The organism is Pseudanabaena sp. CCNP1317 (genome assembly GCF_034931345.1).
GTDB classification, from domain to species: Bacteria; Cyanobacteriota; Cyanobacteriia; order Pseudanabaenales; family Pseudanabaenaceae; genus Pseudanabaena; species Pseudanabaena galeata.
The window spans coordinates 57,672-146,208 of sequence record NZ_JAYGIF010000056.1 but is presented as its reverse complement, the minus strand read 5'-3'; the positions used below and the strand labels follow the sequence as shown (position 1 = coordinate 146,208).

Here is an 88,537-nt window from a genome sequence, read left to right as displayed (position 1 = left end):
TCTTGTCAACCTTTTAGCTGGGTTGGTTGCTTATACATATCGAGAGACTAAACCTGCTTTAGATCTTCTCTTCAAAGGCTTACCTGCTCTTCCTCCTGCCATCTTTTAGTTCGTCGAACTCACGTTATAATTAACTAAACCTAGAAGCTGTCCCGCCTGCTACGCGGGCGGGGTAGCCTCTAGGTTTTTAGTTAGCCACTTACAGCGCACTTTTGTAAATGACAGAAATTTCCTGCTGAATCATCTGACCTGCAAGTTTACAAAAATATTGAATTGGCGGAATTTGAATACGATCGCTGGTCGTAACAAGGACAATTTCGCGAGTTAGGCAAGGATCATTGAGCGATCGCACTACTAAGTCTGGATCATGATTTAATTCCACTAAAAAGGTTTCTGGAAGCAAGGCAATCAAACTACCCTGCTTCACAATGCCTCGAAAAGCTTCAAGAGAGTTAAGCTCCAAAGCGGCATGTAAACGTAGCCCTTGGCGATTGAACTGATCTTGGACAAGACGCTGTAAACCATATCCATCTTTGAATACAGCTTGGGGAACGTTATTCAAATCTTTCCATGTTAGCGATTCTTGTTTACTGAGGGGATGATTAGCAGGTAGCAAAAGTTGGATTTTTTCTTCATATAGATGCTCCACTACCATTTCCGAACTCGCGGTTAAAAATGGATTATTCATCACGATCGCAATATCTATTAAGCCATCCTTGAGAACCTTTAGAGCGCGATCACTTCCTAATGTCGTTACTCGCAACTGGACATTGGGATAAATCTTAGAAAATCTTTGCAATATTGGTGGTAACTGATAAGCACATGCTGAAGGAATTCCCGCTACACAAAGTTCTGTTTGTTTGCCTGCTTGCAAATCAAGTAACTCTTGTTCGGCTGTTGACCAAATCTGACAAATTTTCTTAGCATGGGGTAATAAGCGATCGCCGCCCAGAGTTAATTTCGCGTTCCCTTGACGATGAAATAGCAATATACCAACAGTGGCTTCCAAAGACTGCACCTGTCGGCTGATAGTTGACTGACTAACTCCACATTTTTGCGCCGCCTGTTGAAAGTTTCCTGTTTCCGCAACTGCCAAAAAAGCCTGTAACTGTTCCAAACGCATGAAAAATTAATGATGGTTTTAGTTGTGTCAGCCACCATTAAGCAACTTCTGGGGTTTTGGAAAAGTAGCGCTAGTAACAAGTAAGTAGCTCACCATAATTAAAACCTAAAACCAGAAGCTGTCCCGCCCGCGTAGCGGGCGGGACAGCTTTCTAGGTTTTTAGGTTACTTATGCCTAGCTACTTAATATCAAAGTATCGCGATCGCTAGTCCTGTTAGGTCATAACCCCAAAAAGCAAGTAACGGCGCGAAGCGCCGTTACTTGCTTTTTGGGGGTTATTTAACCAATGATTCACCAAAGCTGCGAATTGTAGGCAATGTATCCGTAAACCACCCCAAGCCTAGCCCTGCGCCAGCCGTTAACACAAGAATAAAGAAACTCAAGCCGCGATTATGGGCTAAAAAAGCACGTAGCTCATTTCTTGCGACATACATCAGCAATACCCAGATAACACTAAGCCCTAAAGACAATAAAAACTGCGACTTTTGATAAAAGACAAATATCACCGCCGCGATCACCCATCCTACTGAGAATAACCAGTCCACTCCAAAAGCGATCGCCCCAGAAGGAATCCAGATCCTCCAATCAGCCTTATGAATCGAAAGCAGCCACCCATAGGCTATATAACCAACCAACACCAGAGTCAATGATAGAAGTGGTAAATTTCGTAAAACACGCATAATTTTGAGCTTTAAAGTAAAAGTATTAGTCACAGGTTATAGCGAAAAGGACTACATCTACATCAATTTGCCATCTAATACTAAGTAAAGAAATGGCTACGCCATTTCTTTACGGAAAGCCCCTTACAGGGTTTGTTTTTTAATTCACAAAAGGGTTGTCACACTTTTGTGAATTGGTATAAAACCTATTACAGCAATTACCAATCAAACAAACCAAGAAAATCTTTGAAAGTGTTGCAAAGCAACACTTTCAAAGATTTTCTTGGTTTGGGTTTAAGTGCAAAGCGTTGTAATACCATTTAGGAATACTAACTGCTTAGCCCTGAATCATAAAAATCGAACTTCTCCTAATCCTTGGCGCAGGACTTGTGGATTCAGATCATCAGTTAGGTCAAGAATTGTCGATACTTCATAGCTATGAACGGAGCCGTCATCAACAATCAAATCGACTAATTTGGAAAAGTAATCGAATAGTTCCATCTTTGGCAAATCACAAACATTACGCTGTTTTCCATTCTTAGTATGACTAAAGTCTTCATCATCAAGATCGTCTTCTTTCAGATTTGCTGATGTGGAAATAATCGGATTTCCTAGCGCTTCAATAATTGTTTGGGATACTCCATGATCGGGAACTCGAATTCCTGTAGTTTTACGCTTAGGATTTAACACTAATTTTGGTACAAGCTTAGTTGCTGGCAAGATAAACGTAAAAGGACCTGGCACAAGACTCTTCATCGTGCGATAGTTCGCATTAGAGACATTCGCATATTCAGCAATATTAGAGAGTGAAGAACATAAAAATGTCAGGGGCTTGTCGTTCGACATCTGCTTCAGCTTGCGAACCTTCTCTACGGCTGACTTGGACATCAGATCGCAACCGATCGCATAGACTGTATCCGTAGGATAGAGCATGATCGCGCCATCACGTAAAGCCGCTACGATTTGAGCGATCGTGCGGGGTTGCGGATTATCTGGATGCAGTCGGTGAATCGTAGCCATAGTTATATCTCGCGATAGTTTTGTAGAAAAAGCAAATGCTTGCTTTTTCTACAAATATTGTCTGTTGAGTAGAGGTTGTAGCACTTCAGGAATTAAGATGCGTCCATCAGGTTGCTGATAGTTTTCTAGAATTGCGGACATGGTACGTCCGACAGCTAAGCCTGAACCATTGAGGGTGTGCAGAAACTCAGTTCCCTTCTTGCCTTTACTCTTAAAGCGAATATTGGCGCGACGCGCTTGAAAATCATGGAAATTCGAGCAGCTAGAAATTTCGCGATAGGTATTTGCAGTCGGCAACCAAACTTCGAGGTCATAGCATTTTGCCGCACTGAAGCCGATGTCACCTGTGCAGAGTTCAACGACACGATAGGGTAGTTTCAATGCTTGCAAAATCGATTCTGCATCACGCACTAGTTTTTCATGCTCTTCCGCCGAGTTTTCGGGACGCACAAATTTAACTAGTTCCACTTTATTGAACTGATGTAACCGAATCAAGCCTCTAGTATCACGTCCATAACTTCCTGCTTCACGACGGAAACAAGGGGTATAGGCGCAATGATGAACTGGCAAATTCTCATCATCAAAGATTTCATCGCGATATAGATTCGTAACGGGAACTTCAGCAGTAGGAATTAACCACAGATCGTCTTCAGCACATTTAAATGAGTCTTCGGCAAACTTGGGTAATTGTCCTGTACCTGTGAGGCTAGCGGTATTCACCAAAAGCGGAGGTGCAACTTCAATATAACCATTGGCAGTATGGGTATTCAGCATGAACTGAATTAAGGCGCGTTCGAGGGCTGCTCCTGCACCAATCAAATTCACAAAACGAGCTTGAGAGATTTTAACGGCACGTTCAAAATTAAGAATCCCTAATTTTTCGCCAATTTCCCAATGGGGAAGAATGTCGGTGCGCGTAGTTTTATATTCATCACCCCAACGGCGCACTTCAATGTTTTCAGTTTCATTTGCACCAATGGGCGTAGTTTCACTGGGCAAATTTGGCAAACTCATCAAAATGGTGTTGCTTTCTTCGCGCAAGGATTTTTCCTTGGGTTCTAGTTCCGCTAACAGTTGTTTGATTTCTGGCGATCGCGCTTTGAGTGCTTGAATCTCCGACTCAGGCGCACCAGATTTCATTTTTAGCCCAACTTGCTTACCAATTTCGTTGCTTTCGGCTTGCAAATGCGATCTCTGAGTTTCGAGTACACGAACTTCCTGCTCTAGTTCGACCAATCTACTAATGTCGTAACCTTTGCCTCTACTGTTGAGGCGAGCTTGCACCTGTTCGGGCTGCGATCGCACGAGCTTAATGTCTAACACGGACTTTTATTTAACCTAAACGCACTCAGAGCATCATACAGCGCTTTGCGCTCAAACCCAACCCAACTATTCAATTGAAAGCGTTGCTTTGCAACGCTTTCAATTGAATAGTTAGTGATGCGGGCTTTGTCCGCATCACTAACAAATGTTAAAGATTGAACTATTTCTATATCTAGTGTCTGTTATGATGCATATTGGAAATTTAAACACTAGATTTGTTTATGGTTGCTCAAATTAAGACGGCTCAGATTAAGACGAATCACCCAAAAAACAACCAAAATCAGCCTCACACTAACCCAGTAGATCCTAACTCACCTAAACCATCATTGATCGTGACTCCCATTAAAGGACATGTGCAGGTGTTTATCGCACCCCATCGCAATCTCTATGCCGATATCATCGCTCAAGGTTTGCGTATTGCAGGACAAGGCACAAATGTCTTACTCGTACAATTTTTTCAGACAGGCATTAATCAAGGTTTGAGCAATCCCCGCCGGCTTGTTGAAAATCTAGAATGGCTAAGGTGTGAAGCCCAGCGCGATTTATCTAAAGACGATCTGGAATTGACAGATATTGAGAAATCGTCGGTATTGGAGCTATGGGACTATGCCAAAGTCGCGATTAAGTCAGCCCAAGCAGGTTTAGTGATCCTCGATGAAGCAGATTTGTTAGTGGCGCGATCGCTGATTACCGAGGATGAATTGCTAGAAGTGCTAGAAACGAGATCGCCCAAGGTCAATATCATCCTGATCGGCGCGTCAATACCTTCTCGCATTTCTGAATATGCCGATCAAGTTACCCATCGTCGCAGTTAGAGAAAGAAAGCTTGCTATGGAAACTTTTTAATCGATAGAAAGTATTGCTTTGCAATACTTTCTATCGATTTTTGATGGAGGGAGAGAGCAAACCCCAAAAGATGAGGGGAGGCGCGAAGCGCCTCCCCTCATCTTTTGGGGTTTGCTACAATTATGAGCCAAGCTTGAAAGCTTCCAGAAATAGTCCATACACTAAACCTAATTTAAGGGAATTTAAAATTTCCTTGGTTAATAGTCTTGGTGCTGCATTACTATCGCTTGGAGTAACTCGTTTGACCGTATAAACATAGCGGTTAATCATTTCTACAATAAACAGAGTAATTGCCGCAGCAGTAACATCTTGTTCAGATTTGGCTCCAGATATAGTAGAGATTACAGAGGCTAAAAAAAATCCTGACAATAGACTAATCAATATCAACGATGTACGTCGCCAAGGATTTCGTGACCATTGGGATATTTGAACAACACTGACACTTACGATTGTACTAAGACGGGTATTTTGCATAAAAATCAGGCATTGTGTCGGAGTTGTGGATAAGTTCAAGAGGATGGACAAGAATACTCATGACAATTGATAAACAAATCTATAGTAACGTGAGTTCGATATAGCCATTTGCGTCGTGCTTCGCACGACGCAAATGGCGAAAAATGGTAAGAATCGCTTAGCGATTCTTACCATTTTTCGCTTTCGTCGCACTGAATTTATAGTAATATCATGAATCGCAATAAACTTAGAAGTTAGAAGAGTAAACCAACGTGAGTTCGGGATAAACTACAAAATTTTAACCAAAATGGAGTAGCCAAGCCTCGCTTTGCGAGGCTTGGCTACTCCATTTTGGTTAAAATTATTAAAAAACAAGTGCGGTTCTTAGAACCGCACTTGTTTTTAGCTAGCCAGATATTCTTGCATTCTGGTTTTGCGCTTGCGTAGATAATCCATCGCTTGACGCTCTAATTGTCTTACCTGTTCACGGCTAAGATCCATGCGCTTGCTAATGCTAGCTAACGACATTTCCTGTCCATCCTCAAGCCCGTAACGCAAAATCATCACTTGACGTTGCTTTTCGGGTAACTCCTTCAGCAAGCTTTGGATATCTGTCCGTAGAGACTCGCGCTCTACATAGTTATCAGGAGAACGTCCTGTATCTTCTAGTAACTCAGCAAGTTCTGTATCTTGGTTATCACCAATGCGTAAGTCAAGGGAAATTGGCTGACGCGATAGGGATAGACATTCACGAACTTGATCAGTTTTGATGTTTAGCTCATAGGCAATTTCAGCTACCGTGGCAACTCGACCAAGATCTTGGGAAAGTTGGCGTTGGGCTTTTTTGATTTTGTTGAGCTTTTCAGTAATGTGAACTGGTAAGCGAATAGTCCGTGCTTGCTGAGCGATCGCCCTCGTAATTGCTTGACGAATCCACCAATAGGCATAGGTTGAAAACTTAAAGCCTTTAGTAGGATCAAACTTATCTACGGCTCGCTCTAACCCCAGAGTTCCTTCCTGCACTAAGTCCAGAAGTTCTAAGTTCCGTTTTTGATATTTCTTCGCTACAGAGACTACTAAACGGAGATTTGCTTCGATCATTTTACGTTTAGCACGTGTGCCAACACGAATAAGACTACGCAAAATCTCTGGCTCTATTCCTACAGTTTCTGCCCACTCTTGCTCAGTTGGTAAGCGATCGCTATTTTGAGCAATCTTTTCTTGAACTTCAAACAGCGCCATCATCTGCTGCACTTGCTTGCCATAGACAATCTCCTCTTCATTGCTGAGTAAAGGGATTTTCCCAATTTCATGCAAGTATGTGCGAACCATGTCAGCAGACAGACCGACCTGCTTGTTAGCTTGCCTATCCACTGTCTTTGGCGTGGGTTGGGTCAATGGTTCTTCAGACATATCGCTCCTACTTTTTTTAAACTAAGCTTTTTCTAAGAGTGCTTCTCCAAGACTAGAAGTCTGATACTAAAGAAGACCCTATAACTTTAAAATCAAAATTGATGGGCTTGGTAGCTTAAAATCATAATCTTTAAGTTTTATAAAGTTGATCTAATAATGTGTCATTTGCTTCGAGGTTGATTTGTATAATACATGATCAACCTTTTTTTCTCTTGCGTCTGGAGTTACATATTATTACAAATTAACTAAAAAAGTCAAAGGACGGCTACTACTATCTCTCTAGAGATTTGGGATAAATCTGACTAAGTATTTACACTCATTGTTTTGGATTTTTAATGATTTTCATGGGATTGAGAATGCTCACCTACTTTTATTAACGTGTTCAGATTGCCTTAAACCTTAGAAGAAGTTACAAACTAAAAATCTGAATCTAAAAACCAAACAACTACTAGATTTACTAGATTTACAAATGCGTCTATTGATCTGTCTATTGATCTAGATTGGGTAAATTGCAAGTACTACAATTGCTGAGAGCAATTGTTGAGATGTCGGTGTTTGGATAAAGAAAAAACTGAAGCTTTGATCTCTAAACTAGCAATGAGTTAAGTGCTATATGTATAAGTTTTAAGTTATAAGGCTTGCTTAGCTCAACTGATCGTACTGACTGCTTAGGTTACATAGGACGTGGGGGATAAACTACAGGTTCCCGACAGCCCTAAGCGAAGAATTAGACATATAACGCTTACTAAATCTAAAGTTCTATAGTATGAACTTTAGATTAATTATTCCCTGTGATAGCCTTTGATTATCTTTAATTTTGCTTAAGAAAATTAGATAAATTTAGCCATAACTCTCAATTATTTGAACAGTAAACTCTAATCATTAGCTTTATAATTAATTGTTACAAATGCTTCATTTGAGCGATCGCATAATTTGTTAACCTTTATTGTTAAAGAAAATCTGCAAAATGCAATCACTCATCTGGGTGAAGTCAAATATCAAAATCAGCAAATAAAAGCTAATTTTTTTGATGTCATGAAATTGATTAATATAAATATTTTAGTCATAAGGGAACTTGTTATCCCCACTTCTCGACCTGAAGCCTATACTTTAGACTTTGCTAATTGGTAAAGTGATGTTGTCCTGTGCTGAAGCTAGTAAAAATAACTGGGATGATTACAACTGGGATGATTAGAACTATGATTTCAACGAAGACTCAAATTAAAATCAATATTAAGAAAGCGATCGCTCTCAGCGCCATCTGTATTGCATCTGTCGCAAGTCCTACTTTGCTGGGGCATGAGGCTTTTGCACAATATGGCTTAGGGTTACCAAAATCTGCAAGTTCAGGTGGTGCAACTAGAGGTGACTTACCTTTGATTACAATTCTTGGACTTGAAGATGGGGCAAAAACTTTAGCATCTCGTCCAACCTTGTATTGGTACATTGCCCCTCAAAATACAGCCACGACTTCATCAACGACAGTTCCACCCATTGATAGTGGTAAAAGTTCCTTTAAAGTGACTTTCTTTTTGCGAGATGGCTATGAAAGATCGGCAAAACCAGTCTTTGTGGCTGAAGGTAAAGCTGAAGAGTCAGGACTATACAAGTTCACATTGCCAGAAAATGCTCCTGAGTTAATGAAAGGAAAAGCACAACGTTGGCAGATTCGTTGGCAAAGCAATGGTGGTGCGGCTCAAGTTGATGTCTATGCTTCTATCCGTCGAGATGATGAGCCTTTGGTTTTAAAAGCGATCGCCTCAGCCAAAAATGACTTGGAAAAAGCAAGAATCTATGCAAAAAATGCATATTGGTATGACGCACTTGATGCTTATACTAGTTGGCTATCCAAAAACCCCCAAGATAATACAGCCCTGACTGAGCGCAGTAATTTGGTAAAAGCAGGTTTAAACAACAACTCAGTTTTTATGAAAAGAGATGCACAGGGTAAGCTAATTCTTCCTGCTGAACTTGACCCCACAAAATTATCCAACTTTCTAACCAAACTAGATGAAAGCAAAAGTGCTGCATCTATTTTGTTGCAGCCTAAAATTGGCACTAGACCTTCCCTATAGCTATTGCTGAGTTCGTAAACACAAAAGCAGAGGTAAGCAAATTGCTTCTTCTGCTTTTTTATATTTGACCATCATTACACTGAAAGATTTCTGTGATTTAAGAAACAACCAATTTTTTTGGCTTAGCATTGCTGTCTTTATTTTGCGACGCATCCCTAACGTAAACCAAAATGATATGATGTGCCAAAAGTCTCACTGCTTAAGTAATGCTTAAGCGCTATTCAATGTTGTTGAGATCATTAAGGCAAAGATATGGCAGATAATTCAGGTAATTTTTGGGGAGGTTTTCTCTTCGGTGCTGCTGTCGGAGGCGTAGTTGGCGCATTGGTAGCGATTAAGCTCAGTGAGTCAGAAGATGATCTTGTCGATCAGCAAGCTGATCGCGATCGCCTCATTGATCAGCCTCAGACTTCTAATGAATTTGCTCGCCGTAACCTCGAAAAGAAAATTGCTCAACTGAATGCGGCGATCGACTCAGTTAGCCAAGAGCTAGCTACGGCTGAAGGAAAAAATGGTCGCAAACAAACATCAATTGAATCATTACGAGAAATGACAGTTGATGATAAGGGATCTACGAGATCCTAATATAGCGATCCTAAATGATTTGTAAGATTTAGAGGGTTGTGAGAGTGCGCCCCGCAGGGGCGCACTCTCACAACTCATTTAGGATTGCTATAGTAATTATAAAAAGCCTTATTTCTGCTGTATTCAGTAGAATGTTGGTAGCTATTTATTCTAATTGTTCTTTAACCCAACCAACCTCCTATGGCAGTTATTCTTGGTACAGTCAGCTCATTTATCTCGATCTATTTGGGCTTGCTATTTATCCGCGTCTTATTGACTTGGTTCCCCAATATTGATTGGTCCAACCAACCCTTTGCAGCCCTCGGTCAGATCACCGATCCCTATCTCAATCTATTTCGTTCGATTATCCCCCCTCTAGGTGGCATGGATTTTTCACCTATGCTGGCTTTCCTTGCGCTTAGTTTCTTGCAACGTGCCCTCGCTCCATTAGCAGCAAGCGCGAGTATGGGCTTTTAAGGTAAGCTTATTTCTAATTACAAATTACGAATTACGCTGCGTTCACGTTAGGAAATATACATGACGGGTTTGTTAGATTTGAGCGGGAAAACTGCTCTTGTGACTGGAATTGCCAACAATCGTTCGATCGCTTGGGGTATTGCCCAAAAGTTACATCAAGCTGGCGCTAAGCTTGGTATTACTTACTTGCCAGATGATCGCGATCGCAACAAAGGCAAGGTTGCTGAGTTGACCGATTCCTTAACACCAGATTTCTTGTTGCCTTGCAATGTTCAGGATGATGCCCAAGTAGATTCATTGTTTGCCTCGGTTGCCGAGAAATGGGACAAGATCGATATTTTGGTGCATTGCTTAGCATTTGCTAATAAAGAAGATTTATCTGGTAGCTTTACGGATATTTCCCGCTCAGGCTTTCAACTGGCTCTAGATGTGAGTGCCTACTCTCTAATCCATTTATGCCGAGCCGCAAGACCACTACTCAAAGACGGTGGCAGTGTAATTACTCTCACCTATATTGGTGGTGCGAAAGTTGTCCCAAACTACAATGTGATGGGGATCGCAAAGGCAGCATTGGAAATGAATGTGCGCTATCTTGCTTCCGATATGGGACCAGACAATATTCGGGTTAATGCAATTTCGGCTGGACCAATTCGTACCCTTGCTTCGGCAGCGATCGGTGACTTCCATAAAATGCTGCACCACTACGAAGAAACAGCGCCTTTGCGTCGCTTAGTTACTCCCGACGATGTTGGCAATGTGGCAACTTTCTTAGGAAGCGATCTGTCAAGTGCCGTAACTGGGCAGATTATTTATGTAGATGCTGGTTATGAAGTAATGGGTGCTTAGTTTGATTGACTAGCACTTCAGAAATTCCAAATCAGTAGCCTTTTGATGTGTAGCGCAGGCTCTTGGTCTGAATAGCTAATGGCAGGTAAGATAACTGCGCTACAGTTCTTACAAGATAAGTCTTAAAAAAAATTCCCATGCAAACGGATATCTTCAAAGAGCTATTTCCATTATTCGATGCTGCTAGCGCCGAAACTTTGGATTGGCTCCTCGCTGAAGCAGTAGAACGTGACTATCCCTCGGGACGAGCGGTACTAATGGAGGATGCTTGGGGCAATGCTGTATATTTCATTCTTTCGGGTTGGCTAAAAGTTAGATTCTTGCGAAGTCAGGATGCAACCACCCTTGCCATATTGGGAAATGGCGACTTTTTTGGGGAAATGGCAATTCTGGATGAGTCACCTCGATCTACGGATGTTGTGGCTTTTACATCAGTGCGTGTTCTGAGTGTTCCTGCCCAAAAATTTATTCAGTTTTTATTTAAAGATCCCCAGTTGCATCATCGGATGTTGCAGTTGATGGTGAGACGATTACGCAAAACCAATCAACGCATTCAGCTACGTCAACAAGTTCCTGCGGTGCGGATTGCCACAATTTTAACGAGTCTTGCCGAAAGCTATGGCAGCAAGACCGATGTAGGTATTGATATTTTTAATATTCCTGTGCAGGATATTGCCGATCTCTCAGAGGTAAGCCCTGAAGATACCACCAAAGTATTAGATAAACTTAAAGAAAAGGGTTGGATTGTGATCGATCCCAAGCGTCAAGTCATGAGTATCGCTAACGAAAAACAAATGTTGCAGCTAGCAACATTTCGCTAAAAAATAAAAAAGGCTTGCAAAGCAAGCCTTTTTTATTTTTTAGATGGCGATCGCAATTTTTCCTGTCATGGAGCCAGTCTCCAATAATTGATGAGCTTTGGCAGTATCCGCAAGCTGAAACACATCGCTGACATGAATTTTTAGTTTACCTGAGTCAAATAATGCGGCACATTCACTCAGAATTTTAGCCTGTTGAATTTGGAGATTAGCTTTTCCCAGCAACATTGGGGACAGCATCAGTTCAAAGCTAAATCGTAAATTACGGGTGCGAGAGACTTTCCAACTGATATCGGTGGGTGGTTCAAGAATAGTGACGATATCGCCATAGATCTTGACAGCAGGAAAAGTTTGCTCGATCAATTTGCCCCCAACTGTATCAAAGGCAAGATCCACACCTTCACCATTTGTCCATGCGATCGCTGATTCCACAAAATCAGTTTGTTTATAGGCTATCGGTAAATCCGCACCCAAATCGCGGACAAATCTTGCCTTAGCTTCGGAGCCAACAGTAGTACAAACATTTGCACCTCTGAGCTTGGCTAGTTGAATGGCTACATGACCAACACCGCCTGCACCTGCATGGATTAAGACATTGTGATTGGTTGATATGTGATTGGTTAATAATGGTTGCAAATTTCCGCGATCATACAGAGCTTCCCAAGCTGTGATTAGTACCAATGGAGCGGCGGCAGCTTCTTCAAAACTGAGGGATTTGGGTTTATGGGCGGCAAATTTTGCGTCTATCGTGGTTAGTTCAGCATAGTTGCCCTGATGAAAACCTAGACCACCGTTACAAAAATAAACTTGGTCACCCACTTTAAATTTAGTAACCTCTGCACCGATCGCTTCCACGATTCCTGACCCATCGCAACCTAAAATTGAGGGCAAGCGATCGGGCTGAAATGTGCCACGACTACGCAGTTTGGTATCAATAGGATTGACTCCTGCGGCTTTTAGTCGCACCAAAATTTCGGTTGGAGTTTGAATAGTTGGTTCTGATACATCTGCCAGTTGCAGCACATTAGGATCACCTGCTGCGGTCATCAAAATTGCTTTCATAAATTTCTCCTTAATAATTAAACGTCAGTTCGACGAAAGCGAAAAATGGTAAGAATCGATTAGCGATTCTTACCATTTTTCGCCATTTGCGTCGTGCGAAGCACGACGCAAATGGCTATATCGAACTCACGTTAATTAAGATTAGCTAAGTAGCTAGGTATAATTAAAAAATAGCAGGGCAATTTTTTGATTTTCAAATCCTTACTGGATTTACTGTTAACCCATACAAGTAAGTGCTGCCACCCTCGCGTGAATCAAAACAAGAGAGGTGTAGCCTTAGCTTCGCATCTCTTGTTTTGATTTATTGTGAAGGAGTAGTTGGTTTAGGGGCTGTAGTTGGCTTCGAGGCAGGACTAGGCGGTTGGCGAATAGTGTTGTTGTCACCAGATCGAGGAGCGCTTTGGACAGAGCGCGTTTGCCAATCTCCAAAAAAACGATTCATTACCGTAAATCCTAAAACGGCTGCACCGCTCATAATCGCTAATAACACAATAATTGTTGTCCAAGTTTCAACAATCTCACCAAGCCCATAGTGAGTGCGATAGGGATCGATTTTGCACTGATTATCGCGATCGCGTGCAGTAATGGGGCGACGAAACCGTAATCGATGATCGTCAAGCTTTTCTAATAAAATCCATCCCGCTTGTGACTCTTCAGCACAAACCTTGTTTAAAACTTTACGACTGCGGAAACCACCGCTACTAGTACGCAAGATTTTAAATTCCCAGCCCTTGGGCTGATCGCTAGATGTATTGGACTCATAGCGAGTAAGATTTTCTTCTTCCACTTCTTCCCGCCGCCTATTAACTTGTTTTGCTCGAAATATTCTGTCGATAATCACGGACTGAATCCCAACATCGAGAATGATAGTACTGATGATGATTGCATTGATGGTCAGCATATGTGCGTGACTAATACTAATAGCAGCATAGCAGCTTGATAATCAGCAAAAGTATACATGCTGATGAGACTATTGAAATCAAGATTTTGCCTGAAATTCGGCTAGGGATATCAGAATTTTGGCTTAGTGCTTAGCGATCGCGATATTATGGTGATTAATAAAAATAAGCTATAAGCTTTTGATAAAAATATGAACTCTATTGTTTTAATGGCCGAAGTTCTAACCGATCCAGAGCTACGCCGTACTCCTGATAATCAAAGTTCGATCGCTTCATTTCTCGTCCAGTTTGCAGGTGGACGCTCCGAAGAAGCCCCTTATCGTATCAAGGTCGTGGGTTGGAATAACTTGGCGGATGAAATGGTGGAAAAATATCACAAAGGTGACCAAGTTGTAGTTGAAGGTCGTCTGCGTCTAGATACGGTTGATCGCGGAACTTATAAAGAAAAACGGACTGAATTGATCGCTCAGCGTGTTCATAGTTTTGGTGCTGGTGGCGCTACTGGTATTTCTTCTACAGAAGCCTCTGCTACAACTACGCGCAATGCTAGAGTCAATCCATCTAGCGCATCTGTGCCAACAGCAACACCAACCTATGTTCCTGTGGCAACACCCGCAACTGATGCTCCCGATTATGACGATATTCCATTCTAACTAAAAACTGAGGGGGCAAACATCCCCCTCTCTCGCAGAGGAAACTATGAGTATGACATTTGAGCAACTGCAAGAACTTATTTCACAGACAGCAAGCGGATTGGCAGAGACAAACAAATCTCTGGCAGAGACAAACCTTTGACTCTTGTAAGTAGGTCAGCAAGAGAAACCTGTAAATGCCCAGATCCCCGACTTTTTCTAGGCAAGCAAAGACAATTTGCAAATTTACAAAAAAAGTCGGGGATCTTAATCTTTGCTTTTTAAGTTTTCTTTTGCCTAGCTACTTAGAGGCGATCGCTAAATCAAACGCGAGAGCGATCCAATCAACAGCAAATAAACTAGATGAAAAATTTGATCAGATTGCTAATGCAGTTATCAGAAGGCAGGATAGGCTAGAAAGGCTAGAGCGTAGAGACAGAAAAGTAGACAAAGAAATTCGGGGATTGCGGATTGAGACAAGGCGGATTTTAGAATGTTGGTTAGGTGAGCCATTCCCAGATGATCCAGATTTAGATGAGGATGAGGCTCCCTCATTGGGGGAAATCCACATACCCGAGCAGGGCAGCACTTCACCCCCTGAGCCTTAATCAAAGCAATGGTCGCCTGCGTCAATCCCCAACCCCGCCTGTGGGACAGGTGGATTTTCCCTCGCCGCCTACGACTACATCGCCGCCCATCATTCCCTAGACCGCGAGCAGAAAGCCTTTCTCAAAAACCGCACCTTCTCAGGTAACGAGATCGTCGCCCGACCCCGACATTCTCGCCAATGAAATCATCGAAAACATTGAAGCAGTGCTAGCCAGTTTTCGCGAAATTATGGACACAATCAATGCGATCGCTCTAGATGCTGCGTAATACAACGCTTTGCGCTCAAGACCCAACTAAGAAATTTTCGGAAAATGTTGCAAAGCAACATTTTCCGAAAATTTCTTAGGGTTCGATTGACCGATAATTGCTGTAACTAATCTATAAGCCTTTTCTTTTATGCTACCTAGCGAACTCCTGATGCATCGATTGAATGGCGAAACCGTCGTTCCTAAACGATTGAAATTAGATGATAAGCATCAAGCGATCGCCATAGAATTAATTGCAATTTTTGAGAATGCTAAGGGTGGGACACAGAGTGAGCTTGATCGCCTATTGCAAGAACTTGAGGGCGACACACCCGATTATCGAGTAAAGCGGGGATTGGCACATATACTCAAGTCCAGTTTCAGTACTTTTGAAATTGTTAGTCCCCTTGAACCACAGGAATTACGCCGCCGCATTTTTGAATTATCAGCGCAAATAGTCCCTAGTCAGCAAGCTACCCAACAAACTCTCACTCAACTTGCCGACAAACTGACCGAAGAACTAAAACGCGAAGTCCTACCTTCTCAAATTACAACAGGACTATACGCTGATCTGATGGAAAATCGGATTTTGACACAATTTGAAAGCCCTACGCCTGAAGCTCTCATCCATCGTTATAATCTCTCGCAAGTGCAGGGGATTTTCTATCGGGCAAGCCATATGACGCTCAAAGTCCACCGCAACGATCCAGGAGAATATAAGCTGCTATTCCGTTATCTCAAGCTATTTCAATTGATGTCCTATATTGAAGGTGATGTTGATTACGGTTTTACGATTACCGTCGATGGCGCTACGAGTTTGTTTGGTACGAGTACCCGTTACGGATTAGCGATCGCCAAGCTTCTGCCTGCTTTACTGCATGTTACTAAATGGAGCCTCAACGCTACCCTCGTTGAAAAAGATGCTTATTCAAAACAAAAGCGCACTGGTTTATTTACTCTCGATTCTGACTGTGGCTTAGTTAGTCATTATCCTGCTGGCAAAATGTATGACAGTGCGATCGAGTCATCGTTTGCCGAGCGATGGGCAGAATTAAAAACAGAATGGAAGTTAGAAAGAGAAGTAGATTTAATTCCTATCCCCGGAAGTGTGATGATTCCTGATTTTCGACTGGTACATCCTGACGGGCGGAGTTATTTATTAGAGATCGTTGGTTATTGGCGACCTGAGTATTTACGCAAGAAGTTTTCGCAAGTGCGGCAAGCTAATTGTGAGAATTTGATTTTGGCGATTTCTGAACGACTGAATCTGGAGAAGGCGGGCGTAAAAGTAAGTGATACGCCTGCGCTAACGGTTTGGTTTAAGGATAAACTTTTGCCCAAAGTCGTTTTACAAGCGATCGAATAAAGAAGCAATTTTTTGTGGCGCTGCAAAGCCGCGCTACAAAAAATTGCTTCCTTAAGGATTGCAATAGGAGCAGTACATGGGGTCAGCAGTTTGCACCTGATCTGGAAAGAGTACTTCTTGCTGAAACTGACAGCGATCGCAGCGATAGACATGAGCGCGGGTAGATTTTGTAGGCAATCCGCAAAGCTCACAGGGCAATCCCTTAATTCGGTCTACGATATCGAAATTCACAAAATTGCATTTGGGACAAAGTTGCTGTAATTTGCGAACGAGATCTTCTGTCGCTTTGGTAATATTTTTCATGCGCGTGGGATTATACAGCGATCGCATATCTGTTTCAATGTGGATTTGTGGCGATTGTTTTAGCAATTCATAAACTGATTCTTTGAGCAACTCTTCGGAATTAATTCCTTTATGAATTGCCTCCTTTGCTGAAGTTTTAGCATCTGACATCAGCACAATCGCATGATCGGGAAAGCCAACTTTAAGCGCAAACTCATAGGCTTGTTCGTAGCTAGAAATCTCTTGATGGAGAAAGTTTGTATCAGTGGAGAGAAATTCGCCATAAACTGAAAAATTATGTTTTTGATCCAGTAAACACACAACTTCGCGATTGAAAGGAACACCTAACATGGGATGCGGAAAAAAGCTGCCTTCACTGGCGATCACTAAGTCAGCATCAATTAGTTCTAAAGCTTTCTCCGCCTTAATTTTCGCAGTTTCAATTTGATTAGCAGGACGCTCAATGTCGCGAGTAAATGTACCAAACAAGTCGCTATCAAAATCTTGAGGTACGGTCACTCTCACGCCCAAAGATGTTTGTAAAATTGGCGCGATCGCTAATTCCTTACGATGCATGGTCGCAATTACCACTAGGCGATCGCGAAAGTTTATTCTGTTATCTGGTTCCCCTCTCCCTATGGGAGAGGGGCTAGGGGTGAGGGCATCATCTCTCACACTGGGAGAGGGGCTAGGGGTGAGGGTATCACTCATCATGGGCAAAACGGTTATACAGAAAATCTAAAGCCGTATTTCTGAGATCATAGTATAAGGGATCTTCCATGATTTGGGCGCGATCGCGAGGGCGAGGAAAAGGAATCCGCATGATTTCACCAATACTAACTGACGTTAAATTATTTACTGGGTTTTGAGATTCAAGAAATGGCAAAGCCATATAACATCAGTTAATATCTGATGTTACGTGGAACTCAGATGATGAATTGCTTGCTGCTAGCGAAGCAGGGCAACCACGGGGGGGATTGCCCCTATCAATTGTAATAACTCCTCTTCTGAAAGGCATTGCACACCTAAAGATTGCGCTTTTTCTAGCTTGGAGCCTGCTTCTGCGCCAACGACCAGATAATGCGTTTTTTTACTAACAGAATCAGTGACCTTGCCACCTGCGGCTTGAATTAGAGCTTTGGCTTCATCACGTTTCAGAGTTGGCAATGTACCTGTGACCACAAAGGTTTTACCCGCAATATTTGGATTTATCGCGATCGCCTGATCGTCTTTCTTCTCACCGACAAACTGTAAACCTGCTGCTTGCAGACGCTGGATCAAATTCTGGTTAGCCTGTTGGCGAAACCAGTCATAAATGGATTGAGCGATTTCTTCGCCAATGCCAAAAATAGAAGCGATCGCTTCGGGCGTAGACCTTGCTAATAATTCGACATTAGGAAAATTATCCGCAATATTTTGAGCATTGACACTTCCCACATGTCTGATGCCTAGTCCGTATAGTACTCGCGCCCAAGGTCTGTTTTTAGATTGGGCGATCGCCGCAACAATTTTGTCAGCCGACTTTTGACCCATGCGCTCAAGGGTTTGTAAGCGATCACTAGTCAGTTCGTACAGATCAGCAACGGAAGTTATATGATTTTCGGTTACTAGTTGCCTGACTAATTTCTCGCCAATGCCATTGATATCTAGGGCATCACGGCTAACCCAATGTTCGATCGCACCCCGCACGATCGCAGGACATTGGAGATTAATGCAACGGGTCGCCGCTTCATTTTCAGGTTTAAAAACAGGTTGACTGCATTCAGGACAATGGGTAGGCATCACAAAGCGAGTTGCCCCATTAGGACGCAATTCAGGCAATACGCGCACCACTTCAGGAATAATTTCTCCCGCTTTCCGCACGATCGCGGTATCGCCAACATGCAAATCTAGTTCGGCAAGGCGATCGCTATTGTGCAGAGTTGCCCGTGAAACAGTTGTCCCAGCTAGTAATACGGGACGCAATTCAGCAACGGGTGTGAGAGTGCCTGTGCGCCCCACTTGGACCGTTACCGATTCGATAATGGTGGGCATTTCCTCGGCGGGATATTTCCACGCGATCGCCCAACGCGGAGTTTTTTGTGTAAAGCCGAGTTGTTCCTGTTGAGAGAACGCATTCAGCTTCATCACCATGCCATCGGTCATATAGGGAAGCTTGTGCCGCTCCGTTGCCCAAAAATCATAATAGTCTTGTAATTCCTGAATCGATTTGCAGAGCCGTTTATTCGGATTTACGCGAAAGCCTATTTGTTGCAAAAATTCTAAAGCTTGCCATTGAGAAGAAATATCAGGCAGATTTTGCGGACTCCCCTCACCCCCAGCCCCTCTCCCAGAGGGCGAGGGGAGATGGATGGTATAGGCAAAGAAATCAAGGCGACGTTTGGCAACAATGCGCGAATCGAGTTGGCGGAGTGTACCTGCGGCAGCATTGCGAGGATTAGCAAATAGTGATTCTCCCTGTTGCGATCGCTCTTGGTTAATCTCATCAAAAACAGCGATCGGCAAAAATGCTTCTCCACGAATTTCTAAGCGATCGGGGGGATTTTCTAAATTTAATCGTAAGGGAATGGAACGAATAGTTTTAATATTTGGAGTTATATCTTCTCCTGATGAGCCATCGCCTCTAGTTGCCCCACGTACTAAGATCCCATGTTCATAGGTTAAGGCGATCGCCGATCCATCGATTTTCAGTTCACAGACACTCTCTAGAAACCCGTTAGGAAGTACTTCCTCTAAATTACTAGCTAATCCCTTCTGACATCGTTCTTGCCAAGCGTTTACATCATTGGAAGTAAATGCATTTTCCAAACTATAAAGTGGAATGTGATGCTGAACTGATAGAAACTGAGTAGTTGGTTTTTCGCCTACTCTCTGAGTAGGACTATCGAGAGTGATTAGCTGTGGATGTTGAGTTTCAAGTTTTTGTAATTCCTGATAAAGCGCATCATAAACTGAATCCTCCATTGAAGGAGCATCAAGAGCATAGTATTCATAACTAGCGCGTTGCAGTAATTTACGTAGTTCTAGTAATCTTGCTTGGATTTCAAGATTGGGAGAGATGTCAGTCACGATATTGCTGTATTACAAAACTTGATCTGTTTAATTATAGCCGCCAACATCTAAATAATGAAATGCGGCGCGAAGCGCCGCATTTCATTATTTAGATGGATTTTTAATCGCGCCCATAAAAATGATTGTGCCAGTTTGCCGATCGCTAATTGCAAAGAAAAATGGGCGATCGACGATCATCTGAAATGGAGGTTCTTCATTAGGCATAGCTGAAGTTACGCGCATCTCCACTGAAGTAACTGCCGCCGCTTCCGTACCTTCTTCATTGACTTTAACAAAAGTTTTATGCTTCACATCGCTGATAAAAGATTTCACAGTTGAGAGATTGCGAAAATCTGCTTGACCGCGATCAAAGGCGATCGCCATGCCCATATTTTGTAAAACATTTTTGAGGCTGGTTTCATATTCCACTTTAAAGCGTGGCAATTGAATTAAGCCTTCTCTGCTTGCAAATTTAGTTGACCATTCTTGCCAATTTTTTGCTGTCAGTTGCTTCTGAAATTCTACTAGACTAGATTTTGGCTTGGGCAAGAACACCTCCATACTGAAGCGTCCAGAACCGTAAGGAAGACTAATCGCCTGAAAGGTTGGCGCATCGTAATAGCGATATTCACCCGAGCGCGACATGGCAGGATGTTGAATCTTTGTGCCATCGCTTAGAGTAAAGGGCTGGGGCTTAGTAAGTGCTTTCTCAAAGGGAGCTTCCCATTTACCTTTAAAGTAGACCGCATTAATCAAGAAGAGTAAACTATCGGGATCGATGCGATCAACGATTTTCTCGATTTTGTCCTTGGTATTTTGCTTTACCCAAGCATTAATCGTATTTACAGAATTAGGATCGTCAAAATTAAGATTAGTAATTTCGGCTTGATAGAATTCCTTGACCTTATTCAAAAAAGCGGCTTCTAAAGCAATATCCTTTCTTGCCCAGAGCGAGTTCGCAATATTTAACTCAACATTGGTATCGCCATTGGCTAGTAATTGTTGAATATTTCGGTTGAAGTCATTGACCTCATCGATTTTGATGCCCTCTAGTTCTAAAGCCTTGGCGATCGCCTGTTGAGTTTCACCACTCGCGCCGTTATAGGTCATCGATAGGGCGATCGCGACACTCGCAGGAGAGATGAATATATTTTTATTCGTGTCTTGGTTCGCAATGCGATCAAATAGGTTAAAGCCGAAACTGCTACTTGCTTTAACTAAGCGCTCATCAAGTTTCACTTTGCGATTAGCACGATCATTGATAGTTGGTTTGGGAGAGGTCGCGACAGTGGGGGCGGGACTGACTGTGCTAATTAGTGAAACTTGAGGATTAGAATTGTTTGGCGCTGCACATCCCATTAGGGCTAAAGCCAAGAGGCTGATAATTGTGGCAAGATAACAAGTCTTCATAATACTGATTTCTAAACCTCAAGATTTCTACTTTTTTAGCTTAGGACATAATTTGCGATCGCCTATCGTCGTTACATTTTCTGTAACTTAACGCCAGTTCGACTAAACGATTCTTACCATTTTTCGCCATTTGCGTCGTGCGAAGCACGACGCAAATGGCAATATCGAACTCACGTTAACTTACAGCGCATTGCGCTCAAACTAACCCAAGAGATTTTTTGAAAGCATTGCAAAGCAACGCTTTCAAAAAATCTTTTGGGTTAGTTTGATTGGTAATTGCTATATAAATAACCTAAAATCAGAAGCTGTCCCGCCCGCGTAGCGGGCGGGACAGCTTCTGGTTTTAGGTTTTAATTGTGGTGAGCTACTTACAAAATTATGATTCTACTAATTGACGGGCGATGTACCAAGTGAGCAACCCCGTCACGATCGCGATCGCACTCAACGCAAAAATTACCTTCTGTAATCCAAAATATGATTCGGCAATACCTGCTACGGATAGCGGCAAACTGAGGGCAATATTCACCGCATTATTTTGTAAACCAAAAACTTTACCACGCACATCTTCAGGAGTTTCTTCTTGGATCACCGTCTGCATCGGAATTACACATAAGCCTGCAAAAATACCAGTACCCGCGATCGCAATCAGTCCCAAACCAAAGCGATCGCTAAAAACCGCCAACATCCCCAAAAATGCTGACATCCCAAGCGAGCCAATTAAAGAAAGCATTTGACGGCTACAGCGATCGCCCAGTTTTGCGACAATTCCTGCGCCGATTGCCATGCCCAAACTTGCTACAGCCAATAAAAATCCAAACTGTTCTGATTTAATTTCAGGCATTACCTCGGCTAAACGCACGGCTAATACTGTCAGTGCGGCAATGATCGAGAAAGTGCAAATTAATTGGATCAGCGCTGATAGGGAAGTCTTCTTGTGATTGAGATATTGCAAACCTTCTTTGATGTCATTCCAAAGGTGAAAACTATCACGGTGTAAGTCCTCTTTGGTTTCACCTGTTTTCAATAAAATTAAAATAATCCCTGCGAGTAAATAACTGCCACCCACAAGGATTTCTTGACCAAAATTATGCCAGAGATGATCGGATAGAGCTAAAAGTGGTTCTCCAAGGGCAAATCCTAAAATCAACGCCGCCATAATCGTGGTTGTGTAGAGAGAATTGGCGGCTAATAATTTGGGCTTCTCCACGACGAGGGCGATCGCTGACTGTTCGGCTGGAGTAAAAAACTGCGTAAAGGTGGAGACCAGAAATGTAATGCACAATAAACCCCAAAAACCAGTTGGTGCGCCCCAAGGCAACACACTATTTTTAGTAACCCAGAGTAATAGGGGAATGCTTAGAACTAAGACTCCGCGCAAAATATTGGAACTAACTAAAACTGTTTTTTTATTCCAGCGATCAATATATACCCCAGCGATCGATCCAAATAAAATCGCAGGAATAGTAAATGACACCATGACTGCGGAGACCCAGCCGCTAATCGTTTCGCCCTCTTGTTGAAATTGGGTAGAAACGATCGCAATCACGAGTACTAAAAAAATCTTATCGGCAATTTGCGAAAATACCTGTCCGCTCCACAGCGATAAAAAATTAGGATTGCGAAGTACAGATTTAGAATCAGTTGGTAAATCTCGTGTTTCTAGGGTTTCGCCATTTAAAATTTCGCCATTGCCATTATTAATATGAAGATCTGCGTGATGATGATCGGGTGGTTCTGGCAGATTAGGTGTAGGTGGATCGAATAAATGGGTCATATATTAAAAAAGCAGTTATCAATCAGAGCCGAAGACTGGATTGGTCTATCAAAATGATACTGTGCATAGGCTCGTAACAATCTTTCAACTGCAAGCCAATCTGTTGTATGCGTTTCTAAAATATTATCTGCTAAATCAGTCTGTGCAAGTTCTTGCATAGCCAGAAGTTCAGATGCATCAAGGTAGTGACTAATGCGATTATACATAGCGTCATTAAGGCTTAGCTCAGGGCGATCGCCGTTCGGATTACCGTCATTAGCAAGATCGGTTATTTCGAGATTGATGACTCCGCCGCCAACAATGCTAAATCCTGCTTTCCATTTTGGTTGGTGGCGATTGGCGATTACTGGGCTTTGACTAATGCAGCAACTATGCACTTGTGGCGCAAATCCTGCGATCGCCAATAGGTGATAGATACCATGATTCAAATGAGCCAAAACATTTTGATTTTCAGCTTCCTGAATGCGATTTAGATGTTCGACTAACACTAAAAATAGTTCTTCCTGTGGTTGAGCAGATAACGCTTGCATAAGGGCAAGTTCTGACAAATATTGAGCAGCCGTGAGTTTAGCCAAAGTTTTTCCTAAACCAACAAAGGACTGCAACACTTCGGCATTTTTAATCCGATCCATATTGCGTCCCACAGAGACTTGTAAATCATTGACCACAAATAAACCCGATCGCCCTGCCATTGCTGAGCGATGTTTTCTCGCTCCTGCGGCAACGGCTCTGATCAATCCATGCTCCTTGGTGAGGATCGTCAGCAGGCGATCGTTTTCACCTAAGGGCATACCCTTAAGGTTTATTCCTGTGGCGCGATATTCTTTAGGCAATTTAAAACTCTTGGATAGGTAAATGGACTAAAATAGCGATCAACGATTGTTTTTTAGCAAATAAGCCCCCTCTAACCATTTCTATTGCCACAATGAATCCTGCCAATCGCGATTTGAGTTCGGTTTTAAGTCGGATTACTAATAAGTTACAACAAGATCAAGTTGTTAGTGTCACCCTACAAAAGCTTAGGGAACAGCTTGATGTTGATCGCGTGGTTTTATACTACTTCTACACAAAATGGAAAGGGCAAGTAACCTTTGAGGCAATCAGCGATCATAAATACTCGATCATTGGTTCAACAGGGGCTGATGATTGCTTCAATTTAGAATATGCAGCGCTTTATTTGGCGGGACGTGTCCATGCTATTGATGATATTGAGCAGGCTGCTATCAGTGATTGTCATCGAGATTTTTTGCGAGAGATACAAGTGCGATCGAATTTAGTTGCACCTGTATTAACTAACGAAAAATTATGGGGGTTAGTAGTTGCTCATCATTGTCAGGATTCTAAGATCTGGCAAAACTCAGATATTGACTCAATCTGCCAATATTCTAATTATCTAGCTTCTGCTCCTTCAATTAGTGCTTCATAATCCTCTTAGGGTTCTACGATTTAATAGCTGATGTTACGTGGAAGGAATTCTTGCGATCCTCAATATTGAGGGCTGGCACGGGGGCGCAGCCCCTACAGGATATGAATTATTCAGGTAGGGGCAATGCCCTCGTGCCAGCCCCATGACGCTAGTAGCAAGAGATTCATCATCTGCGTTCTAAGTAACATCAGTAAAGTAAAGAACTAGATTTTTACTTTACTGCGAAGCCCTTATTTCTCTCTATATCAAATCGATAGGCTTGAAATCCTGTAAAGTTTGCTCTCTTCTCCGAATTAGGGAGCGCACTGGCTACATGCTCAAAGGGAGATAGATGAGCAGGCTTAGAAGTTAAGAGGCGATCATGTAGTTTCACATCATCGGTGAGGCTCCGCACACCATCGTGATTGAGATAACTAACCCTCGCACAGCGTCCTACCGCCACTTTGACCAATTCATTAATATCGCTAATTTCGTCAATATCTTCTTGCTTAATTAATGGTAAATGCCACTCACCTGCGCCTAGCTGTTGGGGGTGACTAGCATCATAGGCAGCTTTCATCTTATGAGCTAAGAATTGAATTTCAGGCTGTGCATCAGGATGACAGCGCTGTTCAAAAAAGTTTTGATATTCGGTTCCTGAACAAATTACCGTAATTGTGGAGAATGGTTCCAAAAGTCGGTTGACTACTTGTTTGTGAATGCCAATATGCACTAGTTGCTTAGCGTGATGGATAGCGTCATTTTTGGCTGCTTTCCATACCTCCGCCGCCGCTTGCATCTCATCCTCTGTAACTTCGGTTTGCGCCGACATTCCCTTTTGGTTTTTCCCCCAATGTAATGGATAGACTTCTTGACTCTCGACAAGTTTGATCATTTTCTCAACGGGAATAGCGCGACTGCTGCTGCTATTTTTGCTGAGCATTCGATGGGTCATGAATTCTGAGTGAATCATGCGATGATAAGTTAACACAAAAGTCGTTAGGCGATCGCCTGTTAAGTTAATGCTATCAGCGATGATGGCGGCTTGGGGTTGAAACATGATGTTTAAATTCTTAATTCGTATAGTACCCATCGCCAAAAGTGTCGTTATACTTTTGACGATTAAAAACCCAACCCTGTGAGGGTTTTAGAAACATAAAATGGCTACGCTATCTTATGCTTCTGTATAAGATTGTAGTCTAGTATTCTTTAGTAAACTTGAGCAAATATAATAGATATTCCCTTCCCATACAAGAATTAGTGGTTTTACTGCTGTAATACCAAAACACAAAATGGCGTAGCCATTTTGTGTTTTTAAAACCCTTACTGGGTTTGGTTTTCAACTTACAAAAGTGTGGCAATACTTACGTGAATTGGTATAACTTGAGTTCGAGATAATCTACAAAATTTAAGAAGCCAAAACAGTAAAAGCCTCGCTTCGCGAGGCTTTTACTGTTTTGGCTTCTAGAGAGGGTTCGCGACGCGAACCCTCTCTAGAAGCTAGTTTAAAATTAACCTGAACTGAGATTGACGTAAGCCAAGAACTTAAGCTTTTGGCTTATTTGTTATTTGCTCAAATTTTTGGCGCAATTTTTTTTATTACATTTTGTATCGGGATTAATCATTTCTATCATCTCAACCAACAAATCAATCATGTCACTGCGACAGTAATGATCTAAATACAAATAAAAATTAGTTGGTAGTTTCAAGTCATATTAAATATGAATTAAGACTGCTAAGCAAAGATCGCAAATTCTTTGATTCTAGTTGTTTATATTGTCACAAACATATTCTAAAAATCAGAAAGTAAATCTAAAACTTATACCTTCTGATGGACGAATAAATTTTACTAATAGTGCATAATAAAACTGTTAGTTAACGCAGCATAAATTAATTTTAATTTTATGCTAATCCAAAAAACTACTAATACAAATAAGGACATTAATTATGAGTTTACAAGAAAGAGCTAAAGCCGCAGCCAAAAATATTGAAGGCAAGGTTGAAGAAGCTGTTGGTAATATTACTGGAGATCCTGAGAGACAAGCCTCAGGACAAGCAAAGCAAGTTGAAGCTGAAGTCCGTAATACATCTGAAGATGTCAAAGACAAGGCTGAAGATACTGCAAACATTGTACGAGAAAGGGCAAAGGATGTTGCTGAAGCTGTAAAAGTTAAGGCTAGAGATGCTAAAAATGCTGTTAGTTGAAATTGAGCTAACTAAATACTAATAAAATAAATTAGCTTAAGTAATTTGATAGTTTAATCTAAATAATCTATCAAATAGGTTGATTTTATCCCTAAATACTTAACAGGAAATCTAACATTTAGCAAAGTGTTTTTGGTGACACTATATACTGTTTATACATTTTCATAAAGATTAATCAGAGAATTAAAATGATTTCACGATTTTACCGAGCATTAATGACTATTGGTTTAGTTTCTTTCTTCTCATTTGCCTTGGTTTTTGGGATTGTAGTTGAGAATAGTTCAGCAGCACCGTCATTCAAGCAGCTAGTTAATTCTCACCATGCACCGATCGCCATAATGGAAAGAGTTAAAGCAACTGCCAAAGATCTTGAAGGTAAAACTCAAGAAGCGATCGGCAATGTGACAGGTGATGCCAAAAATCAAATTATCGGTAAGGCAAAGCAAGCCGAAGCTGACTCTCGGAAAGTGACTGAAAATATCAAGGAAGGTATGAAATTGCCAGAACGAGTGAAAGCGAATGTCAAAAATCTGGAAGGAAAAACCCAAGAAGCCCTTGGTAATTTGACAGGCGATCGCCAAGATCAGATTGCTGGCAAGGCTAAGCAAATAGATTCAAAGACTCGCAATTTGATGGAAGACATAAAAGATAAAGTTGAAGGAATGTTGAAATAAGTTTTTTATAAAGAAATCTATAGGATGGAATGTCATGAATTTTATTTGGTTTATTTTGATCGGCTTAGCTGCTGGTTGGATCGCAGGACAATTGGTAAAAGGGACTAGCTTTGGCTTACTTGGCGACATCATTGTTGGTGTCATCGGAGCATTGCTTGGTGGTTTTCTATTTAGCACCTTTGGGGTATCTACTGGAGGAGGTTTGCTTGGTAGTCTGCTCGTTGCCACGATTGGTGCTGTAGTACTTCTATTTGGTCTACGCCTCATCAAGTCTTCATAATATTCTGCAATTTGGTCTAGAACTGATTTTTATGGCTTGTGGCATAAAAATCAGTTCTATTTCGCTATGTCTAACCAATTATTTAGAGTTCTATTAAAATCATGTCTGACGAAAAAGATCAAGAAAGCACCAGAAAAGTGAGCTCTCGTTCCAACATTCCTGAGCATGGGTATAGCGTCTCTGAGCAACGCACAACTAAAGCCAGCAATGATGGAAGTTCCACCGCGATAATTGTTATTGTCTTGCTATTCTTGGCTATAGGTGGTGGCGCGATCGCCTACTTCCTTAATAACCGCCCCGCCCCAACACCAGTCCTAATACCAAGTGCTGTTGATACTGTGAAAGAGAACAAATCCACAATTATCGAGCGAAACAACACAACGATCAGAGAGGTAAGTCCCGCCTCACCTCAACCGACACCTACTGTTGAGATTAATATTCCTGCGGCAACCGTTCAGCCTCAACCTGTAGCTCCAGCACCAGCAGTAACAGTGACTGCGACTCCCACGCCAGTCGCGACTCCAAAGGCTGCAACTCCTACCCCAACAGCTTCTCCCAATAATTAGTTGACAAAATAAATGGTGATGCGCGGCAAAGCCGCGCATCACCATTTATTGCAATAAGAAAGAAACCGTGCATTGCGCAGTTTCTTTCTTATTGTGGATTTGTTTGACTAGGAATCATCACGATCGCCCAATAGGGGACTTCCTCGGCAACGACTGAGGCGATCGCCTTGATTGTTTGATTGGGCATTGTGGCGCGTTCAATATATAAGGCGCGAGAAAACAACCCTAATTCTTCTAAAACTGCTTTTACTTTTGCGAAATGTCTACCTAATTTGATAATAATCGCGGCATCGGCAACGGCTAAGCGATCGCGTAAGATATCTGCTTCTAAAGTGGCTGGCATAATGCTCAGTACATCATTGCGATAGGTGAGGGGAGCACCCAGCATCGCGGCACTGGCAAAAGTAGAAGATATCCCTGGAATGACTTCGGTATGGAATCTATCAGATAAACGATTGAAAATATACATAAACGATCCATAGAGCATGGGATCGCCTTCGCACAGTACCGCCACATCACGTCCTGCTGCTAAATGTTCGGCGATCTTTTCGGCAGCGATATCGTAATAGGGTTGTGAGGAGCGATCAACACTAAAGGGAAGTGGCATCGGCACTTCTATTTGCTCAGGACGAATAAAATCAGCGACGATCGCTCTTGCTAAGACTTTGCCACTCTCCATGGTGGGATAGGCAATCACAGGAACGGAAGTCAAAATACGATGAGCTTTAATGGTTAATAACTCTGGATCACCAGGGCCAATTCCTAAACCATAGAGACTCCCTTTTTTAACGGTTAATTCTTCAACTGTTTTCATAGCTCATTCTCCATCGCTAATGCATTCAAGGCTGCGGCTGCCATTGCGCTCCCCCCACGCCGACCATGAATAGTCAAAAAGGGAACACCACGGCTATTTTCAGCCAAAGCCGCCTTTGATTCGATCGCACCGACAAAACCAACAGGGAATCCTAGTATAACGGCTGGTTTGGGCAAACCTTGATCAAGTAGCTCTAAGAGACGAAATAGGGCTGTGGGTGCATTGCCGATCGCAATGATCGATCCCTCCATATGCGATCGCCATAGTTCGATGGCGGCGGCTGATCTCGTATTGCCAATTTGTTGAGCCAGTTCTAGTACTTCAGGCTCATTCAAGGTGCAAATAACAGGATTATTGGCTGGCAGACGTTTGCGAGTAACTCCATTGGCAACCATTTGCGCGTCACAGAGAATTTTTGCGCCATTTTTTAAGGCTGCTCTGCCAATTTTCACGACATCTTCAGAATAGGCAAGATCACTGACAATATCCGTCATTCCACAGGCATGAATTAAGCGCACTGCGACTACTTCTAAGTCTTGAGGCAAGATTGATAAATTTGCCTCGGCGCGAATGGTGGCAAAGGATTTTTGATAAATGGCATTGCCATCACGGATATAGTCAAGCATGAAATTGGTTAAGGGGATCTTAATGATAAACCGTAGCGCGGCAAAGCTGCGCTACGGTTTATATTGTGCCGCCCGCCATGCGGGCGGCACAACAATTTAATAAGTAATTTGCAAAGTGACCACAGCTTCGACTTTTTGCTCACCGCCTAAAATCGGGATAGAGCTAGCCGCATCCTTGGCAAATGAAGCCCGTGGCTGTGCAACTGGATAGGCGATCGCCGAATCATTAATGTTAATCGTCTTAATGGTTTTGGGTGTGAAACCTAATGCACTCAATACTGTATTCGATTGAGTTTGAGCATCTTTAATCGCATCTTGGAGCGCGAGTTGTTTGGCAGCATTTAATTCAACATCACTAGCAATAAAGCTAATCTGCTCAATTTGATTTGCCCCCGAATTCACCGCCGCATCAAGAACTGCACCAGCCTGATCGAGGTTCACCAAGAAACTGACACTGGCTTGTCCCGCAAAACCATCTTGGCGTTGGCGATTATTTTCATAAATATACTTGGGACTGAGTTGAACACTGGTAGTCTGCAACTTCTCAACATTTAACTGTTGCAAGCGTGAAACGATGCTATTGGCTTGACGGGCAACTTCTTCTTGAACAGCGATCGCGGTTTTTCCTTCCACATTTACACCTAGCTGAATACGAGCCTTAGTGGTTTTAACAGAGCGTTCACCACGTCCTGTAACCGTGAGAACACGCTCGTTTTTGACTTCAGAATATTTTGCGGAAGTTTCTTGCGCGTATGCTGAGGGGGCGATCGCTGCTACCGCAGGCATACAAAAAGCAAGACTGAGAACGAATGTAGTTAAGTGGCGCATATGCTTATCCTTACGAATCTTTGTTTCATGATATTTTTATTCCTTCTGTTTTGAAGATATCACTTGAATTAAACAGGATTCAGTGTGGTTGCATTTTCAGCAACGGTAATATGCTATGTTCCCGATTACAGGATTTTACGATTTACAGCGCTTTGCATTCAACCTCAAACCAAGAAAAAACTTGAAGGCGTTGCAAAGCAACGCCTTCAAGTTTTTTCTTGTGACTAGTTTGATCGGCAATTGTTGTAAATCTGCTTATATAGCTATAAACACCTATATCAGGACAAATCACAACCCAAACATTGTGATGCGGCGCTTCGCGCCGCATCACACTTTACATGGTTTCTCAATCTATACCTTCTCTAATTGCTTGCTCTTAACCACTTCTGCGGCACACATCTTGCCCGAAAGTGTCGCACCTTCCATGCTGTCGATGTAGTCTTGCATCGTATAGCTTCCTGCTAAGAAAAAGTTCTTTACAGGTGTAGCTTGAGTTGGACGGAAGGGATCTTTGCCTGGAGCTTCACGATAAAGCGATTGTGCGAGTTTGACTACACTTGACCAAATGACGTTCAGCTTACTAGAAGAAGGGAAAATCTGATGCACTTGAGTAATCATCTTTTCAACGATCGCTTCATTGCTAAGCTTAATATAATCATCCGCAGGGGTAATCACTAATTGCAAGAGAGAGCCTTCGCCTTCTTTGTAATAATCAGTAGGGCTAGTAATGGCCAAATCGGCAAAGGTGGAGAAGTCTACCTTAATGGCATACAGCAAATTATCAATATCCGTCACCCAACCATCAAAGCGAAGTTGCACCGTAATTACAGGCACGGCATCAAGCTTATAGATATTGTCAAACTGCGCCCATGCCCGCCATTTCTCAGGAATTATCCGCTTTACTCCCGGAACATCAGTGGCGCAGATATACACATCAGCATTCACAATTTCTTCACCATCTTCTTTGCCAATGATCAAGCCTGTAACGCGAGTATCTGCTCCTTCGCCTTCAAAGAGAACTTCGCGTACACCCCGACGCACATGGATTTTGCCGCCTTTAGATTCGATTAGCTTCACAATCGGCTTATGCAGAAACTCATCAGGCGCACCTTCGAGCATTCGCAAAATTGAAGCTTCAGTTCTTGAAGCAAAGAATTGGAAGATGGTGAGCATACAGCGTGCGGAAATATTTTCGCAGTCGATAAAGCCTAGTCCATAGGCGATCGCATCCCACATCAAGTCTAGACTCGCTTGCGAACCGCCCATCCCCAAGAACCAATCTTTAAAGCTGATGTTATCAAGGGCGCGAATTTCTTTCATTGCGCCGACATGATCGACCAAGCCACGAATTAAGGGACTCCGCCCGATCGCGATCGCGTTTTGGATTTTGTCCTTGAGTGGTAATTGTCCTGTGGTTACAAAGGCTTTTAGTCCATGAAAAGGTGCGCCGCCAAAGTTGCGAAAATCAAGGGCAGCCTGTGCGCCACCAGGATTTACAAAAATATGTGTATGTTCCTTGAGGCGGAGATGCTCAAATGCGCCTGTCTTTTTCATTAGAGCAAAGAGATTGTAGTAGCAGCCAAAAAATACATGCAAGCCCATCTCGATATGGTTGCCATCTTTGTCTAGCCAACTACTGACTTTGCCACCTACAAAGGGACGGGATTCAAAAAGCTCTACCTCAAAGCCTTGTTCGCTAAGTTCTACGGCAGTACTCATACCTGCTAAGCCTGCACCAATAATCACTGCTTTCATTTTTACGCTCGACCCTGACTGTCGTTACCTTGTTGTTAAGTTTTGCTTAACATATTGTAATCTTGTTTGGGTCATTGGAGGGATAGCCAACTAATGTTACATGGGAGCATCACTCCGTCAGGCGATCGCGTACAAAGTAGTTGCGGGTTTTGGTGATAATTCTATGGTGAAGCAAGATCTATAGCAATGTAAGTTTTGCTCAGGACATAAAACCCAAAAGATGGGTGGCGGCGCTTCTCGCCGCCACCCATCTTTTGGGTTTTGATTTGTCCTATCTATCTCTTGCATTGCTAATCCGCCCCTTGGATCTACTAACGAGCCACAAGAAAAAAATTGAAAGCGTTGCAAAGCAACGCTTTCAATTTTTTTCTTGGTTTGGGTTTGAGCGCAAAGCGCTATTACTAATTACAAAGAGTGGCTCAGAAAAACTCAAATCACCTCATTTACAGGGAAGCGATCAATCATTTGTGCGGCTTGCTTAGCGGCTTGATAGATTTGTGATGGCAAATTGGGAACATGGGGAATTTGATACAGCAAATCAATGGTGCGCCGCATTAAACGGACAATATCGCCTTCATCAAGGTTCGTATTTTGGCATAGCTCAAACCATTCCATTCCCAAAGCCCATTGTTCCACTAAGCCTGTTAATTCATAATCCAGCCATGCGGGAAAATCATTTAGAACATAGTCAGACTTATCGTAATACTTTCCTAAATACTCTTTTTGCACTTGTATCAATTTGTACCTCAGTCTGTATGGTTTTCCCAAACGATCAAGTACATCTCTGACTATTGGTGATAAACCAAAGTTTATCCAGTTATCAGGACGACTATTTTCGCTGACGATCGCCGCACATACAGTAGCAAGATGATGGGGTAAAAGATTGTCTAATTCGCCTGATTTTAGAACTAGAGATAACCACAATTCATTCTCTCCTCGCAGAGACGCAACAATTTCGCCTTGTTTGGTAGGTTGAGTGCCTTGCAGATAATCATATTCTTGCAAAATGTTGACCAGACTCATAAACTTTTGCCAATACTTTTGTCGTCTCTCCTTAATCATGTCTTCCTGAAATCTAGATTGGCGTTGTAATACTTCAAGCCGCTTCACTTTTTTGAAAACCATACTGCGATCGCTCATTTTCGAGACAGGATGTTGATTCATTTCTGACTCGATCGCCATCACTCGCGCTTGCTGTTTAATTACTTCAGGAGCTAATTCTGGATCTGGTAAGGGCGTAATTTTTTGGGCGATCGCCAAACTAGTTTCATCGCCATCGAGCGACTGTCCTAGTCTCAAGGGCAGCTTTGCAGGATAGTCGATATCACCATCAAGTAATAAATCACTGCCAACTTGGACAATATCTTTGTAACCAACCGTATACCAACGATTATCACGACCGAGACAGACAAACCAAGGGAATTGTCCAGAGCCTTGTACTTTTGCTGCGAGAACGGTGTGGATAATCAAACCTTTATTGGTGCGAATCGTGAGTGGAGAACCCGATAGCAAATAGGGTGCGTAGGACGCTAAATCATTTAAGCGCATCTCTTCTGATTGCTGGGCAAGCATTTTCAGGAGTCGCTTTTCTTCACGGAGGCGATCGCGTAATTTGTCATAAACTTCCAACTGCTTCAAATCGATGTTCGCCAGATCATGCTCTAGTTTAGCGATTTGTTCCATTACCGATTCTAGGTTCTGGATTTGAGGCGCAAGATTGAGATCAGCTAGATATTGCCCAAAACTGCGCTCAACTAGATCTCTAGCTTGATCAAGGGAATGGGTTTGTAGCAAGTTCATTACCATTCCGTAACTTGGCGCGAATTGACTTACCAATGGATCGGCGCTAGAAGTCGCAAGATGAGCCGCTTCTTTTGCGCCTTCAAAGGGAGTCTGCACCGTCACCACATAGCCAACTTCATCCATGCCTCGTCGTCCCGCCCTTCCTGCCATTTGCAGAAACTCTGAGGCATTAAGTAGCCGATGTCCGCGATCGGTACGCTTGGAAATACTAGAGATTACAGTGGTTCTCGCAGGCATATTAATTCCCGCCGCTAGAGTTTCCGTGGCAAATACAACTTTAATTAAACCTTGCTGAAATAGCTCCTCTACAAATCCTTTCCATGCAGGTAAAATGCCTGCGTGGTGAGCGGCTATACCACGGTAGAGGGCATCTATATGAGACGGCTTGCCAATCTCAGGATTAGCCGCGATAAAAGCATCAATTTGTGGCTTCAGTCTCAGTGATTCTTCTGCATTAACAAGGGAAACATTGCCCAAATCTGTCACTGATTTGTCACAACCACGACGGCTGAAGATAAAGTAAATCGCTGGCAGCATATCTCGCTGGCGTAGATGCGAAATTACGGCTCCAATGGGAGGGACAATTTTATGTCTTTCTTCTTTTGAGGGTGGTTTATTGGTAAGTGGCTTGAGTCGAGGATTGATCTTCTGATTGGAACTGTCTAGTAAAGGAAAAAAGCCTTTGTTATTGCAGAAAGAATGTTCAAGGGGAACAGGACGAAAATCAGAATAGATTAACTCAGTATCACCATGCACTTTGTGAATCCAGTCAGTTAGTTGTTGGCTATTTGCCACGGTTGCTGAAAGCGCGACTAACTGTACTTCGGCAGGACAGTAAACAATCGACTCTTCCCATACAGTTCCCCTCTGGCGATCATTCATGTAGTGACATTCATCTAGTACCACCACTTCCACATCCGTAAGCGAAGTGCCAACTTCACCAATCGGTGTGCCATAGAGCATATTCCGAAAAATTTCGGTAGTCATTACTAAAATCGGCGCGTCACGGTTTACAGATGTATCACCTGTGAGCAAGCCAACATTATCATCACCAAACTGATGCCGAAAATCGCGTAACTTTTGATTGGAAAGTGCCTTAAGTGGTGTGGTATAAAAAACGCGGCGATGGTCTGCCAATGCAGCATGAATTGCGTATTCGCCGATTAAGGTTTTGCCTGAACCCGTTGGCGCACAAACAACGACCGACTTACCTGCTTGCAAGGCGGCGATCGCCTGTAATTGAAACGGGTCAAGTTCAAAGGGATATAGTTCTTGTGGGTCTATTGCTTGCACGCAGGTCTGCCTGAGTAAATATACTTGTAATTTAGAGTAGCAATTATGATGAAATGCTGATCTAATCTTCTATAGTAGCCTATTGCTAGAAGTTGCGAGAATAACCATAGAATGATCGCCTCTCAATTTGCCTTCAACAGCGATCGCTCTTTTACTGCCTTCCTATCAAATCACTATAGCAATACAAATTTTGTGTAAATACCTGTATACATATACCCATATATAAGGTTATACAATCATATTTCAATATTTGGAGGAATATCTATGAAAGTTAGCGCTCGCAATTGTATTAAAGGCATCGTGAAAAAAATTAATATTGGTGCTGTCAATGCTGAAATCTCAATGGAGGTTTCTTCAGGTTTTGAAATTACTTCCATTATCACTAAGTCTTCGGCTGAAGCGCTTGGATTGAAGGAAGGTAGCGAAGTTTATGCTGTGATTAAAGCCTCAGATGTGATGGTAGCTACTGATTAGTAACTGATTTATATATCGGGTAGATAAGTTGAAGTTGTAGGATGTTTTAGTGATTGCACAATGCATCATTTGTGTTTATTGAGTGCGTTACGCTGACGCTAACACACCCTACGAGAGATAAAAAATATTTCCACTAGAGTTTCCCATGAACAAGAAAAAGATTATCACTTTTCTCTCTTTGATTGTTGTCACCCTATGCGCGATCGCGGGATGCAATTTCTCATCCCCAAATGTCGAACAAGCAAATACGCCTACTAAGGCAAGCGTACCTCCTGTTAGGCAAGAGAACATCCAATTAACAGTTTCGGCGGCTGCTAGTCTCAAGGACGCATTAGGTGAAATCACTTCTCTTTATAGTGAAGAAAAAGCTAACGTTGCCCTTCGCAATAACTTTGGTAGTTCGGGCGACTTGCAACAACAAATTATGAATGGCGCTCCCGTTGATGTCTTCATCTCCGCCGCCGCTAAGCAAATGGATGAACTGCAAAAAAAAGACTTGATCGTTGCTGATACGCGCCGAGATTTATTGACTAATAAGTTGGTATTAATTGTGCCTGCGGGTAAAAGCGATGCTAAAGAATTAAAAGACTTAGCCAGTGCTAGTATCGAACGTATTGCGATCGGCGATCCGCGTAGCGTTCCCGTAGGGCAGTATTCTGAACAAGTGCTGACGAAGCTAGACCTCATGCAATCTCTCGAACCAAAACTTGTCTTAGCAAATAACGTGCGACAAGTGCTGCAATTTGTGGAGTCAGGCAACGCTCAGGTGGGAATTGTCTATGCAACGGATGCGAAAACTTCTACTAAAGTTAAAGTAGTAGAAATCATTGACGCTAAACTTTATAAGCCGATTGTCTATCCGATCGCCGTTTTACAAAAAAGCACGAATCAATCGAGCGCTAAATCCTATATAGAATATTTATCCAGCGAACCAGCCAAGACTATTTTTGAGAAATATGGATTCACCAACCTTTGATTTCTCTCCATTTTGGATATCTTTAAAGGTGGCAATTACTGCCATCTTTTTTACGTTTATTTTTGGAATTACGGCAGCCTATAGTCTCCTTGAATATCGCGGCAAATGGAAATCTGTACTTGATAGCATTTTTCTTGCGCCTTTAGTTTTACCGCCCACCGTGGTCGGCTTTCTATTATTGCAATTATTTGGACAATATGGCTGGATGGGAAAGTTCTTGCAACTCTTCCGTTTCAATATCATCTTCACTTGGTATGCAGGCGTAGTCGCAGCAGTCGTTGTCACCTTTCCACTCATGTATAAGACCGCTCAAGGAGCCTTCGAGCAGGTAGATGGGAATTTAATTCGAGCCGCGAAAACCCTTGGGGCTTCTGAATTTCGAGCCTTTTGGCAAATAGCCTTACCCCTCGCCTTCCCAGGAATTTTAGCAGGAGCGGTGCTTGCCTTTGCTAGAGGCTTAGGTGAATTTGGCGCGACCCTAATGTTAGCGGGTAATATTCCCAAGCAAACCACCACCATTCCCCTCGCCATTTATGCCGCCGTCCAAGCAGGGGATAATCAAGAAGCTTGGCTCTGGACAGCGATTATTTTATCAATGTCGTTTTCAGCGATCGCCATTGCTAATCTCTGGTCAAATAAGAGAGAAAGGAAAAAGGAAAAAGGAAAAAGGAAAAAGGAAAAAATTCAATCCTCGATTACCAAACCACCATTACCAAACCACCATTACCAATCCCCAATTACTAATCCTCAAAAAGGCTTATTCATCAATATCATCAAACAGTTACCTGAGTTTGATTTGCAAATTACTTTACACTGTGTTGATCAATCAATCGGCATTTTGGGGGCATCAGGTACAGGTAAAAGTATGCTGCTCAAGTGCATTGCAGGGATGGAAACTCCATCAAGTGGGCGGATTGTAGTTAATGGGAAGATTTTATTTGATAGTACTAACAATATTAATTTACCTAGTCGCGATCGCCATATTGGTTTTCTATTCCAAAATTACGCACTATTTCCACATCTGACGGTCGCACAAAATATTGCCTTTGGTTTGCCAAAGGAATTACCATCATTACAAATCAAGCAAAAAGTTTCTGAGCAATTACATAGCATTGAGCTACAGGGATTTGGCGATCGCTATCCCCATCAACTCTCTGGCGGACAGCAGCAAAGAGTTGCTCTAGCAAGAGCGCTAGTCAGTCAACCCGAAATCCTTCTGCTCGACGAACCATTTTCGGCTTTAGATACCCATCTGCGTAGCCAAATGGAACGAGAGCTAATTTCGGCGCTTAGCAATTATCAGGGGCTGACGCTATTTGTCACTCACAACATTGAGGAAGCCTATCGCATCTGTACAAATCTGTTGATTTTAGATCATGGTCAAGTCATGCGATATGGGAAGAAGTCAGATGTTCTCGAAAATCCTTCAAATATAGAAACGGCTAGGCTGACGGGCTGCAAAAACTTTTCACGGATAAACCTGATTTCACCTTATCATGTCGAAGCGATCGATTGGGAATGTAATCTCCAAGTTAACTATGATGCTACAACCCTGACAACGCACATAGGAATTCGCGCCCACCATATTACATTTTTAGAAAATTCAGTCAAAAGTGATTTGCCAAATACGATTCCCTGTTGGTTAGTTCGTACTACAGAAACACCTCATCGTATGACCTTATATATTAAGTTAAATGCTCCTCCCAATCATGATTGGGATTATCATCTACAAGCAGAAGTATTTAAAGAGAGGTGGCTTATTCTCAAGGAATATTCTCAACCGTGGAAAGCTTGTTTTGATCCTACTCAACTTTTTTTAGTCTAATACCAAAGCACAAAATGGCGTAGCCATTTTGTGCTTTTACAACCCTTGTTGGGTTTGGCTTTTAATTCACAAAAGTGTTGCCACACTTTCGTGAATTGGTATGACTGATGTTACGTAGAAGGAATTCTTTCGATGGCGTAAGTCTAGGGCTGGCACAGGGGCGCAGCCCCTACAAGATCTAAAATTTACAGGTAGGGTTGCCCTGTCATGTTCGTAGCAAGAGGTTCATTATCTGAGTTCCACGTAATATCAGAGTCTAAAAGAAAGGTCGCGCTTTGCGTAGACTTTCTTTTAGAAACTTGCATTTACAGAGAAATATAATCCCGAATCTTGTAAGTTATTACCAGCGTTAGAGACATTTACCAAAGGAATTCCATAATCAAAACGTAGTAATAAGTTGCGAATTGGTTGATAGGTAGCACCTAAGCCAATTCCAAATAATGATTGCGTGGTGGAGTTGAGACCTGACGAATTCCAAATTGTGCCACCTTCGACAAAAGGTAATAGCTTAACAAGCGATATCCCTTCTTCGTTACGTACCATCGGAAATTGCAATTCTACAGAAGCTTGTATTCCGCTATCACCTGTAAGTTGACCTTGCCGATAGCCACGAATAGACTGAGATCCACCAATACTAAAACGATTAAGAGAAAGCAACTGATTGCCTGAAAACTGCATATTTAGTCGCAAAAATGCCAAGGTATCTTTATCTTCACCCAGTCGTTGCACTCTCAACACTTGACCGCCCCAATACAAGAATCTACCATCTGGCGAATTATCATTGCGAATCGTTGCACCTAGAACATTCAACCCCATATTAAAAGTTGAACGTAATACCCACGTCCCAACTGGATCGCGGCTTAAATAATCTTGACTGAATCGCAAAACTCTAGACTGCGATCGCCCGTCATCAAACTTAAAATTTTGAAAATTAAATGACCGATTGTCAAAATAGGAGCCGCTATTCTCAAAAGCTAAACTAACGCCAAGCGCAAACTCTTCACGGGGCGATCGCGTTAAAGGTTGACGGTAAGCTAGCTCATAGGTTTGGGAATCTGTGAGAATATTTAAGCTATTAAAAGGTGGCTCAGTGATCGGGTTTTGTCCTGCGGAAAAGTTAAAACCTAGGGTTCCGCCTTGGGGATTAATCGGGTATTGATAATTAAGTTGATAAACATCGGAGCTACCAGCACGAGTATACCCAACCAAAATTGAGTCGCCATTACCTGTAAGGTTAAGCTCTTGCAGATTTACCCCAAACCGATAGATTCCTGTGGAAGTATTGCCATAGTTATCAAAAAATGGACGAATACTAAAAGATTTAGCTTCACTTAATGTGATCTGTAAAATGCTTTGATTTGGTTGGCTGCCAGTAGTCAAATTAGCTCTAATGTCACCGATTAAAGGATCAGATCTGAGTAATTGCAGGGCATCTTCTAAATGAGCAAAGTTGAGAGGTGTTGCTCCTGCAATTTGGATGCGATCGCGAATATAACCATCATTTAATCGGCCTGCTACATTTCCAGCCCGTTTGACATCAACACGTTCTAACGCACCCTCTCGTACTTGAATTTTAACCACACCATCTTTAATATCCTGTGGTGCAAGAACAGCACGAGAAGTAATGTAATTACGATCTTGATAGATTTGACTGATTTTATCCGCAACTTCTTGTAACTGCCTAAGCGTGACTGATCTATTTTCTAATGGTGCTACTAGTGTGGCAATTTCTACTGATGTGAGAATTGAACTTCCCACGATCTCGATCCGTTTAACTGGAATCAAGGCTTCATTTGGTGATATTGGCAAAGGTTCGTCTGGCGAACTTGTGGAAGGTGATGATGGAGAAGGAGTGAGAATAGGACTTGTTGGTTTAGCTGGTAACTTTGGTTCTAGAGATTCTGGGGGACGGGTTAATGGCGAAGATATGGAGGGGGCTTGAGCGTAGCTAGGCAAGCCAATCCAACTAATTAGTAAGCTTGGTATCGAGACAATCAGCGCCTTACTACTACACTTGATTAGATCCTTTAGATTTTGATTCACCTTCACACCTCAAATTGACAACTTGGATAAATCTTGTTAAAAAACTGTTTTTTGTAACAAAGCCACGCTACAAAAACAATTCTGCGAAGCCCTAACTTACAGCCAATTGCCCACCAAAATAAAAGATGACCAAAAGAAAGGATGTTTGATATCAACATTTTCAGTACCCTTGGGCAAAGCGATCGCCGCTAAACCATCAATCCCTAAAATTTGATTGTTCTCAATCTTGACTTTACCTTTTAACAAATCAAGTTGTGCTTGTCTTAAAGCCGTAGCCTTACTGAGTGCATTGGGGAAAGCCTTGTAAAAGCTAATCATCAAAGGTGCTGTTCCCACATCGGAAACGGCCCACAGAGAAGCAAGAATACTTCGCGCACCAGAATCTACCGCCAAGCCACTAATACCAAGATTATTGCCCACAGCAGTTTCACAGGCACTCAAGGTCAACATATCGATTACAGGTTGATCAAACCTAAGGCTGGGAATTTGATGCGATCGCAATTTGCCATCCCAGAATTGTATGTAGGAATCCTTAGCGCGATCTTCTAAAAATTGACCATGGGTTCCTAAATGGAGAATTCCATACTTTGCCTTACCCCGTTGCGCTTGCAAATTGGCAACGGTAAAGTCGCGATCTAAAAATGTAGTTCCAGCTAACACTTGCGTACCAATCGTTTTAATCTCAACTTCTACGGCTGGTAATGCACTTAATCCTTCTCTTGCCTCGGTCAGTCCCATTGCTAGAACACGGGTGTTTTGGCGATCGCGCTCTTCTAACCTAGTTACCCGTAAAGCAGGAATATTTGCTGAGGCATAGCGCTCCACTAAGAACTGTTTCCCATCATGCAGGGCGGCAGGAGGAATCACTCGTAAACCAGAGTCCATTACAAAGACAACCGTTTCAATCTTGAGAGCCTGTAATTGAGCATCAATTGGACGCATTACCCAGTCATAGAGTTTTTGAGCTTGCTCTAAATAGTCTAGTGAACTTGTATCCCGAAGACTGGCGCGATAATCCGTCAAAACTGTAATAATTTCCTCTTCGTTGGCATAGTTCGTGTAGCGATGAAAAGGTTTGCCCAGTTCCTTGGGTGGGATTACCAAAATCTCAAGGCGATCGTTCAGCATGATTGGATAGATCAAGACAGACGCGCTTCCAGAACGCTTGGAGACATCACTTAAAATGTCTTGAGCTTCGCTGATACTTAATGCTGGAGGGGTAAGACTTTCACCTAAGAAAATTCCTAGCTCAGAGACATAGGCATTCTCGATCGCTTGAAATGCTTTTTCTAAGTTTTCTTCTTTTAAGAAGCGATCAACTTCTCTTTTCATAACATCTTTAATTTCGAGCAGCGCTTGCGTCTCTATATCAACGGGATTTACACCAACTAAAATATTGGGTGGCGTGAAGGTCGTTTCACCTGAAGGGGCGATCGATATGTTGCCCTGTGCAAAAATGCTATTACCAAGAGGAATAATTCTGCCAATTTCAAGGGTAGAAGTGCCAGTAGTCAAGAATCCTGCGGTTCCATTTATGCTTGCGTTGCCAATCGTAAAAGGTGTTAGTCCACCATGTCGGATAAAGATGCTCCCCCCCGTTCCGCCTCCAGAACTTGCAGTGCAGATACTCGCCCCCGCACAACCTGCTGTGGGGAACCCAAAAACATTTGCGGGGATAGTGCTGTTGATCCTAATATTGCCGCCTGTCGTTGCAATGGAGACGTTGCCCCCTTGGATTAACCCTGAAGCTAAAATAGTCCCGTTGACCGTAATGTCACCAATGGGGTCAAGCAGAACATTACCTGCAATACCATTAACTGAGGCACTATAGAGATCGCCAGTGGTAATACTGGTAATCGCTTGGACAGTTATATTTCCACCTCTGCCAACACCTAAATTTGCCGACAGCAAAAAACCTGTGGCGCTGATATTGTTGCCTGAGGTAAAGATGATATTACCAGCATTACCAGAGGTATTATTGGTATTGATACCCGTAGTGATATTGGCATCGGTGATAATATTTCCAACTGCATTGAAGGTGACATTACCTGCCTGAGCGCTCGCGGAAGCACCTGAAACGCTTGCATTAATACCTGTGGTTCCCAAAACCGAAATCGTGCCGCCACTATTTAGCAAAATATTACCGCCTCTACCGCCTGCGGTGCTACGAGTAGAAATCGAGCCAAGCGTGCCAATGGCGATATTTCCCCCTGCGTCAAGGGTTACGTTACCGCCATTAATTACCGTTGCGCCAACTCCATCAGCAGCTTGCAAAGCACTAGCTTGAATATTGCCTAAAGCTCTTAAAGTGATGTTACCGCCGTTACCAGTTCCAGGTGCTTCTACGCCTGTAAGCAGTGATGATGAGCTAGCATCAATCGATCCTGTAACATTGATATCAATATTGCCGCCACCTGTGGTCGAACTAGTATCAATTAAGCTGACATTGCTAAAATTAAAACCTGTGGCATTGAAATCCCCCCCATTGGTGACGATCGTAACACCAGCCGCTGCTTGGATTGAACCTGTACCCGTAGCAGTTGAGCCATTGTTGGCAAGCAAGTTAATATTGCCGCCAGTTGTTGTTAAGTCTTGATTGAGGTTAATATTGTTACCTGCTTGAGCCGTTAGCCCTACCCCAGCAGTAAAAATTGTCACTGCGGTATTAAAGTTGATGTTATTTGTTGCTTGTAAAGTAATATTAGTTCCTGCAAAACTCAGAAGACCTACTTCTATTTCGTTTGTTCCAATATCAGGATCGCTAAACTCATCTACCTCAGTCAAGTTAAAAAATGTACCTGTAGTATTAACAATATTAATATCAGTCGGATCAAGTAGTAGAGTTCCTGTTTTTCCATTGGGAGCCAAGGTGTTCACGTTACCACGATAATCAAGGTTCTGTTTCCCTGATACTTCCACAAAGCCTCCATCACCAGACAGAGTTCCACCCTTAGCAAGAATTGAACCTAGAAATCTTGTAGTTTGATCTGCCCAGACGATCGCAGTGCCACCATCTCCATTTAAGAGCGCACTCACATCAATTTTAGAATTGCGATCTACAAAAGTTCTGAATGCATTTGGCGCTATACCAATACCTTGAAGATTGCCTCCAATTAAAACTGTCCCACCACCAAGCACTCCCGATGCATCAATCTGAGCATTGACCAATCCTACTTTTTCACCAAAGATCCCAACATTGCCAGCCTTTGAGTCTGGAGAAGATACATCAACTCTCCCAGATACGATCGCCATTCCATTGGTCACCGCAACATCCGTAGGCGCAGGACTTGAGACTAGAGCCAAAGAGCCATCAGCTTTTACAACTACCTGATTAGCTTCAGGTATCTGACCTGTAAGTAGCTCTGCTAGCTTGGGTAACTCCGTAATCTTGCCATTCCAATTCGCAGGAATAGCATTATTTGTCACTTGCAATCCTAAAACTACGTCGGGCGATCGCAGCTCAACTTGGCTATTCCCAGCCACAGAGGTTAAGGCAATATTTCCACTGGGAGCCGTCAATGTGCCTGTATTGATGATGCTGCCACCAGTGAAGGTAATGGTTTTGCCAGTATCTACGGCTAAGTTGCCTTGATTGATCAGCCCCGCAGGTTGAGAGACAGCAAAACGAATCGTTTTCGGATCGCCACTGGGAAAGCTAAGGGAATTTTTGTCAACGTTAAAGGTTCCATTATCAAAGCCCAAGCCTGTACCCGTAGTCGCATGAAAAGAACCACCAATATCTAAGCGGGCATTTTGTCCAAAGACAATTCCATTGGGATTCATCAGATAGAGATTTGCATTAGGGAAAGCTTGACGGCTTTCAATCGTTCCTAAAATTGCTGAGGGATTATCGCCTGTAACGCGATTGATAATGTTACGAACGTCAGCCCCATTCACCGCAGAGTTACCAGTATTAAAAATTACGCCTGTCTGCTGTACGTTAAATTCACTAAAACTATGATAGAGATTGTCACCGTTGACAGTACCTGCACCTGTTGGGGCGATCGCATTGCCATTTACTTGAGTTGCTGTAGTGCCATCAACGGCAATCTGAGCTTGAGTCGCATTGGCGATACTTAAGGATGCGATCGCAGCCAAAATTAGACAAAATCTATTTTTCATTTAACTCATACCAGATTGAAGCTCATTTTAACTACTGTTAGAAAATTGAAGAGCGAACTATTTGCTACTCTCGAAATTGAAAATTATTGATAAATTCTTTAATCAAAAACTATTGGAGTTAACTCTATCTTTATCTATAGCGCTCCTAAATGAGTTGTAAGACTTTGAGGGTTGTAAGAGTGCGCCCCTTCGGGGCGCTCTCACAACCTATTTAGGATTGACATATAGCTGTCGCCAAGTGTATCAAGACATAAAACCCCAAAGAGAGCTGCGGCGCTTCGCGTCGCAATTCTCTTTGGGGTTTTGATTTTGTTCTAACATGACTGGCGACAGCTATAAATAGATTATTGGAAGCAGTTTGAGAGTTAAGTTACCACAGAGTATATTAGCCGTAAAGAATTTTTTAATCAGCAATTTTTACTATTTGTTAAACAAAAGCTAAAAAATATAGCGCTCCTAAATGAGTTGTAAGATTTTGAGGGTTGTAAGAGTGCGCCCCTTCGGGGCGCACTCTTACAACCTATTTAGGATTGCTATATATGTTTACTACATGTTTTTTAGCAAACAATAGCAAAAACTCTGGGTACTGCTTCTGACTGCTTCTGACTGCTTCTGTTTTATCCTAAAACGCAAAGTGGCTACGCCACTTTGCGTTTTTAAAACCCTTGCAGAGTTTGGGTTTTAATTCACAGAAGTGTTGTTACACTTTTGTGAATTGGTATTTTATAAGAGTAGGTACTATAAAATACAAGGATGATCAAACCTTGGTCGTCACTTATTTTTTAGAATTTAACATTTAAACATGGGTAGTACATTCGGGCAGTTGTTTCGCGTCACAACATTTGGGGAATCTCACGGCGGGGGCGTGGGCGCGATCGTCGATGGATGTCCACCACAACTTGAGCTTAGTGAAGCTGATATTCAAATTGACCTCGATCGCCGTAAACCAGGGCAAAGCAAAATCGTTACGCCTCGCCGTGAAGACGATCTCGCTCAGATTTTATCAGGCGTATTTGAAGGTAAAACCCTTGGCACACCGATCATGATTTTGGTGCAGAACAAAGATGCTCGTAGTCAAGACTATTCGGAAATGGCTGAAAAATTCCGCCCTTCCCATGCTGATGCCACCTATCAAGCAAAATATGGTATTCGCAATTGGCAAGGCGGTGGTAGATCTTCGGCGCGGGAAACAATCGGACGGGTTGCCGCAGGGGCGATCGCCAAAAAAATCCTCAAACAAGCCGCAGGTGTAGAAATTATCGCCTATGTCAGACAGGTTAAGGACATGATTGCGCCTGATATTGATCCAAATACAGTAACGATGGAACAGGTGGAAAGCAATATTTTGCGCTGTCCTGATCCAGTCATGGCGGAAAAAATGATTGACTTCATCGACAAAATCCGTCGTGATGGCAATTCTGTCGGCGGTATTGTCGAATGTGTGGCGCGAAATGTACCTGTAGGTTTGGGTGATCCTGTGTTTGACAAATTGGAAGCGGATCTTGCCAAAGCGGTGATGTCTTTACCAGCCAGTAAGGGATTTGAGATTGGTTCAGGATTTGATGGTGTTCACTTAACTGGGCGTGAGCATAACGATGAGTTCTATATGGATGGCGATCGCCTTCGCACACGTACTAATAATTCTGGCGGTATTCAAGGCGGTATTTCCAACGGCGAAAATATCATTCTGCGGGTTGCTTTCAAGCCGACAGCGACAATTTTGCTAGAACAGAAAACTGTATCAGTTGCAGGTGAAGATACTACACTCACGGGTCGAGGTCGTCATGATCCCTGTGTATTGCCTCGCGCCGTGCCAATGGTGGAGGCGATGGTGGCTCTAGTATTGTGCGATCGCTATCTCACTCAAAAAACTGTTTCTCTTTAAAATTTCTAATTGCATCACGAATTGCGATCGTATATTTCTTGTAAATTGCGATCGCTTGGTGTATCTAGAGCGATCATTATTTTTTGCCAATTAAAATGCTTCTCTTTATGTTTTTTATGTTTTTTAGGTAGAAATTAGGGAACTCCAAGGAAAAAATGAGCCATATAAAACCCAAAAACATTATGGCGGGCGTAGCCCGCAATAATGTTTTTGAGTTCAGCTATTTTGTGTAAGCCCCTTAATTGGTAGAGAAGCTTTGTAGAAAAAGATTTGGGGTAATGATATTTATATTTTGGAAGGGATGTAAAACTAATAAATCTTGATCGCCAGTAATGATGTAATTAGCTTTCCCATTAACAGCAAGTTCTAGAAATTTATCGTCTTTGATATCTCGACAAGCTTGAACAGTTTCTTTGATTTCTACTATTTCTGCATCAGCAAAAAACTTAGAGACAAACTGAATACGCTCTTCCGCAGAGAAATAACGCTCAAATCTTCTGCGACTAAGCACTTCATTTAATTCAAGAATTATCGCAGTAGAAGACAAAATTACTCCTTGGGATTTAGCTAGATCGAAAACTTTTCTGGGTGTAGAATTTGGAAACATCAAAGCGCTGATGGTCACATTGGTATCAAAAACCAAACGATTATTTTGCATCAGCAAGAATTGATTCTAGAATTTCGGGAGTTAGACCACGCTCTTGAGCTTTATAACCTATATCGTCCATAATTTGAGACAAAGATCGATTATCAAGTTCCTGCTTTAGTAAAATACTAAACAATAGTTCTAACTTTTCTCGTCTAGTAGAATTAATCTCCTGATATGCTTTAGCAATATCTGAGTTTACTTTGATTGTGATTGTTCCCATGATTTATTTCCTACTCAAAAAGGCTCAAATCGCAAGCATATTATAGCAGTCTGAACAATAGTGTCTTGTAATGTTAGTTGCGAATTACTCTAGCTTTGTGTAATTAATGCGGCAAGTTTGGCGATCGCAATGGCATACCATTTTTGCATTCTCAGTAACTCTCCTTCAAGTGGTAATGTCGGTGGAAAATCGCAGATGTAGCCAAGTTCGCGCAAAGCCGAAACGATCGCACTAGGAGAAATCCACCATTGCTGTGAGATATCTAACAAATTTAATTTTTCTATATTCTCCAAATCAAGAGATTGAACTTGGACACGAAATTGCTCAATAGAAGGAATGGACGGAATATGAGAACCAAGATAGATATAGTCAGGTTTGGCTGTGGCGATTAACCATTGTAAATGGGTGAAGGATGGCGGTAAAGTCCATAACACAACTGCGTGATAATCCCGATCGCGTATGGGGCGATCGCAATCGACATCACCTTGAAACTTATCAGCAGGGCGATCGCATCCATATAGCAATAATGGACGAGGCAAAGGTCGTGGAGCTTCGCTGAGTTTTTGCCATTGGGGAATCTTGGTAATTACGGGCGCAGATTTATACTGCAATTGCAAATGCTTAGGCGAATTTTGAGAACTTTCCATAGCCGTACCTGTTGCCTCGCGAATACCAACTACTTCTAATTCTACTGAAGTTGTATCTTGCCATTGATTAGCACGTAACTTGTAAGCAATATCCACATAATCAGGCACTGGACAATATTCTCCCCAACGCCATGCGATCGCTTTGATCTTGCCATTGCCTGTATCTAGGTCTAGAGAAAGATGTTTGACTTTATCTCTACCGCGAGTTTGTTGAGAAAGTACGCGCACATTTTGACTATAAAATACAGGATCGGGATTGCCGAGTCCACAAGGTTGCAAGCGATCGCAGGTTTGCAACATCGTCATCGAGATCTCGCTGAGATCCGCTAATACATCGACATTGATCAGCGGGATGATGTGACTAGGGAGAAGATTTTCGCGATCGGCAAATTCTCTCAATCCATTTCGCAGCTTTTCCATATTCTCCGCAGGCAGCGTAAAACCTCCCGCCGCCTTATGTCCGCCGCCTTTATTACGTATATTGGCGATATATTCTAAGGAATGGAAGACATGGAATTCGGGAATACCACGAACCGAAAAACGAACCGTTGCACCATGATGTTTAGATTCTAAATTTTCCTCATGAGCATCTTCATAACTACCAATAAAGACGGGTGCGCCGTAGCGTTCGACTAGGCGGGAGGCAACAATGCCGATGACACCGTGATGCCAACCCTCACCCCCAGCCCCTCTCCCAGTAGGGGAGAGGGGAGCAAGATTTGAAGATTCATCGCCTAAAGGTGAGGAATCTTCAAGTGAAGAGAGGGGTGCAGAACTTTTGGATGATGATTTTTTGCGCTTAGTAGAAGTCTTACTCCCCTCTCCCCCCTTGGGAGAGGGGCTGGGGGTGAGGGCTTCTTTCACCTCACGATCAACAATTACCAAAACTCGCTCTTGGGTAATATCAAAACCCTCTGATTTGAGCTTTGACATATAGGTGATCGCTTCTTGTTCGATCTCTTTGCAAAGATCTTGGCGCTGGCGATTAGTTGCCTCGCATTCTTGTGCTAAAGCGATCGCCTCACCCATTTCTTCGCAGGTTAATAAATCGATAATTACTTGGGGATTGCCAATCCGCCCGATCGCATTAATGCGAGGACCCAGACCAAATCCGATCGCTTCAGGTTTTAGCCCTGTTTGTTTATCTTTGGCAATTCCTGTCTCGTTAATCAGCGCAATAATGCCAATTACTTTAGATTGAGATAGCAATCGCAAGCCTTTTTTGACAAGGCGGCGATTAATACCTGTGAGGGAGGCAAGATCGGCGATCGTACCAAGGGTAAATAATTCTAATAAAGGATTTTCTAATTCGGCGCGTTTGCCGAAGCGATCGCTTAATTCCAATGCCAACACATAGGCAACACCAACACCAGCGATTGCTGCATAGGGAGAATTTGGATCAACCTGATATTTTGGATTGAGGATTGCAGTTGCTGGTGGAATTTTGGTGGGGTCTTCGGGGACTTCGTGATGATCTGTGACAATTACAGAAATATTTAAGGATTCGGCAAGAGCGATCGCCTCATAGGCGGCAATGCCATTGTCCACTGTGATGATTAATTTCACCTCGCGATCGCAACAATCCTGCACAATCCGCGCATTAATTCCATAGCCCTCCGTCATCCGACTCGGAATTTCATATTCCACATTGCCGCCTAATAATCGCAAGGTGCGAATTAATAGAGCCGTGCTAGTCATGCCGTCAACATCATAGTCACCGCAGATCGTAATGCGATCGCCATTTTTAATGGCTAGTTCAATACGATCAATACTCGCGATTAAATCAGGAAATTCTTGTTTGGGATCAGGCAGATCTTCCAGTTCGGGATCGAGAAAAACCTTTGCAGCTTCAGGCGTATCAATACCGCGATTTAGCAAAACCTGAGCAATTATGGGCGAAAGTCCCGTAGAATTAGCGATCGCTGCTGACAAATCTGGCTGTGGAGAGAAAATCTGCCATCGCTGTTGAGGTAAAAGCATGAGAACAATAATATAATTATTAAGAATGTCTTAAAAATCCGTTGCGAGTCCGAAAACCAATGAGGACTATTCCAACATTACCTGAATCAACACTACAACTTTTACTATTTATTGACGATCGCCCTAAGGCAAAGGATTTAGTCAAGGAAGTAGAGGAATTTTTGCAGCGAGAAAGTGCTTGCCGTTCCGAACTGCAAATAATCAATGTTGCTAGTCAACCACAACTTGCCGAACTTTTTAAAGTCGTCATGTCTCCAGCCTTGCTCAAATTATCACCTTTACCACGTCAAACGATTGCGGGGAAAAACATACTCAAGCAACTAGATAACTCTTGGGATACTTGGAAACAACAAGTATTAGACCAAACAACGAACCATCCGCCCGAACTTGCTCAAAATATTGACTATATGAACGAAGTTGCACATCTAGCCGATGATGTGTTTCGGTTGTCACAGGAAAAAGCTGAAATTGAGGAGCAAATTCGTTTCAAAGATCGAGTGCTGGGAATGTTAGCCCATGATTTGCGAAATCCTTTAACTGCGATCTTGCTAGCGATCGACACTATCGAAAAGAGCGGCGACAAAATCGATCCCCAAATGGTTTCTCGCTTGCTCAAACATGCTCGTAATAAAGCGCGTGATGCTGACAGTATGATCACGGACATTCTCGAAGCAGGACGAGGAGCTAATGCCCAATTTCGTACTCAGCGCCAAAAAATCCAACTCGATCAGCTTTGTCATAGTGTTGTCAGCGATTTTTATTTTCACAAATGCCTAGAGGGGAAAATGCAAAAATTAGTCAAAGACATTCCCACGGATCTACCGCCTGTATACATCGATCAAGAAAAAATTCGTCAAGTTTTAATCAACCTTTTGGGGAATGCCACAAAATACACGCCTGAAGGCGGCAAAATCGAGCTAACCGTCATGCATCGCACTGCTCAAAAAATCGAAGTTAGCATTACTGATAACGGACCGGGAATTCCTGCGGAAATGCGCGATCGCGTATTTGAGGAGCGCTATCGTCTAGAGCGTGATGATGAAGCTGACGGCTATGGGATTGGTTTATCCCTATGTCGCCGCATTATTACCGCCCATTATGGTCGGATCTGGGTTGATGACGCGATCGGCAAAAAAGGCAGTTGTTTTCGATTTACGTTGCCTGTGTATTAGACTCCAAAGGAAATCTGACGCGAAGCGTCAGATTTCCTTTGAAAAATAGAGATCTCTATAAGTTTCTAATTGCATTTCACATTGATGAAAAATGTAATTTACGGCTGCCGCCAACTTATCGATTTCTTGAATGCTATAAAAAGTGCTGTTCTTTGTGAAAATATTCTGATCTAACTTGCCAAGTTGCCAGCGATCACCATTGGAAGTAATCCCAAAAACAATTACATCCAATTCAGCATTTAAACGCTGAGCAGCAATCATCTCCGCAATACATTGTCCCCAAGCCGCCTCAAAATTATCTTGCTTTGCCTCAACTAGCATGAGGTAAGGGCGATCAAATACAACTAAGAGACTGGTGACTCCATAATAAAAACTTACTACGATACTGTTTCCAAATTTCCTTGAGAACTGGATAGATTAAATTCTCACAGATTGCAAATTCGGAATTATCGACCACGCCTTCTCGCATCATTAGCAAGAGATCTTCTCGAAAGTAATCAGAAATCTCAAATGGCAAAGTTTCCACAAAATCAGCTTCAGTATAGGTAATCTGAAACTCCTTGACCACTGCACCAATTGTCTTGTAACTGCCAAAAGCCATTTTTCTTGCCTCTTAGATTTTGATGTATTCGTGACCTCTCGCTTACCAATTCACATTTGCAGATGCAGTAATCACGATAGGGTGTAACCAACGAAATAACACAATTGTGATGGCAACGCCTATATAAGCGGGTCGCACGAATTCTTGTAAAACTAATTGCTGACGACCTTGGGCGATCGCCACAAACGGCAATATTGAAGTGCGTTCCTTAACCGCTAAGAAAGCATCACCGTAGCGTTTAAATAAACGTTGATCGCCATGCCATACCGCAAATAAATGATAAACAACTAAAGCGATCGCTGTAACCAATGTAAAAGACGTTCCTAACCAAAGGGCATGGGCAATCCCCCATAAACATTGCCCAATCATTTGCGGATGGCGACAAATACGGATGATCCCCGTTTCAAATAAATGGACTTCTGGCTTTTTGATCGCGGCAACTTCAGTTAAGTTAAACGTCGCAGGATAAAGGAAGAGAAAAGAAATTGCGGAAAGAATCAAGACAAACTCACTTACGCCTGTAACTCCCCTTACATCCCACAACTGCAAACCATCATAACGATGGTTGAAGAAATAGATCAGCAACACTACCGCTAGCGGAATGCTCACAAGTGCAAAAATTACACGATATAGCCTTGCTCCAATTCGTTCTTCAGCCCACATTCGTAATTCGGCAAGCCCACTATGGGCGATCGCAAAAGTTAAAATTAAGCCCAGCATTACAAAATGGGTGAGATAGGTCGAGAAAAAGGAGCTAAAGGAGGTCATATTAAAACTATTAACTTGATTGAGATTGCGGCAAAGCAACACTCTCAATAGTTTAGCCATACTTGAGCTTGAAGCGCAAAATTGCCAGATTTAAACCCAGCGTAATCGCATTAGCCATATAAATTGGCGCAGCATTAACGAGTAACCCATAAATTAGCCAGAGTGTAATCCCCGCAATAAAAGTAATTAACATTGGCAAAGAAATATCTCTTGTCGATCGCGATCGCCAAACTTGGATTACTTGCGGCAAAAAAGCAATTGTCGTCAGAGAAGCAGCCGTAAATCCAAGGAGATTAGTAAAGTCCATAGGGTACACAAATAAGCTAATTTGGGGATGTTTTGCTTAGCTAGCCATCCCTCAAATTAGAATTAAAACACATGAAACAACGCATCATCGGCATCACAGGAGGCATTGCTACAGGAAAAACCACGGTTTCCGATTATTTACACCATACCTATGGCTTGCCAGTTCTGGATGCCGATCTTTATGCTCGCCAAGCTCTAACAGGCGATCGCATAGCCAAACTCCGCGATCACTATGGCAAATTAATTTTTGATGATCAAGGTAATCTTGATCGCCGCAAGTTGGGGACGATCGTGTTTGATAGCGATATTGAGCGTCAATGGCTCGAACAGCTCATCCATCCCTATGTTCAAGAATGTTTAATTAGTGAAGCCAATCGCCTCTCACCATCAACTGTAGTAATGGTGATCCCTCTGCTTTTTGAAGCAAAAATGGAGGGTTTAGTGACCGAGTCTTGGGCGATCGCCTGTGATCCCCATCAACAATTAGAAAGACTAATAAACCGCAATCATTTGTCAGAAAGCGAAGCTTTACAAAGAATTGCTAGTCAAATGTCCCAATCTGAAAAAATAGAACTAGCCGATGTCGTAATTGTTAATTCCGACAATACTGAAGAGTTATTCTTTCAAGTTGATAATGCGCTACTTAACTCACAATCAGGAATTTTCTTAAATATGATGTGAAGTTGCCCATCCACGCACTTGCCGAATCAAAGCATTTTCTTTCAGCGTGCTTTTAAATTCTAAAAAACAGGGATATGCGACACGAAGTGTCGCATATCCCTGACTTAATACCTATTGCTGAGGCTGTTCAGGAGTTGTCGCAGGTAAATTTAAGGGAATTGGCTGTGAATTAGGTACAGCATTAGTTGCAGGTGCTACTTCGGCTGGTGGAGCCGTAACAGTGGGCGTTGTAAACCAACCACCACTAAGAACTACTGTTAATCCCAAAAAAGCAGCCGTTAAAAACCAAGTCACCCGATTTAGGGCTGTTTCTGCACTCTTGGTACTGGAGAATAGCTGAGCTTGACCACTAAAGCCACCCAAACCATCACTTTTAGGACTATGTAACAAAATTAAGACCACTAAGCAAATGGCAACAATAGACCAAACTATTTTTAAAGTTTCGTACATTTTAGATATTTTTCTTTATATATTTTTCTATAAACAGCTTAACGCATCAACAATTAGATTAGAAAGTAGATGTGTTGCTTTGCAACACATCTACTTTCTCTAAGCAAATTGCTGACCTAACTCAATCGGATTATGGACTGTAATTCGTTTTTTGGAGATTGCGATCATTTTTTGCTTGCGTAGATCGCCAAGCAATCGCGTCACCGTCACTCGCGTAGAGCCGATCGCTTCCGCGATCGCCTGATGTGATAGCTTCAAATCAATCGTCACTCCATCATTAGAAGGTGAACCAAAATCACGACAGAGAATCAACAAAAAGCTGACTAGCCTTGATCCCATATCTCGATGGGCAAGCGTCTCAATCATCATCTCCGTCTGTAAAATCCGTGACGACAATCCACGCAATAAGACCATCGGTAATTCGGGATCTTCTTTGAGAGCCTTCTCTACTTGATCGATGGGGACAGAGAGCAGCTCCACAGGCGTAAATGCTACTGCATGATAAAAGCGATCGGAGCGATTGCCAGTAATTAATGACAAAACACCAAAAACACTATTTTCTCGTAATAGAGCCACAGTAATTTCTTCACCTGCTTCGTAAACTCTAGAGAGTTTTACTGCGCCTTTAACTAAAAAGTAAAAACGCTCCGCAGGATCACCAGGGAAAAAAATTGTCTTGCCGCGATCAAACGTTTCCGTCATGGGTGGAAACATTCCCCCATTCATTTCGCGAAAGACTTCAACAAGAGCACGGTCTGCCAATCTTATATATCCTCTTAAACCAAAAATAAAACAGTGTATATAGCGCTTCACAGTCTAAGGTACGGGGCTGTTTCTCTTACCTTCGGCAGGGAAACAGCCCTCTGCAACTCATCTACTTGAAAAAGCTGCAAAGCATCATTTGTGCTTACTAGACTAGAAAACAGGCAAAATCTCAAAAATTGCGATCTCAAATTGCGATCTCAAGTTTTTAAGAAAGTATGCCAGCACACAATCAATTTGAGTGATACATGTTAGCTTTCAACCTAATCTACAGCATGAAAGTATATGTAGATTTAACGAACATTGCCTTCACATCGCCTTCAAAGTTATGACTTGAAAAAGCATTGAAAACTTTTCTAATTCGTCAAAGTAAGTCACAAAATTAGATAGCTTGCCTAGAATGCCTAGAAATAGAGATGATTATTCTCACTTAAACTTACTACATAATTGCAATTTGTATCACGGTACACATTTTCTTGAATTAAGTATAACCATGAAAATAATCATGAAATAAAAACTGATTTATTATTCATCTATTGAAGACATGAAGGCTTAGCTTTATCTAAACATGCTGCTTACAGATGTATCTTCGTGAACCCGCCAGATTGTCTCACCCAAAAGGTCAGCTACCGATAGTACCCTCAATTGCGGAAAGTAATTTTCTTGTCTAACGGGGGTTGAGTTGGTCACAATTACTTCTTCAAACACGCCGCTAGACAAGCGATCGATCGCTGGAGGCGAAAAAATAGCATGGGTTGCACAAGCATAAACCTGTCTCGCTCCTTCTTTTCTCAAGAGCTTAGCAGCTTCATAGATTGTGCCAGCCGTATCAATCATGTCATCAACAAGAACAGCAGTTTTGCCAGACACATCTCCAATCACATTCATCACCTCAGCCACGTTGTGGCTTTGGCGGCGCTTGTCAATGATGGCTAGAGGAGCATCATCAAGTTTTTTAGCAAAAGCACGGGCGCGAGCTACTCCCCCTACATCTGGTGAAACCACCACCAAGTCAGGTAGCTTCTTTTCATTGAGATAGTCAAATAAAACTGGAGAACCATAAACATGATCGCAAGGAATATCAAAATATCCTTGAATTTGGGCTGAGTGTAAATCCATCGCAATCACGCGATCGGCTCCAGACTGCACGATTAAGTTTGCAACTAATTTTGCAGTAATGGACTCTCGTCCTGCGGTTTTGCGATCGGCCCGCGCATAGCCGTAGTAGGGCATAACTGCCGTGATCTGTCTTGCCGAAGCACGACGGCAGGCATCGATCATAATTAATAATTCAGTCAAATGGTCATTAACAGGGCGACAAGTAGGTTGAATCAGATAAACATCACAACCTCGAATCGATTCCTGTACTTGCACATAGACTTCCCCGTCAGCGAAGTTTTTTCGCACCATAGGCCCTAGTTCGATACCTAAATAACGGGAAATCTCTTGGGCAAGGGGCAAGTTTGCTGAGCCAGCAAACAGCCTAAGTCGGTCTTCACCGCTATTCAAAGAAGGTAGTCGGTGAAGTCCATGCCTAGTAGTCGTTAAGTGTGTCACTGCAATTTATCAGGAGGTAACATAGCCATCATCATTCTATTGTCAGGCTTAATCCGCTATTCGTACTATCTGTTTATGATTAAATTAGATATTTTTTCAGCCAAAACAAAATAAAAGCCACAAACTAGAAGCATAGCCCCTAATTTATAGCTTTTATTTTGGTGGACGGCGGCGCTGTAAAAAGTCTGGAATATCTAGTCCTGGCTTACTAAGTTTAATCTCAGACTGTGATGTAGTGGGCATTGAAGAAGTTGAAGCTCTAGCTGTTGGGTTTGGTGGTAGAGGCTGAATTTTTTTGGAAATTTGGGGTGGGATCGCTGGATGCGTTTTAGGAGCAAATCCTGTAGCAATCACTGTAATCCGAATCTCTCCATCTAACTTGGGATCAATTACTGCCCCAAAAATAATATTGGCATTTTGATCCACTACCTCATAGATAGTCTCGGCTGCTGCATTTACCTCATGGAGAGTCATGTCTTCACCACCTGTGATGTTAAAGACAACCCCACTTGCTCCTTCCACAGAAGTTTCTAGTAGAGGTGAAGAAATCGCGGTCATGGCAGCTTCTCTAGCTCTGGATTTGCCTGAACCAATGCCAATACCCATCATTGCTGAACCTGCATCTGCCATAACGGCACGAATATCAGCAAAGTCAACGTTGACTAGACCAGGGATCATGATGATGTCTGATATCCCCTGTACACCCTGACGCAGGATGTCATCCGCTACTCTGAAAGCTTCTTGGACTGGGGTCTGCTCAGAAATTACGGACAGTAACTTGTCGTTGGGGATCACAATTAAGGTGTCAACGCGACTCTGTAAACCAGCAATACCCTCTTCGGCTTGCTGTCCACGCCGTCTCCCTTCAAAGGTAAATGGACGTGTGACTATACCAACTGTCAATGCACCTGCTTCTTTGGCGACTTCAGCGATGATGGGGGCAGCTCCTGTGCCAGTGCCACCACCCATACCTGCGGTAATAAATACTAAGTCGGCTCCTTCTACGGCAGCAGCGATATCATCACGCGACTCCTCGGCGGCTTTCTGCCCGATCGCAGGGTTGCCACCAGCACCTAGACCTCTGGTCAGTTTTTGACCCATCTGAAAGCGTTTAGAAGCAGATGATTGAAGTAGGGCTTGAGCATCGGTATTAAACGACCAGAACTCAACACCGACCACATCACTCGCGATCATGCGATTTACAGCGTTGCCGCCGCCACCACCAACACCAATTACCTTAATTTTTGCAACACTGCCCAACATGATATTATCCGCTTTTGTATCAACGCCTAACTGCTGCTTCATCCGATTGTGAGAGTGACTTAGGTGTAGTCTAGAGTTATTTGAAAACTCAGAAAGTTCATCCATTTGCACGTCTACTTCTCCGTTTTCTGAACCATTTGAGTCCAAATCTGACCAGTCATTTTGAGATGTCATTTATCGAGGGATGTCATAAATAGAATCGTTTTACTGATGCTCTCTAGATTTTGCTAAGCTTAAACCCCATTCGAGTCAGAAGTTCGAGTAACAGTTTAAACCTACCAGAAAAAAATAATAATAGCCTTAAAACGACAATTTAGGATTTTGTTTCAGAAGATTTATCTTTTGTTGGCATGTTCATTTCTAAAATTGGATTACTAGGTTGGCTGATATCAATATGTCTATAACTTTTTGACTTCAGCTTTTCGGGTAATGTCCTGATCCGATCAAGTGTCTCTAACTGTGTTGTAAAGAGTGATGGGTTGTATGTGCCAAAATATACCAGACCTAGCTCTGTAGTCAAAATTAGATTTGATTCATCGCGGGCATCAACTTGGGAAATTTTGACCTGACTCTGACTAATTTGGCGATATAGGGTTGACCATTGACTGATCGAGCGATTATTTGGTTCTAGGATCACGAGATTGGGTTTCGTAATATTCGATGGATAAGCTTTTGTAGAAACCCATATACCTTCGGCATCTAGGAAACCTTGCTGACCCTTGCGTGTAGAGTTCGCGATCGGCAATCTTTCTTGGACTTGAATAGTTAACTTGGACGGAAAAATTGTGCGCGATACTAAAACCTTAGAAACTGGGGCATTAGTTTCTAATTGGGTGGCGATCGCTTGGGGTTGAATTTGAAAAATCGACTGGGGATATTGAATTGCCAAAGATCTCTTGATAGTCTCCTTAGAAAGGAGACTATTTCCCTCTATTTCAATTTGATTCGCACTGCGTAATTGCCACTCTGGGAGCATGGCAATCCATAGCATTGCGCCCGTAAGCCCCGTAATGAATGTTAACTGCCAAATACGTTGAAAGATGCGAAGGCGGCGTTGTTTTCGCAGTTGTTTGCGGCGGGCCACATAGTCTGCCTCTCCATCGGAGATAGGGAATTCAACCGTCATCTTTGCTCCTACCTTTTCATAGTGCTAGGAGTCAGATGATGGGCTACTAGCAAATTGTCGTTCCAGCATAGCAATGATTTCTTCGCGTCGGTTGGAAATAGCTAAGGGATCGTTGGATGTGGGGCGTAAAAACATTACTTGCTCTGAACGCTTGTAATTTGATGGTTGCTTTTTGTCTATTAAAGACTGGATAGCTTTAACAAAAAATATACCTGCACTTATTACTAAAAGTACAGACACTGAGATGTAGATAACTGCTGCGATCGCCATATCTGTAAATGTTTTGATTCAAAAGTGCTGATATCACAATAGAGGAGCAAATCAGGTTTTTCAACTAGAGTTACAAAAATGTATAGATTTGCTTTGCAAACCTTCATAAACTCATGTAAAAAGTAAACCCTTAGAGTTGATTTTTTACAGCTAAGGTACGGAGAACGCGACAACCCTATGAGATTTGATGTTGCTATTGGTTCGGTATAATCAGGCTTGATTAACAGTCCAGCAACATTTAGCAACACATTTAGTAATAATTAGGAGCTTTGCGCGATATGCAAGAGCAGGGAACGATCAGCATTCATACCGAGAATATCTTTCCCATTATCAAGAAGGCTTTATATTCAGAGCGAGATATCTTCTTGCGGGAATTGATCTCTAATGCCGTAGATGCCATTAGCAAACTCAAGATGGTGTCTTACGCTGGCGAGACTAATCACTCCGCCGAGTCCGAAATTGTGGTCACAATTGATAAAGAAAAAAAGACGCTTGCGATCGCTGATACTGGCATCGGCATGACTGCGGATGAAGTAAAGAAATATATTAACCAAGTTGCTTTTTCTAGCGCTCAAGAATTTGCCACTAAGTACGCTAGCAGTGGTACGGGTGATCAACAAATCATCGGTAACTTTGGTTTAGGTTTTTATTCGTCATTCATGGTGGCGAGCAATGTTGAAATTGATACAAGATCCTATAAAGAGGGTGCTGAAGCAGTCCATTGGTCTTGTGATGGCTCGACCACATTTACACTTGATGACAGCGATCGCGCAGGTATAGGTACAACGATCACCTTGACCTTGCAAGAAGATGCTGAGGAGTATCTAGAAGAGGCCTCGATCAAGCGGATGATTCGCAACTATTGCGACTTTATGCCCGTGCCGATCAAGCTAAATGATGAAGTCATCAACAAGCAAACCGCACTTTGGGACAAGTCTCCTAAATCAGTTACTAATGAAGAATATTTAGAGTTCTACCGTTATCTCTATCCTTACCAAGATGATCCTCTGTTTTGGATTCATCTAAATACAGATTATCCATTTGTGATTAAGGGAATTCTGTATTTCCCCAAAATGAAGGCGGATATTGATCCCAATCGTGGACAAATCAAGTTGTTCTGCAATCACGTTTTTGTCAGCGACAATTGCGATGATGTGATTCCTAAGTTCTTGATGCCTTTGCGCGGGGCGATCGATAGTACTGACATTCCTCTGAACGTATCACGCAGCTTTTTACAAGGTGATCCAAAGGTTCGCAAGATCCAAGACTTTATTGCCAAGAAAGTAGGCGATCGCCTAACTGCTCTTTACAGTGACTCCCGTGAAGAATTTCTAAAGTGTTGGCAAGATATCAGCATCTTCATGAAGTTTGGCTCAATGAATAGCGATAAGTTCTATCAGCAAGTTAAGGAAATCCTAGTGTATGCCACCACTAGTGAAGATGAAGCAGTCAAGAGCGAAAGCGGTAACTACACAACCTTGCAAGCTTATCTAGAGCGTAACAAGGCAGAACACGAAAACCAAGTTTTCTACACTTCTGATCCGATCGCCCAAGGTACTTATGTGGAATTGCATAAAAACCAAGGACTAGAAGTGCTGACTTTTGATGCATTTATTGATAGCCACTTCATTAATTTCCTTGAGCGCGAATTTAAAGATATTAAATTTGCCCGTGTGGATGCCGAAATTGACGATCGCCTCGTTGACAAGGAATCGAAAACCGAAATTGTCGATCCGAAAACCAATAAAACCAAGAGCGATCATCTCCAAGATATCTTCCGTGATGCATTGAATAAACCTAAATTGGTAATTCGCACTGAAGCTATCAAAGCGGAAGATGTGGCTTCTGCCCCACCTGCAATCATTCTGCTGCCAGAATCTGCGCGACGGATGCAGGAGATGATGGCGTTGATGCAACAAGGTACGGTGAGCTTCCCTGAAGATCATGTGTTGCTGGTAAATACGGCGCATCCGCTTATGCAGAAGTTGATTGAGCTTGATAGTAGTCAAGTTTTAGTTGATGGTAAGTCAGAATCTGCGGATCTTGCTAACTTGATTTGTACCCATGTTTACGACTTGGCTCTGATGGCTCAAAAGAGCTTTGATGCTGACAGCATGAAGGGTTTCTTACAGAGATCTAATCAGTTGCTTACTAAGTTGACTAGCAAAATCTAATCTAAAAAAGAAAGGACGCTTTGCGTCCTTTCAAACCCAAAAAGGAAATGTTGGCACTTAGTGCCAACATTTCCTTTTTGGGTTTTGATTTGTCTTGATACAAGTTGCGTCTATAGTAACAATTCACAAAAGTGTGGCGACAGCTATAAAAGCACAAAATGGCTCCGCCATTTTGTGCTTTGGTATAAATCTAATTTATGGGATGTAAAACGACTATTGGTTGCATCGCAGCTTCCACAACTTCGCTAACACCTAGAAAATTCTGATTTGGGTCACACATCCGTAAATAAATATTTTCTGCCCCTAAGTTAGAAAAATTATCGGGAATCGCGATCGCCTGTCCCATACACCAAAGTTTTGTTTTATTCTCGTCAAGAGTCACCATTGGTAAAAAATGCAAGCCATGATCAGGTGCAAGTACTTCGAGACTATGCGATCGCAAAAGCTCCTCAACCTGATCAAACGTCAAACTAGAATCTAAATCAAAACCATTGCTGTAAGTGCGAACTAGCCCCGATAAAGTCGCGCCACAACCTAGCTTTTCTCCTAAGTCCCGCGCGATCGAGCGAATATATGTACCTGACCCACAGGCGATCGCCACATCTAATTCTGGATAATCCCCTTCAGCCCAATTTAAGATCCGAATTTCGGTGATTTCTACCTCACGCATCGGTACATCATCTAATGTGATCTCCCCTCGACGCGCCAAATCGTAAAGGCGTTTACCATTAACTTGAATCGCACTAAAAGCGGGGGGACGTTGGGTAATTTTGCCTTGAAACAAGGGTAGGAATTTTTGAATTTCGGTAAGCGTTAAATTTGGACAGGGGCGATCGCTAATTACTTCTCCTGTAATGTCATCGGTATTGGTAACCAGCCCAAAGCGAATTTTGGCAACATAGGCTTTGCCGTCTGGTAAAAATCTTAAAAGTCGTGTGGCATTACCAACGGCGATCGGTAACACTCCTGTTGCCATCGGATCAAGAGTACCGCCATGACCAATTTTCTTTTGTTTAAGTAACTTGCGTAACCGACTCACGCAGTCATGAGCCGTAATCGATGGTGGCTTATCGATACTAATAAATCCATTGAACATAAAAATAAAAAAACTGCGACGCTTGTTAATTAATACCAAAACACAAAACGGCATAGCCGTTTTGTGTTTTTACATCCCTAAAAAGCAGTAATGAGCAGCATGGTGCTTACACTATCTAGCATATACTCCCTTCCCAATGAAAGAATAGACGTTGCGGCGCGAAGCGCCGCAACGCTATTTCTTGGTTTTATACGTCTATTTCTTCGGTGGGAAGGGAGTATCTGCCAAGTATATGTAACCCAAGAAGAGAATGGCGGCGCGAAGCGCCGCCATTCTCTTCTTGGGTTTTATGTCCTAGATTGTGATAAATTACAAAGCCTCTAATCATGCCAAGAAACAAAATGAAGCGAAAGCGAGGAAAATCTGTCCTAAAATATAAACAGTAGATATTTAAAGATAAAGTTTTTTCCCAGTTGTATCTGTCTTGAAAAAAATGCTAGACCGCTACATCTCATGCATACCAGTCGCTAGACTTCAATACTATGTGTTTTTAGCTTCACCATTTGTGATATGGGGTGAGATAAGTTGACTCGATTTGTATTCGGCGATATTCATGGTCAATTTGATGGCTTAATGAAGTTAATTGACTTTATTAAGTACAGTCCTAATGACAAATTGTATTTTTTGGGCGACTTAATTGATCGCGGCGAGCGCAGTGCCGATGTTGTGAACTGGGTAATGAGCAATAATCATATTTGCCTCAAGGGAAATCATGAGCAAATGTGTCTTGATGCTTTTGGCTGTAGCGAAGAATCATTGATTTGGAAGGGATGGATACTGAATGGTGGTTCTAAAACCCTAGAAAGTTATGGAGCTGCTAATATGCCAGAAGCACATTTGGAGTGGATGCAGCAATTGCCACTTTATATGGATTTAGGTGATGTCTGGCTAGTCCATGCAGGCTTAAATCCCAATTTACCGCTCGAATTGCAAGGTGCGGCAGAGTTTTGTTGGATTCGCGAAGAATTTCATAGTGCGACAGAACCTTTCTTTGAAGACAAAATTATTATCACTGGACATACAATTACCTTTGTTTTTCCAGGGGTGAAACCAGGGAATTTAGTACTAGGCAAGGGATGGCTGGATATTGATACTGGTGGTTATCACCCTAAAAGTGGATGGCTATCGGCGTTGGACATCGATACTGCCACGGTCTATCAATGTAATACCTTTACCCATGAGTTAAGGGTAAATTCACTATCCGATATTACGACTGTGATTGAGCCGATGCCGACGCGATCGCAAAGACTGGAAATTGGCAAAACCAACGCCCAAAAGCGACGTTGGTCTTGGGTTTAAAAATAGAGATGTCGCAAAGCGACATCTCTATTTTTTAGGGGGACAATAAAACCTGATATAAATCTGGACGGCGATCGCGGAAAAATCCAAAGGATGCGCGATTAAGTCGAACTTGATCAAGATCAAAACTAGCTAAGATCACACCTTCTTCAGTGTCGTTTAACTCGGCAACTTTATCGCCGCGATGGTTAGCAATAAAGGAATGACCATAAAAAGTTTGATTTCCCTCTAGCCCGATCCGATTTGCCGCAGCTACAGGAATTACATTGCTGACAGCATGACCGATCATCGCTCTCTGCCAAGGATCTTTAGTATTTAGATTTGGCTCCTCTGGCTCGGAACCGATCGCCGTGGGGTATAGCAAAATTTCGGCTCCCATCAGTACCATCGCTCTAGCACATTCAGGAAACCACTGATCCCAGCAAATGCCCACGCCAATTTTGCCAAAAGCCGTATCCCAAACTTTAAAGCCTGTGTCACCACCACGAAAATAAAACTTTTCTTCGTAACCAGGACCATCGGGAATATGACTTTTGCGATAGACTCCCAGCAATGAGCCATCAGCATCAACCATAGCGAGACTGTTGTAATAGACCTGTCCTGACTTCTCAAAAAATGAGACAGGTATGACTACATTTAGTTCTTGAGCTAGCTTTTGAAAATGGGCGATCGTCGGATGATTGTCCACAGGTTGCGCCCAATCAAAAAAATAATCGCGCTCTTCCCGACAAAAGTATGACCCTTCAAATAATTCTGGTGGCAAAATTACCTGTGCGCCTTGATAGGCTGCTTTGCTAACTAAGTCGGATATTTTAGTGACGTTATTAGCTATATCAGCATTGAGAGATGCTTGAATAACAGCGATCGTGATAGTTTTAGAGGATGACATCAGAATATTAGGATAGAAACGTTAAAATGGAGCTACATAGCTGTTGCCACGTTTTGTTAGGATCTAACCCCGAAAAAGCGTGAGGCGGCGCGAAGCACCGCCTCACGCTTTTTCGGGTTTGGGTTGGCGACAGCTTGATCAATAGCCTAACGCAGTCACGAAAACATTCATGAAAAAACTTGTCATTTTATTGATTCAGTTTTATCGATTATTTATTTCACCATTATTTCCGCCGAGATGTCGGTTTCAGCCTACTTGTTCGCAGTATGCAGTGACTGCTATTGATCGCTTTGGTTTATTCAAAGGCGGTGGGATGACTATTAAAAGAGTATGCAGTTGTCATCCTTGGAATATTGGTGGATACGATCCTGTTCCAGAACTACTGGTTAACCAAGATGAGTCAACATCAGTTCCTTGATGCAGATTGACATAACAATAGATCTTGGACAATCGCCACAACATTATGCAAAGTAATATCATTGCGTCCTAATAAAGTCCGTAAATCTAAAATTGCTTGTTCATATTCTTGAGTAAAGCGATAAGCAGCGATCGGTTGCAACTCTGTATGAGGAATCTTCAGTACTTTCATGATGCCAGTCCGCACATTCCCAATGAGTTCGCGAGAAAGCTCAGAAACAGCTTTTTGTCTTAAATGCTGAAATCCACGGACACTGGTAGCATACATAACTGGCAGTCGATTGAGTGCGTAGGCCGCCACCTCGCCTTTGTTAAATTGCTGATCTAGGTCAGGAGGTGTGGCTTTCCCAATTATTAGAAACACAAGATGTTCTAATACATTTATTATTCCTAATTGAGCACCTAAAGTATAGGATTCTAAGGCTCTATATTCCATTTCTAAGGCATCCTTGGCTCGTTTATCGCTAGACCATGAACCTTCGGAGGTTTTTAGATGAGAATCCCAAGCTTTTTCCAGTTCTAGGCGAAAGGCTTCCTGCTGCTTTTGAACAAGCTGCTTTTGCATAAACCGTTTTGAGCTAGAAAGTGCAGCTCGATGTTGGTGATTTAAATGATTAACATCTTGTAATCGAGTTTCTTCGATCCCTTGAATTACTGTTTGATCATCTGAATTATTGATTTGGCTAAAGTGCGTACATTGTTCAGACATTTCTCTAACAATGAGGGGGACATCACGCCATCGTAAATATTTGCGCTTGAGTAGTTGATTGAGTTGATGCAATACTCCTGCACTATTTAGAAATAAATGCTTAGGTAAAGGCGTAGAGTCATGTAATGGATCGCCAAATAAAATAGCCTTAATACCATGCGTGACTGTTTGAGAAATTTGAGGATGGAGTTCATTTAAAGCATAGTCATATTGATATTTCCAGCCAATCATTGACGTGGCAAATAAAGGTGGAAGTCGATTAAGCGTATAGGCTACAACTTCTGCGACTTTAACTTTTGGTTGTATCGCTGGGCGTAGTTCTTCGATTTGAATTCTAACTTCTTTAACAATTATCTCTTCTAAGACATTGATAAATATATGCATAACTTTCTACTTACTTAGAATTCATACTAATTAGGGTCTTAGCACTTAGTAAACAATAAAGTTTTTAGCTTGATTTTCTGGATTAATTAATATGATTATCACTAAAAAAATTAATTGCTATATTAATGATATTTTTAGTATTCCCCTCAGCCGTAATATGTTATATATTTCAGAAAATTTGCTGATTAGACTTCATTGTTAAGGTTTAATTTATCAAACAACTATTGATAAACTAACCGTACAAATCGCTTAACTTGTTTAGTAGAATAAGAGCTTAAAAAGTCAGGAAAGCCACAAAAAAGTAGAAAAATTATAAATATTTTGTATTTAATTAGTTGGAAAATCAAACACAAAAAAGAGAAAGGCGGCGCATTGCGCCGCCTTTCTCTTTTTTGTGTAGGTACTTATTGAAAACGAGAGGCGGCGCGAAGCGCCGCCTCTCTCTTTTGGTTTTATTTTCTACAGCAATTACCAAACAAACAAACCACAAGAAACTTTTTGAAAGCGTTGCAAAGCAACGCTTTCAAAAAGTTTCTTGGTTTGAGCGCAAAGCGCTATAAGAAGACGGTAAATAAAAGGAAGGGAGTCTTTGACTCCCTTCCTTATTTTTACCCTAAACGATAGCCGAAGCCTCTGACAGTAACAATATGCTTCGGATCACTAGGATCAACTTCGATTTTTTCGCGTAACCAACGAATATGTACATCAACAGTTTTGCTATCACCCACAAAGTCCACTCCCCAGACTTTTTCAAGTAGCTGCTCCCGTGACCACACCCGACGCGGATGACTCATAAATAGATCAAGCAACCGAAATTCCTTTGGAGAAAGATTGATTTCCGTTTCGTTGATTGTAACCCGACACTCATCGGGATACATGGTGATATCGCCAAACTTATAAACCGTGGCATTAGTCGCCACAAAGTCACGACGGCTACGGCGTAACAAAGCACGGCAACGGGCTACTAGCTCTCTCATCCCAAAAGGCTTACTGAGATAATCATCAGCTCCAACCTCTAAGCCGACAATCCGATCAGATTCATTACCCCTAGCACTAATCATCAATACAGGAACATTATTGCCTTCGTGACGCAAAATGCGGCAGAAGTCTAGTCCATTTATTGATGGCAACATCACATCCAAAATCACTAAATCCAGTCTTGCCGCAGTTTTAGCAATTTGCAAAGCACTGTAACCATCTTCAGCCAGTAAAACACTGTAACCTTCTTCACGCAAAGATAATGCGATCGCCTCTTGAATAATCGCTTCGTCCTCCACTACTAAGACACAACCGAGAGTATTTTTAGGAGTCGAGGGAGCTTGTTCTGTTAAGAGCATAAAAAAGTTTTATTAGGTTGGTCTAACCGTATCCAATTTTACATTGATTACAAGCTAATTATGTAGTCAGGTTTGAATTTTGTTACGGCGTAGGCTCAATAAAATTCAAACTTATTATGGTAGTAAGAAATTAGGGATCAAGGATTTTGCAATGTTTCTAAGGGTTTGATTGAGCGATCGCGCAATCTGGATATGAGGTTCATCGGATTCTATCGGCAAAATCTGAGTCATGTTGCCATGACTAAATTGTTGAATGACTAGATTTGCTGCTTCTAAACCAGTGACATAGGCTTTTTCCTGTGACCATGAGCCGTGATTGGTAATTACCCAGTCACCACTCATATATAAATTGGGGAAACTGGTAATGGCTCTAAGCAAATGCTGATAACTGCCAGGGGCAAAATGGGTCACTGCACGAGGCAAGCGAATTACACTGCTATCAATAACTTTAGCGGTTTCAAATTCTGGTAAACAGGAAATAAGATATTTCTGGACGATCGCCACAATTTCTTGATTATCGAGGGGCAAGAATTGATTTGCGTGATAAAAATCGACTTCGATCACGGAGCCTGTCTCATCACCATATTCATCATGGAGCGCATTGAGATCAAAAAATGTCCAGCCTGTAGTCACATCAAAGCCAAAGCAGGCATTGGATGGACGAGGAATCTTGATTTTGCGATCGAACCATAGCCTTACAGCCAATACATCGATCGCACCTAAGTTCATCAAGTTACGAAATTCTCTACGTTTTTGCAAAGCAGGGCTACTAGAGACAATTTTCTGCATTCCCGAAATGCCTACGGAAAAAATTACAGCATCGGCTTCAAAGCTTTCATCTCCACAAATTACCCCTGTAACTTTGCCAGAATTATCAATCTGTACATCACTAACACGTCGCTCGGTGAGGATTTTGCCGCCAAGATCTTTAATGCGATCGCACCAAGGTTTAAAGATTTTTTCGCCGACAGTGCCGCGACACCAAACCACGTCAAAATCTGCTTGATGCGCCAAGATGAAGTAATACAGCATTCCCAAAGCCGCCGCCGCCGAGCATTGCTCCCCAGGAGCAAATAAACCAACTAACAGCATTGGCTCGAAGGATTCGCGATAAAGCCGTTCCGACACGCCATATTGACGAAATAGTTCGCGGGCAGTGATACCGTCGTAACGCTTCCATGCGTCGTCAGAGTTATCAAAATCGACGACAGCATACATTAACGGTAACGCTGAGAGGCGATCGCTTAATGGCAATCTCTTAAACTGCGTATAGGCAAATGTGCCAAGGGGTGAAGGTAATCGTGGCAAGTCTTGGAAAATTGGTGATTCAACTTCTAAACCTGCGGGAGAGTATTGCGCTGATCTCGTCCAAGGCGTGAAAGGATCAAGCTCTAATTCTTTGACTAGGGAGAAAATATTACGGTAGGGATACCAAAATCCATGAATTCCTGCTTCGACTGATCGCCCCTGTTCTGTTTTCCATCCTGCAACCAATCCCCCAGCTTGCGATCCCGCATCTAATAAGGTTACGTCATAGCCTTGTTTGGTGAGTTGATAGGTTGCGCCTAGTCCCGCCCAACCCGCACCAACGACGATTACTTTTGGTTTTTCGGTCATTTATTTTTCTAAGTTTTGTTGCGATTGTAAGCAGGCAAGGGGCTTAAGCCCCTTGTTCCTAAGTTCTGAAATGTTTTTTAGAGTCTCTTGCTAATCTTAAACCCGTGGGAGTCAGTTCCACAGGTATGCAGTAATCCGTGGGATTCGGCAAGATGACGAATTTCTTCGGTCTGGCGCGGACTTGGTTTCCAAGGATCGCTATTGTCGTAGCCATAATAAGTCTCTACACCATCAATTCCTAAGGCGGCGGCGGCTGGGATCAAGTCTTCAGGAGATCGCCGATATCGTGCCGGGTGAGCTAATACTGCCAAACCTCCAGCCAAATGCATCGCCTTAATCACACTAATTGCTTGATAGTCTAAACCTGCGGTAGTTTTACCCTGTAAATAGGGAAGCATCGCCTTATGTTCGGGGTCAAATCCATAGCCCAGAATATGCACTTCTGTAAAAATCAGGCTGGCATTCACCTCAATGCCCGACCAAAGTGTAGGCAAAGACTGGGGATCGCTAGATTGACTGATTGATCGATCAAGATATTTTTTGGCAATGTAATATCCTGCGATCGCATGGTGATCGGTGATGGCTAGATCAGAAACACGTAAGGCGATCGCCTGCTGAATCAAATCCACTGGCTGCATTTTGCCGTCAGAATGCACTGTATGCAGATGAAAATTCAGCCTATGCGGACAACTCATGGCATCAACGGACGCAAAAATATTTCGCAGCCTTTTAGTTGCGTTCGACTCTGATATCAACAGGGGAGTTTGAATCACCATGGCAAATCTCTACATAAGCAAATCTTTAACAATTCTTAATTTCTTGATCACAATTTTACCCAGAATAGGGTAAGCAGCTTCACTTTATTGAAATAAATTCTCAAACTGATCTAATTGGCGAGCCAATTACATTTACCTGTGAGTGCCTCAATCATTACTATCGGGAAAGTTAGCAAGACTCAAACAGTAGGTAAATTCAATAAGTTTTAGAAAACATTAGGTTAACTAATACAACCTAAATAGCACACGTATCTACAGCAAATTAGGGTAATTGATCATACTGAACTTGCTCGATCGCATTGCAATCAAGGTTTTGTCCAGAGGTCTCGTAATAATTGGGCAGTAATTGGCGAGTTTCGACTTTCCCTAAATTCGACTCAATTTCAGCAGTGATCGCGACGCATTCACTGCCAGACATGTCAATCGCTCGCTCAACGATTTTGCCATCTTTCCCGATTAAGTACTCGATACGTTGATACTGCGACATGATCTATATAATTTTCTCAACAATAACAATTGCTAATATTCTAGCGCCTCTATATCAAAAATTGCAAAATGAAAAGCGCGGCTTTACATAAATCCCAAACAGAGGAGGACGGCGCTTCGCACCGTCCTCCTCTGTTTTAATTGGACGAAAAATAGTCAAATAACTAACTGCCCTAGAGATTTTAAAATTTGTAATACTGGGTATAAGTGATTTTCTGACTCAGACAGGGAAAAAACTTTGGATAGGGTATAAGTTAGTTCAGCTTCAGAATCTAGTTTGATAAAGCGAAATTCGCGTCCATTAGTAATCAATCCAAATCTTGTTTTGGTGGCGTTAGGGCTAGAAATCATATAAGTCAAAGCCTGCGGCAAAGCCACCATCACATCATATTGAATGCTTTTAGCTTCGATTACCAATATCCAGATTGATTGTTGTAGCACTAAGACATCAATTTGCCCTCGCACCACTTCCACTCCATCCTGAGACACTAACTCAATCGATTCTTCTAGGGTCGTATAAAAAGGCGGATCATAAAAACCTGCAAGGGAAAGCAACGGCGACAAGGTAACCATCTTGACGGTTACTTCTAAAAGGGGGCGCTTAGCTAGATAAAGATAATGCTGCCTAGTGCGATCCAAAATTTGTTGCTCAAATTCGCTTAAGGGAGAGGCATTTTGTAATAAATCTGTAAAGAAATCGCTGGTTGTAAATTGCTGACGCGCATGGAATTTAGATTCCACATCATATAAGCTGAGCCTTGAAGCTTGTAAGGTTTGAACCATAGCTTTTCTCCTGTTTCCATAATATTAATTATCTCTCAGTTTCTAAAACCTTACTAACTGATGTGCCATCCACCGCAGTACCAAAATACCAGAGAGAAGCTGCTGCTTCAGCGCGGGTAACGGGCTTCTGCGGTTGTAATAAAGTTGTAAATCCAAAGCTACGGCGAATGTTCGAGAGATCGCGCAGTTGAGCATCGGCAAAAATTGCATTCAAAGCATTCTCACTAATACGATCGCTATCTTTAAAACCCCATGATTTGCTGACAGACTCTAAGGTCGCGATGGGCAAGGGTTGTCTCAGATCGAGGGGGATTTTCCATTGCACAAGCTCTTCCCTTAATAACGGATCATTAGGACGAAAGCGATCGCTCGTGCCACCAATTAGCCCTGCATTAGCTAAGCCTTGAATAATGCCAAAGTCAGGATGATTATTAGGAATATCTGTAAAACTAGCGCTATCGGTTGGTTGAGCAAGACGGATTTGGCGACTAGGTTGATTTTTATAGAGGCGATTATTGGTTTCTAATAACCATCGGGCATATTCACGACGAGCTACTAAAATATTTGGCTTAAATTGTTGTCCAGTTTTGGGGGAGATTGTTCCTAATTTATTTAAGTCTTTAATCCAATTCTTAAGTGAAGCAGGTGCTGTGTCCAGATCACTAAATCCACCAGATTGCTTTTGGGAATTAGGAAAGTTTATAAAAAATAGTTCTTTGAGGGAGTTGGTCTCTGGGATTGTTTTTTTCGGTAAAGACTGTAGAGCGATCGCCTTCATTGGACTAGACCAGCGATCGCTATTAGCAGGACTAACAAAACTAGTAGGAGAATTAGTTGGCTTTGTTGCAGGTTTTATTTCAGGTTTTGCGGTTGGGGCTGGACTGGGTGATGTGGCGATCGGCGTTGGTTGATTGGGATTTTCGGCGATCGCATCAGAAGAAGATGGACTAGCGGGAGCGATCGCATTTTCCAATGAACTGCCAATATTTGAACCTTGGCAAGCCGTGAGGAAATAAGTGGTAAGACCGAGCAGCAAAAATTTCAAATTTTTAGCAATTAATCGAGATTTGAACTTCATCAAAATTCCACACCAATATCATCAGGAAAACTCAAGTCAAGCAACTGCTCAAGGCTATAAGGACATTCATTGGGCAAGATACTTTTCTTGATTGGGGTTTCCGCCAAAATTAGCGCTAATCCTAAGCGATATCCCTTAAGTAGGGCTTTATCTAAATAAGATTTTAAGCTAGGGTTATCCGCTAACAGATCTTGAATTTCTTCTCTTTGTAACTGAATTGTGACCTGCCAACTGCGAGATCGCTTTGTAGGTTGATACTGCCATTTCAAAAGATGTCCAATCAATACACCCAATCGATTTGATAATTCTTGCTGCTTTTGCTTACCCAAAGCCCCTATTTCCTCAACCAAATTCAACAAATCCAAGCTATCTAAATGACCTAAGGACAGAAGCTTGGACTGCTCCAATGTCCAGCCATAAAAATCTGTCTCATATAATCCTGTGTTCATAGCATTTCTTTATTTGTGTTTTATAGCTGTTAGTTCAAGAAGCATTGCCATCAATCTCAACAAGATTGGTGGTAGGTGGCAACAGAGGGACTATTGGTAATGCACAGGCAATTTCAGGACGGAAATTCGCATAGCGGCTACGACGTACCGCAATAATTTCTGTCTGGATATCTTGAGTACTTTCACCTAGACATAGTAGTAGATGTGTAGTTAATTCCAAACTTGTCTCAAAGGTGGGATGCACTACTTCCTTCGCACCAAGTTGATAAAGAGTATCGATATCCGCATCTTTTTCAGCTCTGACTACAATATCAATTTCTGGAGAAATAGATATAGCTCTTTGCACAGCCAATCTCGTCGCGATCGGGTCAGAAATAGCAATCAACATCGATCGCGCATGGTCGATTTCTGCTTTTTCGAGAACGAACGGACTGGCACAATTGCCGTATAGATAGGGAATATTTCGCGATCGCAGAATTTGCACCTTAGATTCTGCATCCTCAATTACTAAGACTGGATAGCCCTTAGATTGCAACAAAGTGACAATCCCCTGACCGATGCGACCATAACCACAAACCACTACATGATCATGGAGTTTCGCATTTACCGCAAGCTCTTGGGGCATATCCAACTTATTCATCCAAGCTTGAAGAAATGGTACTTTTTCAAGCAATTCTAAAATCTGTGGTGTTGCCTTGAGTAGGAATGGCGTAACCATCAAAGTTACAGCGGTTGTCCCCAAAATTAGCAGATAAACACGACGCGAGACTAAACCTAATTTCTGTCCTTCACTAGCTAGAACAAACGAGAATTCTCCAATTTGGGCTAAACCTAATCCCGCAAAAATGGCAACTCGCAATGGATAGCGGAAAATACTTACTAAAGGTACGACGATTAAGAATTTACCGATCATCACGATCGCCACAAGGCTGAGAATTAATTCCCAGTTTTGGAACAGAAATACAGGATCGATCAGCATCCCGATCGCCGCAAAAAATAAAGTCGCAAACACATCTCGCAGTGGTTCAACATAGGTGAGTGCTTGATCGGCATATTCCACCTCAGAAATCATCAAACCTGCGACGAACGCACCCATCTCGATCGATAAGCCCAAATGCTCAGTCAGGAGTGCAATTCCTAAGCACAGCACGATCACGCTGAGTAAAAATAATTCGCGACTCTCGGTACTCGCTACCCATCGCAAAAATGGCGGAATCACCCAAATCCCTGCGGCGATCGCGCCACCTGCAAATAAAGCTGTTACCGACAAAGCCTTGATCACTTCGATCCCCACTGACTCAGGATGATCCAGTGCGGGCAAAACCGCCAGCATCAAACCTAGTGCTAAATCTTGGATGATCAACATCCCCAGTGTTACCTGTCCCTGTGCAGACTCGGTGGCATTGGTTTCCATGAGACTTCGCAGTACCACCGCCGTTGATGATAGTGATAAAATCCCGCCTAAGAAAATTCCTTGTGTAGGGGTCTCGACCCATCCCACCAGTACTGAGACAGCAGTGGTAAGAGCGATCGTCAGCAAAACTTGTAAGCTACCACCACCTAGGGCGATCGCTCTCACCTTATTTAATTGCTTCAGCGAAAACTCAACACCAAGGGCAAATAGCAAAAAGGCAACCCCAAACTGGGCAAGGGTTTCTACCTGAATCAATTCTTTGATCAGTCCTAAACCTGTGGGTCCAACAACGATGCCGCCAAAAATGTAGCCCAACAAAACTGGTAATCGCAGAGCCGCCGCCAGTAACCCGCCAAACGAAGCTGCTGCAAGAACAGTTACTAAATCAACAATTAACCGAAAATCTTCTTGCACAGAAACCAACTAAAGAACGTTGCCATCTATACTTTAGCTTGGATTTTGCTAAACCCAAAAGAGAGTTCAACGCTCCGCGCCGAACTCTCTTTTAGATAAACTGGCAAGTGTCATCATCGCTGCTGCGGAAGAGTAAACTTGGTTGAGTAAAGTCAGTATCATCGGATTGGGATAAGTTACCTTCCGCAGGATGCAACATTGATTTAGCCTCAATCTGATCGTATAGAGTTTTGATAGCCTGAAGAATATAACTAGCGGACTGATCGTAAGCACTAGGTTCACTTAGCGATCGCGCTGTTTGCCAGATCGCTTTTTCGGCTTTCTCGTAGAATGAATAAGCATAAAATAACTGTCGTAGCAGTCCATCAAGCCCATGAGTTCTCAAATCATGCCAATTATCGCGATCGGAATCAAAGGGGTAGTACAGAACAGAAAAAAGTAAAATCTTGGCTCGCATAGAACTGGTAAATCGCATCAGTTCCAATCGCAAGTCAAATAGATCAACTGCAATTTGCGGATCAAAGGGAATTTTACTGCGGCTTTGACGATTGTAATAATCAGGTTGATTGATCGTGGGTGCAATTGGTGGGGCGATCGCAGGACTAACCTCTGATAAATTATTTTCATAACTGCGATCGGGATAAAGAGGCTCTAACTTGCTAAGTAGCAAATTACCGATCACAGCATATTCCGTAGGTTTGGAAACTCTTTGAACTGACTCATGGAGTAATGCTGTCAATTGCTGAAAAGTAGGCATGAATGAAACTAACTCTCTCAAAAGACTTGCCCAATCAATGCTATTCAATTGACGCAGATCACTTTCCCAAACATCTTGATAGGTATAAAACAAGAGTTTTTTTAGACGCATCTGCTGAGCATCTGTATCAATATTATGGGCTACCCATGCATAAATGTCAGAGTCATCGTTGAGATAGGGATCGATCAGCGATAATTCATCTTCAGTAAAGCTGAACTGATACTCCGATGGGGGTGTTGCAATCAGTGAGTTGTTGAGAGGTTCTTTTATGCAATTGTTTTGAGAAGTATCAATCGGAGCAATTAGTTGTGCTGAACCTGCATTAATGACTAGATGATTTACTGAATAAGCAAGTGGTTGACTAACTGTTTGAGGATTGGGTTTGACTTGAGAAGAACTAATCGGTTCGGCAATTACTGATACAGGTGTTTGTGGGTAAAGTTTAGAAGCTGCGTTAAAAACTATTTTGGCAACAATTAAGTATTGACGCTGCTTTTGGACAGCGATCGTCTTCACAGATTTTACCAAGTTCTCTTTTAAAGCTTCAATACTTGGAAATTGTTGATATAAGTCTTCCAGTAGTTCCACAAAACTAAAATTATTAAGACGATTGAGATCGTTTTCTAAAATACCAGTGCATACGAGACATACTAGCTTCTTAGCCCTCACAGGGTCTTCACTCATTTCAAGGTCATCTGATACTTCATCAATTAGCTTTTCCAGATAACTCTGATTAGTTTTTTCAGGAGGATTAAGAACTAGTGATAAATCAGTAAGAGGTGAGGGTGCAAACTCGCTAAAAACAGTCTGAGCTTCAGATTGCATTAGTAGAGGTTGCAGTGCTTCCAATACATCATTGGCTGATTGATAGCGTTGGCGAAAATCAAAGCGCACCATTTTATCAATTACATCAGCCAATGTAGGCGTGACTTTTGCGCGATCGCGCCAGCAAAACTCACTAGTAATAGGATCTTCAGGGATCTGATTGGGCAGTACTCCCGTGAGGGCTTGGATGGCAATCACCCCGATCGCATAGATATCACTGGCAAACATGGTCTTGCCACTATATTGCTCATTGGGCATATATCCAGGAGAGCCAATTACCAAACTGGAAGTATGTCCTAGCTGACTAATTGGTTGGGTGCTAACTTCTTTGACTGCCCCAAAATCAATTAAGACAATTTTTTTGTCACTAGCTCGACGGATCAGATTACTGGGTTTGATGTCACGATGAATTACCTGTTGATGATGGACAAAATCGAGGGTCGGCAAAATATCAGTGAGAAAATCAATCGTATACTGCTCTCCCAAACATTGACCACGCTTAATTTCTTGAGTCAAGACATCGCCTTCAATCAATTCTTGAGCGAGAAAAAATTCTTCGTCTTCTTCAAAGTGCGCTAATAAACTGGGGATACATTCATGCCGTCCCAATTTGTAAAGTACTTTTGCTTCTTTATCGAATAGTTCACGGGAGATTTTTAAAATTTCTGCTTGTGATGACGCAGGCTTAAGCTGCTTGATCACACAAGTAGGGCGATCGGGCAGATATCCATCTTCTGCAATAAAGGTTTGGCTAAAGCCGCCGCCGCCAAGTTGTTTGACGATTTTATAGCGCCCAGTCAAGGTTTTACCGAGCATAATCATTTCAGTCACTGCTAATGTCAATATTTTTGCATTTCCTTAACGTCCTAGCAAGTTAATTTTCGTCTTCTCGCCAAATAAGCAATGAAGTGCCGCGCAGAGCGCGGCACTTCATTGCTTATTTTTTTGAAAGTGTTGCAAAGCAACACTTTCAAAAAAATATGGGAGAAGGGATGATGGTCTTAGAAACTTCCACGTAATATCAGTTAAGTAATTGCTGAAAATCTTTGAGGAGAGAGTGAGTCAATAATCTCATCAGAATTGCCCTTTGCATGTTCTGCAAACCTCTTCGATAGTGTCGGTACATAAACAGTGGGACTGGTGAATCCAGAGAACAGATAGAGGTTTTCGCATTCCTTTAGTGAACCAACTAACGGTAAATTGTCACTACTAAAAGCAACCAGACAATTTCGCCATTTGCCCTTTAATTCACCAATTTTGGGTAGAACTTTACTGACGTATGCCCGAATACCAGCTTCACTTTCAATGGGATCGATCGCTGCGTAAGGATCGGTTAAAACGCGGCTAAGTTGACCAAATCTGATGCTGCGATCGCAATACTGAATCGCTCCAGCATCAATCGAAGGAGGCAATAGTTCATGCCCAGCCACATCCCAAATAGCATCTTGATCAATGTCCTTGGTTGCTCCTTCTAATTCATAGCGCTTAGTATCCGCAGGCATTACCATCGATCGCAATTCCAGATCAACGGGGTCTGTATCGATCGCTTCAGCATGGGTGTAATAGATTCTGGCATGAAGTCCTGATGCTTTAAGTAGAGCGCGAGATAAGCCTCCTGCACAAACAACCACCCGATCGCTACGAAATTCTCCCTGTTCTGTAGTTACACCTGCGACGCGATCGCCTTCGATTAAAATTTGATTGACTTTGGTGTAGATAATTTCGCCGCCCAATTTTTGGATTGCTTGCTGATGGGCTTTTACAAAACAGTTTAAGTTGATATGAGCATGGGGCAGCAGTAAAGCTCCACCAATTCCATTCACATTTAATTGTGGTTCGCGATCGCAAGCTTCTTGAACGTTGAGCAAAGTCGGGGAAATCATGCAATTAGCATATTGCGCGAGAATAGCTTCTGAATCTGCGTCAGGTTCGAGAGTCAATAGCAAATCAATCTCACGAAACTCTGTATCCATGCCCAGTTCATGGGAAAGTTCTCGTTGTCTAGTAATTCCCTCTTGGCAAAGTTGTTGAGTGAGAGCCGTTGAACCAGCCCAGTATGAGATGCCCCCATAGCCAAGACTACTGCCACCCTGAAGTTGTTGATGCTGCTCAATTAGCAATACCGAAAAGCCAGCCTTTTGCAGTTCATAGCTCAGCGATATGCCTGTGATCCCTCCACCGATTACAATCCAATCATGCATGGTTTTCTATCTCTTGCAATTCTATATCTGCTAATAAATTCTCTCCAGCACCTTGGTGTTGGGTTTTTACCCATTTTAAACGCTTCGGAAGAACGCACATTCTCAGCGTCACACTGGCAATCACAGGAATCCAATGCAGCATATAAATCATGCCAGAAATCGTTTGCCAGATCGCCGATCTCCATGACATTTGATAGGCGCGTCGCAGTCCAAAAGCCATAGTTACTGAGCTGAGGGCTAGGGAGAAGCCCGCGATCGCAGGTAACATCGGGTTATGTCTCAATACAATCGCAGCGATCGTGTCGGGAATAAAGGCAACGGTTAGTAAATATTGATTGATGTAAAACAGTGAAGCATCAAAGCTTTTTAAGAATCCCATGCGTCCGCTTAGCAATAGATTCGCATAATCAAGATAGCGCTGGAATCCACCCTCAGCCCAACGATTGCGCTGATGCCATAGCTGTTTTGCTGTCACCACACCTTCTTCCTGTACCGCAGGGAAATTCAAGCAAGCAATATCCCATTGACACAAATGCAGTCGGATTGTGAGGTCAAGATCATCCGTAATAGTTTGCTCATTCCAACCACCGCAGTCTTGGAGTGCAGTAAGGCGCACAAATTGACCATTGCCGCGCAATTCCCCGACACCGCCAACCCGAATCCGTAAATCTTGTAAACACCAATCCAGAGCCATTTCGGCTGACTGCCCCGCTGTCCACCAGTTCTCAGAGGCATTGGCGATCGCCTTGCGTAACTGGACAGCCCCAATTTTTGGTTGATGGAATACTGGCACAAGCGATCGCAACACATCCGCAGGTACTTGAGCGTCAGCATCAAACACCCCAATAAGATCGCCCTTCGTTAAACTTAAAACTTGATTTAAAGCGCCCGACTTGCCCCCCTGAGCATCATCACCACGACGCAAAGTCTTTAATTGGGGATATTTCTGCTTGAGTAATTCTAAAACTTCAGGCGTGCGATCGCTGCTATTGTCATCAACAATCCACACCTCGAAGCGATCGCTTGGATAATCGAGTTGACATAAATTTTTAACTAAATTACCAATTACGGCTTCTTCATTTTTTGCCGATGCTAACAGTGAGAAAAATGGTAAATCTTGATCTGAATCTTGATCTGCATCGATTTTGTGATTAGCTGCTGGTGCGATCGCAGGCGGCGCAAATATCAACCGCAAAGCCTGAATACTAAATAACCCTAACAGCAGCCAGCGACTCCAAGGGGCAAAATGCATCCCAACTGTCAATCCATAGACAATTGTCAACACAATGATCGTTTTGAGTCTGCGGCGATCGCCTCCTGTCTGAAGGCTGCTACGAAAGTTCGTCTCGTGCATTGGGGTTTGTAATATATTGCGAAATGTTTAGCTTGAATATATTCAGGATACAGCTTTTGATCATTGGTTTTTAGCTATTATCAGAACCAATTTCAACTAGGATAGACGGCGCGAAGTGCTGTCTATCCTAGTTGAAATTGTGATTTTTTGTAACTTAAGCTACTTTGTATTGATAGAAATCCAGTGCAGACAATCATTTGCGGTAAGAAGCTAAGATGGTAAAAGTCAAATCAAAAACACAACTCATAATTTAATGTTCGGCTTTTTAAAACGCAAATTTCGCAAAAAAATCGCACGTATTGAAATCACGGGGGCGATCGGGTCAGGCACAAGGACTCGCGTTCTTGAAGCTCTTGAATTTGTGGAGGAGCAGAAATTTCCTGCGCTATTACTTCGGATTGACAGCCCTGGGGGAACCGTTGGCGACTCTCAAGAAATATATGCCGCGCTCAAGCGACTGCGCGAAAAAGTAAAAGTAGTGGCTAGTTTTGGCAATATTTCCGCGAGTGGCGGTGTATATATTGGTGTTGGCGCAGATTACATCATTTCTAATGCTGGCACAATTACAGGTAGCATCGGCGTAATTTTGCGGGGCAACAATATCGAAAAGTTACTTGATAAGATTGGCGTTTCCTTTAAAGTAATCAAATCTGGTGCTTACAAAGATATTCTCTCCTTCGATCGCGAAATCACACCTGAAGAAAGAGTGATCTTGCAATCCTTAATCGACAGCAGCTACAACCAGTTTGTGGAAACCGTAGCCGAAGGTCGGAAACTTAGTCCCGCGACAGTGCGATCGTTCGCCGATGGACGAGTATTCACAGGTGAGCAAGCTGTTGAATTGGGTTTAGTTGATCGCATTGGCACTGAAGAAGATGCAAGGCGCTATGCTGCCGAACTAGTGGGACTTGATCCCAAAACCACTAAAGTCTTCACAATTAAGCCACCCAAATCCTTTGCCAGTAAATTTTTGCCTAGTGGTTCGGACAGTGCGATCGCGCGTTTACAATTTGAAGCAGAAACCAGTGGAATGCCTCTCTGGATGTGGCAATAGAATGCAAGAAACAGCGCTTAGCGCTGTTTCTCATCCTTTCTGTTTTGTTAACGAAATTCCTCACAGGCTTGCCAAATAATCTGACCAATCTGCTCAGCATTTTTCTTCATACCTACATCAGCATGAGCGCAGTCAAGTTTATGTAATGAAACTTTTCCTGTTAATAGTTTTCCCCACCCGCAATAGGGAAAGAGCCACGATAGATCCGTCCACAGGACATCCTTTGTTCTTGATTTCAGTCCACTCTTTGTCGGTGCTGTTAGTACAACCTTTCCAGAAAAAACTTTAGAGCTATGATTTCTACATACTTGGTCAATAGAATCCCATGCTTGCGGTAGTATGAGATCATGTTCACTCATTTGTCTATGGGGCTTTTCGGGAGATTGATCAGCCATAAACTGACTAAAATCCAACTCATTCTCAGATTTATTTATCTCTTCCATCGCATTAAAGGAAAACAATCTTTCGAGAATATACTTACCTTTTTCAGTCAATGACAGTGGCAAGAATTGCATGAGATGAAATTTAAGTATGCAAAGTTTGAGATCGAGTTGGCACAACACATCATATATTTTAGATGGGCCTTCTTTATCAATTATTGCAAGGAAATCAACCTTTTTGCCCTTTTTCTGTAATTGGCAAGCTACTTCCATCGCCACAAGCCCTTCATAGCAGTTCCCTCCAATCAAGTAAGGTTCATCTTGCGGAATTGAAAGTATTTCATCAACTATTACTGAGGCGATCGCTTCAATATAGTTTTCGGTAGAATGTAACGGAGTCCAACTACCACCAGGTATGGTGTATACAGGTTGGGGCAATCCCAAATTCTTACTAAAATCAATGTAGCCAATCCAAATAAAAGGCTGAGTTGATTTCATCTCAGTGGGGGGGACTTCTACAATTAAGCCTCGTTTGCCGATGTGTTTGCCAATCCGACCACCGCACAAGGATAGAAAAGCCCGATAGTCTTCTAAACTAAGCCCTAAAGGAACGTCTTCAGGTGATATTGTTTCAGAAGGCTTTTCACACATCCACTTGGCAATTTCAGCGATCGTTCCCATTTCAAAAAATGACGACAGAGGAATCTGATAATTAAACGTCTTCTCAATTTCTGATATCAGTCGTACTGACAATAGAGAATGTCCACCCAACTCAAAGAAATTATCGTTAATGCCGACTCGTTCCACACCTAATATTTGAGACCAAATCTTGGCGAGAGTCTCTTCTGTCGAATTACGGGGGGGGACAAAATTCTTTTCTAATGGCGTACTAGATGCATCTGGTGCAGGTAACCTACGATAATCTATTTTACCATTAGGGGTGATCGGCATTTCCTCTAAGAAGACAAATGCACTTGGTATCATGTAACTCGGTAGCCGATCTTTTAGAAAAGCTCTAAGATCGATGTCTTGAGTTTGATCTTCTGTAACAACATAGGCAACAAGGCGTTTATCGCCGGGGGTATCCTCTCTTGTTGTAACAATAGTTGCTCGGAGAAGAGGATGTTGAGACAGGGCTGTCTCTACTTCGCCTAACTCGATACGGAAACCACGGATTTTGACTTGGTTATCAATGCGTCCAAGGTATTCAATGTTGCCATCTGATAGATAACGCGCTAAGTCACCAGTTTTGTAAAGACGGCTGCCTGATTGTGAACTAAAAGGATTAGGGATAAATTTCTCGTCTGTTAGTTCTGGACGATTGAGATAGCCTATTGCCAAACTATCTCCACCTATGTGTAGTTCTCCAGTTACTCCTATGGGAACTGGTTGTAATTGTGAATCGAGGATATAAGTTTGGAGATGGGCTAGAGGGCGACCAATGGGAACTTCGCTAATGTTTGAGAATGTGATTGGGATTCGATATAGTGTCGCTACAACTGTGGTTTCCGTAGGACCATACGTATTAATCAGTTGTAAGCGATCGCCTTTTCCAGATTTAGTAACATATTTCTGCCAAGCTCTAACTGGTTCGAGCAGTACCTTTTCTCCTCCAATAATAACTAACCGCAAAGATTCTGGGAAAGATTCATTTGTGCTTGCTAGCTCCGCAGCTAACTGATGCCAGTATGCTGTTGGCAGATCTAACACACTTAGACGCAAATCCTCACATGCTTGAAAAAATGTTCGTAAGTCAGATAGCATCTTGTCGGTACGCAATACCAATGTAGCTCCCGTACACAAAGAGGGGAAAATCTCTTCAACTGCCGCATCAAAGTTAATTGAGGCGAACTGGAGTATGCGATCGCTTTCGGAGAATCCATATTCGGAGATAGCTGTCTGCACAAAGCTGACTAATGCTTTCTGACCTATCATCACTCCTTTCGGTTTACCTGTGGAGCCAGAGGTATAAATGACATAGGCTACATGTTGGTTGTCATTGATGGGAGCAGGATTGTCTGAATTTTGAGAAGCGATTTTTTCCCAGTCTGAATCAAGACAAATAACTTGAGCTTGATGTTCTTGAATTTTCCACTTGGATTGAGTTAACAGCACTGGCATTTGAGCATCCGCAATCATATAATCAATTCTTTCTGGAGGATAGTTGGGATCTAAAGGCACATATGCTCCACCTGCTTTGAGTATCCCCATTAAGCCCACCATCATTTCTAGGGAGCGTTCTATGCAAATACCAACCAATATATTTGGCTTTACACCTAGTTTCTGTAAGTAATGGGCAAGTTGATTGGCTCGGCTATTTAGTTCTCGATAAGTTAGATTCTGGTCTTGGAAGGAAACAGCGATCGCATCGGGAGTTCGTTCCACTTGTTCCTCAAATAATTGGTGAATACATTTATCTTGAGGATAATCTGTGTTTGTGTCATTCCATTCAACTAACAACTGATGTTTTTCTCTTTCCGTTAATATTGGTAATTGAGAAATCGACTGTTTGGGATTCTTAACAATACTTTCTAGCAAAATTTGGAAATTACTAATCAATCGTTTGATGGTTAGTCGATTAAATAGTCCGCTGTTGTATTCAAAATGACCACTCAACCCAATTTCTGTCTCTTCCATCATCAGAGTGAGATCATATTGTGCTGTTCCTGTCTCTGAATTCAAAGGAATTAGCTTTAAATCTACAGGCTCTGAGATTTCTACAGGAGCTTTTTGCAATACAAACATTACTTGGAATATTGGCGAATAGCTAAAACTACGATTAGGGCATAGTTTTTCTACTAATTTCTCGAATGGAAGTTCTTGGTGAGCATAAGCACCAAGAGAAATGTCCTTTACCCTCTGAATAAATTCTGTAAAAGTGGGGTCACCAGTCAAATCAATTCGCAAAGCCAGAAGATTAATAAAACAGCCAATCAAGGACTCCAGTTCCTTTCGGTTACGATTAGCAATGGGAGAGCCAATCACCACGTCTTGTTGCCTACTATAGCGTGAAAGCAAAATTGCGAAAGCTGATAGTAGCGACATAAAAAGGGTTACACCTGTACGTTGGCTAAGGATTTTGATTTGACGTGTAAGTGCCAAATCAAGTGTAAAGAATTCGGTCTCACCCCGATATGTCTGAGCCACTGGACGAGGATGATCGGTTGGGAAATCTAAAAGCGGTGGTGCATAGGCTAATTGTTTTTCCCAATAGACTAATTGCTGATCAAGAAATTTCTCGTTCAGCCGTTTCTGCTGCCAATACACATAGTCAACGTACTGAATGTCTAGCACTTTTAGTGGAGAAATCCGACCCTGCCGAAATGCTGTATAGATTACAGACATCTCCTTTTGCAATATTCTGATCGACCAATCATCGGAAACAATATGATGCGTTGTTAACAGTAGAACGTTTGAGTTCTCTCCTAATTGCAGTAAGGTTGAACGGATAAGCAAATCTTTTGTCAGATCAAAAGGTCGTTGTGCTTCTTCCCTTGCTAATTGATAAGTTTTTTCTGTTTGTTCATTTTCGGTTAGAGTCAGAAGATTTATAGTTCTCAAAGGTAAGAATTGCAATGGTAAAATCTGCTGAACTGGTAAACCGTCGATTACAGGAAAGATCGATCTTAGAGAATCATGTCGCTGCAAAATTTCGTTCAAACTTCTCTCTAAGGTTGGGATATCCAACTCGCCAAATATTTTGAAAGCAAGTGGAATATTGTAAGCAGCATTTCCTCCTTCCAATTGTGTCAGGAACCATAACTGCTGCTGGGATGACAAAAGTGGAAAATTAGTTTCCAAACGCCTCTGTACACTCGAATCTAATGTTAAATAAGAGTCATCCTTATTCTGCTTTGCTGTTGTGATATATTCTGCCAATCCTGCAACTGTTGGCTGCACAAACAATTGACTGACAGGAATCTCTGATTCTAAAATCTCTTGAAGTCGATAAATAACTTGAGTCGCCATCAGTGAATGACCGCCAAATTCAAAAAAGTTATCGTAGATGCCTATGCGTTCTAGATTCAAAGTTCTTGCATAGATGTCCGTCAGAATTTCTTCCAATTCCGTCCTAGGTGCTACATAGGCATTATTGTGCAGGACAGCATTAGTTAAAGTTGGCGCTGGCAAAGCAAGACGATTAAGTTTTTGATTTATGTTAAGAGGCATTGCTTCCAGTTCCATAAATATATTAGGAACCATATAGTCTGGTAGTTTTGCCTGTAGAAAACGCCGAATCTCGACAATGAAATTCTTCCCTTGCTCTAGAACTACGTAAGCAACTAAGCCTTTTTCTCCTATCTCAAGATCACAAGAAGTTACTACTCCATCCATGACTCCAGGAGCCTGACGTAATATTGTTTCAATTTCGTTTAGCTCAATACGAATTCCACGCAGCTTGATTTGGAAATCTGAACGTCCTAAAACCTCAAGATTTCCATCTTCCTCAAAACGTCCTAGGTCACCAGTGCGATAAAAACGTACTCCATCTATTGTTATAAATTTCTCTTGAGTCAGTTGTTCACGATAGAGATACTCTTTCGCTACTCCTGCACCACCAATGTAAATTTCACCAGTGACACCGATTGGTACTACGTTGTGAGATTCGTCATATAAATGAATAAATACATTATTAAATGGCTTGCCAACTAAACTTTTGGTGATAATTCCTTGTCTAGGGACTGAGTAAGTACAACCCATGCAACTTACTTCACTACACCCATAAATCACAAACATTTCGGCATGTTGAAATGTTTTTCTCATTCTTTCTAGGATATCGACTGGAACCATATCCCCGCCAGTTGAGACATGTCTGAGTTGTTGAAATTGCTGAGGATCTGCTGTCAGGGTCTTTTCAATATGAGTCAATAATGCTCGTAGTAAACTAGGTCCAGCATGAATTACTGTAACCTGCTTCAAGACTTGAACCATTTGCTCAAAGTCTAAAATGCGATCGCGTTCAAGAATAAGCAAAGTTCCACCTGCAACTAGTGGAGAAAGCAACTCAAACAGTGAAATGCTAAAAGTAAAACGGGCGATCGCTGGCATTACATCCTGAGCATTAAAGCCATATTCCTCCTGTGCAACTAGGATGTAGTGCAGTAAGTTACTATGACTTACCATTACTCCCTTCGGCTTGCCAGTTGTACCTGACGTATAAATAATGTAAGCAGTTTGCTGTGGGGTAATCTCATGGTCGAATTTTTGAGCTGGCAGATCCTGAATTGTTTGCCAATCCCTATCAATACAAAAAACATGTTCAGAGGTAACTGGCAGATTTGGGAGAAGGTGTTCTTGAGTGATTACCACATTAGGTTGGATTTCCGCCAAGAGATTGGCTAGACGCTCTGATGGATAGCTGGGATCAAGGGGAACGTAAGTACCACCAACTTTAAAGATTGCCAATAAGCTAACCACAATCTCCAATGATGGCTCTAAGAAAACTACGACTCGATCTTCACTGCCGATCCCAAGGTTGTTTAGATAACAAGAAAGTTGATGCGTATGCTCATGAAGTTGTCCATAGGTAAATTGACTTTGCTTAAATTTCAGCGCGATCGCATCTGGTTGGCTGATTGAATGGACTTCTACGTATTGGTGGATAAACATAAGCAATTAAATTTAATGATTAATTTACCTGTGTTTCACATTATCTCAAAGTTTCATATATAGCAACGTAAGTTTTGCTTAGGACATAAAACCAAAGAGATGAGTGGCGGCGCGAAGCGCCGCCACTCATCTCTTTGGTTTTGATTTATCCTATCTATCTCTTGCGTTGCTATATATAGCAACCAAAGGTTGACTTAGGACATAAAACCCAAAATACAAGAAGCTGAGATTGGGGCTTGGAGACCAAGCCCCTACAATAAATATGTAGGGATTTGGTCTCCAAATCCTCTTTTAAGATGATATGGAAACAGTATGACGACGTAATATCACGTGAGTTCGATATAGCCATTTGCGTCGTGCGAAGCACGACGCAAATGGCTATATCGAACTCACGTTAAAGTAGATAAAAAAGTAGATAAAGAAGAAAGACTAGCAATTCTCATAAAAAAAACGATTCTATATCAAAGCGCAAAATGGTATAGGGTACTTCTTAAACATACTCTTAGATTAAAGCATCAAAAACTTGATAGCATGACTTCCCAAGAGATTTAGCTTGATACATAGCAATATCGGCATCAGCGAGGATATCTTTTGGGGATTGATAGGATTCAACACTAAAAGCCATTCCCATACTCATAGAAATGCTGATCTCGTTCCCCTCAAGACAACAAGTAGGAGCCATCGCCGCTTGAATTCTTTCAATCGTAATGATTGCATCTTGCTTTTCTTTGAGATTATCTAGCAAAACCACAAACTCGTCACCACCAAGCCTAGCAGCAGTATCACCTGAGCGAATCGAGGCACTTAAACGTTTTGCCACTTCGATCAATAGGCGATCGCCATTCAAATGACCTAGGTTATCGTTAATGGCTTTGAATCCATCCAAATCTATCAAAATAACTGCAAATAGATAACCATGTCTTTGATAGAGAGAAATCGCATGATTAATGCGATCGGTGAGTAAAATGCGGTTGGCTAAGCCCGTAAGATGATCATGAAAAGCTTCATAGGTAAGCTTAGAATTTATTTGTTGCAAATGTTGCCTTGATTCGATTTGATTTTGGACAATACTGAATAGTCCAATAGACAGGATTAAGGCGATCGGCATAGCTACAGGAAGCCAATAGCCATATATGTAGAATCCAAAAGCACAGACTCCCCAACCACCAGAGATGACTAGCACAATTACTATTTGTCTAAAAGTTTTACTTTGCCCAAGTATCCAAGCTAGTAACATCCCCACTAATAGCATTATTCCCCAAGTCCAATGTATTTCAGGTACTCGTAACTGATTCTGCTGTAATAAGTTTTGGAGAATGTTGGCGTGTAAATGGACGCTATGAGCGGAATCATTTCCATCAAAAGGTGTCACCAATGCATCATGCCCTGTAGCAGTTACGCCTACAAGAACAATTTTATTTTGGAATGTATTTAGAGGAATCCGCTCTTCAATCACATCGACAAAGGAATATTGGCGCATTTGTTGAGGGCGATATGTCCAGTTGATGCAAAATGTCACATCTGGATTGGGCATTGACACGTTTCCCCAAACAAGGTTATAGGCTTGTAAGGTAGCCATTGCTAGAGAAGGCGTATCATCTTTATATAATTCTGTCCAACGCACGATCCCGTCACTACTCTTAGGCTCAAGAATATGTCCTGATCCGATCGCTACTTCCGCTAGTTGGGGAACTGGTAGTAACTTTTTGCCCTGAGCATTCCACGCTTGAGATAAAACAACATGTCTGTTGTCAGACATCACTCTGGATAACAATGCATCAGCAGAACTAGATTCTGACCAAATTAAATTAATTGCAACTGTACTCGCTTTAGCTTCGGTGAGCTTTTGAAGTAATGGGATATAGCGATCGCGCGTCCATGGAAAGCGTCCTAATTTTTCGATACTGACATCATCGATCGCAATAATTACTAAACGCTCATCCCAATTGCGATCAATGCGCCAATTGGTAAACCGATTATAGACAAAGTATTCAAGGGGTTGAAAAGCGCCCAAGTTAAATAAAATGGCAGCGATTACCGTCGAGACTGTCCAAGGGATAG

Annotated in this window: 72 protein-coding genes and 3 pseudogenes (1 of these 75 running past the window's edge); 25 read left to right on the top strand and 50 right to left on the bottom strand. The window is 42.3% G+C overall.

Annotated features, from left to right (window positions below):
- Positions 1-199: 199 nt before the first annotated feature.
- The 4 genes from VB775_RS11585 to serS all read right to left on the bottom strand — a co-directional run bounded on the left by VB775_RS11585 (position 200) and on the right by serS (position 4,125).
- A complete protein-coding gene (locus tag VB775_RS11585; protein WP_281007968.1) occupies positions 200-1,123 on the bottom strand; it encodes a LysR family transcriptional regulator in 924 nt (307 codons plus the stop codon).
- A 275-nt stretch (positions 1,124-1,398) separates the two neighbouring features.
- Positions 1,399-1,836 (bottom strand): hypothetical protein, encoded by a 438-nt coding sequence (locus VB775_RS11580; protein ID WP_281007969.1) that lies wholly within the window; start codon positions 1,834-1,836, stop codon positions 1,399-1,401.
- A gap of 294 nt (positions 1,837-2,130) precedes the next feature.
- Positions 2,131-2,802: an L-threonylcarbamoyladenylate synthase gene (locus tag VB775_RS11575; RefSeq protein ID WP_281007970.1), complete on the bottom strand. Its 672-nt coding sequence runs from the start codon at positions 2,800-2,802 to the stop codon at positions 2,131-2,133.
- Positions 2,803-2,850: 48 nt separating this feature from the next.
- On the bottom strand, positions 2,851-4,125 hold the full coding sequence (gene serS, locus VB775_RS11570) for a serine--tRNA ligase (protein ID WP_281007971.1): 1,275 nt from the start codon (positions 4,123-4,125) through the stop codon (positions 2,851-2,853).
- A gap of 221 nt (positions 4,126-4,346) precedes the next feature.
- Here serS and VB775_RS11565 point away from each other — a divergent pair, with 221 nt between their 5' ends.
- Positions 4,347-4,940 carry a cob(I)yrinic acid a,c-diamide adenosyltransferase gene (locus tag VB775_RS11565; RefSeq protein WP_281007972.1) on the top strand — a complete coding sequence of 198 codons (594 nt, stop codon included), beginning with the start codon at positions 4,347-4,349 and terminating at the stop codon, positions 4,938-4,940.
- Positions 4,941-5,091: 151 nt separating this feature from the next.
- Here VB775_RS11565 and VB775_RS11560 read toward each other — a convergent pair whose 3' ends face one another.
- A complete protein-coding gene (locus VB775_RS11560; protein WP_281007973.1) occupies positions 5,092-5,445 on the bottom strand; it encodes a DUF565 domain-containing protein in 354 nt (117 codons plus the stop codon).
- A 381-nt stretch (positions 5,446-5,826) separates the two neighbouring features.
- A complete protein-coding gene (locus VB775_RS11555) occupies positions 5,827-6,837 on the bottom strand; it encodes an RNA polymerase sigma factor, RpoD/SigA family (protein ID WP_281007974.1) in 1,011 nt (336 codons plus the stop codon).
- A gap of 1,199 nt (positions 6,838-8,036) precedes the next feature.
- Here VB775_RS11555 and VB775_RS11550 point away from each other — a divergent pair.
- The 5 genes from VB775_RS11550 (at position 8,037) to VB775_RS11530 (ending at position 11,620) form a co-directional block, all read left to right on the top strand.
- Positions 8,037-8,912: a DUF928 domain-containing protein gene (locus VB775_RS11550; RefSeq protein ID WP_281007975.1), complete on the top strand. Its 876-nt coding sequence runs from the start codon at positions 8,037-8,039 to the stop codon at positions 8,910-8,912.
- Positions 8,913-9,164: 252 nt separating this feature from the next.
- Positions 9,165-9,497, top strand: a complete 333-nt coding sequence (locus VB775_RS11545) for a hypothetical protein (protein ID WP_281007976.1) — start codon at positions 9,165-9,167, stop codon at positions 9,495-9,497.
- 180 nt (positions 9,498-9,677) lie between these two features.
- Entirely contained in the window at positions 9,678-9,953 is a 276-nt protein-coding gene (locus tag VB775_RS11540; RefSeq protein ID WP_281007977.1) for a YggT family protein, read from the top strand.
- A gap of 69 nt (positions 9,954-10,022) precedes the next feature.
- Positions 10,023-10,799, top strand: coding sequence for an enoyl-ACP reductase FabI (gene fabI / locus VB775_RS11535; protein ID WP_407072957.1), 777 nt, complete (start codon positions 10,023-10,025; stop codon positions 10,797-10,799).
- Positions 10,800-10,936: 137 nt separating this feature from the next.
- Positions 10,937-11,620 carry a Crp/Fnr family transcriptional regulator gene (locus VB775_RS11530; RefSeq protein ID WP_281007979.1) on the top strand — a complete coding sequence of 228 codons (684 nt, stop codon included), beginning with the start codon at positions 10,937-10,939 and terminating at the stop codon, positions 11,618-11,620.
- Positions 11,621-11,659: 39 nt separating this feature from the next.
- Here VB775_RS11530 and VB775_RS11525 read toward each other — a convergent pair whose 3' ends face one another.
- Positions 11,660-12,679, bottom strand: coding sequence for a zinc-dependent alcohol dehydrogenase family protein (locus VB775_RS11525; protein WP_281007980.1), 1,020 nt, complete (start codon positions 12,677-12,679; stop codon positions 11,660-11,662).
- A 301-nt stretch (positions 12,680-12,980) separates the two neighbouring features.
- Positions 12,981-13,580 carry a hypothetical protein gene (locus VB775_RS11520; protein ID WP_281007981.1) on the bottom strand — a complete coding sequence of 200 codons (600 nt, stop codon included), beginning with the start codon at positions 13,578-13,580 and terminating at the stop codon, positions 12,981-12,983.
- Between the two features lie 189 nt (positions 13,581-13,769).
- On the opposite strand from VB775_RS11520, the gene VB775_RS11515 reads away from it, so the two are divergent.
- The 4 genes and pseudogenes from VB775_RS11515 (at position 13,770) to VB775_RS11505 (ending at position 16,430) form a co-directional block, all read left to right on the top strand.
- Entirely contained in the window at positions 13,770-14,231 is a 462-nt protein-coding gene (locus VB775_RS11515) for a single-stranded DNA-binding protein (RefSeq protein ID WP_281007982.1), read from the top strand.
- A 272-nt stretch (positions 14,232-14,503) separates the two neighbouring features.
- The gene (locus tag VB775_RS11510; RefSeq protein ID WP_281007983.1) at positions 14,504-14,818 is read left to right on the top strand and encodes a hypothetical protein; all 315 of its coding nucleotides are present in this window, start codon (positions 14,504-14,506) and stop codon (positions 14,816-14,818) included.
- Positions 14,788-14,986: pseudogene (locus VB775_RS26440) on the top strand (N-6 DNA methylase); the annotation flags it as partial. The gene VB775_RS11510 and the pseudogene VB775_RS26440, both read left to right, overlap by 31 nt.
- Before the next feature lie 229 nt (positions 14,987-15,215).
- Entirely contained in the window at positions 15,216-16,430 is a 1,215-nt protein-coding gene (locus VB775_RS11505) for a DUF790 family protein (RefSeq protein WP_281007984.1), read from the top strand.
- Between the two features lie 51 nt (positions 16,431-16,481).
- On the opposite strand, the gene VB775_RS11500 is transcribed toward VB775_RS11505, so the two are convergent.
- From VB775_RS11500 to recO, 6 genes and pseudogenes are all read right to left on the bottom strand, one after another.
- Positions 16,482-17,288 (bottom strand): DUF6671 family protein, encoded by an 807-nt coding sequence (locus VB775_RS11500; RefSeq protein ID WP_407072958.1) that lies wholly within the window; start codon positions 17,286-17,288, stop codon positions 16,482-16,484.
- Positions 17,289-17,415: 127 nt separating this feature from the next.
- Positions 17,416-17,550 (bottom strand): annotated as a pseudogene (locus VB775_RS11495) (ABC transporter ATP-binding protein); the annotation flags it as partial.
- A 110-nt stretch (positions 17,551-17,660) separates the two neighbouring features.
- Complete coding sequence (ligA, locus tag VB775_RS11490) at positions 17,661-19,781, bottom strand: NAD-dependent DNA ligase LigA (protein WP_281007985.1); 2,121 nt, start codon at positions 19,779-19,781, stop codon at positions 17,661-17,663.
- 87 nt (positions 19,782-19,868) lie between these two features.
- The gene (locus VB775_RS11485) at positions 19,869-21,173 is read right to left on the bottom strand and encodes a serpin family protein (RefSeq protein WP_281007986.1); all 1,305 of its coding nucleotides are present in this window, start codon (positions 21,171-21,173) and stop codon (positions 19,869-19,871) included.
- Between the two features lie 376 nt (positions 21,174-21,549).
- Entirely contained in the window at positions 21,550-22,947 is a 1,398-nt protein-coding gene (locus tag VB775_RS11480) for an MFS transporter (RefSeq protein ID WP_281007987.1), read from the bottom strand.
- Entirely contained in the window at positions 22,944-23,780 is an 837-nt protein-coding gene (gene recO / locus VB775_RS11475; protein WP_281007988.1) for a DNA repair protein RecO, read from the bottom strand. The genes VB775_RS11480 and recO overlap by 4 nt, the downstream gene beginning before the upstream one ends.
- 92 nt (positions 23,781-23,872) lie before the next feature.
- Between recO and VB775_RS11470 the strand changes: the two genes are divergently transcribed.
- Positions 23,873-24,373, top strand: coding sequence for a GAF domain-containing protein (locus tag VB775_RS11470; RefSeq protein ID WP_281007989.1), 501 nt, complete (start codon positions 23,873-23,875; stop codon positions 24,371-24,373).
- A gap of 211 nt (positions 24,374-24,584) precedes the next feature.
- Here the strand turns inward: VB775_RS11470 and VB775_RS11465 are convergent, their stop codons facing one another.
- Positions 24,585-25,412 (bottom strand): FAD-dependent thymidylate synthase, encoded by an 828-nt coding sequence (locus tag VB775_RS11465; protein ID WP_281007990.1) that lies wholly within the window; start codon positions 25,410-25,412, stop codon positions 24,585-24,587.
- An 887-nt stretch (positions 25,413-26,299) separates the two neighbouring features.
- Between VB775_RS11465 and VB775_RS11460 the strand changes: the two genes are divergently transcribed.
- The 4 genes from VB775_RS11460 (at position 26,300) to VB775_RS11445 (ending at position 28,077) form a co-directional block, all read left to right on the top strand.
- Positions 26,300-26,557 carry a CsbD family protein gene (locus tag VB775_RS11460; protein WP_281007991.1) on the top strand — a complete coding sequence of 86 codons (258 nt, stop codon included), beginning with the start codon at positions 26,300-26,302 and terminating at the stop codon, positions 26,555-26,557.
- A 188-nt stretch (positions 26,558-26,745) separates the two neighbouring features.
- Positions 26,746-27,231 (top strand): CsbD family protein, encoded by a 486-nt coding sequence (locus VB775_RS11455; RefSeq protein ID WP_281007992.1) that lies wholly within the window; start codon positions 26,746-26,748, stop codon positions 27,229-27,231.
- Positions 27,232-27,265: 34 nt separating this feature from the next.
- The gene (locus tag VB775_RS11450) at positions 27,266-27,511 is read left to right on the top strand and encodes a GlsB/YeaQ/YmgE family stress response membrane protein (protein WP_281007993.1); all 246 of its coding nucleotides are present in this window, start codon (positions 27,266-27,268) and stop codon (positions 27,509-27,511) included.
- A gap of 101 nt (positions 27,512-27,612) precedes the next feature.
- Positions 27,613-28,077, top strand: coding sequence for a hypothetical protein (locus VB775_RS11445; protein ID WP_281007994.1), 465 nt, complete (start codon positions 27,613-27,615; stop codon positions 28,075-28,077).
- Between the two features lie 88 nt (positions 28,078-28,165).
- Here the strand turns inward: VB775_RS11445 and cobI are convergent, their stop codons facing one another.
- The 5 genes from cobI to VB775_RS11420 all read right to left on the bottom strand — a co-directional run bounded on the left by cobI (position 28,166) and on the right by VB775_RS11420 (position 35,196).
- Positions 28,166-28,891 carry a precorrin-2 C(20)-methyltransferase gene (gene cobI / locus VB775_RS11440; protein WP_281007995.1) on the bottom strand — a complete coding sequence of 242 codons (726 nt, stop codon included), beginning with the start codon at positions 28,889-28,891 and terminating at the stop codon, positions 28,166-28,168.
- Positions 28,888-29,517 (bottom strand): precorrin-8X methylmutase, encoded by a 630-nt coding sequence (locus VB775_RS11435; protein ID WP_281007996.1) that lies wholly within the window; start codon positions 29,515-29,517, stop codon positions 28,888-28,890. Before VB775_RS11435 ends, cobI begins: the two co-directional genes overlap by 4 nt.
- Positions 29,518-29,613: 96 nt before the next feature.
- Positions 29,614-30,345 (bottom strand): SIMPL domain-containing protein, encoded by a 732-nt coding sequence (locus VB775_RS11430; RefSeq protein WP_281007997.1) that lies wholly within the window; start codon positions 30,343-30,345, stop codon positions 29,614-29,616.
- Between the two features lie 351 nt (positions 30,346-30,696).
- Positions 30,697-32,100 carry a 9,9'-di-cis-zeta-carotene desaturase gene (gene zds, locus VB775_RS11425; protein WP_281007998.1) on the bottom strand — a complete coding sequence of 468 codons (1,404 nt, stop codon included), beginning with the start codon at positions 32,098-32,100 and terminating at the stop codon, positions 30,697-30,699.
- Between the two features lie 429 nt (positions 32,101-32,529).
- A complete protein-coding gene (locus VB775_RS11420) occupies positions 32,530-35,196 on the bottom strand; it encodes a DEAD/DEAH box helicase (protein WP_281007999.1) in 2,667 nt (888 codons plus the stop codon).
- A 264-nt stretch (positions 35,197-35,460) separates the two neighbouring features.
- Between VB775_RS11420 and VB775_RS11415 the strand changes: the two genes are divergently transcribed.
- From VB775_RS11415 to modB, 3 genes are all read left to right on the top strand, one after another.
- Positions 35,461-35,670, top strand: coding sequence for a TOBE domain-containing protein (locus VB775_RS11415; protein ID WP_281008000.1), 210 nt, complete (start codon positions 35,461-35,463; stop codon positions 35,668-35,670).
- A gap of 145 nt (positions 35,671-35,815) precedes the next feature.
- On the top strand, positions 35,816-36,646 hold the full coding sequence (modA, locus tag VB775_RS11410; RefSeq protein ID WP_281008001.1) for a molybdate ABC transporter substrate-binding protein: 831 nt from the start codon (positions 35,816-35,818) through the stop codon (positions 36,644-36,646).
- Positions 36,627-38,471 (top strand): molybdate ABC transporter permease subunit, encoded by a 1,845-nt coding sequence (gene modB, locus VB775_RS11405; protein ID WP_281008002.1) that lies wholly within the window; start codon positions 36,627-36,629, stop codon positions 38,469-38,471. Before modA ends, modB begins: the two co-directional genes overlap by 20 nt.
- Before the next feature lie 291 nt (positions 38,472-38,762).
- On the opposite strand, the gene VB775_RS11400 is transcribed toward modB, so the two are convergent.
- Positions 38,763-40,514 (bottom strand): ShlB/FhaC/HecB family hemolysin secretion/activation protein, encoded by a 1,752-nt coding sequence (locus VB775_RS11400; protein WP_281008003.1) that lies wholly within the window; start codon positions 40,512-40,514, stop codon positions 38,763-38,765.
- Between the two features lie 96 nt (positions 40,515-40,610).
- Positions 40,611-44,636: a CHAT domain-containing protein gene (locus tag VB775_RS11395; RefSeq protein WP_281008004.1), complete on the bottom strand. Its 4,026-nt coding sequence runs from the start codon at positions 44,634-44,636 to the stop codon at positions 40,611-40,613.
- An 802-nt stretch (positions 44,637-45,438) separates the two neighbouring features.
- On the opposite strand from VB775_RS11395, the gene aroC reads away from it, so the two are divergent.
- Positions 45,439-46,521 (top strand): chorismate synthase, encoded by a 1,083-nt coding sequence (aroC, locus tag VB775_RS11390; RefSeq protein ID WP_281008005.1) that lies wholly within the window; start codon positions 45,439-45,441, stop codon positions 46,519-46,521.
- A 238-nt stretch (positions 46,522-46,759) separates the two neighbouring features.
- Here aroC and VB775_RS11385 read toward each other — a convergent pair whose 3' ends face one another.
- From VB775_RS11385 to VB775_RS11375, 3 genes are all read right to left on the bottom strand, one after another.
- Positions 46,760-47,179, bottom strand: coding sequence for a putative toxin-antitoxin system toxin component, PIN family (locus tag VB775_RS11385; protein ID WP_281008006.1), 420 nt, complete (start codon positions 47,177-47,179; stop codon positions 46,760-46,762).
- Complete coding sequence (locus VB775_RS11380) at positions 47,169-47,390, bottom strand: hypothetical protein (protein WP_281008007.1); 222 nt, start codon at positions 47,388-47,390, stop codon at positions 47,169-47,171. The genes VB775_RS11385 and VB775_RS11380 overlap by 11 nt, the downstream gene beginning before the upstream one ends.
- 89 nt (positions 47,391-47,479) lie before the next feature.
- Positions 47,480-50,017 carry a single-stranded-DNA-specific exonuclease RecJ gene (locus VB775_RS11375; protein ID WP_281008008.1) on the bottom strand — a complete coding sequence of 846 codons (2,538 nt, stop codon included), beginning with the start codon at positions 50,015-50,017 and terminating at the stop codon, positions 47,480-47,482.
- A 59-nt stretch (positions 50,018-50,076) separates the two neighbouring features.
- On the opposite strand from VB775_RS11375, the gene VB775_RS11370 reads away from it, so the two are divergent.
- The gene (locus tag VB775_RS11370; RefSeq protein WP_281008009.1) at positions 50,077-51,189 is read left to right on the top strand and encodes a histidine kinase; all 1,113 of its coding nucleotides are present in this window, start codon (positions 50,077-50,079) and stop codon (positions 51,187-51,189) included.
- Positions 51,190-51,216: 27 nt separating this feature from the next.
- On the opposite strand, the pseudogene VB775_RS26435 reads toward VB775_RS11370, so the two are convergent.
- From VB775_RS26435 to VB775_RS11350, 3 genes and pseudogenes are all read right to left on the bottom strand, one after another.
- A pseudogene (locus VB775_RS26435) lies at positions 51,217-51,790 on the bottom strand (hypothetical protein).
- Between the two features lie 42 nt (positions 51,791-51,832).
- Positions 51,833-52,558, bottom strand: a complete 726-nt coding sequence (locus VB775_RS11355; protein ID WP_281009363.1) for an NnrU family protein — start codon at positions 52,556-52,558, stop codon at positions 51,833-51,835.
- A gap of 52 nt (positions 52,559-52,610) precedes the next feature.
- A complete protein-coding gene (locus VB775_RS11350) occupies positions 52,611-52,865 on the bottom strand; it encodes a SemiSWEET transporter (RefSeq protein ID WP_281008012.1) in 255 nt (84 codons plus the stop codon).
- Positions 52,866-52,936: 71 nt separating this feature from the next.
- On the opposite strand from VB775_RS11350, the gene coaE reads away from it, so the two are divergent.
- Complete coding sequence (coaE, locus tag VB775_RS11345) at positions 52,937-53,545, top strand: dephospho-CoA kinase (protein ID WP_281008013.1); 609 nt, start codon at positions 52,937-52,939, stop codon at positions 53,543-53,545.
- Between the two features lie 111 nt (positions 53,546-53,656).
- Here coaE and secG read toward each other — a convergent pair whose 3' ends face one another.
- The 6 genes from secG to VB775_RS11315 all read right to left on the bottom strand — a co-directional run bounded on the left by secG (position 53,657) and on the right by VB775_RS11315 (position 58,973).
- Positions 53,657-53,995: a preprotein translocase subunit SecG gene (secG, locus tag VB775_RS11340; RefSeq protein WP_281008014.1), complete on the bottom strand. Its 339-nt coding sequence runs from the start codon at positions 53,993-53,995 to the stop codon at positions 53,657-53,659.
- A gap of 99 nt (positions 53,996-54,094) precedes the next feature.
- Positions 54,095-54,721 carry a global nitrogen regulator NtcA gene (ntcA, locus tag VB775_RS11335; RefSeq protein ID WP_281009364.1) on the bottom strand — a complete coding sequence of 209 codons (627 nt, stop codon included), beginning with the start codon at positions 54,719-54,721 and terminating at the stop codon, positions 54,095-54,097.
- Positions 54,722-55,315: 594 nt separating this feature from the next.
- A complete protein-coding gene (locus VB775_RS11330; RefSeq protein ID WP_407072959.1) occupies positions 55,316-56,266 on the bottom strand; it encodes a ribose-phosphate pyrophosphokinase in 951 nt (316 codons plus the stop codon).
- A gap of 201 nt (positions 56,267-56,467) precedes the next feature.
- Positions 56,468-57,751, bottom strand: a complete 1,284-nt coding sequence (ftsZ, locus tag VB775_RS11325) for a cell division protein FtsZ (RefSeq protein ID WP_281008015.1) — start codon at positions 57,749-57,751, stop codon at positions 56,468-56,470.
- Positions 57,752-57,890: 139 nt separating this feature from the next.
- Positions 57,891-58,703 (bottom strand): cell division protein FtsQ/DivIB, encoded by an 813-nt coding sequence (locus VB775_RS11320; protein ID WP_281008016.1) that lies wholly within the window; start codon positions 58,701-58,703, stop codon positions 57,891-57,893.
- Positions 58,704-58,727: 24 nt separating this feature from the next.
- Positions 58,728-58,973, bottom strand: a complete 246-nt coding sequence (locus VB775_RS11315) for a hypothetical protein (protein ID WP_281008017.1) — start codon at positions 58,971-58,973, stop codon at positions 58,728-58,730.
- Between the two features lie 278 nt (positions 58,974-59,251).
- Here VB775_RS11315 and htpG point away from each other — a divergent pair, with 278 nt between their 5' ends.
- Entirely contained in the window at positions 59,252-61,147 is a 1,896-nt protein-coding gene (gene htpG / locus VB775_RS11310; protein WP_281008018.1) for a molecular chaperone HtpG, read from the top strand.
- Positions 61,148-61,337: 190 nt separating this feature from the next.
- Here the strand turns inward: htpG and truB are convergent, their stop codons facing one another.
- The gene (truB, locus tag VB775_RS11305) at positions 61,338-62,243 is read right to left on the bottom strand and encodes a tRNA pseudouridine(55) synthase TruB (protein WP_281008019.1); all 906 of its coding nucleotides are present in this window, start codon (positions 62,241-62,243) and stop codon (positions 61,338-61,340) included.
- Positions 62,244-62,768: 525 nt separating this feature from the next.
- Here truB and VB775_RS11300 point away from each other — a divergent pair.
- A complete protein-coding gene (locus VB775_RS11300) occupies positions 62,769-63,542 on the top strand; it encodes a metallophosphoesterase family protein (RefSeq protein ID WP_281008020.1) in 774 nt (257 codons plus the stop codon).
- Positions 63,543-63,576: 34 nt separating this feature from the next.
- Here VB775_RS11300 and aguB read toward each other — a convergent pair whose 3' ends face one another.
- Positions 63,577-64,431, bottom strand: a complete 855-nt coding sequence (gene aguB / locus VB775_RS11295) for an N-carbamoylputrescine amidase (protein ID WP_281008021.1) — start codon at positions 64,429-64,431, stop codon at positions 63,577-63,579.
- Between the two features lie 169 nt (positions 64,432-64,600).
- Between aguB and yidD the strand changes: the two genes are divergently transcribed.
- Positions 64,601-64,849: a membrane protein insertion efficiency factor YidD gene (gene yidD / locus VB775_RS11290; protein WP_281008022.1), complete on the top strand. Its 249-nt coding sequence runs from the start codon at positions 64,601-64,603 to the stop codon at positions 64,847-64,849.
- Here the strand turns inward: yidD and VB775_RS11285 are convergent.
- From VB775_RS11285 to VB775_RS11230, 12 genes are all read right to left on the bottom strand, one after another.
- Positions 64,838-65,941 (bottom strand): late competence development ComFB family protein, encoded by a 1,104-nt coding sequence (locus tag VB775_RS11285; RefSeq protein WP_281008023.1) that lies wholly within the window; start codon positions 65,939-65,941, stop codon positions 64,838-64,840. The genes yidD and VB775_RS11285 overlap by 12 nt on opposite strands.
- Positions 65,942-66,549: 608 nt before the next feature.
- Positions 66,550-67,278, bottom strand: a complete 729-nt coding sequence (locus VB775_RS11280) for a winged helix-turn-helix domain-containing protein (RefSeq protein ID WP_281008024.1) — start codon at positions 67,276-67,278, stop codon at positions 66,550-66,552.
- A 114-nt stretch (positions 67,279-67,392) separates the two neighbouring features.
- Positions 67,393-68,895 (bottom strand): hydroxysqualene dehydroxylase, encoded by a 1,503-nt coding sequence (locus VB775_RS11275; protein WP_281008025.1) that lies wholly within the window; start codon positions 68,893-68,895, stop codon positions 67,393-67,395.
- A 77-nt stretch (positions 68,896-68,972) separates the two neighbouring features.
- Complete coding sequence (locus VB775_RS11270; RefSeq protein ID WP_281008026.1) at positions 68,973-69,671, bottom strand: PHP domain-containing protein; 699 nt, start codon at positions 69,669-69,671, stop codon at positions 68,973-68,975.
- 262 nt (positions 69,672-69,933) lie between these two features.
- Entirely contained in the window at positions 69,934-70,158 is a 225-nt protein-coding gene (locus tag VB775_RS11265; protein ID WP_281008027.1) for a DUF2997 domain-containing protein, read from the bottom strand.
- Between the two features lie 155 nt (positions 70,159-70,313).
- Positions 70,314-70,940: a type I restriction endonuclease gene (locus tag VB775_RS11260; protein WP_281008028.1), complete on the bottom strand. Its 627-nt coding sequence runs from the start codon at positions 70,938-70,940 to the stop codon at positions 70,314-70,316.
- A gap of 28 nt (positions 70,941-70,968) precedes the next feature.
- A complete protein-coding gene (locus VB775_RS11255) occupies positions 70,969-72,018 on the bottom strand; it encodes an S-layer homology domain-containing protein (RefSeq protein ID WP_281008029.1) in 1,050 nt (349 codons plus the stop codon).
- Positions 72,018-72,467: a DUF29 domain-containing protein gene (locus VB775_RS11250; protein ID WP_281008030.1), complete on the bottom strand. Its 450-nt coding sequence runs from the start codon at positions 72,465-72,467 to the stop codon at positions 72,018-72,020. Before VB775_RS11250 ends, VB775_RS11255 begins: the two co-directional genes overlap by 1 nt.
- A gap of 34 nt (positions 72,468-72,501) precedes the next feature.
- Positions 72,502-74,295 carry a cation:proton antiporter gene (locus VB775_RS11245; RefSeq protein ID WP_281008031.1) on the bottom strand — a complete coding sequence of 598 codons (1,794 nt, stop codon included), beginning with the start codon at positions 74,293-74,295 and terminating at the stop codon, positions 72,502-72,504.
- Between the two features lie 91 nt (positions 74,296-74,386).
- Complete coding sequence (locus tag VB775_RS11240; protein ID WP_281009365.1) at positions 74,387-76,699, bottom strand: serine/threonine-protein kinase; 2,313 nt, start codon at positions 76,697-76,699, stop codon at positions 74,387-74,389.
- A 203-nt stretch (positions 76,700-76,902) separates the two neighbouring features.
- A complete protein-coding gene (locus VB775_RS11235; protein WP_281008032.1) occupies positions 76,903-78,078 on the bottom strand; it encodes an NAD(P)/FAD-dependent oxidoreductase in 1,176 nt (391 codons plus the stop codon).
- On the bottom strand, positions 78,071-79,432 hold the full coding sequence (locus VB775_RS11230; RefSeq protein ID WP_281008033.1) for a glycosyltransferase: 1,362 nt from the start codon (positions 79,430-79,432) through the stop codon (positions 78,071-78,073). The genes VB775_RS11235 and VB775_RS11230 overlap by 8 nt, the downstream gene beginning before the upstream one ends.
- A gap of 253 nt (positions 79,433-79,685) precedes the next feature.
- Between VB775_RS11230 and sppA the strand changes: the two genes are divergently transcribed.
- A complete protein-coding gene (gene sppA, locus VB775_RS11225; protein ID WP_190581205.1) occupies positions 79,686-80,486 on the top strand; it encodes a signal peptide peptidase SppA in 801 nt (266 codons plus the stop codon).
- Positions 80,487-80,533: 47 nt separating this feature from the next.
- Here the strand turns inward: sppA and VB775_RS11220 are convergent, their stop codons facing one another.
- Together VB775_RS11220 and VB775_RS11215 are read right to left on the bottom strand one after the other, a co-directional pair.
- Positions 80,534-86,476 (bottom strand): non-ribosomal peptide synthetase, encoded by a 5,943-nt coding sequence (locus tag VB775_RS11220; protein ID WP_281008034.1) that lies wholly within the window; start codon positions 86,474-86,476, stop codon positions 80,534-80,536.
- Positions 86,477-86,978: 502 nt separating this feature from the next.
- On the bottom strand, positions 86,979-88,537 hold the 3' portion of the coding sequence (locus tag VB775_RS11215) for a diguanylate cyclase domain-containing protein (RefSeq protein WP_281008035.1). 37 nt of this gene lie beyond the right edge of the window; the window shows 1,559 of its 1,596 coding nt (coding positions 38-1,596); its start codon lies beyond the right edge, outside the window — the gene reads right to left on this strand; its stop codon occupies positions 86,979-86,981.

Bases quoted from the DNA above. Each gene is read 5' to 3' on its own strand.
- VB775_RS11585 (WP_281007968.1), bottom strand. From the start codon at position 1,123: ATGCGTTTGGAACAGTTACAGGCTTTTTTGGCAGTTGCGGAAACAGGA.
- VB775_RS11575 (WP_281007970.1), bottom strand. From the start codon at position 2,802: ATGGCTACGATTCACCGACTGCATCCAGATAATCCGCAACCCCGCACG.
- VB775_RS11565 (WP_281007972.1), top strand. From the start codon at position 4,347: ATGGTTGCTCAAATTAAGACGGCTCAGATTAAGACGAATCACCCAAAA.
- VB775_RS11560 (WP_281007973.1), bottom strand. From the start codon at position 5,445: ATGCAAAATACCCGTCTTAGTACAATCGTAAGTGTCAGTGTTGTTCAA.
- VB775_RS11555 (WP_281007974.1), bottom strand. From the start codon at position 6,837: ATGTCTGAAGAACCATTGACCCAACCCACGCCAAAGACAGTGGATAGG.
- VB775_RS11550 (WP_281007975.1), top strand. From the start codon at position 8,037: ATGATTTCAACGAAGACTCAAATTAAAATCAATATTAAGAAAGCGATC.
- VB775_RS11545 (WP_281007976.1), top strand. From the start codon at position 9,165: ATGGCAGATAATTCAGGTAATTTTTGGGGAGGTTTTCTCTTCGGTGCT.
- VB775_RS11540 (WP_281007977.1), top strand. From the start codon at position 9,678: ATGGCAGTTATTCTTGGTACAGTCAGCTCATTTATCTCGATCTATTTG.
- VB775_RS11530 (WP_281007979.1), top strand. From the start codon at position 10,937: ATGCAAACGGATATCTTCAAAGAGCTATTTCCATTATTCGATGCTGCT.
- VB775_RS11525 (WP_281007980.1), bottom strand. From the start codon at position 12,679: ATGAAAGCAATTTTGATGACCGCAGCAGGTGATCCTAATGTGCTGCAA.
- VB775_RS11520 (WP_281007981.1), bottom strand. From the start codon at position 13,580: ATGCTGACCATCAATGCAATCATCATCAGTACTATCATTCTCGATGTT.
- VB775_RS11515 (WP_281007982.1), top strand. From the start codon at position 13,770: ATGAACTCTATTGTTTTAATGGCCGAAGTTCTAACCGATCCAGAGCTA.
- VB775_RS11505 (WP_281007984.1), top strand. From the start codon at position 15,216: ATGCTACCTAGCGAACTCCTGATGCATCGATTGAATGGCGAAACCGTC.
- VB775_RS11500 (WP_407072958.1), bottom strand. From the start codon at position 17,288: ATGCATCGTAAGGAATTAGCGATCGCGCCAATTTTACAAACATCTTTG.
- VB775_RS11485 (WP_281007986.1), bottom strand. From the start codon at position 21,173: ATGAAGACTTGTTATCTTGCCACAATTATCAGCCTCTTGGCTTTAGCC.
- VB775_RS11480 (WP_281007987.1), bottom strand. From the start codon at position 22,947: ATGACCCATTTATTCGATCCACCTACACCTAATCTGCCAGAACCACCC.
- VB775_RS11470 (WP_281007989.1), top strand. From the start codon at position 23,873: ATGAATCCTGCCAATCGCGATTTGAGTTCGGTTTTAAGTCGGATTACT.
- VB775_RS11465 (WP_281007990.1), bottom strand. From the start codon at position 25,412: ATGTTTCAACCCCAAGCCGCCATCATCGCTGATAGCATTAACTTAACA.
- VB775_RS11460 (WP_281007991.1), top strand. From the start codon at position 26,300: ATGAGTTTACAAGAAAGAGCTAAAGCCGCAGCCAAAAATATTGAAGGC.
- VB775_RS11455 (WP_281007992.1), top strand. From the start codon at position 26,746: ATGATTTCACGATTTTACCGAGCATTAATGACTATTGGTTTAGTTTCT.
- VB775_RS11450 (WP_281007993.1), top strand. From the start codon at position 27,266: ATGAATTTTATTTGGTTTATTTTGATCGGCTTAGCTGCTGGTTGGATC.
- VB775_RS11445 (WP_281007994.1), top strand. From the start codon at position 27,613: ATGTCTGACGAAAAAGATCAAGAAAGCACCAGAAAAGTGAGCTCTCGT.
- cobI (WP_281007995.1), bottom strand. From the start codon at position 28,891: ATGAAAACAGTTGAAGAATTAACCGTTAAAAAAGGGAGTCTCTATGGT.
- VB775_RS11435 (WP_281007996.1), bottom strand. From the start codon at position 29,517: ATGCTTGACTATATCCGTGATGGCAATGCCATTTATCAAAAATCCTTT.
- VB775_RS11430 (WP_281007997.1), bottom strand. From the start codon at position 30,345: ATGCGCCACTTAACTACATTCGTTCTCAGTCTTGCTTTTTGTATGCCT.
- zds (WP_281007998.1), bottom strand. From the start codon at position 32,100: ATGAAAGCAGTGATTATTGGTGCAGGCTTAGCAGGTATGAGTACTGCC.
- VB775_RS11415 (WP_281008000.1), top strand. From the start codon at position 35,461: ATGAAAGTTAGCGCTCGCAATTGTATTAAAGGCATCGTGAAAAAAATT.
- modA (WP_281008001.1), top strand. From the start codon at position 35,816: ATGAACAAGAAAAAGATTATCACTTTTCTCTCTTTGATTGTTGTCACC.
- modB (WP_281008002.1), top strand. From the start codon at position 36,627: ATGGATTCACCAACCTTTGATTTCTCTCCATTTTGGATATCTTTAAAG.
- VB775_RS11395 (WP_281008004.1), bottom strand. From the start codon at position 44,636: ATGAAAAATAGATTTTGTCTAATTTTGGCTGCGATCGCATCCTTAAGT.
- aroC (WP_281008005.1), top strand. From the start codon at position 45,439: ATGGGTAGTACATTCGGGCAGTTGTTTCGCGTCACAACATTTGGGGAA.
- VB775_RS11385 (WP_281008006.1), bottom strand. From the start codon at position 47,179: ATGCAAAATAATCGTTTGGTTTTTGATACCAATGTGACCATCAGCGCT.
- VB775_RS11380 (WP_281008007.1), bottom strand. From the start codon at position 47,390: ATGGGAACAATCACAATCAAAGTAAACTCAGATATTGCTAAAGCATAT.
- VB775_RS11375 (WP_281008008.1), bottom strand. From the start codon at position 50,017: ATGCTTTTACCTCAACAGCGATGGCAGATTTTCTCTCCACAGCCAGAT.
- VB775_RS11370 (WP_281008009.1), top strand. From the start codon at position 50,077: ATGAGGACTATTCCAACATTACCTGAATCAACACTACAACTTTTACTA.
- VB775_RS11355 (WP_281009363.1), bottom strand. From the start codon at position 52,558: ATGACCTCCTTTAGCTCCTTTTTCTCGACCTATCTCACCCATTTTGTA.
- VB775_RS11350 (WP_281008012.1), bottom strand. From the start codon at position 52,865: ATGGACTTTACTAATCTCCTTGGATTTACGGCTGCTTCTCTGACGACA.
- coaE (WP_281008013.1), top strand. From the start codon at position 52,937: ATGAAACAACGCATCATCGGCATCACAGGAGGCATTGCTACAGGAAAA.
- secG (WP_281008014.1), bottom strand. From the start codon at position 53,995: ATGTACGAAACTTTAAAAATAGTTTGGTCTATTGTTGCCATTTGCTTA.
- ntcA (WP_281009364.1), bottom strand. From the start codon at position 54,721: ATGAATGGGGGAATGTTTCCACCCATGACGGAAACGTTTGATCGCGGC.
- ftsZ (WP_281008015.1), bottom strand. From the start codon at position 57,751: ATGACATCTCAAAATGACTGGTCAGATTTGGACTCAAATGGTTCAGAA.
- VB775_RS11320 (WP_281008016.1), bottom strand. From the start codon at position 58,703: ATGACGGTTGAATTCCCTATCTCCGATGGAGAGGCAGACTATGTGGCC.
- VB775_RS11315 (WP_281008017.1), bottom strand. From the start codon at position 58,973: ATGGCGATCGCAGCAGTTATCTACATCTCAGTGTCTGTACTTTTAGTA.
- htpG (WP_281008018.1), top strand. From the start codon at position 59,252: ATGCAAGAGCAGGGAACGATCAGCATTCATACCGAGAATATCTTTCCC.
- truB (WP_281008019.1), bottom strand. From the start codon at position 62,243: ATGTTCAATGGATTTATTAGTATCGATAAGCCACCATCGATTACGGCT.
- aguB (WP_281008021.1), bottom strand. From the start codon at position 64,431: ATGTCATCCTCTAAAACTATCACGATCGCTGTTATTCAAGCATCTCTC.
- yidD (WP_281008022.1), top strand. From the start codon at position 64,601: ATGAAAAAACTTGTCATTTTATTGATTCAGTTTTATCGATTATTTATT.
- VB775_RS11285 (WP_281008023.1), bottom strand. From the start codon at position 65,941: ATGCATATATTTATCAATGTCTTAGAAGAGATAATTGTTAAAGAAGTT.
- VB775_RS11280 (WP_281008024.1), bottom strand. From the start codon at position 67,278: ATGCTCTTAACAGAACAAGCTCCCTCGACTCCTAAAAATACTCTCGGT.
- VB775_RS11275 (WP_281008025.1), bottom strand. From the start codon at position 68,895: ATGACCGAAAAACCAAAAGTAATCGTCGTTGGTGCGGGTTGGGCGGGA.
- VB775_RS11270 (WP_281008026.1), bottom strand. From the start codon at position 69,671: ATGGTGATTCAAACTCCCCTGTTGATATCAGAGTCGAACGCAACTAAA.
- VB775_RS11265 (WP_281008027.1), bottom strand. From the start codon at position 70,158: ATGTCGCAGTATCAACGTATCGAGTACTTAATCGGGAAAGATGGCAAA.
- VB775_RS11260 (WP_281008028.1), bottom strand. From the start codon at position 70,940: ATGGTTCAAACCTTACAAGCTTCAAGGCTCAGCTTATATGATGTGGAA.
- VB775_RS11255 (WP_281008029.1), bottom strand. From the start codon at position 72,018: ATGAAGTTCAAATCTCGATTAATTGCTAAAAATTTGAAATTTTTGCTG.
- VB775_RS11250 (WP_281008030.1), bottom strand. From the start codon at position 72,467: ATGAACACAGGATTATATGAGACAGATTTTTATGGCTGGACATTGGAG.
- VB775_RS11240 (WP_281009365.1), bottom strand. From the start codon at position 76,699: ATGATTATGCTCGGTAAAACCTTGACTGGGCGCTATAAAATCGTCAAA.
- VB775_RS11235 (WP_281008032.1), bottom strand. From the start codon at position 78,078: ATGCATGATTGGATTGTAATCGGTGGAGGGATCACAGGCATATCGCTG.
- VB775_RS11230 (WP_281008033.1), bottom strand. From the start codon at position 79,432: ATGCACGAGACGAACTTTCGTAGCAGCCTTCAGACAGGAGGCGATCGC.
- sppA (WP_190581205.1), top strand. From the start codon at position 79,686: ATGTTCGGCTTTTTAAAACGCAAATTTCGCAAAAAAATCGCACGTATT.
- VB775_RS11220 (WP_281008034.1), bottom strand. From the start codon at position 86,476: ATGTTTATCCACCAATACGTAGAAGTCCATTCAATCAGCCAACCAGAT.